The organism is Streptomyces sp. SAJ15 (assembly GCF_007595705.1).
Taxonomy (GTDB): domain Bacteria; phylum Actinomycetota; class Actinomycetes; order Streptomycetales; family Streptomycetaceae; genus Streptomyces.
In genome coordinates this window covers 288,358-401,943 of record NZ_NISY01000002.1, presented here as the reverse complement: position 1 = coordinate 401,943, position 113,586 = coordinate 288,358, and the positions used below count along the sequence as shown (strand labels likewise).

Genomic DNA, 113,586 nt, shown 5'->3' with positions numbered 1-113,586 from the left:
GGGCGAGCCGCAGCCGCTCGATGAGGACGACATCGGTGCCCTCGGGCACGCCGAGCGCGGCGGCGACCTCGGCGGTCGCGGGCTCGGTGGTGTTCCGCAGCACCCGGGTGGCGGGGCGCTGGCCGGCGGCCTCGAGGTCGTCGTAGAGGCTGCTGAGCTCCAGCGGGCGCTTGACCTGGCTGTGCACGACCTGGGTGCCCACGCCGCGGCGGCGCACCAGCAGTCCCTTGTCGACCAGCGACTGGATGGCCTGGCGGACCGTGGGGCGGGACAGGCCGAGCCGTCCGGCGAGCTCGATCTCGTTGCCGAGCAGGCTGCCGGGTGCCAGCCGTCCCTGCTCGATCGCCGCTTCGAGCTGCTGGGACAGCTGGAAGTAGAGCGGGACCGGGCTGCTGCGGTCGACGCTGAACTGGAGCGGCTCCGAAGCCCCCGGGGAATCTGCTTCCTGCGTTGCTGCCACGAGGTGAGCGTATCGGCATGGACACATGACGGAAAGTCGTGAAGTCAGGTTGTCAGGACAAGCCACCACAGATAGGTCGCCGCGGATGGGGTCGCACGGGGAGAGTGGCCGGGCGTCGACGCGAGGGGTCCGTCCGGCGGGGGCGCATCGGGCTGGCGGGGGGCATCGGGCCGGCGGGCGGGTGCGACTCGCGGCGGCCCAGGCGGAGCTCACCAGGGCAGCGGGTGTCCGTCCCGGAAGAAGCCGCCGGTGGGGCCGGTGTCCGGGAGCGTCGCCGCCCAGACCACGCCGGCCGCGCCGGCGTCCACCGGCCGCCCGCCGGCGCCGCCCATGTCGGTGGCGACCCAGCCGGGGCAGACCGCGTTGACCAGGACGCCGTCGGGGCCCAGCTCGGCGGCGAGCATACGTGTGAGCGCGTTGAGGGCGGCCTTGGTGACCGCGTAGGCGGGGGTGCCGCCGGCCATGCCGGTGAGCGAGCCGGCCTCGCTGGAGACGTTGACCATCCGCGGGTGGGCGCTGGCGCGGAGCAGCGCGGCGAAGGCGCGGGCGGTGCGCCAGGGTCCGTAGAGGTTGGTCTCGGCGGCCTCCCGTACGACGTCCAGGTCAGCGGTGAGCGCCCGCTGCCAGGTGTCGTAGGTGATGGCGGCGTTGTTGACGAGCACGTCGAGCCGGCCGTAGCGGTCGGCGACCCGTTCGGCGGCGGCCTCCACCCCGGCGTCGTCCGTGACGTCCAGGAGCAGCGGGCGCACCTCGCCGCCCTCCGCGCCCTCGCCCATGAGCCGTCGGGCGGCGGCGCCCGCGGAGTCCAGCGAGCGGGCGCTCAGCAGCACCGTGTGCCCGCGCTCGGCCAGCTGCCGACAGATCTCGAAGCCGAGGCCCCGGTTGCCCCCGGTGACCAGCGAGACGGTGCCCATACACCGATCATCTGTCGCGCGGCGGCGGCTGTCCACGGCGGCCGGCCGGCGGCGCCGGCCGCCGTCGTCTCGCCCGCCCACCGTCGGAGCGCCGGGCCACCGCGGCCCCGGGCCCGGTTCCCCGTCGGCGCACCGCGCGAGGGCCCCACCGCGCGGCGGTCGACGCGACCCCCGACTCCGGTCGGCGGGCGCCGCGCGGTCGCGCGGTTCCGAGGCGTGGGGCGTCGAACAGGCCGGCGCGCGGGGCGTCGAACGGGCCGGCGCACGGCCCGTTCGACGCCTGACGAGTCGCCAGGGGATGGGATCAGCAGCCGTGGTCGACGAGGTCGAACGAGGAGTAGTGGTCGGCGGTGTAGTAGTCCTCGTCGGTGCCCTTGCCGGTGACGATGCGTCGGGCGCCGCGCGTCGGCGAGTCAGGGGTCTTCACCGTGTACTCGTGGTAGTAGCCGCTGGTCTGCTTGGGCAGGACGCCCTCGCGGTTCTGGAAGACGGTCCCGTCCTGCGGGTACGGGAAGGGGCCGCCGTCGTCGATCAGGTCGAGCGTGGTGTGCGCCTGGGACGGCAGGTCGGAGTAGCAGACCTCGCCGACCGCGGCGGCTGCCCGCGGCGCGGCCGCGGCGGTGACGCCCGGGCCGGCCTGGTGGGCGTCGGGGGTGACCGCGACGGCGGTGCCGCCGAAGAGCAGGGCGGTGGCGAGCGCACCGGTGGCACCGATGCGGGTGATCAGGGAGGTCCGTGGGGGAGTGTTCATGCGGGCAGCATGACGCGCGTAGCACATGTCATGTCAATGCCAAAGCGATCATGTTTTCCGGGTGTTCACCGGAGCCCCGCGAAGTCCACCGAGACGTCGTCGAGTCGTCACCTTTTTGCCTCACAGGCAAAACTTTTGCCTCTCAGGCTGAAGGCTGGCTATACCGGAGACATGACCTCGCTCCTCGAGGCCGAGGGACCCGGCGGCGAGCTACCCGCCGTCGCCCCCCGCCTGCGCGATCTCCGCCGCCGCAGCGGCCTGACCCTGGAGGCCGCGGCCCAGCTGGCCGGCCTGTCCCCCGCGCATCTGTCCCGGCTGGAGACGGGCCGCCGCCAACCCTCGCTGCCGATGCTGCTGGCCTTGGCCCGTACCTACGGAACCACGGTATCCGACCTGCTCGGCGAGGTACCCCCGGAGCGCGACCCCATCCTGCGCGGCGACCGGATGCCGCCCTCGGAGACCGGTGGCTGGACCTACTGGCGGGCGGGCGGTTCGGGCCGGGCCATGCAGGCACTGCGGGTCTACGTGCCGCTCCACCAGGTTCCCCAGGAGCAGCTGGTGCGGGTGCATCCCGGCGAGGAGTGGCTGTACGTCCTCAAGGGCCGGCTCAGCCTGGCGCTCGGCGAGGCCACGCACGTGCTCGAGGTCGGCGACGCGGCCCACTTCGACTCGCTCACCCCGCACCGCATCGCAGCCGCCTCGCGCGGCGGCGCGGAGCTGTTGTTCGTCCACACGCTGCTGCAGAGCGGCGTCTCCGGGCTGTGCCTGGGCGACGCCGTCACGCCCGGCCCGAGAGGAAGCAGGGGTACGTCATGAACGAAGCCGTGAACGACGGTGCGAACGGAAGCGCCGCGAGCGGAAGCGCCGCGGACGGCACCGGGAAGGCCGGCACCGAGGAGGACCGGGCACCGATGTCCTTCGCCGTCCGCATCTTCGTCTACTTCGTCGGAGTCCACATCATCGCCGCCTTCCTGTTCGGACTCTTCTACCTGGGAGGCGCGAAGTGACCCGTCGGGGCGAGGCGGGATGAACACCGCGCGGGAGCGTCACCGCGCCCCGCTCCGGCCCCCGGCGATCTCCTGACGCGGGGTCACGCCGGCTCTGCTCGCGAGACGGCGCGGCCGGCTAGGCCGACGGCTCGCCCAGCTCGCGGTGGCGTGCGGCGAGCCGCGCGGCGCCCTCGGCGGTCAGCGAACCGTGCAGCCGCAGCCGGGAGATGCCGCCGTCCGGGAAGATGTCGATCCGGACCCGGGTGCCGGTGACGGGCGTGTCGAGCACGAAGCGGTGGTTGGTGTCCGGCTGGAGTCGGGTGCGCGGCAGCATCTCCCGCCACTCCCCCGCGACGGGCTGCGTCCCGCTCGTCTCATCCCCCGCGGCCTGCGTCCCGACCGCCTCATCCCCCGGCGCGGCCTGCGTCCCGACCGCCTCATCGGCCCCCGCCGCGCCCTCGGGCTCGTCGCGCACCCACAGCGCGGCCCAGCCCGCCGCGTTGCCCTTGAGGTAGGCGGTGTCGATCTCCACGGCGCGGATCTCGGACCGCGCGGCCAGCCGGTAGCGGATCCAGTCGTGGCCGTGGTCGCGCCGGCGCCGGGTCTCCCAGCCGTCGTCCATCTTGGCCGAGCGCCCGGGCTGGATGGTGTGGCCGGGGGGCGAGTAGAAGCGGTCGGAGGCGTCCTCGACCCGGCCGCCGTGCTCGAGCGCCAGCACGTCGAAGGTGCCGAGGGCGGCCAGCCACGCCGGGTCCGGAACCACCTCACCGTGCACCCGCAGCCGGGCGATGCCCCCGTCGGGGTGCTGGTTGAGCCGCAGGTGGGTGAAGCGCTGTTCGGCGTGGACGGCGAAGCCGTTGGCCGCGTGTCCGCCGACGGCGGTGCGCGGCACCAGCGTCGTCCACTTCACGTCGTCGGCGAGCAGTTCCTCGGGCGAGGGCGTGCCGGCGACCGAGGTGGCCTCGACGCTGACGGCCCTCGGATGGTTGCCGCGGAAGTGCGCGGTGTCGACGACCAGGCCGCGGACGACGCCGGGCGCGCCGAGCCGGACCAGGGCCCAGTCGTGCTCGTGCTCGGCGGGGTGGGGACGGGAAGCGTCGGCGCCGCGCCGGCGCCGGGTCTCCCAGCCGTCCATGACCTTGCCCTTGTGGCCGAAGCGCTCGGGGTCGAACTCCGGGCGCCCGGGCACCAGCAGGTTCTCGCGCTGGGCGAAGAACTCGTCGTTGGCCGCGATGACCGCACCGCCCAGCCGCCGGTCGGCGAGGTCCACGAGGTGGCTGAAGGGGAACCCGGCGGGGCCCGGGGTGCGGTAGTCGGCGTAGGGGTCGCCACCGCCGTACGGGCCGGCGTGTCCGGTGTAGGACGGAATGTCTCCGGTGGAGGACGGTATGCCTCCGGTGGAGGACGGTATGTGTCCGGTGGAGGGCGGGATGCCCGTCATCTGTTATGGCCGCCTTTCCAGAAGTCGTCCGAGGGGCTCGGGGGCGACGTCGCCGTGGTCGGCGATCCGCCGGCCGCGCAGCCAGGTGGACCGCACCACTCCGTGGAGGGTCCTTCCGGCGTACGCGGTCACCGGATTGCGGTGGTGCAGGGCGGCCGGGTCGACGGTGAAGGTCTCGTCGGGGGCGAGGACCGCGAAGTCGGCGTCGCGCCCGACCTCGATGGCGCCCTTGGCCCGCAGCCCGACCAGTTCGGCGGGGGCGGTGGCCATCCAGCGGGCGACCTCCTCCAGGGTGCGGCCGCGCCGCCGGGCCTCGGTCCAGACGGCGGACAGCCCCAGCTGGAGGGAGGCGATGCCGCCCCAGGCCCCGCCGAAGTCGCCGGTCTTGAGCTCGGCGGTGCACGGCGAGTGGTCCGATACGACGCAGTCGATGGTGCCGTCGTACAACCCCTGCCACAGCGCGTCCTGGTTGGCGGCCTCCCGGATGGGCGGGCAGCACTTGAACTCGGTGGCGCCGTCGGGGACCTCCTCCGCGGTCAGCGTCAGGAAGTGCGGGCAGGTCTCGACGGTGACGCGGACGCCCTCGCGTCGGGCGGCGGCGATCAGCGGCAGCGCCTCGGCGGAGGACAGGTGCAGGATGTGCACCCGGGCGTCGAGCGAGCGGGCCAGCTCGACCAGGCCCGCTATGGCCCGGTTCTCCGCGTCGCGCGGGCGGGAGGCGAGGAAGTCGGCGTAGCGCGGGCCGGTGGCGGCCGGGGCGCCGGCGATGAGTCGGGGGTCCTCGGCGTGCACGATCAGCAGCCCGCCGAAGCCGGCGATCTCGCCGAGCGCCGCGGCCAGCCCGGCGGGGTCGAGTCGCGGGAACTCGTCCACGCCCGAGTGGAGCAGGAAGCACTTGAAACCGAAGACGCCGGCCTCGTGCAGCGGCGCCAGGTCCGCGAGGTTTCCGGGGATCGCGCCGCCCCAGAAGCCGACGTCGACATGGACACGTTCCCGGGCGACGGCCCGCTTGGTCTCCAGTGCTCGGGTGGTGGTGGTCGGCGGGATGCTGTTGAGCGGCATGTCGACGAGGGTGGTGACGCCTCCCGCGGCGGCCGCCCGGGTCGCCGAACGGAAGCCCTCCCACTCGGCGCGGCCGGGGTCGTTGATGTGTACATGAGTGTCGACGAGGCCGGGCAGCAGCACGTCGTCCCCGAGCTCGACCAGCGGGGTGCCGGTGGGAGGTTCGGCCCCGTGGGGCAGTACCGCGGCGATCCTCCCGGCGGCGACGGCGACGGACGCGGCGCGGGTGCCCTCGGGGGTCACCACGCGCGTCGAGCGCAGCACCAGCTCCACGTCTGACATCCACCCCTCCCCTTCCCACGGGAACATGGAAGATGGTTTCCATAAAGTGGAATTCAACTTTCTGTTGAAGAGTTTTCACTCCGGTCCGGCTGCCCGTCAAGACCTCCCGACGGCCCGGCGCCACCCGGTGGGGCGCGGCCGAACGACCGAAGGTTGGGAAAGATTCCATGAGATGGAAACCCAATTTCGGAGCCGGGTAGGCTGCTCATGGCCGGCCGGCCAGCGCCCTCGCGGCGCTCGCCCGACCGGCGTCACCTGCCCCGAAAGGAACGCGACGTGCCGTCCGCCGAGCCCAGGACCGCCACCGGCACCGCCGGCGGGGTCCAGTCCCTGGAGCGCGCCTTCGACCTGCTGGAGCGGATGGCCGACGCCGGGGGCGAGGTCGGACTGAGCGAGCTGTCGGTGAGCAGCGGGCTGCCGCTGCCCACCATCCACCGACTGATGCGCACGCTGGTGGCCTGCGGATATGTGCGCCAGCAGGCCAACCGCCGATACGCGCTGGGTCCGCGGCTGATCCGGCTCGGCGAGAGCGCCTCGCGACTGCTGGGCACCTGGGCGCGGCCCTATCTGGCCCGACTGGTGGAGGAGACCGGCGAGACCGCCAACATGGCGCTGCTCGACGGCGACGAAGTGGTCTACGTGGCCCAGGTGCCCTCACGCCACTCGATGCGGATGTTCACCGAGGTCGGTCGGCGCGTGCTGCCGCACTCCACCGGCGTGGGCAAGGCGCTGCTGGCCGCCACCCCCGCCGACGAGGTGCGCGCGCTGCTCGCCCGCACCGGCATGCCCGCCGCCACCGAGAAGACGATCACTTCGCCGGACGAGTTCCTGGCCGCGCTGGAGCGGGTGCGCGAGACGGGATACGCGGTCGACGACAACGAGCAGGAGCTGGGGGTGCGCTGCCTGGCGGTGCCGGTCCCCAACTCCCCGACCGCCGCGGCGATCTCCATCTCGGGGCCGGCGGGCCGGGTGACGGACGAGACGACGGAGCAGATCGTGCCGGTGCTCCAGCAGGTGGCGGCGGAGCTGTCGATCGCCCTGACCACGACCGGACCGGGCGCCTAGCGGCCGGCCGGCGCGGCCGTGACACCGCTGGAAGCGGCCTCTCGAACATCACCCCGGGTAGGGCCCGTACGCCTCCGGGCCACGACGCCCCCAGGTGCCGCTAACCGCTCCGGCCCGCGTCGGCGAAGTCGTCGATCGCCGCGCGCACCGCACCCAGGGCCGGCCGTAGCGCGCTGACCGAGCCGACGGCGCCGGCGACGAGCAACAGGGACCGGCGCAGCCGGGGCAGCTCGGGCGTGCCGCCGCGCGCCATGGCGTCCAGCGTGCCGAGTTCGTCCTCGGCGATGGCGCGGTCGGGTAAGTCCGCCGGATGGGCCGCGAGTTCGCGGCGCAACCGACCCACGGCCCGTAGCAGCTCCATCGCTCTCGGATCCTCGTCACCGCCGAACCCGCGCATCCGATTCACGACTGCGGCGCCCTCCATGGCCGAGGCACCGGGCGGCTCGCCGAGCCTCACACGATCGCTGGACAACACACGCCTCCCCCTCGCGCGCCGTTGCGCGAAGCCACTCACCCTCAGGCGGATCAGTTAACGCCACTGTCCGCATCGAGCGCCACACACAGGGCGAAATAGAGACTTTCCGTTTACATTTCAACGGGTGCGCCGGCCACTCAACGCTCACCCGCCCCGATGCGGTATGCACTCCCCATGGCACACGGGACCCATGACACGACGGTCCCCGGCGGATCCGTCGCCGGGCTGCTGCTGGCCGCCGGCGGGGGGCGCCGGTTGGGCGGCCGCCCCAAGGCGCTGCTGACGCACCGCGGACGGCCGCTGGTGGAGCACGCCGTACGGGTCCTGCGGACCGGTGGCTGCGATCCGGTGCAGGTGGTGCTCGGCGCGGCGGCGGCCGAGGTGCGAGCCCGCGCGGAACTGACGGGATGCCGGCTGGTGGAGAACCAGGGCTGGCCTTCGGGCATGGGCTCTTCGCTGCGCACAGGGCTGGCCGCGCTCGACACGGCGGCGCCCGAGGCGTCCGCGGCGCTGGTCCTGCTGGTGGACCAGCCGCGGATCGGCGCCGAGGCGGTGGCCCGACTGCTCGACGCGCACCGGCGCGGCGCGGGCCTGGCGGCGGCCTGCTACGACGGGGAGCGCGGCCACCCGGTGCTGATCGCCCGCGCGCACTGGCCCGAGGTCGCGGCGAGCGCCGCCGGGGACCGTGGCGCCCGCGCGTTCCTCCAGACCCACCGAGGGGAGTTGACGCTGGTCGAGTGCGCCGACATCGCCACGCCGGACGACATCGACACCCCGGAGGACCTCACGCTCCTGGAGTGAACGCGCTTCCGGGTGGACGCGCTTCCGGAGTGCCCCTTGGTGTGGCGGGACCGCGCGGCTCGTCACGGGAGGCTGCGGCACCGCGCGCCACCCTTGTGGCCGGTTCCGCCCCCTCACACCGGCTCGGCATCAACAAACCATTGAACTTCCACCATGAGGAAATTATTCTCCACTGGTCAGAAGTGCTCTGGGCAGCGGTCGGGCCTCGCCGCGCCGCCGAGCCCGGCTACCGCGACCGCGGCACCCCGTGCCGACATGACCCTCCCGCGGCCCCGCGGGCCGTAACCGCGACGGTCCGTGCCCTCGACGCCGACCCTCCCCGCCCTTGTCCGCCGGGCCCGTGTCCCGCCGAAGGCCGCGCCCTCACCGAAGGAGTGACCGCCCATGTCCGCACCAGCGCCGTCCCCGCTGGCCGTCGTCGACACCGAGCCGCTGGAGCGGCAGAGCGAGGTGCTGACCGACGAGGCCCTGACCTTCCTCGCCGAGCTCCACCGCCGCTTCACCCCGCGCCGCGACGAACTGCTCGCGCTGCGCGCCGAGCGCCGGGCCGAGATCGCCCGCACCGGCACCCTGGACTTCCTGCCGCGGACCGCGCACATCCGCGAGGACGAGAGCTGGCGGGTCGCCCCCGCCCCACCCGCGTTGGAGGACCGCCGGGTGGAGATCACCGGCCCCACCGACCGCAAGATGACCATCAACGCGCTCAACTCCGGCGCCCGCGTCTGGCTCGCCGACTTCGAGGACGCCTCGGCTCCCACCTGGGAGAACGTCATCCTCGGCCAGCTCAACCTGATCGACGCCTACGAGCGCAGGATCGACTTCACCAGCCCGGAGGGCAAGAGCTACGCGCTGCGCCCGGCCGCGGAGTTGGCGACCGTGGTGATGCGCCCGCGCGGCTGGCACCTGGACGAGCGCCATCTGCGGCTGGACGGCCGTGCCCTGCCCGGCGCCCTGGTCGACTTCGGCCTGTACTTCTTCCACAACGCCCGGCGCCTGCTCGACCTGGGCAAGGGCCCCTACTTCTACCTCCCCAAGACCGAGTCGCACCATGAGGCCCGGCTCTGGAACGACGTCTTCGTCTTCGCCCAGGACCACCTGGGCATCCCGCGGGGCACCGTCCGGGCCACCGTCCTGATCGAGACCATCACCGCCGCGTACGAGATGGAGGAGATCCTCTACGAGCTGCGCGAGCACGCCTCCGGGCTCAACGCGGGCCGCTGGGACTATCTGTTCTCCATCGTGAAGAACTTCCGCGACGGCGGGGCGAGGTTCGTGCTTCCGGACCGCAACGCCGTGACGATGACCGCCCCCTTCATGCGCGCGTACACCGAACTGCTGGTCCGCACCTGTCACAAGCGTGGCGCGCACGCCATCGGCGGCATGGCGGCCTTCATCCCGTCGCGCCGCGACCCCGAGGTCAACACCGTGGCCTTCGCCAAGGTCAAGGCGGACAAGGACCGCGAGGCCGGCGACGGCTTCGACGGATCCTGGGTGGCCCACCCCGACCTGGTCCCGGTCGCCCGCGCCTCCTTCGACGCGGTGCTCGGCGACCGGCCGCACCAGAAGGACCGGCTCCGTGAGGACGTCCAGGTCACGGCCGCCGAACTGATCGACATCGGCTCGCTGGACGCCCGGCCCAGCTACGAGGGGCTGCGCAACGCCGTCCAGGTCGGTATCCGCTACATCGAGGCGTGGCTGCGCGGCGTGGGCGCGGTGGCCATCTTCAACCTCATGGAGGACGCCGCCACCGCCGAGATCTCCCGCTCCCAGATCTGGCAGTGGATCAACGCGGGCGTCGAGTTCGAGGACGGCCGGCGGGCCACCCCCGACCTGGTCCGCGCGGTGGCGGTGGCCGAACTGGCCGCCATCCGCGAGGAGATCGGCGAGGAGGCATTCGCCGCCGGCCGCTGGCAGCAGGCCCACGACCTGCTGCTGAAGGTGTCCCTGGACGAGGACTACGCGGAGTTCCTCACGCTGCCGGCGTACGAACTGCTGGACTGAGCGCCGGGTTCAGTCGCCGCGGCTGGCGTCGATCACGCCATCGTTCGTCGGCCGCCCCGTCGCGGGGCACGTACCCAGCGCCTCGCACCAGAAGCCAGCGGCCCGCCGCACGTCCTCGGCACCCAGAACAACCGTTCCAGTGTCAGCATGCGCCCCGTTCTCGCAGCGGCTCGGCGGTCTCCGGCTGCTCGCGGTGGCGCCGTCCCAGGTGGTTGAAGGCGAGGTTGAGGGCGACCGCGACCAGACAGCCGGTGCTGATGCCCGAGTCGAGGACGACCCGCAGGTCGGCGGGGAAGGCGTGGTAGAACTCCGGGGCGGCGATGGGGATCAGCCCGATGCCGAGCGCGGCGGCGACGATCAGCGCGTTCTCGCCGTGCTCCAGGTCGGCGGAGGCCAGCGTCCGCACGCCGCTCGCGGCGACCGAGCCGAACAGCACGACGCCCGCGCCGCCCAGCACCGGCAGCGGCACCAGCGAGATGACGGACGCGGCGACCGGCGAGAGCCCCAGCAGGACCAGGATGCCGCCGCCGGTGGCCACCACATAGCGGCTGCGCACCCCGGTCATCGCGACCAGCCCGATGTTCTGCGCGAAGGCGCTGCAGGCGAAGCCGTTGAACAGCGGACTCACGGCGGTGCCGAGGGCGTCCGCCCGCAGACCCCCCTCCAGCGTCCGCTCGTCCGCCGGCCGCTCCACGATCTGCCCGAGGGCGAGCATGTCGGCGGTGGACTCGGTCATGCAGACCAGCATCACCACGCACATGGAGACGATCGCCGCCACCTGGAACTGCGGGGCGCCGAAGTGGAAGGGGCTGGGGAAGCCCAGCGGATCCGCCTGCCGGATGGCGTCGGCGCTGGTCACCCCGAACGGCACGGCGACGAGCGTGCCGCCGACCAGGCCCAGCAGGATGGCGATCTGTTGCAGGAACCCGCGCAGCACCCGGCGCAGCACGAGGACCAGCAACAGCGTGATGGCGGCCAGCCCCAGGTGCTTCGCGGCGCCGTAGTCCGCGGCGTGCCGGTCGCCGCCCTGGGCCCAGTCGAAGGCCACCGGCAGCAGGGATATCCCGATGAGCGTGATGACGGTGCCGGTGACCAGCGGCGGGAAGAAGCGGACCAGCCTGCAGAAGTAGGGGGCGAGGACGAAGCCGAGCAGTCCGGCCACCATGGTGGCGCCGAAGACGACCGGCAGCGCGTCCTCGGGACCGGCCCCGGTGCCGATGGCGATCATCGGGGTGACGCCCGCGAAGGAGACGCCGTTGACGAAGGGGAGCCGGGCGCCGATCCGCCGGAAGCCCAGCGTCTGGAGGAGGGTGGCGATGCCGGCCGTGAACAGGCTGGCGCCCATGAGGAAGGTGGTCTCGCCCGTGGAGAGTCCCACCGCCGGGCCGATGATCATCGGCGGGGCCACCACGCCCGCGTACATGGCGGCCACGTGCTGGAGGCCGCTGGTGAACATCTTCAGGGGAGGCAGAGTCTGATCGACCGGGTGCACGCCGATCCTCCTGTCGGGTGACGCGCCGTGGGGGCACGGGTTTCAGGGAGGTCCTGCGGATGTGTCGACGGCCGGCCATGTCGACACTGACATGACAGGTGGGAGTCGGTGGGGGAGGGGGGAGAGAAGTCGCCCCCAGGGCGTGAGTCGCGTTGCCGCGCCCCGGGGGCGGTGCCCGCGGAACCACCAGGTCCGCGGGCCCGGCCGGGAGCCGTCCCTCCCGGCCGAGTCCGTGGGGCGAGTCGGGCGTCGGTGGGCCGGCCTCGCGGATCAGTCGGCCGCGGCGAGGCGGGCGAGCCGCCGGGCCTCGTCCCGCGTGCGGCGGGCGATCGCCTCCTCGTCGACCGTGGTGAGCCGGCCGTCCTCGACCACGGCACGGCCGTTGACGAGGGAGAGGGTCACCGGCGCGGCGGCGCCCAGCACCAGGGCGGCCACCGGGTCGGCGATGGTCGAGTGGCCGATGCCGTCGAGTCTCCACAGCACCAGGTCGGCCAGCTTGCCCGGCTCCAGCGAGCCGATCTCGTCGGCGCGGCCGAGCACCCGGGCGCCGCCGTGGGTGCCCAGCCGGAGCGCCTGCCGGACGGTGAGGGCGCGCTCCCGGTGCCCGCCGAGCCGGTTGATCAGCAGCGCGTTGCGCAGCTCGGTGTGGAGCTCGCCGGACTCGTTGGAGGCGGTGCCGTCCACCCCGAGTCCGACCGAGACGCCCGCGGCGAGCAGATCGGGGACGCGGGCGATGCCGGCGGCCAGCCGGGCGTTGGAGGACGGGCAGTGGGCCACGCCGGTGCCGGTGCGCGCGAAGGCGGCGATGTCGGCGTCATTCATGTGCACGCAGTGCGCCATCCACACGTCCTCGCCCAGCCATCCGGTGGAGTCGAAGTAGTCGGTGGGGCCCATCCCGAACAGCTCGTGGCAGAACTTCTCCTCCTCCACCGTCTCCGAGCCGTGGGTGTGCAGCCGTACGCCCTTGCGGCGGGCGAGCGCCGCGCCCTCGCGCAACAGCTCGGTGGAGATGGAGAAGGGCGAGCAGGGCGCCACGGCGATCCGCAGCATGGAGTCGAACGAGGCGTCGTGGTAGCGGTCGACGGCCTCCTCGGTGGCGAGCAGCGCGCCCTCGGTGGTCTCCACGGCGAAGTCCGGCGGCAGCCCGCCGTCCGACTCCCCGCGGTCCATGGAGCCGCGGGCCGCGGTGAACCGGACGCCCAGTTCGGCGGCGGCGCGGATCTCCGCGCCCAGCAGGTCGCCGGCGCCGCGCGGGAAGACGTAGTGGTGGTCCATGGCGGTGGTGACGCCGCCGCGGGCCATCATCGCCAGCGAGCCCTGGGCGGCGGCGTGGACCATCTCCTCGTCGATCCGGGCCCAGGTGGGGTAGAGGGCCACCAGCCAGTCGAAGAGGTTGGCGTCCTGGGCCAGGCCCCGGGTGAGCCACTGGTAGAAGTGGTGGTGGGTGTTGACCAGGCCGGGCGTGGCCAGGTGGCCGGTGCCGTCGACGCGGCGGACCACGCCCTCCAGGCCGGCGGGGGCGGGGCCGGCGCCCACCGACTCGACGCGGTTGCCGGCGACGACGACATGCCCCGAGGCGTACTCGGTGTCGTCCGCGTCCACGGTCGCGATGGCGCAGTTCTCGATGACGATGCGCGGGGTGGCCATGGGAGGTTCCTCGTTCTTCCCTGTGGGATGAGCACGGGCCCGGGAGGTCGAGCGGGGTGACGACCGGACCCGCGGTGCTGCTCCTGTGCGCAGATGCCCCCGCTCTTCCCCCGGGGCCCGGGATCGGGAGCCGGAGACCGGTCCGTGCCGTGGTCCGGTTCCGCGATCCGGGCGACGCCGGCGCGCGCGTCGGGGGTGGTGGAAGGGTCAGAGGTTGGTGAGGTCCACGGGGATCCGCGCGTCGGCGCCGTCCCTCAGCACGGTGGCCTCGATGAGGCCGTAGGGGCGGTCCGCGGCGAAGTACACCTCGTTGTCGTTCTCCAGCCCGAACGGCTCCAGGTCGACCAGGAAGTGGTGTTTGTTCGGCAGCGAGAGCCGCACCTCGTCGATCTCGACACGGGTGTCGATCACCCGCGAGGCCATCTGGAACAGCGTCTGTTGGAGCGAGCGCGAGTAGGTCTCGGCGAACGCCTCCAACAGCCGGGCGCGGGTCTGGGCGTAGGAGCGTTCCCAGTTGGGCGTCGGCCGCTCGTCGTCGCTCCAGCCGTACCGCCAGCGGGCGTGCACATCGGTGGCCAGGATCCGGTCGGACGCCTCCTTCAGGGTGGTGTACCGGTCCTTGACGTACCCCCGGAACTCCGAGTTCGTGGTGTTCATGACGGTGAGGTCGCACAGCCCGGAGATGACCTCCCACCGCGCGCCGTCGTAGGTGATCTGGGTGGTCCTGGTCTCCTGCCCCTTGCGGACGAAGGAGTGCTGGACGTCCTCGGCGCCGATGAACCGGGAGCCGGCCGCGGAGGGGGCGATGCGCTCCCAGGCGTACTCCTCGATCCGGACGCGGGCCCGGTGGATCGGCTCCTGGCTGTTGACGAAGTGTCGGGCCAGATGGATGCCGAACTGCTCGGCCGAGTCGATCCCGTGTTCCCTGGCGAAGGCGTAGACGGTGTTCTTGGTGGTGTCGGTCGGCAGCACGGTGGCGTTGCTGCCGGACCGGTGCACCTCGTCCATGTCGCCGGAGAGGGCGATCGAGACGTTGAGGTCCTTGATGTGGTGCGTGGCGCCGTTCCGCACGATCCTGACGACGCGGTTCTCCGACTTTCCGTACTGGTTCTGACCGAGAATCGTAGGCATGTCGGTGCTAGCTCCCTCGATATACGGAGTAGCCGAAGGGGTTGAGCAGCAGCGGTACGTGGAAGTGCTCCCCCGGCGTGACGGCGAAGACGACCGTCACCTCCGGGAAGAAGGCTCCGCCGTCCCGGGCGTGGGGGGCGTCCTGCCGTGCCTCGGCTCGCCTGCTGGTGAAGTACGGCTCGACCGCGAAGCGCAGCCGTACGTGGGTGGTGTCCTCCGGCAGCGCCGGCAGGTTCGCACAGCGCCCGTCGGCGTCGGTGGCACCCGCCGCGTGGTCCCGCCAGGGTGTCTCGGCCCCGGAGCGGACCGCCAGTTGGAGCGCCACACCCTCGGCGGGGCGGCCCAGACTGGTGTCCAGGATGTGGGTGGAGACCGAGGTCCGAGCCGTCATCGCGTCTCCTCACCGCGTTCCACGAGCCGGGCCAGCCGGATGCGGTTGATCTTCCCCAGCTCGTCCCGCAGGATCTCGCGTTCGGTCTGCGGGTCGTGGGAGATGCGCTCCTTCAGCGCGGCGAGCATCTGCTCGCCGGTGCGGCCGGTGGCGCAGATCAGGAAGACGTGTCCGTGCCGCTCCTGGTAGGCGAGGTTGAGTGCGAGCAGTTCGGCGCGGTCCTCCTCGCGCACGCCGCCCTGCTCCCGCGCCGAGGTGGGGTCGCCCGGGGTGGGCCGGCCGATGGGCGGGTGGCCGGCGGTCGCCTCGTCCAGATCGGCGGGGGTGAGCCGGGCCGTGGCGGCGTCGGAGGCGGCGTGGAGCTCCGCGACCCCCGGGTAGGGGCGGCCGGCCACCAGCTCCCGGATCCACGCCCCGCTGACGCACACCTCGCGCAGCAGCCGCGCCGCTTCCGGTCCTTCAGCCGAGTTGAGCCGGGCGAGACCCGGCGTAGCGCTGGAAGTCACAGACGCAAGCTAGGAGCCGCCGCCACAGCGCGTCAACACTTTGTTGAAAAGTTCTGGTCAAGGCCGCGGCCCGTCGACGTCACCCGGCGGGCGCAGCGCGGCGCGCGGGCGCGCGGGGAGCGTGTGAGGGTGAGGAGGTGTCCGCCGCCCCGGAACCGCCCCAGGAGTCGGCGCCGGCCCGCAGGAGGCGCCACGAGGTGGTGCACGCCTGGGCGGGCACGCTGGCGGGCCTGGTCGCGCTGGCGCTGTCGCTCCACAACTTCCTGACACTGCGCCGGGAGCCGGAGCTCGACGCGCGGCTGCCGCACATCGTGCGCATCGCCCAGGGCAGGGATGTCTGGCTCTACCTCCAGCCGACCCTGTCCACCCGGTTCGCTGCCGAGCAGTCCGAGATCGTCACCCGGGCCGAGCTGCGGATGCGGGCGGCCGCGGGGCGGGCGAAGGCCCCGGCCTTCTTCTGGGACGAGACCGGCGCCTTCTCCTACGACGCGGCCCGCCAGGAGCTGACGTACCAACGCACCGCCGACCCGGGTCCGCTGCTGGTCGACCAGGGCACCCCTCGCCAGCCGCTGATGCTCTTCAACGCGGTCCGCTGGAACTTCCGGCCCGGGCGGTACGAGGGCACCCTGCGGCTGCACCGCTCAGGCGGGCGCGCCCCACTGGACCGCGACTTCTGCCTGCTGGTCTCGCCGGAGGCGGCCACCGCCTTCCGGGAGGCGGGGCAGTTCGCCTTCCGCGACTTCCGCGATGACGTCCCCGGGGCCGGGCCGAGGTCCGCGCGGGGCTGCTACACCCTGTCGCCGGTCTAGTCGGCCTTCTCACGGTTCAGGTAGTTGTACACGGTGAAGCGACTCACGCCGAGCGCGCTCGCCACCGTCTCCACCCCGTGCCGCACCGAGAAGGCGCCGCGCTGCTCCAGGACGCGGACGACCGACTGCTTGGTCCTGCGGTCGAGTTCGGCCAGCGGCATGCCGTGGCGGCGTTCGAGCTCGGCGAGGATGTGATCGAGCGAGTCGGACAGGTGGGGCAGCCGGACCGCCAGCACCTCGCGCCCCTCCCAGGACAGCACCACATCATCGCCCTGGGCGCGAGCGGGGGCGATCATCTCGCCGCCCATGGCGTCGACGAGCGGCCTGACGGCGGCCGCGAAGGGGTGGTCGGCGAACGGCTGGTCGGGCGCGGCGGCCGTCATGACTCCTCCTCCGCCACCACGTTGACCTGGAGCGACACCCGGGTGGCGCCGGCCGCCAGGCATTTGCGCAGCAGTTCGTCGACGGCGCCCAGCACGACGTCGGCGCGCCCCTCGGCGGTGTTGCCGAACGGGCCGACGTCGACGGCGTCCAGCTCGGCGGAGTGCACGACCTCACGGGCCACCACCGCGTGCGGCGGCGCCTCGTCGAGGTCGAACGGCTCGGTGGTGAACTCAACCCTCAATCTCACGCGGCCCAACCTACTGCGCCCCGCGCCCCCACCGCGGCGGATGTCGGCCGCCTCTTGACAGCACTCCCGCGACGCCCCCACTCTTCCATAAAGCAGAAGAACATTTCCATAATACGGAAGACAGGGAGGGGCCTCGTGGGCTTCCAGGACCTGCGCTTCGATGTGAACCTCTCGATCCTCTTCACCGAGCTGCCCCTGCTGGAGCGCCCGGCGGCGGCCGCCGCGGCCGGATTCGACGCGGTCGAGCTGTGGTGGCCCTGGGCGGCGCGCCCCCTCAGCCCCCGGCGGCGGCGCCGACCTGTCCTGTCGCGCCGGGCGCCGCCGCCGGGACTCGCCCACGTCCGCGCGACCGACGCCGGGTACGGGCGACGGGTCGAGGAGGCGGTGCGGGAGGCGCGTCGCGTGGGCCGACCCGGGCCTCCACCCGTCCACGCGGCACCGCGCTCACCCGCCGACGACGGCACTCAACGCACACGCCCACACACGGACCGCACGCAGGCCATCCGCGGATTTGTACGCGGAATCGGGCAATTCCCTCCCCACAGCATGGCGCATCGTGGAGCATGGGCACGTACGTCCCCGTCTCTCCACGAACCCCTCGCTGGAGCCTCAGATGCCTGACAGCGTGCCGGTGCGCTGCCCCGTGTGCCGCCACGAGCAGTCGTTCACCCCGCCCACCTTCCCGTGCGCGTGCGGTGCCCCGCTCACCCTTCCCCTGTCCGACGCCACCCCTCAACCCGTGCGCCACCGCACCTGGTTGGACACCTGGGTCGCCGTGCGCTGCCCGAGCTGTCGCCGCCTGGAGCAATGGCCCCAGCCCGAACTGGGCTGCCCCTGCGGCACGGTGCTCCGGGTGCCGGTGGTCCCCGCGCCCGGCGCCCCCGACCGCGACCTCGCCACCGCGGGCGGCCCCGGCGCCACCGGGCCGGCCTCCGCCAGCTCCGCCGTACTGCGCCCCGCCTTCCGGCCGGTGACCATCCGCACCGCGCGGGACGCCATCACCGCCGCCGGGCAGTACCTCAAATGGCTGGGCTTCTCCGGGATGCGGCGGCCGGAGGACCACACGGCCGCGGGGGTCGACCTCTGCGGGCCCGGGATCGTCGCCCAGGTCGACCCGACCACCCGGCCCACCGGTGTGCGCGATGTGGAATGCCTGTGGCTCAACGGCCTCAACGACTCGGCGATCGGGGTCTTCTTCTCGCTGGCCGGCTACTCCAGGGACGCCCGCAGACGCGCCGACGACCTGCGCGTACCGCTCTTCGTCATGGACCTCACCGGCACTCCACAGCCGGTCAACGACGCCGCGGACGACCTGATCCGCATGGGTCCGCCGGAGCTCTGACGGGGTCCGTCGAGGGACTGACCCTCGTTCATCGTGCTCCACCGCGCGGCCGATGCGCCACCTACCGGGGGATGATCTCTGGCTGCCGAGACCGCCGTAGCGTGGTGGCCGACCCCACCGCCACGACGCCCTGGAGCGATTCGGCATGCCCCCACACCCGCGCAGACCCTCCGCCCTCAGCGTGGACTTCACCGAACGCACGGTCCACCACGGCCCGGTGGGTCTGGCCGTGCGCGACTTCGGCGGCGCCGGCGCCCCGCTGCTGCTCCTGCACGGGGCCGGCCGCACGCTCGCCGACTGGTCCGCGGTCGCCCCCGAACTCGCCGGCCGGCACCGCGTCGTGGCCATGGATCTGCGCGCCCACGGCCACTCCGACGCCGGCCCGTGGACCATCCCGGCGGTGCTCGGCGACATCGCGGCGGTCCTGGAGGCGTGCGACATGCCCGATGCGGCGCTCGTCGGCCACTCCCTGGGCGGGATGCTCGCGGCCGCCTACGCGGACGCGCACCCGGAGACACCGGCGGTGGTCAACCTGGACGGCCACAACGAGGGGGTGCCCGAGCTGTACGCCGGTCTGGACCGGGAGACCGCGCTGCGCGGCATGGCCAGGGTTCGGGAGGTCACCGCGGCCGCCGTCGGCCGGGTGCTGCCCGCCGAGGTCTTCGAGACCGTCCTCGAAGAACAGATGGCGGTGGGCGAGCGGCTGGGGATCCCGGCCGCCCTGATGCAGGAGGGAGCGGCCCGCGCGGTCGCGGAGACCCCGGACGGCCGGCGCTATCTGCGCCCCGAACGGGAGGCCGGGCTGGAGATGCTGGACCGGATGCACCGTCTGGACCTGCCGCTGCTCTACCGGCGGCTGTCCTGTCCGCTGCTGGTCCTCCGGGCCGGCCGACTGCTCCACCAGGGCGGCGAACTGGCCTGGTTCGACGAGCTGATGGCGGCCTACGTCCGCGGCCTCGACGACGCTCTGTCCGAACTGGCCGCCGAGCACCCGCACATCACCGTCGAGACCCTGGACGGAGCGGGCCACGCGATGCTCCTGGAACGGCCGTACGAGGTGTCCCTGCGCATTGCTGCGTACATCGGCCGGCTTTCCTTGCGTTCTTGACGGCGTGGGGGTTCGGTTGGGGGACTCCCCCCACTCTCCGCACCCCACCTGGAGACCGCGATGCGCTCCCCCCGCCCCATACGCACCCCGGCGAGACTGCTGGCGCCGCTCGTCCTCGTCCTCGCCCTCGTCGCCGGCTGCGGCGGAGGCGACGGCGGGGACGATCCGCCGGGCCGGGCCGACGGATCCACCACCGGCGGCACCGGTTCGACGGACGACACGGCCGCCGCCGAGGACCCCTCGGCCGGCGACGGGACGGCCGACGACCCCGCCCCGGAGGACGCGTCCACGGACGGATCCGAGGACGGCGACACGGGAGATGGAGAGACCGGGGAGGGAGAGGCCGGGGACGGCGGAGACGGGGAGACGGCAGACGGCTCCGAGGACACGGCCACCGGCGAGGACGGGGCGGCGGCCGACGGCGGTGCCGACACCGTCGAGCAGGACATCGACTCGGCGCTCCAGGTCACCGACGACTACTGGTCCACCCACTGGTCGGAGCTGTTCACCGGGTCGTACAGCGCCCCCCGCGTGCTGGGCGCGTACGACGGGGCGGCCGCCGAGGTCCCGACCTGCGGCGGGAGCCCGCTGCCGGACGACAACGCCGTCTACTGCTCGGACGGCGACTACGTGGCCTGGGACATGGATCTCCTGCGGGACGGCCATCGCAAGGGCGACGCCTGGGTCTATCTGGTGATCGCCCACGAGTGGGGGCACGCCGTGCAGAACCGCCTCAACGCCGGACTCGTCAGCGTGGCCGGCGAGCTCCAGGCGGACTGCCTGGCGGGCGCGGTGCTCTTCGGCGCGGCGCGGGACGGCACGCTGCGGTTCGAGGAGGGTGACACGGAGGAGCTCTCCGCCGCGCTCACCGAGCTCGCCGACGCCACCCCCTGGACCGACACCTCCGACCACGGCGACGCCGGCCAGCGCATCTCCTTCTTCAACAAGGGGGCGCAGTCCGGGGTGCGGGGCTGTCTGCCGAACTCCTGACGGCCCCGCACCCCGGCCGACGGCTCAGCGCGGGTCCCGCCGCGCCTCGGGGGCGGCTTCCGAGCGCGGGGCGCCGGCGGGAGCGGGCACCGGCCTCGCGTCGGTCCCCGGCGGCAGCCGCAGCGCGCGGGCGCCCTGCTCACGCAGCTCGACCTTGCGCACCTTGCCGCTGACGGTCATCGGGAAGGCGTCCATGATCTGTAGATGGCGGGGGACCTTGAAGTGGGCGAGCCGGCCGCGGCAGTAGCGGGCGAGTTCGTCTCGGCCGAGCTGCTCGGCGGGGTCGCGCAGGATGACGCAGGCCAGGATCTCCTCGCCGTACTTCTCGTCCGGGACCCCCACCACCTGCACATCGGCGATCTTGGGGTGGGTGTGGAGGAACTCCTCGATCTCACGCGGATAGACGTTCTCGCCACCCCGGATGATCATGTCCTTGATCCGGCCCACGATCCGCACATAGCCGTCCTCGCCCATCACCGCGAGGTCTCCGGTGTGCATCCAGCGCGCCGCGTCGATCGCCTCGGCGGTGCGCTCCGGCTGCTCCCAGTAGCCGAGCATCACGGAGTAGCCGCGGGTGCACAGCTCGCCGCTGGTGCCGCGCGGGACGGTCAGTCCGGTCGTCGGGTCCACCACCTTGACCTCGATGTGCGGCAGCACCTGGCCGACCGTGCCGGTGCGGCGCTCCAGGTCGTCGTCGCGTCGGGTCTGGGTGGAGACCGGGGAGGTCTCGGTCATGCCGTACGCGATGGACACCTCGGTCATGTGCATCTCGGCCAGCACCCGCTTCATCACCTCCACCGGGCACGGCGACCCGGCCATGATCCCGGTGCGCAGCGAGGACAGGTCGTACGAGGTGAACTCGGGCAGGTCCAGCTCGGCGATGAACATCGTCGGCACCCCGTAGAGCGAGGTGCAGCGCTCCCGCTCGACCGCGCGCAGCGTGGCGGCGGCGTCGAAGGACGGCGCGGGAATGACGACGCAGGCGCCGTGGCTGGTGGCGGCGAGGTTGCCCATGACCATGCCGAAGCAGTGGTAGAAGGGCACCGGCACACAGATCCGGTCCTGTTCGGTGTAGCCGACCGCCTCCCCCACGAAGTAGCCGTTGTTGAGGATGTTGTGGTGGGAGAGGGTGGCGCCCTTGGGGAAGCCGGTGGTGCCGGAGGTGTACTGGATGTTGACCGGGTCGTCGCAGGAGAGCCGGGCCTCGCGCTCGACCAGCCGCTCCTCCGGGACCTCGGCGCCGGCGGCGATCAGCCCCTGCCAGGTGCGGTCGCCGAGGTAGACGACGTCGCGCAGCGCGGGGCAGTCGGCGCGGACCTGCTCCACCATCCGTCGGTAGTCGCTGGTCTTGTGCTCGACGGAGGAGATCAGCACCGAGATGCCGGCCTGCTCGAGCACGTACCGCAACTCGTGCACCCGGTAGGCCGGGTTGATGTTGACCATGATGGCGCCGACGCGGGCACAGGCGTACTGCGTCAGCACCCACTCCGGGCGGTTGACGGCCCAGATGCCGACCCGGTCGCCCTTGCCGACGCCCTTGGCCAGCAGCCCGAGGGCGACCTCGGTCACGGCCCGGCCGAACTCCGCGTAGGTCCAGCGCCGTCCGCTCGCCAGGTCGACGAGCGCCTCCCGCTCCCCGTACCGCTCGACGGCGCGAGCCAGGTTGGCGCCGATGGTGTCGCCCAGCAACGGGGTGGTGCCGGGACCGCTCGCGTAGGAGAGCGCCGTGGTCATGGGGACTCCTCGTGGAACTCGACGCCGCCGCCCCGCGCGGTGTGCTCGCGCAGCTCGATGCGGCGGATCTTGCCGGACACGGTCTTGGGCAGCTCCGCGAACTCCAGTCGGCGGATGCGCTTGTAGGGGGCGAGGACGGCGCGGGAGTGTGCGAAGAGCGCCCGCGCGGTCTCCGGTCCGGCCTCCCAGCCCGCGGCGAGCACGACGTACGCCTTCGGCACGGCGAGCCGGAGCGGGTCGGGCGCGGGGACCACGGCGGCCTCGGCGACCGCCTCGTGCTCCAGCAGCGCGCTCTCCAGCTCGAAGGGAGAGATCTTGTAGTCGGACGCCTTGAAGACCTCGTCCCCCCGCCCCACGAACGTGACGTGGCCGTCCGCGTCGCGACGGCCGATGTCGCCCGTGCGGTAGTAGCCGTCGGCCATGGCCTCGGCGGTGCGCTCCGGGTCGCCCTCGTAGCCGGTCATCAGCCCGACCGGGCGCGCCGAGAGGTCCAGGCAGATCTCGCCCTCGTCGCCGGGCTTGCCGGTCACCGGGTCCAGCAGGGCGACGGTGAAGCCGGGGGTGGGGCGGCCCATGGAGCCGGCCCTGAGCGGCTGGCCGGGGGTGTTGGCGACCTGGACGGCGGTCTCGGTCTGGCCGAAGCCGTCCCGGATGGTGACGCCCCAGGCGCGCCGTACGGTCTCGATGACCTCCGGGTTGAGCGGCTCGCCGGCGGCCACCGCCTCACGGGGCGGGGTGCGCAGCTGAGTGAGGTCGGCCTGGATGAGCATGCGCCAGACGGTGGGCGGGGCGCAGAAGGTGGTGACGCCCGCCCGGTCCATCTCAGCCATCAGTCGGGCCGCGTCGAAGCGGGTGTAGTTGTAGACGAACACCGTGGCCTCGGCGTTCCACGGCGCGAACAGGTTGGACCAGGCGTGTTTGGCCCAGCCCGGCGAGGAGATGTTCAGGTGCACGTCGCCCGGCTTGAGCCCGATCCAGTACATCGTCGCCAGATGGCCGATCGGGTACGAGGTGTGGGTGTGCTCCACCAGCTTGGGCCGGGCGGTGGTCCCCGAGGTGAAGTAGAGCATCAGCGGGTCCCGCGCCCCCGTCACCCCGTCGGGGGTGAACGGGCCCTGTGCCTCGGGGGCGTCGTAGGCGTCCTCGTAGCGCAGCCAGCCCTCCGGCGGGTTCTCGCCGGCGCCGACCGCGATCCGGGTGTAGTGGCCGGGGACCTCCGCGAACTTGCCGGTGTCCACGGCCCGCGCCAGCACGTGCCTCGCCCGGCCGCGCTCGACGCGGTCGGTGAGGTCCAGCGGTCCCAGGAGCGGTGTGGCGGGGATGACCACGGCGCGCAGCTTCATCGCGGCGAGCGCGGTCTCCCACAGCTCGGCCTGGTTGCCCAGCATGACGACGATCCGGTCCCCCGCCCGCACGCCCCGCGCGCGCAGCCAGTTGGCGGCCCGGTCGGAGCGCAGGCGCAGCGCGTCGAAGCTCAGCCGGGTCTCCCGTCCGTCCTCCTCGACGAGGTGCAGCGCGGTGCGGTCGTTGCCCTCGGCGATGCGGTCGAACCAGTCCAGGGCCCAGTTGAAGGTCTCCGGGCGCGGCCAGCTGAATCCCTCGTACGCCGTCGCGTAGTCCTCCCGGTGCCGTAGCAGGAAGTCCCGGGCGGCGCGGAAGTCGGCGGACGGATTCATTGCTGTCACATGTCCTCCTCATTGCCGTCGTGCTCGCTAGCATCGTGCGACGAGTGATCTGGGTCTCACCACCCCCTAACGGGGGTAGTGGCCTGTCGGCGACGGGTTCGGGGGGAGGAGGCGCCATGACGGAGTCGGGCGCGGCCGTCGAGGTGCGGGCGGCGCTGCTGCGGCTGCGCCGGGCCGGCGGGGTGCCGGTCGCCTTCGGCGGGCTGTTCACCGGGACCCGGCAGTTCCGCATCTCGGAGCTGGTCGGGACCACCACCGCGGCGCTCCAGGGACTCGCCATCACCACCGGCAACGGCCTCGGCGGCAAGGCCGCCACGCTGTGTCGCCCCCTGTGCGTGCCGGACTACCCGGTCTCACGGGTCATCAGCCACGAGTACGACACGGCGGTGGCCGCCGAGGGGCTGCGGGCCATGCTGGCGGTTCCGGTGGTGGTGCGCCGCCGGGTGCGCGGCGTGCTGTACGGGGCGGTGCGCCAGCCCATGCCGCTGGGCGACCGCGCGCTGGCGGCCGCCGTGGAGGCGGCCCGCGAGCTGGAGCAGTCGCTGGCGGTACGGGAGGAGGCACGGCGGCTGCTGGCCGTGGCGCGGGGCCCCTTCGACGCCGACCGGGCCGCCGACCCGACCGCCGCCCGCCAGGCCGATCGCGCGGCGGCCTGGGAGGAGGTGCGCGCGGTCCACGGCGAGCTGCGGGCGCTGTCCCAGCGGATACCGGACGCGGCGCTGCGCGGGGAGCTGCTCTCGGCCTGCGCCCGACTGGCCCGCGCGGCCGCCCCCGCCGCCCACCCCGCCGCCGGGGCCCGCGAGGAGCCGGGCGGACCGCCGGTGACGCTCTCCCCGCGCGAGCTGGACGTGCTGGCGTGCGTGGCCTCGGGCGAGACGAACGCGGGCGCGGCGGAGCGGCTCGGGCTGCGGCCGGAGACGGTGAAGAGCTATCTGCGGGCGGCCATGCGGAAGCTCGGGGCGCACACCCGACTCCAGGCGGTCGTCGAGGCCCGACGGGCGGGGCTGCTGCCGTAGGGGCCGCTCCGGGGTCTCTCCGGGCCTCTCCGGGCCTGTCCTGCGGAGGGGCGCTGCCGTGGCCCGGGGGTCGGCGGCCCCCGGACCCCTGAAGTCCGTCAGTCCGACACCCCCGCCGCTCTAGAACTCGTCCGTGGTGTGCGGCAGCCACTCGGTGTGCAGGGCGGCGTCCAGTCGCTCCGCCGCGCCCGGGGTGTGCTCGGTGGCCAGGCCGGCGCGGACCAGGTGGGCGAGCCGGGTGCCGCCGAGGTAGCAGGCGGCGAGCTCGCGGACGTCCAGGCCGAGGTCGGGCGCGTCGTCCGTGGCCTCGTACGTCACCCCGTCCCCGTCGGCTGTCACGGTGAGGCGGAAGCGGCCGGCGTTGGCGGGCAGTCGGGCGTCGCTCAGCTCCAGGACCAGGTCGACGTCGGCGGCCCAGCCGCGCGCCCGCAGGGCGGCGGAGACGTCGACCAGACGCAGCCACAGCGCCGGGAACTCCTGGACGACGCGGACCTGGTCGCGATCGGCGGCGAACAGCAGCAGCGGGTCGTCCAGGGGCCGGCCCCAGGCACGCACCTTCTCGGTGAGGTCGATCGAGGCGAGGTAGCGCCACAGGGCGGCCGCGACCGGGGCCGACTCGGCCTCCACGTCGTAGACGTCGACCGTGCCGGGAGTCCCCGCGCTGTCGTCGCCCCCGCGAGTGCGGTAGATGGCGTAACCGGCCACGGCGTCCGGGTCGGTGCCGCCGTCGCCGCCGATGACGACGGTGCGCGGCGGGCCGAAGCCGTCGTCCTCCTGGTTGTCCGGGTTCATCAACTCCTCTCGCCACCAGTGCTCGTCACGCGCCATGCGCCCCGCGCGGAGGGCGCGCCGCCCGTCGTGGAAGGGGCCGAGCAGCGCGGGCATGGCCTCGGCGTCCACGAACCGCAGCGGGCGCTCGTCGGCGTCGACGCGCAGCGCCAGCGGGCGGGCGGAGTCGATCTCCACGGTGAAGGAGCGGGTGGCGGGGTCGAAGCCGAAGCGCCCGTAGATGGACGCCTCGGAGACCCAGAGGGCGGCGATCGGCTGCCCGGCACGCGCGCAGCGGCGCCACAGCTCGTCGATCATTCCGGTGAGCACACCGCGCCTGCGGTGGGTGGGTGCCACACAGACGAAGGTGACACCCGCGCAGGGCAGCTCGCCCCCGGGAACGGAGAGCCGCAGCGGCAGGGCGCCCAGCAGTCCGACCAGCTGCTCTCCGTCGTAGGCGCCCACCCGCTCGCAGCGTCGCATGAAGTCGAGGTGGGTCTTGCGCTTCTCCTCCTCGACCTTGTCGTGGAAGACGAGATAGGCGAGGTCGAGGGCGCGGTCGAGATGGGCGTCGGGGACCGTGCGAAAGTCCAACGAGGTCATGGTTCGGACGGTAACTCCCCTAATTCTGCGCCGTCATCCGAATATTTCCGGCCGCGAGCGGCCGCGGAGGCAGGGTGAGGCGACAGGAGCGGGGGCCGGGGGGCGCACACGGGTATCGCGGCAGGCGTAAGGCGGCGGGTGTGCGGCCGTCCGGCCGTCAGGCCGTCACGCTCCGGCGATCCGGAGGTCATGGCGGGCTCCGGGGGCGGTCATCGCCAGCACCCCGGCCGCCTCGTCCTCCACGGCGTCGCGCTCGGCGCGGCTCAGCCGCTGGAACGGCTCGATGACCATCGTCACCGGGCCCTCGGGGCCGCCGCTCGCCTCGATCCGCCAGAGGCCGCGGACGAAGCCGTCCACCAGGAAGCTGCGGAACGCCTGGTTGCCCTGCCAGACGCGGCCGCGGTAGACGTCGCTGACGACGCGGCTCCGGTCGGCGTGCGAGAGGAGCAGATTGTCGAACTCCGGCAGGAAGCGGGGCGGGGCCGGGGTCTTGGGGTCCGGACGCGGCGCCTCCGGCAGGTCGAACAGCTCCACTCCGCGTTCGTCCCGGAAGCTCAGCAGCCGCGGCCGCAGCCCCTCCACCACCTCGCGCAGCCGGGTCAGCCCGCACCAGGTCCCCATGTCCTTGACCGAGGCGGGGCCGAAGGCGGCCAGATAGCGCAGCAGCAGGTCGGGGAGGTCCGGAGGCTCCGACTCGGGGGTCGGGCGTCCCGCCAGCCAGCTCTCGGCCGTCGTGTGGGCGATCGGCCCGCTACGACGCCACAGCCCGCGTGGGGTCACCTGGACCAGCGGCAGCGCGGCGCGCGCCGCCATGGCGAGGTCCTGCCGGTCGCGGTCGGGCCAGTGCGCGCGAAGCGCCTCCCCGAGCGCCTTGAAGGTCAGCGGCTGCTCCTCGACCAGCTCGCGGGCGAGGCTCGCCAGTCGGGCCAGGTCCACTCCACCCAGCCGCTTGCCCTGGTTCCCCTGGAAGATCCGGTCCTGCACCGACTGGAGCAGCGGCCGCAGGGCCAGGCAGTCGTCGGCGCTGACGAGGTGGATCGTGGAGCGCATCAGGGCGATGCGGACGACCGCGCGGTCGGCGAGCAGCTCCGAGAGCCGTTCGGGCCGAAAGTCCGCGAGCCGCGCGGCGAGCGCGTAGTACGGCGGCGTGACGTTCTGCGCCTGAAGGCCGACCAGGTGCTCCACGGCGTCCAGCGGGTCGCCCTCGGCGCGGCGCAGCAGCAGCTGGCGCGCGAGGGTGGCGCGGTTGAGCTCGCGCGTGCTCAGGACGGGCGCGTCGGTCTTCCCGGTCTTCGTCATGATCCCCACGCTACGGCGGCTTGCGGACGGTTTCCGTCCGCGTTCGGTCCGCCGCCGTCCGCGACAGGCCGGGGGCGGGGCGTCTCGTGGGGAGGGGTGCGCCCGGCCGCGGGCGGACGCGGTGCGGCGGACGGCCCACGGCCCGCTACGGCCGCGAGGGCCCGCCCGCTCCGGCCACTGGGCCCGGCGGTACCGTCCGTGGGGGTGCCGCCCAGGCCATATCGGACGTATATCCTGCCCATGGCCCGCCCGGGGCCGCCCGAGCGTTTCCGACGAACACGGCAGGAGGTGAGGTCCGCGATGAGCGCCGAACCTCCCAGTCGTATACCGCTCGGCACCACGGCGGCCCGGTCGTAGCACGGACCCGGGCCACACGGTCCCGGACCCGGTCGGAGGACCAGGGGAGCCGTCGGATCAGACGGCCGGTGGCCGGAGGGTGGTGCCCCGCGGTGAGCCCGGCGACCCTGCCCCCGTGCCCGTACCCGTGAAGGAACCCCGATGTCCGAGCGCCGTGCCCGCTCCCGCTTCACGCTCACGCCGAAGGCGAAGAAGCACCACTCCTGGCTGCGCCCCGGTGGCTCGCGCGCGAACGGCGGCTCCACCCCTCCCCCGCCCGCTCCGGCCTCCGAGCCGGCCCAGGACCCGGCACAGGGCCCCGGCTATCCCGCGCCCGCGGCGCGCAGCGTGGTCGAGGCCGCCGTCTACCGCGGCGGACGACGGGTGGCGACGCCCGGCACCCTCGCCGCCACCTACCGGCGGCTGCGCGAGGAGGCCGACGGCAGCATGGCGTGGATCGGGCTGCACCGGCCCAGCGAGGCGGAGCTGCACTCCCTGGCGGACGAGTTCGACCTGCACAAGCTGGCCATCGAGGACGCGATGGAGGCCCACCAGCGGCCGAAGCTGGAGCGTTACGGCGACACGCTGTTCGTGGTGCTGCGCGCCGCCCGCTACCTCGACGCCCCCGAGGAGGTCGACTTCGGCGAGCTGCACGTCTTCGTCGGCCCCGACTTCGTGATCACCGTCCGCCACGGCGCCGCCCCCGACCTGTCGGCGGTCCGCCGCCGCATGGAGGCCAGCCCCGAGCTGCTGGCGCTGGGCCCGGAGGCGGTGCTGTACGCCATCCTCGACGCGGTCGTCGACGGCTACGCGCCGGTGGTCGCCGGCGTCCAGAACGACATCGACGAGATCGAGACCGAGGTCTTCCGCGGCGACCCCGAGGTGTCCCGCCGCATCTACGAACTCTCCCGAGAGATGGTCGAGTTCCAGCGGGCCACCCGCCCCCTGGTGGGCATGTTGCGCGCCCTGATGGCGGGCTTCGACAAGTACGGCACCGACGAGGAGCTCCAGCGCTACCTCCGTGACGTCGCCGACCACGTCACCCACACCAGCGAACGTGTGGACGGCTTCCGCTCCGCCCTCACCGACATCCTCGCCGTCAACGCCACCCTCGTCACCCAGCAGCAGAACGAGGAGATGCGGGCGATGACCAAGGCGGGCATAGAGCAGAACGAAGAGATCAAGAAGATCTCCTCCTGGGCCGCCATCCTGTTCGCGCCCACGCTGGTCGGAACCATCTACGGCATGAACTTCGACCACATGCCGGAGCTGCACTGGGTGGGCGGCTATCCGTTCGCGATCCTGCTGATGGCGGTGGTGTGTACGAGCCTGTACGTCATCTTCAAGAAGCGCGACTGGCTCTGAGCGACCGTTGCGCACCCTTCGGTGAGCCGACCGGCTCACGGTGCCGTGAGGGGCTCCGACTGGTGGGCGCGGTGGAGGAGTCGCATGAAGGTCGGGGCCTCGGGGACGGGGACGGTGTCGATCCGGTGGACGGCGATGCCCGGGGTCCAGGAGTTCATGACCGCGGCGCCGGAGAGCGTCGGCAGGTCGGTGAGGGTGATCTCCTGGACGCGCTGGGGGACGTCGAGGCGGTCCAGCTGTCGGCGGACGATGCCCATCATGGTGCCGCCCAGCATCTCGGCCTCGGGCCACACCACCGCGGAGCCGTCCCAGAAGGCCAGGTTCCAGATCGACGCCTCGCTGAGTCGTCCCCGGCGGTCGACGAAGGCGGCGTCGTCGAAGCCTCGGGCGACGGCCTGGCGGAGGAAGTACGTCTTCGCCACCTCGCCGACGTGCTTCACGGTCGGCAGGACGCGCTCGAACTCGACCGTCGCCAGCGCCAGCGGGCCCCGCGGGCCGGAGGCGGCCGGTCCGGTGCGGACCAGCACCTCCAGCTCCGCCTCGCCCCCGGTCGCCGTGAACTCGCCCACCGGTGAGTACACCGTGGCCGTCAGCGAGAGGTCGTCCGGGCCGGCCGCCAGCGCCGCCCGCAGGTAGGAGCGCACCCGGTCGTCGGGCAGGGCCCGGCCGAACAGCTCCTTCGAGGCGGTCCGCAGCCGCTCCAGGTGGAGGTCGAGACCGCGAATCCGACCCCCGCGCACCTGCGTGGCCGTGAAGTGGGCGTAGCCCGCGAAGGCGAGCGGCGCCAACTCCTCGGCGGTCGCCGGCCGGCCGTTGCGGTGAACGACGAAAGAGGTCATGAGTCACTCCAGCGGTACGAGGTCGAGGGACGGGAGAACGGGCCCGGGCGCGGCGACGGCGACCGGGCGGGACCGACACCGGCGCCGCGGACGGCGGGCGCGGAATCTCCGCTCGTGGAGCGACGTTAGGGCTTCACATCAGTGGAAAGGTCAAGGCGGATGGGGCGCGTCACATGCTGATCGGGGAGTTGTCCCGGCGTACCGGGGTCAGCACACGGCTGCTGCGGTACTACGAGGAGCAGGGGCTGTTGGAGTCCCGGCGGGCCCCCAACGGCTACCGCCACTACGACGAGGAGTCGGTCGTCACCGTCCGGCAGGTCCGCGCCCTGCTGGACGCCGGGCTCACCACCGAGGTGATCCGCGTGGTGCTGCCGTGCACCGAGGGCGAGCGGATCGGCCTCGACTGGTGCGCGCCCCTGCGGGCACTCCTGGACCGGGAGTTGGCCGCCATGGACGAGCGCATCCACGGCCTCCAGCGCAGACGCTCCACGCTCGCCGGCTACCTCGCGCGGCCCTGAGCCGCGCCGGGCTCACCCGCCACCGGCCGCCAGGACTCACCCGCCGGCCGCGCGGCGCAGGTACGGGTCGGGGCCCGGGGGCCGCGGCACCGGGTCCGGCGACGGCCCGGGGGCCGGCTCGGGGGGCGGGCTGGGCACGGGGTTCGGCGACGGCGTCGGGACGGGGCTGTCCGGGTCCGGGATCGGAGGCGGCGGCGGGGTCGGCGGCACCGGGTCGGGGAGCGGGGGCGGCTGGCGGTCCAGCCGCGAGCGCGTGCGGGCCGGCGGCTCCGTGCGCGGCCCGGCCGGCGAGCGGCTCATCAGCGCGGTCATGGGAACCTCCAGACGTAGCGGTCGGGAATCCGGCCCCACCCCCAGTCTCTACCAACCCCACCAGTCGATCACCGGCAGCTCGGAGAAGAGCGCCTCCCCGTGGGCGTGCGCCACGTCCAGCCAGTCCGGCCGCAGCCGTGGCCGGGAGAGGCGTACGAGCTCCAGCGCCTGCTGGGGGAACCACTCCCCCGCCTTGGGGTCCGGCGCCCCCCACTCCGGGTCGACCGGTCCCTCCGTGCCGCGCAGGCACAGACCGTCCGACTCCCCGGGCGTCTTCACCCACAGCGCGGCGTCGTGCAGCGGGTCGTACGTGTGGGTCGTCGGGCGCACCCCCAGGCCACGGCCGGGCGGATTGCACCAGTCCTGCGGGTCCCGGTAGCGGCCGGGAGGGGGTGTCCACGGGCCCTGCCCGTTGCGGCTGGTGTCGGTGACGAAGTGCTTCATGCGCACCGGGTCCAGCGGTCCGAGGTGCTCGTCCAGCCAGTCCCGGGCCTGAGAGCGCGGCCAGTCCTGGTGGGGACAACGCGCCGGGTCGCCGCCGCGGCCCGCGTACACGAGGCAGGAGGAGATCAGTCGGCCGTACCAATCGTTGACCTCGTTGGGCTGGTAGTTGGAGACGTTGACGAAGAAGCCGGTCGCGCGGTCGACGCCCGCCTCGCGCAACCGCGGCACGATCCCGGACACCGCGTGCCAGCCCGCGTGTCCCGCGTCGAGGTAGACCCTGGTCCGGGGCAGCCCCTCCAGCGCGTCGACGGCGTGGTTGATCTCCGCGTACCGCGCCCGCGTACGGCGTTCCGCCAGCTCCGCGTCCGGATGCGGCGCGACGGGCGGGGAGACGGACGGTGAGGAGTGTGGGCCGGGGTCCGGGGTCGGGCTCGGGCCCGTGGTCGGGCCTGGGGTCGGGTCTGGGGTCGGGTCTGGGGTCGGGCTGTGCTCGGGGGCCGGGGCGGGCGTCGGGGCGGGCGTCGGGGGCCGCGGCGGCTCCTGACGCGGTCCCGGGCCCGGGGCGATGGCGGGTGGTTCCAGCGGCATCACCGAGGGACGGGGCGGTTGGGGAGCCTCCGATGGTTGCGGCACGTCAGTCGGTGGCGGCGTCCACGACGCTCCCGGCGCCGACAGGGAGCCGTCCGGTGACGACGGAGATCCGTCCCGCGACAGCGCCAGCCCCTCCGGCCCCCGTACCGTGCGCGGCGCCCGCGCCGCGGCGTATCCGCTGCGGGAGGCCGCGTACGCCGCCAGGTCGCCGGAGGGCGTGGTCTCGGCCGCGGTCTCCGGGGCCGGCTGCCCCTCGGCCTCGGCCGACGGCCCCGGTACCGTCCCCGCTGTCGGACGCCCGTCTTCCGCCGGCTGTTCACCGCCACCCGCCGCGGGGTCCTCGGACCCCGTGGCGGGCTCGGCGGAGCCGTCAGCGGCTTCCGTCGAGCCCTCAGCGGCTTCCGTCGAGCCCGTGACGGTGCCGCTCTCCTCGGTCCGCGCCGGCAGCGGGCAGTCCGAGGGCAGCAGGGCCAGGGAGTCGGGTTCGAGGATGACGATCGCCTCGCGGTGGCCGATCCCGTAAGCGATGGCGTCGATCCACTCCTGGTACGCGGCGGTGTCCCGCGCGCCGCCTGCCGAGTAGTTGCCGCAGTCACGGCCGGGGACGTTGTAGAGGGCCAGCACGGGGACCTCGTCCCGCCGGGCCGCGCGGCGGGTGGTGTCGCGTACGTGCCAGGCGACCTCGTCCGGGGACTGGTCGCCGAACCAGACGGCGTGCGGGGTGCGCAGCATGGCGAAGAGGGTGGCGGCGTCGTCGTAGGCGCCGTGCCGGGTCAGCCGGCGCAGCTGCCGGCGCGCGGCCTCGTCGACGGGTGGGCGGTAGAGGCTCGCGCCGCGCAGCGACGGGATCGGGGGGCCGTAGCCGTCGGGCCCGGTGACGGCGCCGGTGGCGGCATCGGCGCCGAGGTGGCCGGCGAGGCCGACGAGCAGGGACAGGGCGGCCGCGGTGGCGATGCGGGCGGCGCGGGACCGTGGTCTTCTTCGCACGGTTCATTCCTGCGCCGCCCACGCTCCTCCACTACACCCGACTGAGCCGTCTAACCGTCAGATCTTCACACTGTCAGGTGATCGGATGGCGCGAGGGGGCTCCCCAGGCGACGTACGACACAGACACACGGCACATGGGACACCCGCGTCGCGCGCGAGGCACGCGACGTGCGCGACGTGCGCGCGTGTCATGCCACCACCGAGCCGAGGCGACCCCGGCGCCCGGCCGCCGCCCGCGGCGTCACCCGCTCCGCGTCGTGGTGGATGGGGGTGTGCGCACCGGTGAGCGGCAGGCCGGTGCCGCCGTGCCGATCGGCGACGATCTCGCTGGCGATGGACAACGCGGTCTCCTCGGGGGTCCGCGCGCCGAGGTCCAGCCCGATGGGGCTGCGCAGCCTGGCCAGCTCCAGCTCGCCGACGCCCACCTCGCGCAGCCGGTCCAGCCGGGCCAGATGGGTGCGGCGGGAGCCCATGGCGCCGACGTACGCGACCGGCAGCCGCAGCGCCCGCCGCAGCAGCGGCACGTCGAACTTGGCGTCGTGGGTCAGCACGCACAGCACCGTGCGGGCGTCGACCTCGGTGGCGTCCAGATAGCGGTGCGGCCAGTCCACCACGACCTCGTCCGCGTCCGGGAAGCGCCGGGCGGTGGCGAACACGGGCCGGGCGTCGCAGACGGTCACGTGGTAGCCGAGGAACTTGCCCACCCGCACCAGCGCCCCCGCGAAGTCGATCGCCCCGAAGACGATCATGCGCGGCGGCGGCACGCTGGACTCCACGAGCAGTTCCAGCGGCGCGCCGCAACGGCTGCCGTCCGCGCCGATGGTGACGGTGTCCGTCCGCCCCGCCTCCAGCAGGGCGTGTGCCTGGGCGGCGGCGGTGCGGTCGAGCGCGGCGGCGTCGGTCACCCCGGGGCCGTCGAGGGTGCCCTCGTACGAGCCGTCGGGGCGCACCACCAGCAGTCGCCCCGGCAGCCCGTCCGGGCCCTGGACGATCCGGGCGACCGCCACCGCCTCCGCCCGGGCGGCGGTGGCCAGCGCGGCACCGAGGACGGGGCGTACGCGCTCCACCGCGCGCACCGGGGTGACCAGGATGTCGATGGTTCCGCCGCAGGTCAGGCCCACGGCGAAGGCGTCCTCATCGGAGTAGCCGAAGCGCTCGCGCACCGACTCGCCGGACTCCAGCGCCTGGCGGCACAGCTCGTAGACCGCGCCCTCGACACAGCCGCCGGAGACGCTGCCCACGGCGGTGCCCGCGGAGTCCACGGCCAGGGCGGCGCCCGGCTGACGCGGCGCGCTGCCGCCGACCGCCACCACCGTGGCCACGGCGAAGTCGCGCCCCTCCTCGCACCACCGGTGCAGTTCGGCGGCGATGTCCAGCATGTGATCAGCTCCTACGCGACACGACGAACGACGACACGACGACTGACGCGGCATCATGTGACGCCGAGCCAGTGCTCGATGGGGTTGAGTGCGAAGTAGACGAGGAAGACGCCGGTCAGTACCCACATGAACGCCCCGGGCTCGCGGAACCTCCCCTGGGCCGCCTTGATGGCGGTGTAGGCGATCACGCCCGCGCCGACGCCCGCGGTGATGGAGTACGTGAACGGCATCAGGGTCACGGTCAGGAAGACCGGGACGGCCACCGAGCGGTCGGCCCAGTCCACATGGCGGGCGTTCTGCATCATCATCGCGCCGATGACGACGAGCGCGGCCGCGGCGACCTGGCCCGGCACGATCTGCGCCAACGGGGTGAAGAACAGTCCGGCGGCGAAGAAGAGCCCGGTGACCACGGAGGAGAGTCCGGTACGGGCGCCTTCGCCCACCCCGGTCGCGGACTCGATGAACACCGTCTGGCCGGAGGCGCCGGACACCCCGCCGATCGCGCCGCCCGCGCCGTCGACGAACAGCGCCCTGCTCAGTCCGGGCATCCGCCCCCGCTCGTCGGCGAGCCCCGCCTCGGTGCCCACGCCGATGACGGTCGCCATGGCGTCGAAGAACCCGGCCAGCACCAGGGTGAAGACGATCACCGCGACGGTCATCCCGCCGATCTCGCCCCAACCGCCGAACTCGACCTGCCCGAAGAGCCCGAAGTCCGGCCTGGAGACGGCGTTCGACGGCAGCTCGGGCGCCCGACCGCCCCACGCCGCCGGACCGAGGTCGGCCACCGCGTTGACGACGACCGCGAGGACGGTGCCGGTGACGATGCCGATCAGGATCGCGCCGGGGATCTCGCGCGCCTGCAGCATGAAGATCAGCAGCAGCGTGACGGCGAAGACCAGGACCGGCCAGCCGGTGAGCCGGCCGTGGTCGCCGAGGGTGACGGGCCCGCCCTTGCCCACGAACCCGGCGTTGACCAGGCCGATCAGCGCGATGAACATCCCGATGCCGATGGTGATGCCGTGCTTCAGGGCGAGCGGAATCGCGTTCATGATGACCTCGCGCAGACCGGTGACCACCAGAAGCACGATCATCGTCCCGTAGATCACGCACATGCCCATGGCCTGCGGCCAGGTCATGTCGCCGATCACCTGGGTGGTCAGCACCGCGGAGACGCTCAGCCCGGCGGCGAGCGCGAGGGGCACCTTGCCGACGAGGCCCATCAGCAGCGTGGAGACGGCGGCGGCCAGCGCCGTCGCGGTGATCAGACCCGACTGGGCGAGCCGGTGGCCGTCGGCGTCCGGGCCCGACAGCAGCAGCGGGTTGAGCAGCAGGATGTACGCCATCGCCATGAAGGTCGTGACGCCGCCGCGCACCTCGCGTGCGACCGTGGATCCTCTGTCGCCGATGTGGAAGTACCGGTCCAGCCACGAGCGCCCGGCGGACGGGCGCGATCCGGTGCCCGTGTCCTCCGGCGACGTCGTGGGCTCGACTGCTTGCTGGGTCATGCGGTGCCACTCCCAAGGTTCATAGGGGCCCCCGCGCGGGGCGCTCCCCGCGCGGGATTTGGGATGGTGCTCCTGGCATCACGACCCGGGGGACGGCCCGGAGGGTGGTGCGGCGTCCCCGCCGGACGGGCGAGGCGGGGCTGGGGTGCTCAGTGGGCGGGTGCGCTCCTTCGGTCGGGGTGCCCTAGTGGCACGAAGACACCTCTCCCATCCCGGCGAGACGGTGTGCCGGGCCCCGAGGCGGCGTCAGGTCCCCGTCAGGTGCTCCGGGCGGACCGGGACCCGGTTCAGGGCCAGGCCCGTGGCGGCGCGGATGGCGGAGACGACGGCGGGGGTGGACGACAGGGTGGGGGCCTCCCCGACGCCGCGGAGGCCGTACGGGGCGTGCTCGTCGGCGAGTTCGAGCACGTCGACGGGGATGGTGGGCGTGTCGAGGATGGTCGGGATCAGATAGTCGGTGAAGGACGGGTTGCGGACCCTGGCGGTCCTGGGGTCGACCACGATCTCCTCCATGACGGCGAGCCCCAGCCCCTGCGCCGTGCCGCCCTGGATCTGGCCGACCACGGAGAGCGGGTTGAGCGCCTTGCCGACGTCCTGGGCGCAGGCCAGCTCGACCACCTTGACCAGGCCGAGTTCGGTGTCGACCTCGACGACCGCGCGGTGGGCGGCGAAGGAGTACTGGACGTGGCCGTCGCCCTGCCCGGTGACCCGGTCGAAGGGCTGGGTCGGGCGGTGCCGCCACTCCAGCTCGATGTCGACGGACTCGCCCTCCAGGACGTCCACGAGGTCGGCCAGCACCTCGCCGCCGTCGGTGACGACCTTGCCGCTCTCGAGCAGCAGCTCGGCGGTGGCCCAGGCCGGGTGGTAGCTGCCGAACCTGGCACGCCCCAGCTCCAGCACCCTCTCGCGCACCGCCTCGCAGGCGTGCTTGATCGCGCCGCCGGTGACATACGTCTGTCGCGAGGCCGAGGTGGAGCCGGCCGAGCCGACCCGGGTGTCGGCCGGGTGGATGGTCACCTGGGTGACGCCGAGCTCGGTGCGGGCGATCTGGGCGTGCACGGTGACGCCGCCCTGGCCGACCTCGGCCATCGCGGTGTGCACGATGGCGACCGGCTCGCCGCCGATGGCCTCCAGCCGGACGCGGGCGGTGGAGTAGTCGTCGAAGCCCTCGGAGAAGCCGACGTTCTTGATGCCGACGGCGTAGCCGACGCCGCGCACCACGCCCTCGCCGTGGGTGGTGTTGGAGAGCCCGCCGGGAAGCGCCCGCACGTCGGCCGCGCCGCCCGCGGCCTCCCACTGCCGCTCCGGCGGCAGCGGCATCGCCTTGACGCGGCGCAGCAGCTCGGCGACCGGTGCGGGCGAGTCGACGACCTGCCCGGTGGGCATGACGGTGCCCTGCGACATCGCGTTGCGCTGCCGGAACTCGACCGGGTCAAGGCCCAGTTCGGCGGCGACCTTGTCCATCTGCGCCTCGTAGGCGAAGCACGCCTGTACGGCGCCGAAGCCGCGCATGGCGCCACAGGGCGGGTTGTTGGTGTAGAGGGCGAGGGCCTCGATGTCGACGTCGTCGACGGCGTACGGGCCGATCGAGAGTGAGGCGGCGTTGCCGACGACGGCCGGGGAGGCGGAGGCGTAGGCCCCGCCGTCGAGCACGATCCGGCACTTCACATGGGTGAGCCGGCCGTCGCGGGTGGCGCCGTGTTCGTACCAGAGCTTGGCCGGGTGTCGGTGGACGTGTCCGAAGAAGGACTCGAAGCGGTTGTAGACCATCTTCACCGGCTTGCCGGTGCGCAGCGCCAGCAGGCAGGCGTGGATCTGCATGGACACGTCCTCACGGCCGCCGAAGGCGCCGCCGACGCCGGACAGCGTCATCCGCACCATCGAGGGCGGCAGGCCGAGGACCGGGGCGATCTGCCGCAGGTCGGAGTGGAGCCACTGGGTGGCGACGTACAGGTCCACCCCGCCGTCCTCGGCGGGCACCGCGAGACCGGACTCGGGGCCGAGGAACGCCTGGTCCTGCATGCCGAGCTCGTACTCGCCGCTGACGACGACGTCGGCGCGCTCACGGGCCGCCGCCGCGTCGCCGCGGACGATGGGCTGCCGGTGCAGGACGTTGGGGTGCGGCACATGGGGCGCGTGGTGGTCGTCGCGGTCCGGGTGCAACAGCGGCGCGTCGGGGGCCAGCGCGGTCGCCTCGTCGGTGACCACGGGCAGTTCGGCGTAGTCGACCCTGATCTTGGCGGCGGCGCGGCGCGCGGTCTCCGGGTGGTCGGCGGCGACCAGGGCGACGGGCTCGCCGTGGTGCCGGACCCGGTCCTGCGCCAGCACCGGGGTGTCCGGGATCTCCAGGCCGTAGTGCCTGGTGTCGGCCGGCAGGTCCTCGTGGGTGAGGACCGCGTACACGCCGGCCTGGGCCAGGGCCTCGGAGACGTCGATGGACCTGATCTCGGCATGGGCGTGGGGGCTGCGCAGGGTGTGTCCCCACAGCATGTCCTCGTGCCACAGGTCGGAGGCGTAGGCGAACTCGCCGGTGACCTTGAGTGTGCCGTCGGGGCGCGGCGTGGACTCGCCGATGCCGCCGCGGGTCCGGCTGCCCTGGGAGATGTCGACGGGGGTGCGGGTGACCTCTGCCATGGTTCAGACCGCCCGTTCCGCGCGGGCGGCCGCGAGGCGTACCGCGTCCAGGATCTTCTCGTAGCCGGTGCAGCGGCACAGGTTGCCGGAGAGCGCCTCGCGGATGTCGGCGTCGGAGGGCTCCGTGTTGCGCTCCAGCAGCTCGTCGGCGGCGACCAACAGCCCGGGGGTGCAGAAGCCGCACTGCACGGCCCCGGCGTCGATGAACGCCTTCTGGATCGGGGCGAGCTCGGCGGGATCGGCGGGCTTGGGCCGCCAGGCCCTGGCCTGGTCCAGCCCGACACCCGATGGGTCCGCACCCGCGGCCGCCGCGCCCCCGGACGCCGCCCCTGACGGGGTCTCGCTCGCGGACGCCGCGTCCGCGGGGTCCGCGGCGTCCGCGGCGGCGCCGGAGCCGTCGCCCGGGTCGCGGGCGCCGCCGGCACAGCCGCCCTCGGCCCGCCGCCGGGCGAAGTCGGCGAGCCCCTCGACGGTGACCACGTCACGGCCCTCGGCCTGGCCGGCCGCGACCAGGCAGGAGCAGACCGGCACGCCGTCCAGCCGGACCGTGCAGGATCCGCACTCGCCCTGCTCGCAGGCGTTCTTCGAGCCGGGCAGGCCGAGCCGCTCGCGCAGCACGTACAGCAGGCTCTCGCCCTCCCAGACGTCGTCGGCCGTCTGCGGGCGTCCGTTGACGGTGAGGTTCACGCGCACTGTGCTTCTCCCTTGCCGGTGCCGCCGGTGCCGCCGGCGCGGTAGGACTCCCAGGCCCAGCCGAGGGTGCGGCGGGCCATGACGCCCACCGCGTGCCGGCGGTACCTCGCGCTGCCGCGCACGTCGTCGATGGGGTTGCAGGCGCCGGAGCACAGCTCCGCGAACTGCCGGGCGATGGACGGGGTGATGGTCTTGCCGCTGTCCCAGAAGCCGCCGTCCTCCAGCGCGGCGTTGAGGAAGGTCTCCGCCTCGCGGGCGCGCACCGGGGTGGGCGCGGCGGAGCCGATGCCGGTCCTCACCGTGCGGGTCTCCGGGTGGAGGGCGAGGCCGAAGGCGCAGACGGCGATCACCATGGCGTTGCGGGTGCCCACCTTGGAGAACTGCTGGGGGCCGTCGGCGGTCTTGATGTGGACGGCGCGGATCAGCTCGTCCGGCGCCAGCGCGTTGCGCTTCACCCCGGTGTAGAACTCCTCGACGGGGATACGGCGCACCCCGCGCACGGACTCCGCCTCGACCTCGGCGCCGGCCGCCAGCAGCGCGGGGTGCGAGTCGCCGGCCGGGGAGGCGGCGCCGAGGTTCCCGCCCACGCTGCCGCGGTTGCGGATCTGCGGGGAGCCGACGGTGTGCGCGGCCAGCGCGAGACCCGGCAGCTCGTCACGCAGCCGCTCCATGATCGTGCTGTACGGGACGGAGGCGCCGAGCCGGACCGTGGCCCCGTCCGCGCTGACCTCCCACTCACCCAGCTCGCCGACGCGGTTCAGGTCCAGCAGGTACTCGGGGCGCCGATGGTCGAAGTTGATCTCGACCATCACGTCGGTCCCGCCCGCGATGGGCACAGCGGTGGGGTGCTCGGCCTTGGCGGCGAGCGCCTCCTCCCAGCTGGCGGGGCGCAGGAAGTCCATGAATGTTCTCTTCTCGACTCTGTGTGGGGAGGTGAGGTTCTGCGTTCATGTCCTGGGGTCCGGGGGATGCTCCGGACGTCTGCTCGCGGCTTCTCGCCAGTACATCGACGCGTCACCCGGCGGGTGCAGTCACCGAAACCATGAAGCGGTTGGCTGGCCAGGCACCGGGTCTTGTAGATTCGAACGAAAGACGAGGTTCCGAATCCTCGCGGCATTCCACCGGTAACGAAAACGACGACGACGAGAGATCGGCTGGCGACTGATGCGGCTGCGCGCACTGCTGGAGACCGAAGCCCTGGGCCTGCGCCTACTCAGCGGCGAGGAAGAGCTGGACCGCACCGTGCGCGGCGTCATGACCACCGATCTGCGCGACCCCAGCCGCTATCTCTCCGGCGGCGAGCTGGTGCTGACCGGTCTCGCCTGGCGCCGCGAGCCCGCCGACTCCGAGCGGTTCGTGCGCATTCTGACGGCGGCCGGCGTCTCCGGCCTGGCGGCCGGAGAGGCCGAGCTGGGGGATGTGCCGGCGGACCTGGTGGAGGCCTGCGCCCGGCACCGGATGCCGCTGTTCTCCGTGGTGGAGGCCGTGTCGTTCGCCTCCATCACCGAGCACGTGGTGCGGCAGGTTTCCAGCGAGCGGGCCGGCGATCTGGCCGCCGTCGTGGAGCGGCACCGGAAGCTGATGACCGCCGGCCCGGCCGGCGGTGGCCCCGAGGTCATCCTCGACCTGCTCGTCTCCGACCTGAACCTGCGCGCCTGGGTGCTCTCCCCCACCGGCCGCCGCATCGCCGGGGCCAGCGGCACCACCGCCGGCTCCGAGCTGTCCCCCGAGCTCTGCGCCCGCCTCGCCGGCGAGCACCTGGCGGCCATGCGCGCCGGGCGCCGACCGCCGCACCGGGTGACGGTGCCGGGCCCGAGGCCCGCGGGCGCGCCGGGGGCGGCCCAGACCACCTACTCGCTCTTCCCGGTGCGCGGCGCCGGCCGCGCCCCTGCCGCCCGCGACGTGCGCGAGATCCGCGAGACGGTGCTGGCGGACTGGCTGCTGGCGGTCGAGGACGACGCCGGCGACTGGCCCGCCGAGCGGCTCGACCTGCTGCACGGCGTCACCCAGTTGATCGCGGTCGAGCGGGACCGCCGGGACGCGGCCCGTACGGTGCGGCGTCGACTCGCCCAGGAGGTGCTGGAGCTGGTGCAGACCGGCGCCCCGCCGGCCGAGATCGCCGCCCGGCTGCGGGTGGCGGCCCCGGTGTTGCTGCCGGGCCTCGGCGCCGCCCCGCACTGGCAGGTCGTGGTGGCCCGGGTGGAGTGGGGCGGGCCGGCCGGCGAGGCGGAGGGCGTCGAGCGGGACGGCGGCGAGCGGCCCAGCGGCGCGCTCGCCCAAGCCCTGCTGGAGGAGGTGCTGGCGGACCCGGAGGCGGCCGGCCCCGAGGCGTCCGACCGGATCGCCGTGGCCTACGCCGGGGACGAGGCGGTGGCCCTGGTGCCGCTGCCGGCGACCGCGGCGGAGCCCGAGGGCGGCTCCGAGGACGGCGCGGAGGACGCGGCGGAGGAGGCCGTCCAGGCCCCCGGACTGCACGCGGACGCCCTCCTGGCGGCGGTCCGCGAGCCGCTCTCCCGCGGCCTGGACGGCGACGGCCGGCTGACGGTGGGCGTCAGCGCCACCGTGCACTCCGCCGAGGGGCTGCGCGGCGCCCTGGAGGAGGCCCGACACGCCCGCCGGGTCGCCGCCGCCCGCCCGGGTCGGGTCTGCGCCGCCGGGCACCAGGAACTCGCCTCACACGTGCTGCTGCTCCCCTTCGTCCCGGACGACGTGCGGCGCGCCTTCACGGCCCGGCTGTTGGACCCGCTCCGGGACTACGACCGACGCCACCGCGCGGAGCTGATCCCGACGCTGGAGGCGTTCCTCGACTGCGACGGCTCCTGGACGCGGTGCGCCACCCGGCTGCATCTGCACGTCAACACCCTGCGGTACCGGGTCGGCCGGATCGAGCAGCTGACGGGCCGTGACCTGTCGCGCCTGGAAGACAAGTTGGACTTCTTCCTGGCGCTGAGGATGAGCTGACTCGTCCGGTTCGCGATCACCCGTGATCGCCGGCGGAAACTTTGTGAATTGCTTCACACCGACCCCTTGGCCCCCCACGCGCATTCGTGCTGAGATTCGAGGTGCTTCCGGCTCGATGGCGCGCTTGGGGACTTCGGGAGGGCAATGTGGCGGACACCGCCATGTCACGGTCTGGATCGTCGGACACACCCACGGGAACGGAACCGGAAACCCCACCCGGAGCGGCCGGCGGGCCGGCCGGCCGGGCGGGGTCGGGAGGCGCACGGCTGGGGAGAGGCCCCCTGCTGGACGGCGGGGGCGGCGACCACGACCCCCTCGACACGGCGGTGTGGCGGCTGCGCTCCCGCGGCTGCTGGGAGGACGCCGCCGCCCTGCTCGCCGCCCGCGCGGTGACCGACCCGGCCGCGGCACTGGCGCGCAGCGCCCTGCTGACCGAGCGCTGCATGTTCGCCTCCGAGGGCTGGGGCACCGCGGAGGACGCGCTACGCGCCGCCGAGGCGCTGGCCTTCGGTGACGAGGACCGGGGGGCCGCCGCCTGCGAGCGCGGCCATCTGGCCTACGCGTGCACCCTGTTCGGCGTGCGCGACCGCGCCGACGAGGCCCGCGCGGCGCTGGGCCGGGCCGCGGCGCTGATCCCACCCGGCTCGCCCGTGCGGCCGCTGCTGGACTTCCGGCGCGGCCTCGTCGCCCAGCACCTGGCCCAGAACCCCACCGGCGCCCAGGCGGCCTTCCAGCGCGCCCACGCCGGCGCCGGCGCCCACGGCGACGCGCTGCTGCGCTCCTTCACCTGGCGCCACCTCGCCGCCATGGCGGAGCAGAGCGGCGATCTCCCCGCGGCCCGACACGGCTTCGCCGAGTCCCTGCGCATCCGCGAGGAGCTCGGCTATCTCATCGGCATCGCCCCGGCCCTCGCCGCCCTGGCCGAGGTGCAGCCCGATCCGGAGGCCGGCCGACTGCGCGCCGAGGCCGCCCGGCTCGTCCACCTCCTCGGCGGCCTCCCCGTCTGGCTCGCCGAACAGCTGCGCCCCAGGGCCCGGGACACCTGACGCCCCGCCCGGACAACGCGCGGCGGCGCGCCGCGGCCGAAGTGCGCACGGCGGCGGCGCGCCCGGGGGCAACGCGCGAGGGTGCGCCCCAGCCGGCGTAACGCGCGGAGGCGCCCCGCAGCGGGAGTACGCACGAAGACGCTGGGGCTCAGGTCATCCGGTCGACCGCGTCCTTGGCCTCCTTCAGGCCGGCGCCCGTGGCCTCTCGGTAGACCTTGATGGCCTCGATCGTCTTTCCGTCTCGCACGAGCGCCTCGACCCGCTCCAGCTCCGGGCCGGACTCGCGGAGGCCGAGGTGGTCGAGGACCAGGTCGAGCTTGCGCTCGACCCGGGCGATGTTGCGTTCCGTTCGCTTGATGCGGGTCTCGACGCCGCCGATGCACACCAGCACGAGGAAGGCCACGATCAGGACTGATATCTCCATGATCACCCATCGTAGTGATCGCGCCGGGCCCGCGAGCCGCGGGCTAGCCTCCGATGAAGTGCTCACGGGCGAGCGTCTCGACCGTGTCGAGGTCGCTCGCGGCAAGGGCGTCGAGGAGGGCGACGTGCTGGGCGGCGTCGGCGAGCAGGTCGGCGGTCCGGGGCGCCCCGCCCCGCGGCAGCGGCCACTGCGCCCGGCGGTGCAGGTCGTCGGCGATGACGACCAGCTGCTGGTTGCCGGCGAGGGCGAGGACGGCCTGGTGGAAGGCGCGGTCCGCCTCCAGGTAGGCGGCGCGGTCGCCGGTGGCCGCGGCGGAGGAGGCCGCGTCGGCGAAGGGACGGATCCTCTCCCAGCGCTCGGGGGTGACGCCGGCCGCCAGGGTGAGCAGCACCGGCACCTCGAGGAGCGCCCGCACCTCGGCGAGCTCGGCGAGCTCGCGCTCGCTGCGCCGCGCGACCCGGAAGCCGCGGTTGGGGACCACCTCGACGGCGCCCTCGCTGGCGAGCTGCTGCATGGCCTCCCGCACCGGGGTGGCGGAGACGCCGAAGCGCAGCGCGAGCACGGGGGCGGAGTAGACCTCACCCGGGGCGAGCTCGCCGCTCACCAGGGCGCAGCGCAGCGCGTCCAGCACCTGGCGGCGTACGGAGTGGCGCTGCAGCGGCACGCGCGGGGGCGGCACGCACGGCGCCTCCTCCGGGGTGACCGGCGTCATCGGCACCGCCGGCGGCACCGTATCGGCACTGGACTGCTCCACTCGGACCCTCCTGACGTCCCAGGGAACGATATGCGGACGCCACGCAAGGTCAAACCCCACCCCATTCAGCTAAGGTAAGGCTAACCTGACGAAGCTTCGCGATTCGGTGGTCTCCCCATGGCCGTGCCCGCTCTTCCGTACGCCGACACCCCGGGCACCGGGTCCGGCGCGCCCACCATCCCGGCCACCGGGACCGGCGCGCCGACCACCGCCGCGGCCGCGGTCTTCGCCGCGTATCCGCGGCTGACCGAGGTCTTCCCCGGCCTCACCGTCGGCGACGAGCCCCCGCGCAGCGGCGACGGCTGGGTGGTGGCGGCCGAGCTCGCCGCCGGCGGGGCCGCCCTGGACACCTTCCTGGCCTGGGACGAAGCCCAGGTGGTGCGGGACTACGGACAGCGCGCCCGACCCGATGTCGTGGCGAGCTTCGGACTGCACCGCTACGCCTGGCCGGCCTGCCTGCTGGTGACCGTCCCCTGGTTCCTGCTGCGCCGCGTGCCGCGGATCTCCGTGGACCAGGTCTCCTTCCAGCGCACGCTGGGCCGGATGACGGCCCGCGTCACGGAGTTCTCCTGCCTCCCGGACGACCCGGCGGCGGGGGTGCCGGGCGCCCGCGTGGTGCCGGACGAGGACGCGCTGCGGGCGGCCGTGCGCTCGGCGGTCGCCGAACACCTGGGGCCGGTGTTGGAGGGCTTCCGACCCCGGATGCGACGCGGGGCGCGCGCCCTGTGGGGGATGGCGGCGGACGAAATCGTCGAAGGGCTCTGGTACGTGGGCCAGCTGATGGGTGAAGAGCCGCGCGCGCTGGCCGAGCTGACCGCGCTGCTGCCCGGCGCCGTCCCGCCCTACCCGGCAGGGGCGGGATTCCGCCTGCTCACCGGGGCGCGCGGGGAGTCGCTGCCCACGCGCGACCGCGCGAGCTGCTGCCTGTTCTACACGCTGCGGCCCGACGACACCTGCGTGACCTGCCCCCGGACCTGCGATACGGCCCGTATCCAGCGGCTGTCGGCAAGCTGATCGCTCCGTTTCCACTCGATCGACTTCCGCGAATAGAACGAATTCTCTTGCGGCGAGCGGGCGTTCGAGTCTCATCGCACCTATCCGCGTGTCCCCGCCGTCCGTTGGCGTCTTCTTGCTCGGAAATCCCTTGAGGCACGGAAAGACTCCGCCAAGATGTCGCGCGAGTAGGCCGTACCGCGGCCCAGAACACCCACCCGGAAGTGAGGCAAGGGGCACCGGATGAGACTGACCGACATATCGCTGGACTGGGCACTCCCCGTGGCCGTGGCGCTCGTCGGAGTCGTGGCGGCGGTGACGGTGCTCGCGCGCGGCCGCAACGGCAAGGGCAAGGGCAAGGACGACACGGCGGTGGTGGATTCCTGGGAGCGCAGCGAGGAGCGGCGGCGGCGCAAGGAGGCCGTGTACGGCATGGCCTCGTATCTGCTGCTGTTCTGTTGCGCCGCGGTCGCCGCCGCGCTCTCCTTCCACGGCCTGGTGGGCTTCGGACGGCAGAACCTCAACCTGTCCGGCGGCTGGGAGTACCTGGTCCCCTTCGGCCTCGACGGCGCGGCCATGTTCTGCTCGGTGCTGGCGGTCCGCGAGGCCAGTCACGGCGACGCGGCGCTGGGCTCGCGACTGCTGGTGTGGCTGTTCGCGGGCGCCGCGGCCTGGTTCAACTGGGTGCACGCCCCGCGCGGCGTGGGTCACGCCGGCGCCCCGCAGTTCTTCGCCGGCATGTCGCTCTCGGCCGCCGTGCTCTTCGACCGGGCGCTGAAGCAGACCCGCCGCGCGGCGCTGCGCGAGCAGGGCCTGGTGCCCCGGCCGCTGCCGCAGATCCGCATCGTCCGCTGGCTGCGCGCCCCGCGCGAGACCTTCGGCGCCTGGTCGCTGATGCTGCTGGAGGGCGTGCGCACCCTGGACGAGGCGGTCGAGGAGGTCCGTGAGGACCGCCGGCAGAAGGAGCAGCACCGGCACCGCAGGCGGGACCAGGAGAAGCTGGACCGGGCCCGGATCAAGGCGTACAACCGCCAGCACCGGGCCTGGGGGCGGCGCGGTGGGCGCCAGGTCGACGTCGCCGGGCTCTCCGCCCCTCCGGCGCAGCTCAGCTCGGACCCTGCCATAGCGGACTCAGGACGACTGCCCGCACCCTCATCTCTTCCGTCCCCGCGGTCCACGGACGGCGCGAGGACTGACGCGGCCCGCCTCTCCTCCCCCCTCGACGCCGTCGGCACGACGCACACCGGGGGTGCGGCGTCCGGCACGCCGGACAAGGGCCGCCCGCGCACCGTCGACCTCACCGCGGAGGACGACACCCTCGCCATCCCGCGCCTGGACTCACTGGAGGCCAAGCTGGCGCGGATCGAGCGACAGTTCGGCTGACCGCGGGTCGAGCGGCAGTCCGGCTGACCGCGGTCGAGCGGGAGCCGGCGGGGGCTGAGACACCGGACCGGGTCCGTCCCGGCGGTGCGACCCTCGGGTCAGCCCCCGCCCTCCGGCTCCTCTTCGTCCTCCAGCTCGAACCACACCGACTTGCCGACCCCGTGCGCGCACACGCCCCACGCGTCGGCGAGGGAGTCGACCAGCAGCAGCCCCCGCCCCGAGGTGCCCGTCGCGTCCGCGAAGCCGTCGGAGCGCGCCCGAAGCGCCGCGCGCCGGGGCACGAAGTCCCTCACCTCGACGCGTAATCGCCCCCCGGACACCGTCGGCCGCTCGGGCGGGCCCCTGTGCGCATCCGCCTCCGGCGCCCCGTGGGCGCCCTCGCCCGAACGGCCGTCGAAGCCTGCCTTGACGACGGCGCCGCGGTCGGTGTGCACCAGCGCGTTGGTCACCAGCTCGCTCAGCAGCAGCTCGGCCACGTCGGCCCGGCCGGGCCCGCCCCAGTGCCGCAGCAGATCCCGCAGCTCCCGGCGGACGTCCGCCACCCCACCGAGATCCGCATGGCCTAATCGTCTGTTCAGGCTCCGCCCCCGCTCGCGTCGGCCGTCCGGATCGCACTGTCCTCGAACGTGCACACGGGATGCATGCCCCGCGAGTCCCCTCCCGGAACATCGCGCCCTCGTGACGGTCGTTTCGCCTGTGGCGCTCACCCGGCGCTCACCGGGTGTTCAGGGGCGCGGCACGTTACGCAGGTTGGAACGCGCCATCTGCACCATCTTCCCGACCCCGCCGTCCAGGACCATCTTGCTCGCCGACAGCGCGAATCCGGTCACCATCTCCGCCTTGATCTTCGGCGGGATGGAGAGCGCGTTGGGGTCGGTGACCACGTCGACGAGGGCCGGTCCCCGGTGCTTGAACGCGGCGCGCAGCGCGCCGCGCAGTTGCTTGGGCTTCTCCACGCGCACCCCGAAGGCCCCGGCCGCGGTCGCGATGGCGGCGAAGTCCGGGTTGTGGTTCTCGGTCCCGTACGAGTGCAGCCCGGCGACCAGCATCTCCAGCTCCACCATGCCCAGCGAGGAGTTGTTGAACAGCACGACCTTCACCGGCAGTTCGTACTGGACCAGGGTGAGGAAGTCCCCCATCAGCATGGTGAACCCGCCGTCCCCCGACATCGAGACGACCTGGCGGCGCCGGTCGAGGAACTGCGCGCCGATCGCCTGCGGCAGGGCGTTGGCCATCGATCCATGGGTGAACGAGCCGATCACCCGGCGCCGGCCGTTGGGCGTGAGGTAGCGCGCCGCCCAGACGTTGCACATCCCGGTGTCCACGGTGAAGACCGCGTCGGCGGCGGCCTCCTCGTCCAGCACCGAGGCCACGTACTCCGGGTGGATCGGCACATGGCGCTCCACCTTGCGGGTGTAGGCGCGGACGACCCCCTCCAGCGCCTCGGCGTGCTTCTTCAGCATCCGGTCGAGGAACGCGCGGTTCTTCTTGGGCCGCACCTTCGGGGTCAGACAGCGCAGCGTCTCGCGCACGTCGCCCCACACCGCCAGGTCGAGCTTGGAGCGCCGGCCGAGGTGCTCGGGCCGCACGTCCACCTGCACCGTCCGCACGTCGTCGGGGAGGAAGGCGCCGTACGGGAAGTCGGTGCCGAGCAGGATCAGCAGGTCGCACTCGTGGGTGGCGTCGTACGCCGCGCCGTAGCCGAGCAGCCCGCTCATGCCGACGTCGTACGGGTTGTCGTACTGGATGTGCTCCTTGCCCCGCAGCGCGTGCCCGACCGGGGCCTTCACCCGCTCGGCGAAGGCCATCACCTCGCGGTGGGCGCCGGCGGTGCCGCTGCCGCAGAACAGTGTCACCCGCCGGGCCTCGTCAACCATGCGCGCGAGCTCGTCGATCTCCGCGTCCCCGGGCCGCACGGTGGGCCGGGAGGTGACCAGGGCGTGCTCCTCGGCGCGCTCCGGCGCCGGACGGGCGGCGACGTCGCCGGGCAGCGCCACGACGCTGACCCCGCCGCGTCCGACCGCGTGCTGGATCGCCGTCTGAAGCACCCGCGGCATCTGCTGGGGGCTGGAGATCAGTTCGCAGTAGTGGCTGCACTCGCGGAACAGCTGGTCGGGGTGGGTCTCCTGGAAGTAGCCGGTGCCGATCTCGCTGCTGGGGATGTGCGAGGCGAGGGCGAGCACCGGGGCCATGGAGCGGTGGGCGTCGTACAGGCCGTTGATGAGGTGCAGGTTGCCGGGCCCGCAGGAACCCGCGCAGGCGGCCAGCCGGGCGGTCAACTGGGCCTCGGCACCGGCGGCGAACGCCGCGACCTCCTCGTGGCGCACCTGGATCCAGTCGATCGACCTGGTGCGGCGGACCGCGTCCACGACGGGGTTGAGGCTGTCGCCCACGACCCCGTACAGCCGTCGCACGCCGGCGCGCGCCAGAAGGTCCACGAACTGTTCCGCCACGTTCTGCTTCGCCATCGTCCGGCTCCTTCCGGCTTCGGGTGCGCCACCCGTCGGGGTTGGGTCGGATACCCGGCGTCGAGTGCGGTACTCGTCCATCAACCCATGGACCGGCCGGTCACGCCTCCCAGACGGCCGCCGCCGTACGGTCGTCGGCGTATCCCTTCACCCGCACCTGGGCGTCGGCGAGGAACGCGGCGAGCCCCGGGGGCTCACCCGCCGCCCAGCTCCTCCCCAGCCGTTCGGCCAGCGCGGGCTCCCCCCGCAGCGGATCGGCCAGCCCCGCGCTGCACAGCAGCAGGGTGTCACCCGGACGGGCCAAGGCCGCGTGGAAGCGGAACGGGGAGGTGCGGGCGCCCGGCTCGCGACCACCCGTGGCGGGTGCGTCCGGTTCCCAGACCGGACCGGCGGCCGACGCGGACCGCGCGGACGGCTCCGGGCCTCCGGGTGGACCCGGTTGCCCCGGTGGGCCTAGTGGGCCTGGCGCGGCCGGTGGGGCGGTGCCGAAGACGGCGGCCCTGCGCGGGTCGGGCGGCCACTCCGGGCCTGGCAGCCCGGGCACTCCCTCGGGCGGGCGGTAGCCGCCGGACGGGCTGTAGCCGCCGGGCGGCGCCGCGGCGCCGCGGGCGGCGTCCGGGGGCGCGGCCCCGGACGGGGCCGGCGGCGCGTACGGGGGCGGGGCCGGGGGGCGCGGTGGGTGCGGGGCGGCGGCCGCGTCGAGATCGCGCCATGCCCCGTCGCGCAGCAGGAACAGGCCGCCGTCGCCGACGCCGAAGTAGACGCGCGTGCGGCAACCGGGGTCGGCGGGCAGCAACAGACAGCGCAGCGAGGCGGTGTACTCCCCCGGGTCCACGCCGAGTTCCCCCGCGCGGGCGCGCAGTTGGCCGAGGCTACGGTCGGTGAGACGGTGCAGTCCGGACTTGAGCGCGGCGCGGCGCCCGGAGCGCACGTCCTCCGCGAGCCGCGCGTGGCTACGGCCGACCGCCCTGCCGATACAGGCGCACATGTCCCGCGCCGCGCGATGCGCCCCCGCGGCCGCCCGCACCCCGCTCGCCACGGCGACCAGCACCAGGGCTCGCTCCCCGGCCCCGAACCGCGCGGTGAGCAGCGCGTCCCGTCGCGGCTCACCGCGGTACCGCGCGGAGTCGCCGCGTAACGACACCGCGCGCAACGTCAGCGAACCGTAACTCGCCCCGTCCAGCACCGTGTCCGGCACCAGATCGTCCAAGTCCGCCGGGTTCGCGAGCGGCAGGGCGGTGGGCTCCGGATCGTACGTCGGCGGACCGTCCCCGACGTGTTCCACCCGCGCGGGAACACGGTCGGCCCCGGCCGCGGCCGGCGAAGGCGGAGACGAGGGCGACGGCGAGGCCGGGGCCGAGGGTCCGGCGGGAGGGCCGGCCGGGGGTGGGGCGGTGGGCACGATCGCGGGTGGTGGCGCGCCGAGCGGCCCCCCGCGCCGGGTTGCCCCCTCGGCCGGAACCGTGGGGGCCGCCGCTCCGGGGCCGGTTGCTCCGGCCTCCATGGCGTCTCCCGAGACCCGCGGACGCGGCAGTCGGGAGCCCGCCGCAGGCGGGGCGGGTGGGACGGCCTGCCCCGGTCCCATTGGTGGCGAGGCGCTGGGTCCTGAGCCGGTCGCGCCCGGACCCGCCACGCCTGGCCGCGCGGCGTCCGGGGCCGCCATGCCCGCTCGCGCGGCGTCCGGGATGGCGGTGCCGGGGACTGCCGCCTCCGGACCGGTGTTACCCGAGGCGGAACGCGGCGGAGGGGGCTGGCCCGCGCCCGCCGGACGCGGGCCAGCCCCCTCCGTACCCGGGACTTGGGCCCCCGGGCCGGAGAAACCAGGCGCGGCGCCACCCGGCCGAGCCGGCGGCACCGAGCGCGGCGACACCGGGCGCACGGGATCGGTTGGTCCGGAGTCACCAGAGGCCGGCCGCGAGGGGGCGGCCGGGTCCGTGGCCTCCGTAGGCGATTCCGCCCCACCCGAACCAGCCCCACGGCGGGAACCAGCCCCACGGGGACCAGCCTCACCCGGTGCAGCCCCCCGCGCACCGCCCCCACCCGAATCAGCCGCGCCCGGATCGGCCGAACCCGGTGGGGCGCCACCCGGTGGGACACCACCCGGCCGAGGCGGCGGGACGGCGCCGGGCGGTACGGCGCGCGCCGGCGTGGGATGGGACGGTCCGGTGGGCCCGGAGGTGCCGGAGGTGGGACACGAAGGGCCGGTGCTGCCGTACGGGGGGTCGCCGTGGGAGGCGCTCTCGGGGGGACCGCTGCCGCGGTGGCGGCCGCCCTCCGGAAGTCCGCCACGTCGTGAGCCGCCGCCCTGACGCCCTTCGCCCTGCCGTCCGCCGTCGGGGGGCATCGCGCCCGGGGGGCCGGTTCCCTGCTGGCCGGTGGCCGTGGAGCCGGTGGGTCGCGCGGTGACGCCGTGGGGGCTGCCGCGCGGCGGGTCGACCGCGCGGAAGGCGGAGTAGAAGCGTTCGTCCAGTGTGTCGCCGAGCCGTGCGGGGCCCACGTCGCCCGCGTCGGTGTCGTACAACTCACGCCACCAGTCGTCCTCGTGGCCGCGCCGGTCCCCCTGCTGGGTCATAGGCTTAATTGTCCACAGAGCCGCCCATTCGGGAACAGCGCTCCGCCAGCACCACCCTCCTGCGGTACACGCCCGGCGGTGCGAGTATGTTGCGCCAAACGCGGGACATGCGGGGAGGGGATGTCACGTGCTCAGTGCCATTGGTCTGGACGAGGCGCAGGAATCTGCGTATCGCGCGCTGGTCGCGCTCGGTTCCGCCGAGGTCGCCGATCTGGCGGGTCGGCTCACCCTCCCGGAGGAGGAGGCCGTACGCGCTCTGCGCCGCCTGGAGCGCCAGGGGTTGGCCGCGCGGTCGCCGGCCCGGCCGGGTCGCTGGGTCGCGGCGCCACCGGGTGTGGCGCTGGGCGCGCTACTCAGCCGGCAGCGCCATGAGTTGGCGCGTGCGGAGCGGGCGGCGGCGCTGCTCGACAAGGAGTACCGCGCGGAGCTCGCCGGGACGGGTGGCCCGGAGGTGTTGGAGGTGGTGTCCGGCACCGGGCCCGTCGCGCAACGCTTCCGCCAACTCCGGCTGACGGCCGCCACGGAGGTGTGCAGCCTGGTCTCCGGGCGGGCGCCCGGGCCGCTGCCGCCCGTGACCGAGGGGGTAGCCCACCGGGCCGTCATCGAACGGGACGGCCTGGGCGACGCGATGGCGCCCGGCGGGCTGGACCGCGCCGGCGCGGGACACCGGCTGCGAGTCACCGACCGGGTGCCGACCGATCTGATGATCGCGGATCGTTCGCTCGCCCTCATTCCGCTGACCGACCGCGCCAGCGGCCCGGTGGCCCTCGTGGTGCACGCGAGCGGCCTGCTGGACGCTTTGGCGGCGCTCTTCGAGGCGGTCTGGCGGGAGGCCGTGCCGCTGCCCACCCTCACCGGTGCCGCGCCCGACCCGGACGCCGCCCGTCCGGACGCCACCGACCTGCGGATCCTCTCGCTGCTACTGATGGGGCTGACCGACGCCAGCACGGCCAAACAGTTGGACCTGGGGCTCCGCACCGTCCAACGCCGCGTCAAGCGCCTGATGGAGCTGGTGGGTGTGGCCACCCGACTCCAGCTCGGCTGGCACGCCTACGAACGCGGGTGGATCTCCCGCCCCGGTGAGGCCCCGAGGGAGCGCCCGGACACCGGTTGACGCGCGGCGCGGGCGGACACGACGCGGCCCGCCGCGCCGCGCCTCCCGAGGAACTGACGAGGCGCCGGCTCCCCGTACCGCCCCGCCCGCATCCGCTCCGACGGCGGTGGCCCTGAAGCCCCAGGCACCCGCGCGCCCGCGCTGGAGCCCGCCCGAGTGACCCGCGACGCGCGCGGCGCCCCCGCGCGGGCACCGGCGGCTTCCGGCAGGCTTGGGTCATGGGGACGTGGCAGCTGATCCTGTGCGGCCTGGTGATGCTGCTCGGCCTGATCGGAGTGGTCGTACCGGGCATCCCGGGGCCACCCATCGTGTGGGCGGCCGTGGCGTGGTGGGCGCTGACCGAGACCACCCGGCTCGCCTGGGGCGTGCTCGCGGTGGCGACCGCCGTGCTGTTGCTCAACCAGGCCGTGAAGTGGCTGCTGCCCGCCCGGCGGATGCACGGGGCGGGCATCACCCGGCGCACCTTCCTGCTGGCCGGGGTCGCCGGGATCGTCGGGTTCTTCGTCATCCCCCTGGTCGGCGCTCCGGTCGGCTTCGTCGCCGGGATCTACGGAGCGGAGCGGCAGCGGCTGGGCGGTCACGGCGAGGCGTGGGCCTCCACCCGGACGGTGATGCGGGCGATCGGCACCAGCGTGCTGGTGGAGCTCTGCGCCTGCCTCATCGTGGCGGGGGCCTGGCTGGGCGCCGTCATCCGTGGTTAGCGGCGGCGCCCGTGGGCGCCGCCGCGAGCCGTTTCCCTGGCGCGCCGGCCTCGACCCCGGCGGGCGCCCCCACCGCGCCCAGCGGCCGTCCCGACCGCGCCGGGCCGCCCTAGCCCCGGTAGCCCTCCAGCAGTCGCAGCCATACCTCGCTGATGGTCGGGTACGCCGGCACGGCGTGCCAGAGGCGCTCGACGGGGACCTCGCCGGCCACGGCCACCGTGGCGGAGTGCAGCAGCTCGCCGATCCCCGGGCCCACGAAGGTGGCGCCGACCAGGTGGCCGCGGTCCTCGTCGACGACGATGCGGGCCTGTCCGCGATAGCCGTCGGCGTACAGGCCGGCGCCCGCCACCTGGGCGAGGTCGTGGTCGACCACCCGCACCCGACGGCCCTGGCGCTCGGCCTCGGCGGCGGTGAGCCCGACGGAGGCCGCCTCGGGGTCGGTGAAGACCACCTGTGGGACGGCGGCGAGGTCGGCGGTGGCGGCGTGCGCGCCCCACCGACCGGTCTGCTCCTCCGCGCCGCGCGCCCGGGCGCCGATGGCCGCCCCCGCGATGCGGGCCTGGTACTTGCCCTGATGAGTCATCAGGGCCCGGTGGTTGACGTCTCCGGCGGCGTACAGCCAGCCGTCGCCGACCGCCCGTACGCGGCAGCTGTCGTCCACCTCCAGCCAGTCGCCCGGCGTCAGGCCGACGGTCTCCAGGCCGATGTCGTCGGTGCGGGGCGCGCGGCCGGTGGCGAAGAGCACCTCGTCGACCGCCAGCCGCCCGCCGTCGTCCAGGGTGAGGGTCACCGGCCCGTCCGCCGAGCCGTTCCGCCGCACCTCGGTCACGGAGGTGTGCGTCCTGACGTCGACGCCGGCCTCGGCGAGGGCCTCCGCGACCAGCCGCCCCGCGAAGGGCTCCATGCGGGGCAGCAGTCCGCCGCCCCGCACCAGCAGGGTCACGGCCGCGCCGAGGGCGCGCCAGGCGGTGGCCATCTCCACGGCGACCACACCGCCGCCGACCACCGCCAGCCGCTGCGGAACGGCCGGCGCGCTGGTGGCCTCGCGGCTGGTCCAGGGTCGGGCGGCGGCGAGGCCGGGCAGGTCGGGAACGGCGGCTCGGCTGCCGGTGCAGACCGCGACCGCGTGCCGCGCGGTCAGCTCGCGTCGCTCGCCGTCCGGCCCGTCCACCACGACCCGGCGCGGCCCGTCCAGCCGTCCGTGGCCGCGGACGAGGTCGATGCCGACCGACTCCAGCCAGGCGACCTGGCCGTCGTCCTTCCAGTGCGAGACGTACGCGTCCCGGTGGGCGAGCACGGCGGGCGTCTCCAACGGGCCGGCCACCAGCCCGCGCAGCCCGGGCACCCGCCGCGCGTCGGCCCGCGCGGTGACCGGCCGCAGCAGCGCCTTGCTGGGCATGCAGGCCCAGTACGAGCACTCACCCCCGACCAGTTCGCTCTCCACGATCACGGTCGTGAGCCCGGCCGCGCGGGTGCGGTCCGCCAGGTTCTCCCCGGTCGGTCCGGCCCCCAGCACCACGATGTCGTACGCATCGGCAGTCATGGTGGCCATCCTTCCCCGGAGCGGGGGCACCGGCCACACGGCACCGCCCCGGGGAGGGCGTGCGGAGCGGCGGCCGCCGGACGCGCCGACGGCCGCCGCTCCGGCGCGGGCTACCGCCCGCGTCCCTTGCGCTCCAACATGTGCCGGCCCAGTGCCTGCTTCTGCTTCCAGTCCCGCCGGATCTCGGCCCGCAGCCGGGCGTCCGTACGGGCGGCGAGCCGCTGGTTCTCCCGCAGCAGCTTGCGGTAGCTGTCCAGCCGGCGCTCCGGGAGGGTGCCGTCGGCGACGGCGGCGAGCACGGCGCAGCCGGGCTCGCCGTGGTGCGCGCAGTCGTGGAAGCGGCAGTCCTCGGCGAGCGCCTCGACCTCGGAGAACACCTGGGAGAGGCCCTCCTCGGCGTCCCAGAGTCCGACGCCGCGCAGCCCGGGAGTGTCGATGAGCACGCCACCCCAGGGCAACGGCAGCAGATCGCGCGTGGTGGTGGTGTGCCGGCCCTTGCCGTCGACGTCGCGGGTCGTCTGGACGTCCTGGACCACCTCGCCCAGCAGCGCGTTGGCGAGGGTGGACTTGCCCGCGCCCGACTGGCCGAGCAGCACGGAGGTGCCGGAGACCAGCTGGGCGGCGAGCACGTCGACGCCGTCGCCGGTCGCCGCGCTGACCGGCAGCACCTGGACACCCGGGGCCACCGTCTCGACATCCGAGACCAGGTGAGACAGCGTGTGGGGGTCGGGCACCAGGTCGGCCTTGGTCAGGACGACCAGCGGCTGGGCGCCGGACTCCCAGGCGAGGGCGAGGAACCGCTCGATCCGGCCGAGGTCGAGTTCGGCGGCGAGGGACACCGCGATCACCGCCTGGTCGACGTTGGCGGCCAGGATCTGGCCCTCGGAGCGCTTGGAGCTGGTGGAGCGCACGAAGGCGGTGCGGCGTGGCAGCAGGGCCCGTACACACCCCTGGTCGAGGTCGACGGCGGCGAAGTCGCCGGTGCACATGATGGCCAGCGGATCGCCGGTGGCGACCGGCGCGGCGTCGGCGCGCACGGTGCGGACGCCGGCGCCGTCGGGCACCACCAGATCGCACCGTCCGCGGTCGACGCGGACGATGCGCGCGGGCGTCAGGCTCCGGTCCCCTTCGACACAGTCGGCGAAGGACTCCGCGAAGCCCTGGTCCCAGCCGTAGCCGTGGAAGGGGTGCGCGGGAGTGAGATGAGACAGCAGCGGAAACAACGGGATCGACCCTTCGGAAGAGTGGTCCCGGGCCTCGGTCGGGCGCGCGCCTGTTCGCGCTGGGGCTCGACGGGGCGAGGCGTCAGTCGGGGACCACAGGAGTGGGAGAGGTGAGCTGGCGGGTGCGGGCGACACCCATGACGGCAACCGTCTTCGTCATCACGGTCTCCACCTCCCAGCGGTCCCGGAGCCGGCGTCGGCTCGCGTAGGGTCTCAGGTCCCGGCAGGCCACGTCGGCCTCGGACGGAGTCGACCGTAGCCGCCGCCGTCGGGTCGCGCTACTCCTTTTCCTGGCCGTGTCGCAGCCGCGAACGCAGGTCCTCCGGGGGCAGGAACTGGGCCCAGCGCTCGGGGAACTCCGAGGGCATGTCCTCCGGGCCGTACTCCTGCGCCCCGTGCAGCTCCGCCTCGACGCGCGCCCGCTCCCGCTCCAGTGCCGCCCGCTCCGCGCGGGCGGCGGCGGTGGCGACCGACGGCCAGACCCGGTCGATCGCGGCGTTGACCGCGGCGCCGACCAGCACCGCGAAGGCGGAGACGCCGATCCACAGCAGCACCGCGACGGGCGCGGCCAGGGAGCCGTAGATGGTCGGCCCCTCCACCGTGTGCGTGAGGTAGATGCGCAGCAGGAAGCTGCCCAGCACCCACATGGTGAGGGCGACCAGCGCGCCGGGGATGTCCTCCGGCCAGGGCGAGCGCACCGGCACCGACACGTGGTACAGCGTGGTCAGGAAGGCCACCGAGAGCAGGATGACGACGGGCCAGTAGAGCACCCGGACGAGGTCGGTGCTCCAGGGCACGATGTCGACCACCGTCTCCGGGCCGATGAGCATCAGTGGCAGCGCGATCGCGCCGACGACCAGGGCGACGAGGTAGAGCAGGAACGCCAGCAGCCGGGTCTTGACGATGCCGCGGCGGCCTTCGAGCCCGTACATGATGGTGATGGTGTCGACGAACACGTTGACCGCGCGGGAGCCGGACCACAGGGCGATGCCGAAGCCGAGCGAGATGACGTCGGGGCGACCGCCCTCGGTGACGTCGTCCAGCAGCGGCTTGGCGATCTCGTTGACGCCCTTGTCGGAGAGCACGGTGCCGGAGGCGTCGAGGATGTTCTGCCGCAGCGTGGCGACCATCTGGCTGTCGGTCCACGCGTCCACGTAGCCGATCAGACCGATCAGGCCCAGCAGCAGCGGGGGCAGCGACAGCAGGGTGAAGAAGGCGGCCTCGGCGGCGAGGCCGGTGACCCGGTACTCCACGCAGGAGTTCACGGTGTCCTTCAGCAGCAGCCACGCCATACGACGCTTCGACACGTTGCGGTAGAGGGCGCGGGCCCTGCGCAGGCGACTGGAGGGCCGCTCCGGCGCCGGTTCCGCTGGTGGTTCGTTTGCAGGCTGCACACTTCTAACCGTAGTCGTGCCCGCGCGCACCTTTTGACCACTACTGGCGTGGCGCCAGAAGGTGGGACTCCGCCGCCGCGTCGGCGACCGCCGCGGTGGTCCGCGGTCCGCCGGGCGGAGCAACAGGCCCACGGGAGACCACCGCAAACGATGGCGGAGAGTGATGCCGCGCCGACTCGGCACCACTCTCCGCGCTGACGTCCACTGTCCGTGTCCGGCGCACCTGTCCGCAAACGTTGCGACGCGTTGCAACGGATCCTGTCGATGGGCGGCACGGAGTGCCCCGTCGACGGCACCATGAGAGCGTGCATCCCAGAACAGCCGACCCCGTGTCCTTCCCTGCCCCGGCGCCCGCGCGTCCGATGATCGCGGCATCGTGGCTGCGGTCCCTGCGCCACGGCGTCGACCCCGACGTGGGGCGGCCGGCCCGCCCGCTCTCCACCGACCAGATCGTCACCCGCCGGCAGGGCTCGCCGCTGGCGGAGCTGATGCCGGTGGTCCGGGAGGGGCTGCGCGCGGTGCTGGAGGACGAGCGGCATGTGCTGCTGGTCACCGACGCCCAGGGCTGGGTGCTGTGGCAGGAGGGCAGCCGGCAGCTGCGACGCAGCGCGGAGCGGCTGGAGCTGGCGGAGGGGGCCTACTGGGGCGAGGAGTCGGCCGGCACCAACGGGATCGCGGCGGCGCTGGCGACCCGCCGCCCGGAGCGCGTTCACGCCGAGGAGCACTACGTCACGGCGCTGCGCACGCTGGACTGCGCGGCCGCGCCGCTGCACGACCCGCGGGACGGCAGGCTGCTGGGCGTGGTCAACGTGACCAGCCCGGCGTCGCTCGCCCACCCCTCGACGCTGGCGCTGGTCACCGCCATCACCCGGGTCGCCGAAGGAGAGCTGCGGGCCCGGCACTGGGAGTCGGTCAACCGGCTGCGGAGCATCGCGGCGCCCGTGCTCGCCCGGCTGGACGGCGCCGCGCTGGCGGTGGACGCGTCCGGCTGGCCGGCCGCGGCGACCGGCATGGTCCCGCCGGACCGGGTGCCGCTCCCCCGCTCCCCGCAGGCCGGGACGGTGTGGCTGCCGTCGCTGGGCTCGTGCACGATGGAGCCGCTGCCGGGCGGCTGGCTGGTGCGGGTGGGGACGCAGGGCCCGACGGCGCCCAGCCGGGTGGTGCTCGACGTGACGGGTGCCCGCTCGTGGACGGTCACCGTCGGCGGCGCGGTCGGCAGCTGGTCGCACGAGCTGAGCCCGCGCCACACCGAGCTGCTGCTGGTGCTCGCCCTGCACCCGGACGGGCGGAGCGCCGCCCAGCTGGCGCAGGACCTCTTCGGCGATCCGCGGCGGGTGGTCACGGTGCGGGCGGAGATGTCCCGGCTGCGCCGCACGGTCGGCGGCGTGCTGGCACACCGTCCGTACCGTTTCGCCGACAACGTGAGCGTGGAGGTGCTGCGGCCCGACCACCCGGCGGACCTGCTCCCCGCGTCCACGGCCCCGGCGGTGTTGGCGGCCCGGCGTGATTGGGTGGGGGCATGACGATCACCGTGACCACCTGGTCCCTGGAGCAGACCTCGCCCGAGGACCTCAGGCCCGCGCAGCGACCGCCGGAGTCCGCCGGGGTGCGCATCGTGCGGGCGGAGATACCCAGCCCCGAGCTCAGCCGCTTCCTGTACACGGCGGTGGGCTCGGACATCTCCTGGCATGACCGGCTGCCGTGGAGCCGGGAGCAGTGGCGGGAGGTGGTCGAGCGGCCCGCGGCGGAGACCTGGGTGGCGTACGAGCGCGGCACCCCGGCCGGCTATGTCGAGCTGGACCCGCAGGACGACGGCGTGGTGGAGATCGTGTACTTCGGTCTGCTGCCCGACTTCCGCGGCCGCCGCATCGGCGGACACCTGCTGAGCTTCGGCACCGCGCGCGCCTGGGACCTGGCCGAGCGGTGGCCCGACCGGGAGCCGACCAAGCGGGTGTGGCTGCACACCTGCAGCCTCGACGGCCCGCACGCGCTCGACAACTACCGGCGGCGCGGCTTCCGCCTCTTCGACACCAAGGTCGAGACCCAGCCCAGCCCGTGAGCGACGACACGCTGTCCCGAGATTCGGGACAGTGTTGTCCACATAATGGATGGCGGTGGACGCTCCGAAGAGGGCCGTGCCACGCTTCCGTCATGCAGCGAGCTGGAATTGCCTTGGTGAGTCGGCGACACGTCGACCTAGGCCGCATGTCCAGCGCCATCTGTCCGGCGCGCTGACCGTCCCGGCGCCGTCCCGCAGCTCAGCCTCGACACCGCCGCGATCTCCCAGCCTTCCTGCGCCCTTCAGGGCAGTTTCTCCCCCTTTCTCCCTTTTTCTCGCACGTGACACCCGCCCGTCGCGCCCTGCCGCGCGCTCCCCGAGCGGGTCACAGCCGCATCCGCAGGTCCCGGAGGACGTACCGCCATGGCCGACACCCCGAAGCCGTCTCCCGCCGCGTCCCGCCGCAAGGCGGGGCGCCACCGTGGCGAGGGTCAGTGGGCCGTCGGCCACTTCACCCCGCTCAACGCCAACGAGCAGTTCAAGAAGGACGATGACGGTCTCAATGTGCGGACACGCATTGAGACGATCTACGCGCACCGGGGCTTCGACTCCATCGACCCCGCCGATCTGCGCGGCCGGATGCGCTGGTGGGGGCTGTACACCCAGCGCAAGCCCGGCATCGACGGCGGCAAGACCGCGGTGTTGCCGCCGGAGGAGCTGGACGACGAGTACTTCATGCTCCGGGTGCGGATCGACGGCGGCCGGCTGACCACCCATCAGCTGCGGGTCATCGGCGAGATCTCCGAGGAGTTCGCGCGCGGCACCGCGGACATCACCGACCGGCAGAACGTGCAGTACCACTGGATCCGGATCGAGGACGTGCCGGAGATCTGGCGCCGGCTGGAGGCGGTGGGCCTGTCCACCACCGAGGCCTGCGGCGACACCCCCCGGGTGGTCCTGGGCTCCCCGGTGGCCGGGATCGCCGAGGACGAGATCATCGACGGCACCCCCGCCATCGAGGAGATCAACCGTCGCATCGTCGGCAACAGGGAGTTCTCCAACCTGCCGCGCAAGTTCAAGTCCGCGGTCTCCGGCTCGCCGCTGCTGGACGTGGCGCACGAGATCAACGACGTCGCCTTCGTCGGCGTGCGCCACCCCGAGCACGGCCCCGGCTTCGACGTCTGGGTGGGCGGCGGGCTCTCCACCAACCCCAAGCTCGGGGTCCGGCTGGGCGCCTGGGTGCCGCTGGAGGAGGTGCCGGACGTCTACGAGGGCATCATCTCGATCTTCCGCGACTACGGGTACCGGCGGCTGCGCAACCGCGCCCGGCTGAAGTTCCTGGTCGCCGACTGGGGCGCGGCCGAGTTCCGCCGGGTATTGGAGGAGGAGTACCTGTCGCGCCCGCTCGTCGACGGGCCGGCGCCGGAGCAGCCGGTGGCCCGCTGGCGCGACCACGTCGGCGTGCACCGACAGCGGGACGGCCGGTTCTACGTGGGCTTCGCGCCCCGGGTCGGGCGCGTCGACGGCGCCACCCTCACCAAGATCGCCGAGCTGGCGGCGGCGCACGGCTCGGACCGGCTGCGCACCACCGTCGAGCAGAAGATGATCGTGCTCGATGTCGCGCCGGACCGCGTCGAGTCGCTGGTGGCCGCGCTGGAGGCGCTGGATCTGCGGGTCACCCCGTCACCCTTCCGGCGCGGCACCATGGCCTGCACCGGGATCGAGTTCTGCAAGCTGGCCATCGTGGAGACGAAGGGGCGCGGCGCCTCGCTCATCGACGAGCTGGAACGGCGGCTGCCGGACTTCGACGAGCCGGTCACCATCAACATCAACGGCTGCCCGAACGCCTGCGCCCGTATCCAGGTGGCGGACATCGGTCTCAAGGGGCAGTTGGTCCTGGACGACGAGGGTCGCCAGGTCGAGGGGTACCAGGTACACCTGGGGGGCGCCCTCGGCCTGGATCCGGGCTTCGGCCGCAAGGTCCGCGGGCTGAAGGTCACCTCCGCCGAACTCCCCGACTACGTCGAGCGGGTGCTGCGCCGCTTCCAGGAGCAGCGGGCGGACGGCGAGCGGTTCGCCACCTGGGCGGCCCGCGCCTCCGAGGAGGATCTCGCATGAGCGCCGCGGACCCGGGCCGCCGACCCGCGGGGACGGACCACCGACGCGCGGCCAAGGACCACCGACCCGCGGTCGAGGGCCACGCCCGCGGCCCCGCCCCGAGGGTCGAGCCGCCGGCTGGCCAGGAGGCTTCATGAGCGAGCGCGCGGCCCCGTTCTACTGCCCGTACTGCGGCGACGAGGACCTGCGGCCGAGCGAGCAGGGCCATGGCGCCTGGGAATGCGCGGCGTGCAACCGGGCCTTCCAACTGAAGTTCCTCGGGCTGCTGACCCGTGGGCTTCGGCGCGACGACGGTGGAGAGGGTGCGACATGACGGACGGACCGGATACCGGAGAGCTGGCGACGCTGGCCGAGCGGGCGGGCCGGGAGTTGGAGGAGGCCCCGGCGCTGGACATCCTGCGCTGGGCGGCCGACACCTTCGGCCCCCGCTTCTGTGTGACCTCGTCGATGGAGGACGCGGTCGTGGCACACCTGGCCTCCCGCGCCTTCCCCGGCGTCGACGTCGTGTTCCTGGACACCGGCTACCACTTCCCGGAGACCATCGGCACCCGGGACGCGGTCGCCACGGTGCTCGATGTCAACGTGATCACACTCACCCCCCGACAGACCGTGGCCGAGCAGGACGCCGAGTACGGTCCGCGGCTGCACGAGCGCGACCCCGATCTGTGCTGCGCCCTGCGCAAGGTCGGGCCGTTGGAGGAGGGCCTGGCCGGGTATGACGCATGGGCCACCGGGCTGCGCCGGGACGAGGCGCCCACCCGGGCGGGCACCCCGGTCGTGGGCTGGGACGCCCGACGGGGCAAGGTCAAGGTCTCCCCGATAGCGCGGTGGACACAGGCCGATGTGGACGCGTACGTCGCCGAGCACGGCGTGCTCACCAACCCGCTGCTGATGGACGGATACGCCTCGGTGGGCTGTGCGCCGTGCACCCGGCGGGTGCTGCCGGGCGAGGACTCCCGCGCGGGCCGCTGGGCCGGCCGCGGAAAGATCGAATGCGGGCTGCACACATGACCGGACTCCAAGAATCCGGGGTCCGGACGGCGGCCCCTGACAGCGCACTGGGGGAGCCAGGGGTTGCCCCAGACAACCATTCCCCTGGTAGGACTCACAGGGGGCCTGGGGGCTATACCCCGGGGAGAAATGGCGGGAGAACTCACGTGACGGGCGCCACGATTTGGCTCACCGGTCTACCCAGCGCGGGCAAGACGACCATCGCGTACGCGCTGGCCGACCGGCTGCGCGACGAGGGGCATCGGGTGGAGGTGCTGGACGGCGACGAGATCCGCACCTTCCTCTCCGCGGGCCTCGGCTTCAGCCGCGACGACCGCGACACCAACGTCCAACGCATCGGCTTCGTGGCCGAGTTGCTGGCCAGCAACGGCGTCAAGACCCTGGTGCCGGTCATCGCCCCGTACGCGGACAGCCGCGAGGCGGTGCGCACGCGCCACCAGGCGGCGGGCACCGCGTATCTGGAGGTGCATGTGGCCACCCCGGTGGAGGTGTGCTCGGCGCGCGACGTCAAGGGGCTGTACGCCAAGCAGGCGGCCGGCGAGATCTCCGGGCTGACGGGCGTCGACGATCCGTATGAGCCGCCCCAGGCCCCGGACCTGCGCATCGAGTCGCAGCACCAGACCGTGGCGGAATCGGCGGACGCGCTGCACGCGCTGCTGACGGAGAGGGGCCTGGCATGAGCCTGTTGAGTCTGACCAACGAGGGCGCCGACACCCCGTACGCGCTGTCGCACCTGGACGCCCTGGAGTCCGAGGCGGTGCACATCTTCCGCGAGGTGGCGGGCGAGTTCGAGCGGCCGGTGATCCTGTTCTCCGGCGGCAAGGACTCCATCGTCATGCTGCACCTGGCGCTCAAGGCGTTCGCCCCGGCGCCGCTGCCCTTCTCGCTGCTGCACGTGGACACCGGGCACAACTTCCCCGAGGTGCTGGCCTACCGCGACCGGACGGTCGCCGAGCACGGACTGCGGCTGCACGTCGCCTCCGTGCAGGAGTTCATCGACGACGGCCGGCTGCGCGAGCGCCCCGACGGCACCCGCAACCCGCTGCAGACCGTCCCGCTGCTGGACGCCATCGAGAAGAACCGGTTCGACGCCGTCTTCGGCGGCGGGCGCCGCGACGAGGAGAAGGCGCGCGCCAAGGAGCGGGTGTTCTCGCTGCGCGACGAGTTCGGCGGCTGGGACCCACGGCGGCAGCGCCCCGAGCTGTGGCAGCTGTACAACGGCCGGCACTCCCCCGGCGAGCACGTCCGGGTCTTCCCGCTGTCCAACTGGACCGAGCTGGACGTGTGGCAGTACATCGGCCGCGAGAAGATCGAACTCCCGGGGATCTACTACGCGCACGAGCGCGAGGTGTTCTCCCGCGGCGGCATGTGGCTGGCGCCGGGCGAGTGGGGCGGCCCCAAGGAGGGCGAGCGGGTGGAGACCCGGCTGGTCCGCTACCGCACCGTCGGCGACATGTCCTGCACCGGCGCCGTCGAGTCCGACGCCGTGACCATCGAGCAGGTCATCGAGGAGATCGCCGCCTCCCGGCTGACCGAGCGGGGCGCCACCCGCGCGGACGACAAGCTCTCCGAGGCCGCCATGGAGGACCGCAAGCGCGAGGGGTACTTCTAAGCATGAACACGAGCACCATCACCACCGCCGAGGCCAACGCCACCTCGCTGCTGCGGTTCGCCACCGCCGGATCGGTCGACGACGGCAAGTCCACGCTGGTGGGCCGGCTGCTGCACGACTCCAAGTCCGTGCTGGCCGACCAGTTGGAGGCCGTCGAGCACGCCTCGCGCCGCCGCGGCGCCGCCGCGCCGGACCTCGCGCTGCTCACCGACGGTCTGCGCGCCGAGCGCGAGCAGGGCATCACCATCGACGTGGCCTACCGGTACTTCGCCACCCCCCGGCGGCGGTTCATCCTGGCCGACACCCCGGGCCATGTGCAGTACACCCGCAACATGGTCACCGGCGCCTCCACCGCCGAACTCGCCGTGGTGCTGGTGGACGCCCGCAACGGCGTGGTCGAGCAGACCCGCCGGCACGCCGCCGTCGCCGCGCTGCTGCGCGTTCCGCACGTCGTCCTGGCGGTCAACAAGATGGACCTGGTCGACTACGCCGAGCCGGTCTTCGCCGCCATCGCCGAGGAGTTCACCGGATACGCCGCCTCGCTGGGCATACCGGAGGTCACCGCCATCCCGATCTCCGCCCTGGCCGGGGACAACGTGGTGACCGCCTCCGCGAACATGGACTGGTACGGCGGGCCGACCGTCCTGGAGCACCTGGAGACGGTCCCGGTGGGCGCGGACCCCTCGGCCGACCCGGCCCGCTTCCCGGTCCAGTACGTCATCCGTCCGCAGACCGCCGAACACCCCGACTACCGCGGATACGCGGGCCAGATCGCCTCCGGCGTGCTGCGCACCGGCGACGCGGTCACCGTGCTGCCCTCGGGCCGCACCAGCACCATCGTGGGCATCGACGCGCTCGGTCAGGCGGTGGACGTGGCCTGGGCCCCGCAGTCGGTGACGCTGCGGCTCGCCGACGACCTCGACATCTCCCGCGGCGACCTGATCGCCCCCGGCGCGCAGGCGCCCGCCACCACCCGGGACGTCGAGGCCACCGTCTGCCATCTGCACGACCGGCCGCTGCGGGTCGGCGACCGGGTGCTGCTCAAGCACACCACCCGCACCGTGAAGGCGATCGTCAAGGACATCCCCTCCCGGCTCACCCTGGACGACCTCTCCCAGCACCCGGCGCCCGGCGAGCTCGGCGCCAACGACATCGGCCGGGTGACGGTGCGCACCGCCGAGCCGCTGGCCCTGGACGCGTACGCGGACTCCCGGCGCACCGGGTCCTTCCTCCTGATCGACCCGGCCGACGGGACCACCCGTACCGCCGGCATGGCGGGCGACTCCTTCGCCACCCCCACCGTCGAGGACGCCGCGCGGCCCGACGAAGGGTGGGACTTCTGACATGACCGGTGATGTGTTCGCCACGTTCGCCAAGGAGGGCGGCCGCGTCGGCAGCGGCACGCTCGGCAGCGGCCAGGGAGGGGTGGGCCGATGTGGGCGCTGACGCGTCCGCATCCCCAGCCCACGACACCCGCTCCCCGCTCCGCGCTCCGAGAGGAACCCCTCCCGTGCTGTCTGCCGCATCCTCCGTCACTGGTCCCCGTTTCCGTCGACGACGACTGATCGCGGCCGCGGCCGTCGTTCCGCTGCTCCTGGGCGCCCTCGGCGCCTGCGGCTACGGCTCCCAGAAGGACGACAACGACCGGGCCGTGCCCGCCGCCAAGGGCGAGAAGATCGACGGCCTGGACAAGGTGAGGATCGGCTACTTCGCCAACCTCACCCACGCCACCGCCCTGGTCGGCCTCAAGGAGGGCGGTCTGATCCAGAAGGAGCTGGGCGGCACCCGGATCCAGCCCTTCACCTTCAACGCCGGGCCGTCGGAGATCGAGGCGCTCAACGCCAACTCCCTCGACATCGGCTGGATCGGCCCGTCCCCGGCCATCAACGGCTATGTGAAGTCCCACGGCGAGAACCTCAGGATCATCTCGGGGTCCGCCTCCGGCGGCGTCAAGCTGGTGGTCAACCCCGACAAGATCAAGTCCCTGGACGACGTCAAGGGCAAGAAGATCGCCACCCCGCAGCACGGCAACACCCAGGACGTGGCGTTCCTGAACTGGATCGCCGAGCAGGGCTGGGACGTCGACGCGCAGAGCGGCAAGGGCGACGTGTCGGTGGTCCGCACCGACAACAAGATCACCCCGGACGCCTACAGGTCCGGCGCCATCGACGGCGCGTGGGTGCCCGAGCCCACCGCCTCCAAGCTCGTCGCCGAGGGCGGCAAGGTGCTGCTGGACGAGGCCACGCTGTGGCCGAACGAGAAGTTCGTCATCACCAACGTCATCGTGCGGCAGGGATTCCTCAAGGAGCACCCGGACGTCGTCGAGGCCGTGCTGCGCGGGTCGGTGAAGACCAACCAGTGGATCAAGGACAACCCGGACCGGGCCAAGCGGGAGGCCAACGCGGCGCTGGAGGACCTGAGCGGCAAGCCGCTGCCCGCCGAGGTGATCGACCCCGCGTGGAAGTCCATCGAGGTCATCGACGACCCGCTGGCCGCGACGCTGGACACCGAGGCCGAGCACGCGGTGCAGGCCGGGCTGCTGGAGGAGCCCGACCTGAAGGGGATCTACGACCTGCGGCCGCTGAACAAGGTCCTCAAGGCCGAGGGCAAGCCCCCCGTCTCCGCCGCCGGCCTCGGCGAACAGTAGCCGGCCCGTCCTCCCCTCACGTACGCAACCGGAGGTGACCGGATGTCATCGGCCCTGACCCCCGAGAAGACCCACACGGCGCGTGCCGGCGCACAGGCCGTCGCCCCGGCCGCGACCGGCGGCCCCGCCGTCCGACTCGACCACGTCCACAAGGCGTTCGGTCGCGCCGGGACCGCGCAGCCCGTCCTGGACGACATCAACCTGGAGGTGCGGCCGGGTGAGTTCGTCTGCCTCCTGGGCGCCTCCGGTTGCGGCAAGTCGACGCTGCTCAACCTGATCGCGGGGCTCGACGCGCCGTCCGCCGGGGAGATCGCGGTGCCCGGCGGCCGGCCGGCCCTGATGTTCCAGGAGCACGCGCTGTTCCCGTGGCTGACCGCGGGCAGGAACGTCGAACTGGCCCTGCGGCTGCGGGGCGTCCCCCGGGCGGAGCGCCGGGCCGAGGCCCAGCGGCTGCTGGAGCTGGTGCGGCTCGGCGACGCGTACCGCAAGCGGGTGCACGAGCTGTCCGGCGGCATGCGCCAGCGCGTGGCGATGGCCCGGGCGCTGGCACAGGACTCGGACGTCCTGCTGATGGACGAGCCGTTCGCGGCGCTGGACGCCATCACGCGCGATGTGCTGCACGGCGAGCTGACCCGGATCTGGAGCGAGACGGGCGTGTCGATCGTGTTCGTCACGCACAACGTCCGCGAGGCGGTGCGGCTCGCCCAGCGCGTGGTGCTGCTCTCCTCGCGCCCAGGAAGGGTCGTCCGCGAGTGGGCCGTGGACATCCCGCAGCCGCGCCGCATCGAGGACGCGGCCGTCGCGGACCTGTCCATAGAGATCACGGAACAACTGCGTGGGGAGATCCGCCGCCATGGCCAGCACTGAGACCGACGGCGGCGCCGCGCCGCACACGGTGCGGAAGCCCGGTCCGTCCGACCGGGCGGCGGCGCCCGGGTCGTCCGCCGGGCAGGACCTCGCGGGCCTGGAGGCCGGGCTGGACGCTCTGGACGCGGTCCAGGTCCGGCGGGCCTCGCTGGCGCAGGTCCTGGTCCAGAAGGTGCTCCCGCCCATCGTGGCCGTCGCCCTGGTGCTGGTGGTCTGGAAGGCGCTGGTCTGGGCGGAGGTCACCGACGACTACAAGCTGCCGGACCCCAAGCTGGTGTGGGAGGCGCTGCGCGAGCTGTGGCTCCGCGGCGAACTGTTCGACATCATCTGGACCAGCGTCTCGCGCGGGTTGTTCGGCTTCCTCATCGCGCTGGCGATCGCCACCCCGCTGGGGCTGGTCGTCGCCCGGGTGGCGTTCGTCCGGGCCGCGATCGGACCGATCCTGTCCGGACTCCAGTCGCTGCCGTCGGTCGCCTGGGTGCCGCCGGCGGTGATCTGGCTGGGGCTGAACGACTCGATGATGTACACCGTCATCCTGCTGGGCGCGGTGCCGTCCATCACCAACGGACTGGTCTCCGGCATCGACCAGGTGCCGCCGCTGTTCCTGCGGGCCGGGCGGACGCTGGGCGCGCGCGGGCTGCGCAGCGCGCGCCATGTGCTGCTGCCGGCCGCGCTCCCCGGTTACGTCGCCGGGCTCAAGCAGGGCTGGGCGTTCTCCTGGCGGTCGCTGATGGCGGCGGAGATCATCGCGGCCTCGCCCGACCTGGGGCTGGGACTCGGCCAGTACCTGGAGAACCAGCGGAACAACTCCGACATGGCGGGGGTGCTGCTCGCCATCACCCTCATCCTGTTCGTCGGCATCGCCATCGAGTTGCTGGTGTTCGCCCCCATCGAGCGCCGGGTGCTGCGCAGCCGCGGCCTGCTGGCCGCCGCCCGCTGAGGCCGCATCCCATGCGTCCCCGCCCCGCACCCCGTACCGCACCGGCCCCCGTGCTGCTGGTCATCGCGCACGGCAGCCGCGATCCCCGGCACGCGGCGACCGTCGCCGAGCTGTGCGCCCGGGTGCGGTGGCTGCGGCCGGGGCTGCGGGTGGAGGCCGCGTTCCTGGACTTCAACGCCCCGCGCGTGCCGGGGGTGCTGGCCGGGCTGGCGGCCGAGGGGGCGCGGGAGGTGGTGGCGCTGCCGCTGCTGCTCACCCGCGCCTTCCACGCGAAGGCCGACATCCCCGCGGTGCTGCGGGAGGCCACGGCGCGGCACCCGGGGCTGACGGTCCGTCGGGCCGGCGTGCTCGGACCGTCCCCGCTGTTGACCGCCGCACTGGAGCGGCGGTTGTACGAGGCCGGGCTGGACCCGGCCGACCGAGCCTCGACCGGGGTCGTCCTGGCCTCGGCGGGCTCCACCGACCCGGAGGCGAGCGCGGTGATCGCAGCAATCACGCGGGAGTGGCGGCACACCGGTTGGTGCGCCGTGCGGCCCGCGTTCGCCTCCGCATCCCTCCCCCGGACGGAGGACGCGGTGCGCGCGCTGCGCGCGGAGGGGGTGCGTCGCGTCGCGGTCGCGCCGTACGTCATCGCGCCCGGCCGGCTGCCGGACCGGATCGCCGCCGGCGCGCGGGAGGCGGGCGCCGACGTCCTGGCCGGGGTGCTGGGCCCCTCCCCCGAGCTGGCACGGCTGCTGCTCCAGCGCTACGACGACGCCGCGCGGCTCCGGGCCGAGCCGGCGCTCACCGCCTGACCCGCGACCGGCCGAGCCGGCACACACCGGCTGACCTGCGCGCTTACCCGCAGGTGGGTATCTGACTTTTTTGTGCGTACTTGATCAACTTTAGCCGTGCGACCAGCATCGGAGACGGTACGGAGCAACGACGACGCACAGCATGAGGAGCGGTCATGGCCAACGAAGAGCACACCCCGGTGACGGTCATCGGTCTGGGTCTGATGGGGACGGCGCTGGCCGACGCCTTCCTCGCGGCCGGCCACCCGACCACGGTGTGGAACCGGTCCCCCCACAAGGCCGACGCGTTGGTCGCCCGGGGCGCGACCCGCGCCGGGTCGGTCGCCGAGGCGGTCGCCGCCGGCCCGCTGGTGATCGTGTGCGTCCTGGACTACGACGCCGTGGACGAGGTGCTGGACGCGGTCTCCGGTGACGCGGCGGACGGCGCGCTGGCCGGCACGACGCTGGTGAACCTCACCAACGGCACGCCCCGGCAGGCCCGCGCCATGGCGGCCAGGGTCGCCGAGCGCGGCGGCGCGTACCTGGACGGCGGGATCATGGCGGTGCCGCAGGGCATCGCCACCCCGGCGGCGCTGCTGCTCTACAGCGGCGCGGAGGACGCCTTCCAGCGGTACGAGAAGGAGCTGTCCGTGCTGGGTGCGGCGGTGCACGTGAGCCCCGACCCGGGGCTGGCCTCGCTCCAGGACCTGGCCATGCTCAGCGCCATGTACGGCATGTTCGCGGGCTACTTCCAGGCCGTCGCCCTGGTGTCCACGGAGGGCGTTCCGGCGACCGGGTTCACCTCGCTGCTGGTCCCCTTCCTCAACGCCATGGTGGCCAACCTCCCGGAGAGCGCGCGGGAGATCGACAGCGGCGCGTACACCTCCCAGGGCAGCTCCCTGGAGATGCAGGTGAGCGCCTACCGCACCATGAGCCAGGTCGCCGCCGACCAGGGCATGGACGCGGAGCTGATCGCTCCCGTGCTGCGCCTGATCGAGCGACGGGTGGCCGACGGCTTCGGTCACCAGGGGCTGTCCAGCCTGGTGGAGCTGGTCAAGCCCACCGCGTGACGGGGCGGCGCGCCCGGCGCCGACGGACGCCGGGGGCGCGGCCCGCGCGGAGGCCGGGACGCCGGGTCGTCAGCTGAAGTCGAGGTCGCCGGTGCGGGTGCGCTTCAGCTCGAAGAACTTCGGGTAGCCGGCCAGCAGTCGGGCGCCCTCGAAGACGCGCAACGCGTCCTCCCCCCGCGGAACGGCGGTGAGGACGGGGCCGAAGAACGCGACCCCGTCGATGTGGATCGTCGGGGTGCCGACCTCCTCGCCGACCGGGTCCATGCCCTCGTGGTGGCTCTTGCGCAGCGCCTCGTCGTACGCGGTGTCGTGGGCCGCCTCGGCCAGTTCGGCCGGCAGTCCCACCTCGGCCAGGGCCTCCTTGATCACCACATCGGTGTCCTTGTTGCCCCCGTTGTGGATGCGGGTGCCGAGCGCCGTGTACAGGTCGCGCAGCACCTCCTCGCCGTGGTGCCGGGCGGCCGCGACGCACACCCGGACCGGCCCCCAGCCCTTCTCCAGCATGTCCTTGTAGCGCTGCGGGATGTCCTCGCGTCCCTCGTTCAGCACCGACAGGCTCATCACCCGGAACCGCAGCTCCAGCTCACGCTGCCGCTCCACCTCCAGGATCCAGCGCGAGCTGATCCAGGCGAAGGGGCAGGCGGGGTCGAAGTAGAAGTCGACCTTGGGAACGGTGTCGGTGGCGGCGGAGGTCTGGTGGATCGTCTGCTGCGTCGTCATGTGCATGAGCCTAGTCCGCCGGTGGCCTGCGGCTGAGGGCCGATCACCGCCCGATCCACCGGGCCACTCGCCCCGGGGGCGTGGGCCGCCGGGGTGGGCGGACGCGGCCGGCCGCCGCGCCCCGTGGGGGTGGGGTGCGACGGCCGGCCTGGTGCGCGGAGCGGGGTCTCGCGGTGGTGCCTACTCCACGACCTTGAGCAGCTTGTTCGGCGTGCCCTCACTCGGGTTGGAGATCTTGTCGGGGGTGGCGCCCTCGGTCAGCGCGGCCGCCACCTGGTCGGGCGTGGCGTCCGGGTGGCCCGCGAGGTAGACCGCCGCGGCACCCGCGACGTGCGGGGTGGCCATCGAGGTACCCGAGATGGTCTTGGTGCCCTCGTCACTGTCGTTCCAGGTCGAGGTGATCTCCGAGCCCGGGGCGTAGAGGTCCACGATCTGGCCGAAGTTGGAGAAGTCCGACTGCTGGTCGTCCTCGGTGCTGGAGGCGACGGTGATCGCCTCCTGGACGCGGGCCGGCGAGCCCTGGCCGGCGTCGGTGGACTCGTTGCCCGCGGCCACGGCGAAGGTGACGCCGGAGGCGATCGCCTTCTTCACCGCGGCGTCCAGCGCCTCGTCGGCGCCGCCGCCGAGGCTCATGTTGGCGACCGACGGGCCCTGGTGGTGCTCGGTCACCCAGTCGATACCCGCGACGACCTGCTCGGTGGTGCCGGACCCCTGGTCGTCGAGGACCCGGACCGCGACGATCTTCGCCTTCTTGGCGACACCGTGCTGAGCGCCGGCGATGGTGCCCGCGACATGGGTGCCGTGGCCCTGGCCGTCGTTGGCGTCGTCGTCGTTGTCGATGGCGTCGAAGCCGGAGACCGCGCGGCCCTCGAAGTCCTTGTGGGTCACGCGCACGCCGGTGTCGATGACGTACGCGGTGACGCCCTCACCGCCGTTGTCGGGGTAGGTGTACTTCTGGTCGCCCGCGGTGTCGGCCTGGTCGACGCGGTCCAGGCCCCACGACGGCGGGTTCTCCTGGGTGGCCTCGATGCTGAACCGCTGGTTCTGGACGACCTTGGCGACCGACGGGTCGGCGGCCAGGCGCTTGGCCTCGGTCTCCGTCAGTCCCTTGGCCGAGAAGCCGTTGACCGCGGAGTCGTAGCTGCGGCTCAGGGTGCCGCCGTACTCCTCGGCCAGGTCCTCGCCCTCGGAGGCGGCCTTGATGCTCTTGCCGCCCTTCAGCAGCACGATGTAGCTGCCGTCGACGGCGTCCTTGGACTCGGTGCCGTACACCGTGCCCTCGGCGGGCGTCGACGCGCCGGCCGGAAGGGCGACGAAGGCGCCCGCGGTCACCGCGGCGGCCGCGGCTATGCCCAGGGCGATCTTCCGCTTGCCGACACGCTTGTGTGTGGCCATGACGAGGTTCCTCCTCGTGAGGTTGTGGGGGGAAGTCGAGCCGCGACCGTATCGAGACGTCGCAACTCCACCCGGAACGCAAGGAGTTCCGCTCCGGATTGACTCGAAACCCTGTCCGATGAGCGGCCCCGATTTCAAGCTCCGGGACGACTCCTGGGGCCGGTGTGACATACGCAACGTCCTTGCGAATCAACGAAGTCCACCGAACGCGGGCAAAGCGGCAGGGGTCCGCGGCGCTCCCACCCTGACGATGCGCTCGGCCGCGCCGCTCATCCTCGGGGCCGTAATCCGATTGCGGTCCACTCGTCGGAGTCGTACGGTCCACTCGTCGCGTGGCGCTCCCCGCCGCGCGTCCAGTCGCGCTTCCGCGCCCCTGCCGACAAGCCGGCGAGGGCGGTTCGGCGCACGTACGGGAGGAGTTCACCGATGGGCGGCAGTCCCGGCATCGGCGTCTTCACCCGGTTCCCCACCCACGGCCTCGCCGGGGTGGCGCGTGCGTGCGCCTTTCTTCCGTCGACCCGCCGCCCGCGGCGTGGCCCGGTGCCCTGGCCGGCCCGGACCCGCCCAGTCATCCCCTGAGCCGCCGAGCCGCCAGGGCCCCCGTCCGTCCAGGAATCACTCGTTCCGGACGGGTGGCGAGGCCCGACCCACGCCGTTCCGTGCCCTGACACGGCGCCCCGACGCGACGCGCGGGCCCGTGCCGTCACGCCGTTCCGCGCCGCGTTCGCGCCGCCACCCGTCCGGCTCCGAAAGGACCGCCGGCCGTGGCCCGCATCCAGCACGACACCACCCGGAACACCCCCGATCGACACCCCGCCGGGGAGCCCCGTCGCGCCGAGCGCGACCGCGCCCGGCGCACGCTCTCCCAGAACTTCCTGGTCGACCCCCGCGTCGTGGAACGCCTGGTGCGCCTCGCGCGCCCTCGCCCCACCGATCTGCTCATCGAGGTGGGCGCGGGGCGCGGCGTGCTCACCGAGGCGCTCGCGCCGCACTGCCGCACCCTGGTGGCCTACGAGGTCGACCACCATCTCATCGACGGACTGCGGACGCGGCTGCGGCCGTATCCGCAGGTGCGGGTGGTGCGACAGGACTTCCTCACCGCCGTCGCCCCCGACACCCCGTTCGCGGTGGTGGCCAACGTGCCCTACGCCCGCACCTCCGAGGTCGTCCGGTGGTGTCTGCGGGCCCCCCGCTTGACCTCGGCGACCCTGCTCACGCAGTGGGAGTACGCCCGCAAGCGCTCGGGCGACTACGGCCGTTGGTCCCTGCTGACCGTGCGGAGCTGGCCGGAGGTCGAGTGGCGGCTGTGCGGCCGGGTGGCGCGCACCGCCTTCCGACCGGTGCCGCGCGTGGACGGTGGCCTGTTGCGGCTGACCCGGCGACCGGAGCCGCTGCTCGGCACGTCGACGGACCGGGCGGCGTACGCGCGCCTGGTCGACCTCGGCTTCTCCGGGGTCGGCGGCAGTCTGCACGCCTCGCTGCGGCGCGCCTGCCCGACCCGGAGGCTGGACGATGCGTTCCACCGGGCGGGGCTGCGCCGCGATGTGGTGGTGGCGCAGGTGACGCCCGATCAGTGGCTCACGCTGTACCGCGCGGTGTCGCGCCGCTGAGGGAACCCGTCCGGCGGGTCGGCACATCTCCTGGGGCGGGGCGACGCGGGGGCGCTCCCGCCCTCGGGAGGGAAAACGCATGAAGAGGCGGATCCTGTTGCGCGGGGCCGTGGCCGGGGCGGCCGCGGTACCGGTGGGAAGCTGGCTCGGCGGCGCCGCGAACGCCGCTCCGGTCGACTTCCCGGTGGCGATCTGCGAGCAGCACTCCAACCGGTTCCTGGTCTACGACCGCACGGAGCGGTGGAACAACTCGACCGTCGACTGGGTCTTCGACCCGGGCGACGGCCGCACCGGCTGGGACAACCCGTTCGAGATCCGGTTCCGCGACACCCGGCGGTACGGCACGCTCGTGCTGATGACCGCGGGCCGGCCGGGCAACGGCCGGGCCGGGATCGTCCGGTTCGGCCGCTGGGGCAGCCGGCTCGGCCACGGCGACCTGCTGTGGGAGGCGCCCGTCAGCAGCTATCCGCACAGCATCGAGCGGGTGCCGGACAGACTCGCCGTGGTCGTCGCGGGGTCACGCGGCGCGCTGCACGTCTTCGGCCCCAAGAGCAGCGACGTGGGCACGCTCCGGGAGGTGCAGACGCTTCACGCCCGCGACCTGGGCGCGCTGAAGGAGCCGCACGGGGTGCTGTGGGACGACCGGCTCAAGCTGCTGTGGGTGATCGGCGGCCCGATCCTGCGCAGCTACGAGGTCGTGGGCAGCCTGCGCGCCTGTCGGCTGCGCAAGGTGGGCCGGGACATCGACCTGCGCAGGGGGGTGCCGGAGGGCAAGCACCACGGCCACGATGTGCAGCCCGACTACGCCGACCCACGGCGTCTCCTGATCACCGACACCAACGGCGTGTACTGGGTGGACCGCAGGACCCGGGAGAAGGGGACGGTCTGGTACCGCCAGCCCGCCAGCAAGCTGGTCAAGTCGTATGTGATCCACGCGTCGGGCCAGGCGATGTGGACCCGGGACTCGAGCGGGACAAAAGACGATCGGTTCGGCGACGACACCGTGTACTTCTCCTCCGGCGGTCACCGGAGGAAGTCGAAGGCCCAGATCTACAAGGCGCGCATCGTGACGACCCGATTCCACTGAGCCGATCCCGGCGGCACCGATTCCACTGAGCCAATCCCGGCGGCCGGCGCCCGCCGTGCGCGGTGGTCCACGCGCGGCCGGTGCGCCCGCCGTCCTGGCTGCCGCCGGCGCCGGCGTGGGTGATGAAGGCGTCGGCCTGCCGGAGGATGCTCAGCTGCGGCACCCAGCGGTGGACCTCGATGTTGTCCGGGATCTCGCCGAGCTCCGCCGGGTCGACGTGCGCGCCGATCTGGAGCACCACGTGCCAGCCCGGCAGCCCGCCGAACGCCGCCACGCAGGCGCGGTAGAAGTCCGGCTCCCTGGTCCAGGTCGAGCCGAGCGAGATCAGCAGCACCTTGTCCTGGGCGGCCGCGGCGGGACGGCGCCACTCGGTCTCGTCCCGGGCGCCCTGGCAGGCGCCGACGAAGGTGTACACGGTCTCGTCGACGCGGTCGGCGTGCGACCGGAGGGCAAACAAGACGATACGTCTCGTGCAATCGAATTCCGATCACCCCGGCCCCCGCCCGGCGGCCGGGTCCCGGAGTGCGAGACTGGGGCCGATCAGGCGGAACGGCGAGAGGGGCGGGGCGTGACCGAGACCGCGGGAGGGGCGGAGTCCGGGGGCACGGTGGCGTTCACCGAGGAGCGGGCGCGCGCGGTGCTCACGAAGGCGGTGCCGCTGCCCCGGCACGAGGGCGGTCATGCCCGGCTGCTGGCCTTCGGCGAGAACGCCGTCTTCGCCGTCGAGCGGCCCGACCGCCCGGACCTCGTGGTCCGCATCAGCCGCACCGCCGACGCGCACGCCCGGGACCGCGCCGAGCGGGAACTCCGGGTCGCCGAGTGGCTCGCGGCCGAGGAACTGCCCACGGCACGCCCCGCGCCATGGGGCGCGGACCAGCCGCTGGCCTGCGACGGGCACCTCGTCACCTTCTGGGAGCGGCTGCCGGCGGCGGTGCGCCCGGCCGGACCGCGCGACCTGGCGAAGCTGCTCCGGCTCGTCCACGCGCTGCCCGCGCCGCCCTTCGAGCTGCCGCGCCGGGAGCTGCTGGGCGGGGTCGAGCGCTGGCTGCGACTCGCGGGCGACGCGATCGACCCGGCGGACGCCGCCTGTCTGCGCGCCCGCCGGGACGACTTCGCGGCCGGCGTCGCCGAGCTGACCCCGCACCTTCCGCTCGGCCCCATCCACGGCGACGCGCTGCCGCGCAATGTGCACGTCGGCCCGGACGGCCCGGTGCTGCTGGACCTGGAGACCTTCTCGGCAGACCTGCGGGAGCACGACCTGGTCGTGATGGCGCTCTCCCGCGACCGGTACGGGCTCGATCCGGCCGCCTACGACGACTTCGTCGTGGCGTACGGCTGGGACGTGCGCGACTGGGACGGGTGCGCCCTGCTGCGCGGCGCCCGCGAGACCGCCAGCTGCGCCTGGGTGGCACAGCACGCCCCGGGCAACCCGGCGGCACGGAGGGAGTTCGACCGCCGGATCGCCTCACTGCGCGAGGGCGACGCGACGGTGCGCTGGCACCCGTTCTGATCCACGCCGTGGTCCCGACGCCCGGGCCACCCCCCCCCCGGCACGCTAGCCGCGACCGCCGCCTCCCGAGCCGTTGAAGGATGAACGGAAGCCGTCCAGGGTGGCCTCCATCCGGGTCACCTGGCCCCGGGTGAACATGAACATCCCGGCGTCGTCGGTGTAGTCCATGTAGTTGACGAACATGTCGCCGTGCGGCCCGTTGTTGCACGAGATCTTGGGGAAGGTCGGCATCCCCGTGTTCTCGCCGCCCTGGTTGGGGGTGTCGGCGACGAAGTCGCTACCGCTGCAACCGTCGAAGTCGTCGCCCCAGATGTGGCGCAGGTTGAGCCAGTGCCCGACCTCGTGCGTGGCGGTGCGGCCGAGGTCGAACGGCGCGCTCGCGGTGCCGGTGGTGCCGAACGCCTTGTAGTTGATGACGACACCATCGGTTTCGGGCGGACCACCCGGGAACTGGGCGTAGCCCAGCAGGGTGCCGCCGATCGCGCTGCTGAACACCTGACAGACCCAGAGGTTCAGATAGCGGTCGGCTGGCCAGGCGGCCACTCCGCCCTTCGCGGGGAACTTGACGGAGTCGTCTTCCGAATCGAACTTCTCCTTCTGGGTCTGCGTACGCGTGATGCCGTTGGTGGGCTGCCCCTGCGGATCGGTGGTGGCCAGCTCGAACTCGATGAGGCTGTCGGCGGCGATCGGCTGCCACACCGCGGGCACCTTGCTGACATCCGGATTGGCCTTCCGGAAGTCCTGGTTGAGCGCGGTTATCTGACTGTGGATCTGCTCGTCGCTGACGTTCTGTTCGTCGGTGTTGAACACGACGTGGACAACGACGGGGATCTTGGTGACAGCGGTCCTGCCCGAGGTCAGCTCCCCGGTGGCGAACGCGAAGGCGTGGTTCTCGATCACCGTGCGATTCGCGGCGTACTCCCCGTCCCGCTCCAGCAGCCGGCGGTGGAGGGCCATCGTTCCGCAGTACTGCCCGCGTTCGAGGCCGGTGAACTCTTCGGTTTCTGGCATGCCGCACCTCCTTCATGCTTCAAGGAATTCACTGCTCATGGGAGGCGCGGGCCCGGTGCGGACTACCGCGGACCCATACACTTAAAAGTGTAGACACAGCCTAAGATCTACGGCAAGTTACCCTGAAAGCGGACTAATTATGACACGTCAATCGTCTGACTGCCTTTTCCGGCGATGGGTGCATTCCTTTGAGGAGGACACCGAAGGCGTGGCGGTCTATCGGCCGACCGACTATGACTTTCCGCTGGCGCGCGGCCGCAGGGCGCTGGAGTTCAGACCGGACGGGACCTTCGTCGATCACCCGATCGGGCGCGGCGACGCGCCGGCCACGGCGGCCGGGCGGTGGCGGACGACGGACGGCCGACGGTTCGTGGCCTCCTTCGCCGACTCCGAACGCCCGGATCGGGAGGTGGAGATCCTGCACTGCGACGACACCGTGCTCAGGATCCGCGCGTGAGCCTCCGAGGCCCGCCGGCGGTCGACCCCGCGCCCCGCCGCGGCGTCGGCCCCCGCCGGACCTCCTCGTCGCCCGCCGATGGACTCAGGGCGTCCACGACGGGTCGCGGCCGGTGAGCCCCAGGGCCCGGTCCCACAGGGGGGCGTCGTCCGGAACCGTCACCGCGGGCCCGAACATGCCCGCCACCCCCTCCTCGCTCGCCGTCTCCTCGAGCATCCCGAAGACGGCCTCGACGCTGCCCCGGTCGGGCTCGTACGGCTGACCCGTCGCCCGCGCGAGGTCCCACCCGTGGATGAGCACCTCGTCCAGGGCCACGATGCCCATCGCCTCGGCCGGCAGGGTCACTCCTCCCGCCTCGGCCGTGCCGGTCCACGCGGCGGGGTCACGCCAGGCGGCCGCCAGCTCGTCCAACCGCCGCGGCAGCAGATCGCGCCACCGGGGGTCCAGCCGGCCCGCCGAGGCGCGCGGCGCCCCGGGGGGCGTCGACTCCGCGCCGCCGCCGGACCCGCGCGGGATCCATTCGGTTTTCCGCGCCGCGTGCCGGAAGGCCACCGTCAGATCCATCAGGTGGTCCAGCAGCGCCGCCACCGGATACTCCGCACACGGTGTGCGGGCCGGCAGCAGCGCGTCGGTGACGCCGTCCAACAGCGCGGCCACCCCGCGCGTCGCGGGCCCGAGGTCGATGGGGACGACACCCCCTTCCACCTCTTCCGCCGTGCCGCCGATAACAGGCTTCTCGCCCATATCGCCATTTCCGGGGTGGTGGTGTTCGGGCTGGATGTCGCTGATGTCGTCGGTCACGGTGGCTCTCCTCGTCCGATGGTCTCCCTGTAGGGCCTTGATACAGACCTTCCAGCCCGGGAGGACTCATCGCTCGGAGTCAGCCCGCCGGCGTGGCGGGCCCCCGCAGCGGCCAGCCGCCGTCCACCACGGCCTCCGGTGTGCCCTTGCGGCGCAGCCACTGCTGATAGCCCGCGGCCCACTCCGCGTACCACCCGATCTGCTCGCGGTGGAGCTCCCACGGCTCCATGGCGGCGACCGTCGGGTGTGCCTCGGCGACCGCGAAGGCGACCCGCGCGGCGGCCAGCGCGTCCGCCCCGGCCTCGTGCGCGCCGTCCAGCACCACGCCGTAGACCTGGCAGACGGCCTCCAGGGTGCGCTTGCCCCGGCGGTAGCGGTCCACGGCCCGGTCTATGGTGAGCGGGTCGACGACCGGGCCGGTCTCGGCTCCACCCAGCCGGTCGCCCAGCGACGGCAGCCCGTGCCGGCGCAACTCGGCGGTGAGCAGGCTCAGGTCGAAGGCCGCGTTGTAGGCCACCACCGGCGCGCCGGCGCGCCAGTGTCCGACCAACGCGTCCGCCACCTCGTCGGCCACCTCGGCGGCCGGCCGGCCGCGGGCCGCCACGCGCTCGTTGGTGATGCCGTGCACGGCGACGGCGTCGTCCGGTATGGGCACGCCCGGATCGGCCAGCCAGTCCCGTCGCCCGATCGGCTCCCCGGCCTTCACCTCGACGACCGCGGCGGTCACGATCCGCGCCTCACGCGGATCGGTGCCCGTCGTCTCAAGATCGAAGCCGATCAGCAGCTCCCGGTGCCAGCCCATGGCGGCCCTCCTTCGCGGTACTTTCCCCCGGTTGTCCATCAGACTCGCACGCACCACTGACAACGCGGCCCCGCCGGCCGCCGGGGCGTGGCCGCGGCGCCCCGGAACCCCCGGGCGGCGGCTCCGGCACCGGCCGGCGGCAGGGCGGCGGGGAGGGTGCTCAGGACACCGGCCGGGAGTCCGCCCACACGCCCTCGAACTCCTCCCGGTAGGTGTCGAAGAGTCCGTTCTCGATCTCGTCCCGGTCCTCCCGCACCACGTTCGGCGTGCCGCCGCGCAGCACCAGCACCGGGGCCTCCATGCCGCGCGCCTTGCGCAGATAGGGCTGGACGATGGCGAGCCCGTCCGACCCGTCGCCGTTGACCAGGTAGGCGGTGAAGCGGGGTGTCTCGTCGAAGACGTGGATCTCGAAGGCGCCCGGGTCGCGGAGCCGGGAGCGGACCCGCCGCATGTGGAGGATGTTCATCTCCACGGAGCGGCTCATCTCCCCCTTCTTCAGGCCCAGTTCCCGCTCCCGGCGGCGGACCGCGCTACTGGCCGGGTTGAGGAAGAGCAGCCGGGCCCGGCAGCCGGTCTCGGCGAGCCGGACCAGCCGCCGCCCCGAGTAGTTCTGCACCAGCAGGTTGAGGCCGATGCCCACCGCGTCCAGGCGGCGGGCGTTGCCGAACAGGTCCTCGGCGGGGAGCTGGCGCTGCAGCCGGACCCGGTCGGGGTGGACCCCGACGACATCGGCGTAGCGGTCGCCCACCAGGTCCTCGACGGCGTCTATGGGCAGTCGGTTCGCGGACGGGGAGACGTTGCCGCTGCCGAGTATCTCCAGCAGCCGCGCGGAGGCGCGCTCGGCCTGGGCGAGCACCGTCTGGGACAGCGCCCGGTTGCGGGAGACCACGTTCCGGGTGACCTCCAGCTCGTCCAGGGCCAGCTCCAGGTCGCGCCGGTCGTCCAGGTAGGGCTCGAAGCAGGGCCAGTGCTGGACCAGCAGCTCCCGCAGCTGCGGGAGGGTGAGGAAGCTGATGACGTTGTCGTCCGCCGGGTCCAGCAGATAGCCCTTGCGGCGGCTGACCTCCCGCACGGCCACCGCGCGCTGCACCCACTCCTGGCCCGCCGGCCCGGCGGCCGCCACCACCCAGTCGTCGCCGTGGACCGGCTCGTAGATGGGTCGCAGCACGGCCGAGACGACGGCGCGCAGCCGCTGCTCGACGAGGTTCAACCAGATGTACGCGCGCCCCGCGCGGCGGGCGCGGGTGCGCACCTCTGTCCAGGCGTCGGTGTCCCAGTCCAGCTCCGCGCCGATCTCCACCGGACGCACGAGGGACACCGCGCCGGGTGGCGCGTCGGTGGCGCCGTCACCCCCGGAACCTCCGTCGCCAGGGGGCAGCTCCAACCCGCCCGAGCTCACCTTGCACCGCCTTCCGCCCCCGTCCAACGATCACCGCAGACTACTGCGCGCACAGGGGTGGTGCAGCACGATCGATCGAGGTCCGGGTCAACGTTCCGCTTCCGTATGACCGTTGTGACCCGCCAGTGCGGGCGGCGTGAGCGGATTCATAGCGGTGACGTCCCGCGGGGCCAGTTGGAAGCCCTGCCAGTGGACCGGCATCGGCTGCTGGTCCTCGTCCCGCGCGATGTGGTGGAAGCCGATGTGGACCCAGACGACGGGGTGTTCGAGAGTCTGGCCGTCAACCCAGGTGTCGACGCTTCTGCCCGCGCGGGCGCCGCAGTCGCGGAGGTTGTGGCTGGCGAACTGTTCGCAGCCGCGGTACTCCGTGACGTACACGTCGTGCCGGGTGTACGGGCGGCCCTGGTACCGGGTGCTGCGGCCGGGCACGATCTCGTACGACCTGGGGTGGCCGTCCGCGTTCCGACCCGCGGTGCTGACGACCCGCCACCAGCGGGTGCCCACCGCGTCCCCGGCCAGCTCCCTGGTGACGCGGGTGCGCGTGGTGCGGGTCCTGGGGAGCCGTCCGGACTCCTGGGTGGTGGTCGAGTCGTACTGCTCGACGACGCTCTTGGAGGAGCCGTCGAGCCCGAAGTTGAGCCGCCAGAAGACGTTGTGGCTGTGGCTGGTGGCGTAGTCCCCGGCGCCCCTGCCGAGGGGCCACCCGCGGCCGTCCCCGGCGTCGTAGTCGATCGGCGAGAGCGAGCCGGTGGCGCCGACCTGCATCGTCATGGCGCCGTCCGAGGAGAACCGCCACTCGGTGATGTACTCGTACCAGCCGACCAGGTTGACGGTGTAGACCAACAGGTCCCTGTCCTGGACCTGATGGACCTCGCCCGCGTCGGCGCCCACCATGCGATAGGCGTGGCCTCGGGCGCGGGTGGTGGCGCACAACCCCGCGACGTTCTCCCGGCTCGGCTCCGAAGCCCCCCGCACCCGTACCGTCTTGATCGTGCCGCCGGGGCACTCCGCCGGGTCCAACTGCTGGAGGCCCTGCGCGAAACCCTGCCCGGTGAGGTCGTCGTACTCCACCGAGCCGTCGTCATAGGGCACATGGATCTGGGCGAGCTTGGCGGAGGTCAGCACCTTGATCGGGCGGGGCTCGCCCCGCGGCTGGTACGTGACGTCCTTCAGCACCAGTCCGGCGTGCGACTCGTAGCTCCAGCACATGCGCCATACCGTGCCGCCCGTCAACCGCTGCTCGATGCGGTACGGGTCACCGCACGCGGCGGCGGGGGCGGCAGGGGCGGCGGCCGACGGCGGCCGCGCGGTGGGCGGCAGCGCCCGCGCGGGGCCGACGGCCGCGCCTCCCGCCGCCAGCGGCAGTGCGAGGGCGAGCGCCGAGAGCGCCCGAAGGCGAAGGGCGGGGCGGCGGCCCCGCGCGAGGCGGCGCCTACGGTCGCGCGGGACGGGCGTGGCACGCATGGCTGCACTCCTGTACGGAAGCTGACGGTGGAGGGTACGGACGGGGCGACGGGGTCCGCGGGCGCGGTCCGGGTCGGGCGGCCTCGGGTGACGGGACGGTCCGAGGACCGGGGGCCTCCGGGGACGAGACGGCCCGAGGTCGGGGCCCTGGGTCGGGGCCTGGGGGACGAGACGGTCCGAGGCCGCGGCTCCAGGACGAGACGGTCCGAGGGCCGGGCCTCCGGGGACGGGCCGCGGCGGCTCAGTCCAGCCGGGACACGCTGCGGGCGCTCAGGTCGACCACGAACCAACGGGTGTCGATCCACGGCCCGTTCCGCACTCTGCTGAAGAGCCGGACGCAGCGGTGCCGGCCGCAGGCGCCCAGCCGCGCGGGGCCGGGGTTCTCCGCGTCCACGCGGTAGACGAAGCCGGTGACCGTCAGCTGCGCGGGGTCGGTCAGCTCCCTTCCGGTGGCGTCGCGGTAGTCGCTCCGCAGCCCCTCGCCCAGCCGCCGGTCGCCGATCAGCAGCCGGGCCGCCTCGACGGCCTCCTGCCGGCTCGGCGGTGGCTGCACGCCGCGTTGCGTGTCGGTGCGCACCACCCGATCGGAGGCGAGGTCCACCGTGGTGGTGACGTAGGCGTCCCGCCGGTAGTCGTAAGAGGACACCTGGGCGCGCCGCGGCGGGGCGGCGGCACCGGCCTCCTCGGGGGGCACCTCGGCGAGGTCCACGGAGAGCGGCTGCGGGCCGGGGGCGCCTCGGACGCCCTCGCCGGCCTCGCGCGGGTCGGCGCTCAGCGCCAGGGCGCGGGCGTGCCGGATCTCGTCGTCCGTCAGCGGGTCCGTCCCGCTGCCGTCGGCGATCCGCGGCGGCGGGGGCTCCACCACGCCGGGCGGCGGGGCCCCGTCGCCTCCGGCGGCCGACCCCTGCGCCGATCCCTGCCCGTACCGCACATGCTCGTACCCCGCGTGCCCGTACGCCGGGTCCCGCGGGGAGGCCCCGGAGGTATCACCCGGAAGGGTGACCGCGACGAGGACCGCCCCGACGGTGACCGCGATCGACGCGCCGGCCACCACGGTGCCCAGGTGGCGCTGGGTCATGCTGCGCACGTCCTCCCCCATCTCCCTCTCCCCTGTCCCCTGCCCCTGCCCCGTGTCCCCCGGCCGGGGCTCCCCCGCCCCTCGGCCGCTGCCCCTCGGTGCCCCGCGCTCGGTGTATCAGCCCTCGCCGGCCGGCCGGCCGCTGGATCGCCGCCGGAGTGCCGATTCCTCCCTGTTCCCCCGGACGGCCGGATGAGACCGCGATCCGGGTGATCGCCCCCAGTATGCGGAGGTCACCCGAGAGGACGAACCGATGTGGTCGCGGATTGCCTCCGTATTGAGGAAGATCTGGTGAAAGAGGCCCGCCTGGAGGGCAGTTGGGTCACGATGCCCCTCGCTCCGGGGGCGCGGCACCGACAGGCGTCCTCGCGGCGCACGGTGAAGAAGTGGAAGAGTCGACGCATGCAGGTGTGGCCGGGACAGGCTTATCCCCTCGGCGCCACGTACGACGGCGCCGGTACCAACTTCGCGGTGTTCTCCGAGGCCGCCCAACGGATCGAGCTGTGCCTGCTCCACGACGACGGTTCGGAGACCGCGGTGGAGCTGCGCGAGAACGACGCGTTCGTCCGCCACGCCTATCTGCCCGGGGTCATGCCCGGACAGCGCTACGGCTTCCGGGTGCACGGCCCGTACCAGCCGGAGCGCGGGCACCGCTGCAACTCCGCCAAGCTGCTGCTGGACCCCTATGCCAAGGCGATCAGCGGTCGGATCGACTGGGGAGAGGAGGTCTACGGCTACCACTTCGACCGGCCGGACCGGCGGAACGACCTGGACTCCGCCCCGCACACGATGGCGTCGGTCGTGGTCAATCCCTACTTCGACTGGGGCGACGACCGGCCGCCGCGCACCGACTACCACCGGACGGTCATCTACGAGGCCCATGTGAAGGGCCTGACGATGCGACACCCGGCGCTCCCGGAGGAGCTGCGCGGGACCTACGCGGCGCTGGCCCACCCGGCGATCATCGAACACCTGACGGAGCTGGGCGTCACCACGCTGGAGCTGATGCCGGTCCACCAGTTCGTCACCGACCACCGGCTGTCCGACGCGGGGCTGACCAACTACTGGGGCTACAACACGATCGGTTTCTTCGCGCCGCACAACGCCTACGCCTCCTGGGGCGACCGGGGCCAGCAGGTGCTGGAGTTCAAGTCCGCCGTGCGGGCGCTCCACCAGGCGGGCATCGAGGTGATTCTCGACGTCGTCTACAACCACACCGCCGAGGGCAGCCACCTGGGGCCGACGCTGTCCTTCCGGGGCCTGGACAACGCCTCGTACTACCGGCTCACCGATGACCGGCGGTACTACATGGACACCACCGGGACCGGGAACTCGCTGCTGATGCGCAGCCCGCACGTGCTCCAGCTGATCATGGACTCGCTGCGCTACTGGGTCACCGAGATGCGGGTGGACGGCTTCCGGTTCGATCTGGCGGCCACCCTGGCACGCCAGTTCCACGAGGTGGACCGGCTCTCGTCCTTCTTCGACCTGGTGCAGCAGGACCCGGTGGTCAGCCAGGTGAAGCTGATCGCGGAGCCCTGGGACCTGGGCGAGGGCGGCTACCAGGTCGGCAACTTCCCACCGCTGTGGACCGAATGGAACGGCAAGTTCCGTGACACGGTGCGCGATCTGTGGCGCGGCGAGCCGCGCACGCTGGCCGAGTTCGCCTCCCGGCTGACCGGCTCCTCCGACCTCTACCAGGGCGACGGACGGCGCCCGCTGGCCTCGGTCAACTTCGTGACCTGCCACGACGGCTTCACCCTGCGCGATCTGGTGTCGTACGACAGGAAGCACAACGAGGCCAACGGCGAGGGCAACAACGACGGTGAGAGCTACAACCGGTCCTGGAACTGCGGGGTCGAGGGCGAGACCGACGACCCCGAGGTCCTGGCGCTGCGCGGCCGGCAGATGCGCAACTTCGTCGCGACGCTGATGCTCTCCCAGGGTGTGCCGATGCTGAGCCACGGCGACGAGTTCGGACGCAGCCAGCGCGGCAACAACAACGCCTACTGCCAGGACAACGAGCTCTCCTGGGTGCGCTGGCCGGACCCGGCGCGGGAGGACTCCGCGACCGCGCTGGAGCTGCTGCGCTTCACCCGGGCGTTGGTCTGGCTGCGCCGGGACCACCCGGTCTTCCGGCGCCGCCGGTTCTTCCACGGGCGCCCGGTGGAGGGGACCCACGACGAGCTGTCGGACATCGCGTGGTTCACCCGGAGGGGCGAGGAGATGCAGGCACGCGACTGGCAGGCGGCGCACGCCAAGTCGCTGACGGTCTTCCTCAACGGCAACGCGATCTCGGAGCCGGGCGTGCGCGGCGAGCGCATCCTCGACGACTCGTTCCTGCTGATGTTCAACGCGCACCACGAGCCGCTGGAGTTCACGGTGCCGGTGGACCACGGCCGACAGTGGCAGGTCGTGGTGGACACGGCCGTGGCGGGCGGGGTCGAGCCCGGGAGCGGGGCGAAGGTGGCGGCGGGCGACCGACTCACCCTGGTGGACCGGAGCCTGACGGTGTTGCAGCGGCCCGGTTAGCCGACCGGAGCGGCCCGGTCGGCCGAGCGCTCCGGCGGCGGCGCCTGGCCGGCCGCGGAACCGACCGGAGTAGTACACCCGTTCGGGTGGACGTCCGCGGGCGCACATCGGGTGCGGACGGTGGCTGGGTACGTACGTTCTATGACCTTCCACCACGCCGCTCCGCCGCCGGTGCCGCCTCCCGAGCCGCTGTCGGACCCGCCGTCCGCCGCCGGCCCCGGGCCGCGGCCGCGGGTGCCCACCGCCACCTACCGGCTCCAGCTCCAGCCCCGCTTCCCGTTCGCCGCGGCGCGCGCGGCCGTGCCCTACCTCGCCTCGCTCGGCGTCTCCCACCTCCATCTGTCCCCGGTGCTGGAGGCCGTGCCCGGCTCCACACACGGCTATGACGTGGTGGACCACGCGGCGGTGCGGGGCGAGCTCGGCGGTGAGGAGGGGCTGCGCGAGCTGGCCCGCGCGGCCCACGCGCACGGCCTGGGCCTGATCGTCGACATCGTCCCCAACCACATGGCCGTGCCCGTGCCCGCGCGGCTCAACCAGGCGCTGTGGGAGGTGCTGCGCGACGGCCAGGCGTCGCCGTACGCGCGGTGGTTCGACATCGACTGGGACGCGCAGGACGGCAAGGTCCTGCTGCCGGTGCTGGCCGGACAGCTGGGCGACGAGCTCAAGCACCTCACGGTGGCGCGCGACGTGCTGCGCTACCACGACCACCGGTTCCCGCTGCGGCGCGGCACCGAGCGGCTGCCGCTTCCGGAGCTGCTGGACGCCCAGTGGTATCGGCTGGGCTGGTGGCGGCTGGCGCGCACCGAGCTCAACTACCGCCGCTTCTTCACCATCTCGGAGCTGATCGCGGTGCGGGTGGAGGATCCGGAGGTGTTCACCGCGACCCACGCCACGCTGTCGCGGCTGTGTCGCGAGGGGGTGATCGACGGGCTGCGCGTGGACCACCCGGACGGACTGGCCGACCCGGCGGCCTATCTGCGCCGGCTGGCGGAGGCCACGGGGGGCCGGTGGACGGTGGTGGAGAAGATCCTCAGCCCCGGCGAGCCGCTGCCGGAGGACTGGCCCGTCGCGGGCACCACCGGCTATGACGCGCTGCGCCACCTGGACGGCCTGTTCCTCGACCCCGGGGGCCTGGCCTCCCTCACCGGGCTCTACCGGGAGACCGTCGGCGTCGACGCCGACCGGGGCGGCGACTGGCCCGCCACGGTCCGCCGCGCGGCCCACAAGGTGGTGAGCCATGAGCTGGCCGCCGAGGTGGAGCGGCTGGTGCGGTGCGCCACCCGGCTCTGCGCCGACTCCCCCCGGCTGCGCGACCACGCCCCCTGGGCACTGCGCACCGCCGTCCGCGAACTCCTGGTCCGGCTGCCGGTGTACCGGCCGTACGCGACCGCCGGCGCCCCCGCCCGGCCGGCGGACGCCGCGCTGCTGGACGAGGCCGCGCGGGGCGCCCGCACCGCCTTCGCGGTGGCCGAGGAGGCACGGGCCGTGGACGTGGTGCGGGACGCGGCCCTCGGCCGGCTCGGCGACGGCCCGCGGCAGCGGGACTTCTGCGCCCGCTTCGCGCAGACCGCCGCCGCGCTGCGCGCCAAGTCGGTCGAGGACACCGCCTTCTACCGCTACGTCCCGCTGCTCTCCGCCGCCGAGGTGGGCGGCGACCCCGGCCATCCCGTCGTCGACGCGGCCGCCTTCCACGCCTTCTGTGCCCGGCTGGCGGCCGACTGGCCGGACACCGGCACGGTGGTGTCCACCCATGACACCAAGCGCAGTGCGGACGTCCGGGCCCGGCTGGCGGCGCTGACCGAGCTCCCCGGGCCCTGGGGGCGGCTGCTGGCGCGGTTGCCGGGCGGCGCCCCGGACCCCCATGTGGCCTGGCTGGCCTGGCAGACCGCGCTGGGCATGGGCTTCCCGGAGGTGGAGCGGCTGGTGCCGGCGGTCCTGAAGAGCGTGCGCGAGGCCGGGCTGCGCACGACCTGGACCGAGCAGAACGGCGGGTATGAGGAGGCGGTGGCGGCCTTCCTCGCCGCCGGCCCCGGCGAGCCGCGCGGTTCGCTCGGCTCCGCCTTCGCCGCCTTCAACCGCGAGCTGGACGCCCCCGCCCGGGTCAACGCGCTGGGGGCGGCGCTGCTGCATCTGACCATGCCCGGCGTGCCGGATGTCTACATGGGCACCGAGCACGCCTACCTCGCCCTGGTCGATCCCGACAACCGCCGCCCTCCGGAGTTCCGGCCGGCCCTGCTCGCCGACCTCGACCGGGGACGGGCCGCGACCGGGCTGTCGGCCGAGAAGCTCCGGCTCACGGCCACGGCGCTGCGGCTGCGCCGGCGCCACCCGGAGTGGTTCGGGGCCCCGGGCGGCTATGCCCCGCTCTTCGCCGAGGGCCCGGCCGCGGAGCACTGCGTGGCCTTCGCCCGCGCGGGCTCCGCCATCACCGCGGTGACCCGCCTGTCCCAGCGGCTGGCCGAGGCGGGCGGCTGGGCCGACACGGCGCTCCCCCTGCCGCCGGGCCACTGGCGGGACCTGCTCACCGGCCGCACGGCGGAGCGCCGCTGGCCTCTGGGCGAGCTCTTCGACCGGCTGCCGGTCGCACTGCTGGCGCGGGCATGAGGGGCCGGGGGAGCCGCCGGGGGAAGTCGGAGCTCGGGGGAAGACGCTCCCCGAGGGCGAGACGTCGCGGTGACACGGGGCGGGCGGAAACAGTCGGGGAGGGCCTGCTCGTCCTCACCGGGCGGGCTCACCCTGCCGCGCGCCGCTCCGCGTGCTCGGCGAGGGCCGTCGGCGCGCTGAGCGCCACCAGACCGAGGAGGACGAGTGCGAGGTTGGCGTAGAGCTCATGTCCGTCGAGGAAGGAGAGACGCCGGATCACGGCCCAGTAGTGAAACCATCCCGTCCAGTCGTGGAGCAGCCCGGCCGCTCCCTGGATCAGCATGATCATTCCCAGTCCCTCACACACCTTCTTCATGCCTTCGACCGTAGGACCGGGAGACGATGGGCGAGATCAGTCGATGGTCTACGGCCGACCGACTTTGGTCGCGGACCGGCTCCGGGCGCCGCCCCACCGCGACCTCGGTCAGTAGATTCGACGGCATGGCCGGCACTGAATCCACCGGTCCGCGCGACGCGGCTCCCGACGAGGGTGGGCGCCGCACCGCGCGGGACTGGTTCACCGACATCCTCTGCGTCCTCGCGGCGGCCCTGTTCTCCTTGGTGACCTCGGATTCGGTGGTCGACAACCCCGAGATCTCCGACACCGAGCTCTTCTCCCAGGTGCTGATCGGCGGGGTGGCCTGCCTGGCGCTGTGGGTGCGGCGCCGCTGGCCGGTGGGGCTGGCGGTGGTGCTGCTGATCCCCTCGGCGGGCTCGCACTATGTGGCCGGGCCGCTGCTGGTGGCCCTCTTCACGGTCGCCGTGCACCGCCCGGTCCGCACCACCGCCGCCGTCGGCGCGCTGGCCATGGCCATGGGCGCGGTCGACGCCGCCCTCCACCCCGACCCCGAGCTGAGCTACACCGGCTCGGTGCTGGTCGGCGCGGTGCTCTTCAACGCCGCCATCGGCTGGGGGCTGTTCGTGCGCTCCCGCCGGCAGCTGCTGGAGTCCCTGCGCGAGCGGGCGCGGCGCGCGGAGACGGAGGCGGCGCTGCGGGCCGAGCAGGCGCAGCGGCTCACCCGAGAGCGCATCGCCCGCGAGATGCACGACGTGCTCGCGCACCGGCTGTCGCTGCTGAGCGTGCACGCGGGCGCGCTGGAGTACCGCAGCGACGCCTCGCCCGAGGAGGTGGCCCACGCGGCGGGCGTGATCCGCACCAGCGCGCACCAGGCGCTCCAGGACCTGCGCGAGGTGATCGGGGTTCTGCGGGCGCCGACCGTCGACCGGCCGCAGCCCACGCTGCGCGATCTGCCGCGGCTGGTGGAGGAGTCGCGGCAGGCGGGCATGCGGGTGACGCTGTCCGACGGGCTGGACCGATGGGACGCGGCCGTGGTGGACGCGCTGCCCGACGGCACGGGCCGTACCGCGTACCGGATCGTCCAGGAGGGCCTGACCAACGCGCGGAAGCACGCACCGGGCGCCGAGGTGACGGTCCTGACCGCGGGCGGCCCCGGCGAAGGGCTGAGCGTGGAGGTCCGCAACCCGGTCCCGGACGACGGAGCTATACGACCGGAGGGGGCGATACGGCCGGAAGGGGCGATACGGCCGGAAGGGGCGACACGACCCGAGGGGGCGGGCCCGGCCGGGCCCGAGGCCGGGACCATCCCCGGCGCCGGTGCCGGGCTCACCGGGCTGCGGGAGCGCGCGGCGTTGGCGGGCGGGCGGCTGGAGAGCGGCCGCATCACGCGGAGCGGAGACTTCCGGCTCGCCGCCTGGCTACCGTGGCCTGCATGAACGCTCCCGCACCCGCGCCCGTCCGCCTGCTCCTCGTCGACGACGACCCCCTGGTACGGGCCGGGTTGCGGCTCATGCTCGGCGGTCCCTCCGGTATCGAGATCGTCGGGGAGGCGAGTGACGGCCACGAGGTGGACGTGCTGGTGGACCGGCACGCCCCGGACGTCGTGCTGATGGACATCCGGATGCCCACGATGGACGGGCTGACCGCCACCGAGCGGCTGCGGCGCCGTGAACGGGCCCCGGAGGTCGTCATCCTGACGACCTTCAACGCGGACGAGCACGTCCTGCGCGCGCTGCGCGCCGGGGCCGCGGGCTTCGTCCTCAAGGACACCCCGCCCGCCGAGATCGTGGCGGCCGTGCGGCGGGTGGCGACGGGCGATCCGGTGCTGTCGCCCACGGTGACCCAGCAGCTGATCGACCATGTGGCCGGTTCCGGGCGGGACCTGCGTCAGGTCCGGGCGCGGGAGCTGCTGGACCGGCTCAACGACCGGGAGCGGGAGGTCGCCGTCGCCGTGGGCCAGGGCAGGTCCAACGCCGAGATCGGCGCCGGGCTCTATATGAGCGTCGCCACGGTCAAGACCCATGTCTCACGCATCCTGGCCAAGCTCGACCTCAACAACCGGGTGCAGATCGCGCTCTTGGCGCACGACGCCGGACTCCTGGACGGCGCCGACTGACGGACCGGCGGGGACGGCGTTCGGAACAGGGAGTGACGGTGCCGGGCGGCCAAGCTCGCGGGGTTCGCCGCGGGCGGCCGGAAAATCGCGCCGTAGGCGGTCGGGCCGAGCCCGGAGAATTACTGCTGGACACCGGCTGACCAGCGCGTCTATGGTCCGTACGCGCCCGTGATGATCTTCCGGGCAGGAGTGCACACCCTTCCGGAGGCACCCTCATGACCGAGCTGGTCATTCGCTCGCTCACCGACAGCGACGTGCACCTGTTCCACGCGCTGTCCGACCCCGGCCTGGTCGGTCGGGCCCGCTTCGGGCACGAGTACCGCACGGTCGCCGAGGGCGGCGAGTACCGACCCGAGTGGACCTGGGTCGCGCTGCGCGACGGCGTGGTGGTGGCGCGCGCGGCCTGGTGGGCGGGGCCCGAGGACGAGGCCCCGGTGGCGCTGGACTGGTTCGACTTCGCGGAGGGCGAGGAGGAGGCCGCCGCCCGGCTGCTGCGCACCGCGCCGCTGTGCGCGGAGTACAGCCTGCTGGCGCCGCCCGGTTGGCGCGACGAGCCCGAGCTGGTGGCCGCGGTCCTGGCCCGGGTCGAGGCGGCCACCGCCGGCGGCCTCATTCCGCTGGCCGAGCGGTTCCGCTACGAATGGACGCCGGAGTGCGGGCTGCCCGCGCGGCCGGGACGGCTGGAGTTCCGCCCGGAGCCGGACGACACGGTGGTCGCGGAGGTGTTGCGCCGAGTCCTGGAGGACACGCTCGACGCGCACGACCAGCGGATCGTCGCCGAGTCGGGGGTGGCGGCGGCGGTGGCCGAGACCCTGGAGTTCCTCCACTGGTTCCCCTCCCCGCGCGACTGGTGGCGGTTGGCCTACACGCCGGGCCCGGACGGGGAGCTCGTCGGCATCCACGTCCCGGCGCGCAACCCGGCCGGCCCGTGCGTGGGTTACGTCGGTGTGGTGCCCGAGCGCCGGGGCTGGGGCTACGCCCATGAGCTGCTCGTCGCCTGCACGCATGACCTGGTGGAGCGGGGCGCCACCCGGATCGCGGCCGCGACGGACCAGGACAACGTCCCGATGGCCGCGGCCTTCGCCAAGGCCGGCTACCCCGTCACCCAGGAGCGCATCGACCTCGTCTGACGCCCCGCCACACGCCGCTTCCGCCCCTGACGACACCCGGCGCACACCGGCACCGCGCACCCCTGACGCCCCGCCACACGCCGGCGTCCCACGCCCTGGTGCGTCCGCGCCCCGCGTCCCGCAGCATGGTGAGAACGTATGCCACCGGTGACGGCACGCCCCTGGAGCCCGCGCCGTCAGTGAGGAGCCGCCAGTGCTGTTCGAGGTGTGGGCGCCGCGCGCCGGTGACCGGGTCGACCTCCATCTGGACGGCCGCACGTACCCCATGGAGCGCGACCCCGGCCGGGCCGGCTGGTGGCGGGCCGAGGCCCCGGCCGGGCCCGGCGCGCGGTACGGCTTCGCGCTGGACGGGGGGCCGCCACTGCCCGACCCCCGTTCACGCCGCCAGCCCGACGGCCCCGACGGGCTGAGCGCGGTCGTGGCACCCTCCCCGGACCGACCGGGCATGGCTCACGCCCCGGCCGGGCCCGGCTCCGACGCCCGTTCCGCCGACCCGACCTCCCCGGGAGCGCCCGCCACCGAGGGGAACCCCGGTGCCGGGCACTCCCCCACCGGGCACTCCCCCGACGCCCGCCCCGCCGGGCCCGGCCGGGCGTGGGGTGGGCGCCCGCTGCCCGGCGCGGTCCTGTACGAGCTGCACATCGGCACGTTCACCCGCGAGGGCACCTTCGACGCCGCCGTCGAACGCCTGCCACACCTGGCCGCGTTGGGGGTGACCCACCTTCAGCTGATGCCGGTCTGCCCCTTCCCCGGGCGCCACGGCTGGGGATACGACGGGGTGTCGCCCTGGGCCGTCCACGAGCCGTACGGGGGGCCCGAGGGGCTACGGCGCCTGGTCGACGCCGCGCACGAGCGGCACGGGCTGGGCGTGGTCCTCGACGTGGTCCACAACCACCTGGGTCCCTCCGGCAACCACCTGCCGGCCTTCGGCCCGTACTTCACCGACACCCACCACACGCCCTGGGGCGCGGCGGTCAACCTCGACGCGCCCGGCTCCGACGAGGTCCGGGCGTACTTCATCGGCAGCGCGCTGGCCTGGCTGCGGGACTACGCCGTCGACGGGCTGCGGCTGGACGCGGTGCACGCGCTGCGCGACACCAGCGCCCGACACTTCCTGGCCGAGCTGTCGTCCGCCGTGGACCGGCTGGCCGCCGAGACCGGGCGGCCGCTGTTCCTGATCGCGGAGTCCGAGCTGAACGACCCCCGCATCACCACTCCGCGCGAGGCGGGCGGCCTCGGGCTGCACGCGCAGTGGAACGACGACTTCCACCACGCCCTGCACACCGCGCTCACCGGTGAGTCGCACGGCTACTACGCCGACTTCGCCGCCGATCCCGCCCACGCCCTGACCAAGACGCTGACCGCCGGCTTCTTCCACGACGGGAGCTACTCGTCCTTCCGGGCCCGCCGCCACGGCCGCCCGCTGGACCCGCGCACCACCCCGGCCGGCCGGCTGCTGGGCTACGCCCAGACGCACGACCAGGTCGGCAACCGGGCGGCCGGCGACCGGCTCGCCGCGACGCTCTCCCCCGGCCTGCTGGCCTGCGCCGCCGCCCTGGTGCTCTGCGCGCCCTTCACCCCGATGCTGTTCATGGGCGAGGAGTGGGGTGCCCGCACCCCGTGGCAGTACTTCACCGACCACACCGACCCGGAGCTGGCCGCGGCCGTGCGCTCCGGCCGCCGCCGCGAGTTCGCCGCCCACGGCTGGGCCGAGGAGCAGGTGCCCGACCCCCAGGACCCGGCCACCCGGGAACGCTCCTGCCTGGACTGGGCCGAGCCGGAGCGGGAACCGCACGCGGCGCTGCTGGCCTGGCACCGGCGGCTGATCGCGCTGCGCCACGCCGAGCCCGCGCTTCGCGACCCTCGGTGGCACTACGGCGCGCTGGCCGCCGACGCCGACCGCACCCTCCACTTCCGGCGCGGCCCGCTCCATGTCGCCGCCAACCTGGGCGACCGGCCGGCCGAGCTCGCGCTGGGCGCCGAGGCCGCGGACGCGCGGGTGCTGGCCGCCTGGCGGCCGGTGGACCCGCCGGCGGCGGACGGCGTACTCCACCTGCCGCCGGAGACGGCGGCCGTGCTGCGGCTGACCGGCTGAGCCGGGACGACGGCGCGGCGGACCGGGCTCAGTCCTCGTCGGGCGTCAGCCGCAGCGAGATGGAGTTGATGCAGTACCGCTGGTCGGTCGGGGTCGGATAGCCCTCGCCCGCGAAGACGTGCCCGAGGTGGGAGCCGCACCGGGCGCAGCGCACCTCGGTGCGGACCATGCCGTACGCACGGTCCTCGATCAGCTCCACCGCCTCCGCGTCCTTCGGGTCGTAGAAGGACGGCCACCCGCAGTGGCTCTCGAACTTGGTGTCGGAGCGGAACAGCTCGGCCCCACAGGCGCGGCAGGAGTACACGCCGGCCGTCTTGGTGTCGGTGTACTCACCCGTGAAAGCCCGCTCGGTCCCGGCCTCGCGGAGCACCTGGTACTCCTGCGGGGTCAGCTCCGCGCGCCACTGCTCCTCCGGCTTGTCGACCTCGTACGGCATGTCGGATCCCTCCGTGGTGGTCCTCAGCTCTCCAGGCGGGCGAGGATCTCCGGACCGAGGTCGGTCACATCGCCCGCGCCCATGGTGAGAACGAGATCACCGGGCCGCGCCATTCCTGCGATGGTGTCCGCGACCGCGCCCTTGTCGTGCAGCGGGGTCACGTCGGCCCCGCGCGCGGCGGCGGCGTCGATGATGAGCGCGCTGGTCACGCCCGGGATCGGGTCCTCACGGGCCGGGTAGATGTCGAGCACCACCGACGCGTCGGCGAGGGTGAGCGCCTCGCCCATCTCGACGCCCAGCTCCTGGGTGCGGCTGAACAGGTGCGGCTGGAAGACCACCAGCACCCGGCCCTCGCCCGCGCCGCCGCGGATGGCCTCCAGGTCGGCGGAGATCTCGGTGGGGTGGTGCGCGTACGAGTCGATGACCTGGACCCCGGCGGCGGTGCCCTTGAGCTGGAGCCGGCGCTTGACGCCGGTGTACGAGCGCAGCGCCCGGGCGAGGTCGGACGCCGGGACGCCGAGGGCGGCGCCGGCGGCGAGCGCGGCGACCGCGTTGAGCGCGTAGTGACGGCCGGGCACGCTCACCGTGAAGGTGAGCTCCTCGCCGTCGAGAACGACGGTGACCTCGCTGGTCAGGCCGTGCGGGGCGATCCGGAGCACGCGCACGTCCGCGTCGGCGGCCTCGCCGTAGCTCACCACCCGCAGCCCGTCCCGGCCGGCGATCCGCTTGGTCAGCTCGCGGGCGCCGTCGTGGTCGGCGGAGACGACGAGGGTGCCGCCGGTGCGGACGCGGCCCACGAAGGTCTCGAAGGACTCGTAGATCTCGTCCATCGAGGCGTAGTTGGCGTGGTGGTCCAGCTCCACGTTGAGGATGATCGCGACCTCGGGCGCGTACTTGTGGAAGCTGCGGTCGCTCTCGTCCGCCTCCGCCACGAAGATCTCGCCGCCGCCGTGGTGGGCGTTGGAGCCGGGCGCGTCCAGGTCGCCGCCGATGGCGTACGACGGGTCCAGCCCGAGGGTGCTCAGCGAGACGGCGAGCATCGAGGTCGTGGTGGTCTTGCCGTGGGTGCCCGCGACGGCGATCGGCCGCGAGCCGTCCATCAGCGCGGCCAGCGCGTCGGAGCGGTGCACGACCGGGATGCCCCGCTCGGCCGCCGCCGCCAGCTCCGGGTTGTCCGCGCGGATGGCGCTGGAGACGACCACGCAGCTGGCGTCCGCCGCCAGGTGCTCGCCGGCGTGGCCCAGGTGCACGGTGGCGCCGAGCCCACGCAGCGCCTCCGCGGTCGCGGAGTCCTTCGCGTCACTCCCCGCCACCTGCGCGCCCCGCATCGCCAGGATCTTGGCGATACCCGACATTCCGGCGCCGCCGATGCCGATGAAGTGCGGTCGGTCCATGGCGGACGGAATGGCTGCCATATGCGGGCTCTCCTCGCTGCTGTGCACTGATCGTCGTTCCTCGCCGACGATTCTCGCATCACTGTGCGACCACCCGACCGCGCGGCGGCGACGGCCCCGCACCGACCCCGGTCGGGCCCGCCCCGAAAACCGACCGCTCACGCTCGCCGCGCGAACGGCTCCCGCATCCGGACACGAAACCGACCGCTCACCGCACAGCCCACCCGCCGCGCGAGGGCGCCGCACATCCCGAGGCACAACAACCCGCCGCGCGAACGGCGCCGCGCCCCGTCGTCGAGGCGGGCGCCCGCGGGCCTACCCCCCGGCCGCCGCCTGGTCCTCGTCGACCGCGTGGGAGAAGAGCTTGAGCACGGGGACGCCGACCTTGTGGCGGGCGCGGGAGGCCCAGTCGCGGTGGAAGAACTCCTCGACGAAGTGCGGGGCGGTCAGGACGATCACCTCGTCGGCGCCGGTCTCCTCGACCACGGAGCGCAGCAGGTCGAGCGGGTGGCGCTCGACGATCTGGCCGACGGCCTCGCTGCCGGCCGCGCGGAGCGCTTCCAGGGAGTGGGTCAGGGCGCGCTGGGCGGGGGGCACGGCCTCCTCACCCTCCGGCTCGTCGCCCTCCCGCACGGCGCGGTCCAGGTAGCCGAGCGCGACGTCGTCGATCGCGCGGAGCAGCCGGTCCTGGTCGCCACGGGGCTGCATGAGCACGACGAAGGAGACCGGGTCCTCGCCGTGCAGGGTGGTGACGAACTCCACGTCCGCCGGCGTCAGCGGCTTCTCGATCATCAATACGCTCGTGAACACGTCGGGCGCCGCCCTTCTTCGTCACGGGCCTGAGGCCCCACTTCTCGGGCCGGTGGGCCCGACGTCCACTCGGGGCCGGTGGCCCCATGTCCCCGCGGAGCCTGTCCGTCCGGCCCCGACGGTTCCAGAGGCCGATTCGGCCCCGACGGTTCCACGGTGCCTCGGGGACTCCACAGAAACCATCCTGCGCGCCCGCGCGGTCCGCGCGGGCGCTTGGGCTCGCTCGTCTGAAGTCTGCCCAGCAGGAGCCAAGCGGAACTGAATATTCCGCCGGCCGTCACGTCCGACGGTAGCGGGTGAAGAGAAAGCCGGCCTCCTCCATGACAGAGGCAAGAACAAACCGTTCCGGCGCCGTGACAGGCGGCCCGCTCGCGATCCTGGACGCGTCCCCGGCGGCGACCAGTGGCGCCAGTGAGAGGCACAGCTCGTCCAGCACCCCGGCCGCCGTGAACTGCCCCAGCAGCGTCGGGCCGCCCTCCGTCAGCAGCCGGGTGAATCCGCGCTCCGCCAGGGCCGTCACCACCCGGACCGGGTCGACCCGGGTGCCCTCCCCGGCCACGATCACCTCGGCGCCGGCCGCGCGGGCCGCGGCCACCCGCTCCGTCGGCGCGGAGGCGCCGGTCAGCACGAGCGTCGGCACCAGCGGCTCGGTGAACAGGGGGGCCGTGAAGTCCAGCGTGAGACCGGCGCTGACCACGGCGATGGCGGGGGCGGGCGGCTGGCCGAGCGCCGCCCGCCGGGCCTGGAACGCCTCGCGGGCGCGGGCCGGGCGGTAGCCCTCCTGCCGTACCGTCTCGGCACCCACCACCACCGCGTCGGCGAGCGCGCGCAGCACGCCGAAGATCCGCATGTCGGCGGCGCAGGACAGCGGCTGCGAACGGCCCTCGTGGTAGGCGGCGCCGTCCAGCGAGGTGACCATGTTGGCGCGCAGCCAGGCACCCGTGCGTCCGGCGTCGGCCGCGCCCCCGCCCGCGTACTCCGCGGGCTCCGGGTAGGCGTAGACGTCCGCCAGCTCGTCGAGCCCCCATTCGCGGTCATCGAGGGCGGCGGCGGGCAGATCGGGGAAGACGGGGAACAGGCGTCGCATACGCGGCAGTGTGACATGGCTCGCTCACGGTCGGAGGCATACCGGTGAGCGTCTACGCTGGGTAGCTGTGTCCTCCACGAACGCCGTCGCTCCGGGCGTCCCCGCAGCGCGCACCACCGCTTCGGACGCCGCCTCCTCGGACGGCCCGGTCGCCCTCACCGCCCGCTCACCGCAGGTGCCGGCCGACCGCCTGGTGGCGGAGATGGTGCCGCCGCCCCGCTTCGGCACGGCGCGCTTCGACACCTACATCCCCGACCCGAACCAGCCCAGCCAGACCGCCGCGGTCAAGACGCTGGGGGACTTCGCCGCCCAGCTCGGCGGCGGGGCGAGCGCCGCCGGCGGCAGCGGACGGAAGCGCTGGTTCCGGCGGGAGTCGCGCCCCGCGACCCCCAGCGGCCCGCGCGGCGTCTACCTCGACGGCGGCTACGGCGTCGGCAAGACCCACCTGCTGGCCTCGCTGTGGCACGCCACCCCCGCCGCCCCCGAGCTCAAGGCGTTCGGCACCTTCGTGGAGCTGACCAACCTGGTCGGCGCCCTCGGCTTCCAGCAGACCGTGCGCACGCTCGGTGAGCACCGACTGCTCTGCATCGACGAGTTCGAGCTCGACGACCCGGGCGACACCGTCCTGGTCTCCAGCCTGCTGAGCAAGCTGGTCGAGTCCGGCGTGGCGCTCGCCGCGACCTCCAACACCCTCCCCGGCAAGCTCGGCGAGGGGCGCTTCGCCGCCGTCGACTTCCTGCGCGAGATCCAGGGTCTCTCCGCCCACTTCCGCGCCCTGCGCATCGACGGCGAGGACTACCGGCACCGCGGGCTGCCCGAGGCCCCGGCGCCGCACTCCGACGACGTCGTCACCCGCGCCGCGTACCGCACGCCGGGCGCCTCGCTGGACGACTTCCCCTCGCTGCTCGACCACCTGTCCAAGGTCCACCCGAGCCGCTACGGGGCGATGTGCGACGGCATCGAGGCGGTCTGCCTGACCGGCGTCGTCCCGGTGCCCGACCAGTCCACCGCGCTGCGCCTGGTGGTGCTGGCGGACCGGCTCTACGACCGCGAGGTCCCGGTGCTGGCCGCCGGGGCGCCCTTCGACGCGCTCTTCGGCGAGGAGATGCTGCGCGGCGGCTACCGCAAGAAGTACTTCCGGGCGATATCCCGCCTGACCGCCCTGGCCCGGGACGCGAAGCGGCTCGTCGAACCGTAGTCGCGGTGATCATCCGCGTGGTACCAACGTGTGGTCATGTACCTGTCCGCCAGCAGGGAGTCATCGCATGTCGACCACACGACGTCAGGTTTTGGCCCGCACCGGCGCGCTGAGCGCCTCGATAGCCTTCGCCGGTAGCGTCTCCGAGCTGTTCACCGGCACCGCCGCCGCCGCGGGCGGCGCGTCCACGGAGCAGGCGCGGGACGGCCACGCCGGGTACGGCCCGCTCGTCCCCGACCCGCACGGCCTGCTCGACCTCCCCGAGGGCTTCCGCTACCGGGTGCTCTCCCGGGAGGGCGACCCACTGCGCTCCGGCGAGGGCCCCGTGCCCGGCAACCACGACGGCATGGCCGCCTTCCCCGGCCGCCACGGCCGCACCCACCTCGTCCGCAACCACGAGAACCGGGCCACCGCGAAGCTCCGCGTCCCCGCCGTGGAGGGCCTGACCTACGACCCGGCCGGCATGGGCGGCTGTACGGCGCTGGAGCTCGACCCCCACAACCGGGTCCTGGGCGAGCGGGTCGCCATCGCCGGCACCGCGGTCAACTGCGCGGGCGGCCGCACCCCCTGGCACACCTGGCTGACCTGCGAGGAGACCGAGGACAAGGCCGGCACCAACGGCTACACCAAGGACCACGGCTTCATCTTCGAGGTGGACCCGTACGACCCGCGGCGCACCGGCGCCCACCCGCTCACCGCCATGGGCCGCTTCCAGCACGAGGCGATCGCGGTGGACCCGCACAGCGGCGTCGTCTACGAGACCGAGGACGCCTTCCTCAAGCCCTTCGGCCTCTTCTACCGCTTCCTGCCGGACAAGCCACTCGGCGGCCGCGGCTCGCTGCGCGCGGGCGGCCGGCTGGAGGCGATGCGGGTGCCCGGGGTGGCCGACCTGTCCGTCGTCCAGGAGCCCGGCACCCACTTCGACCGCGTCGAGTGGGTGCCGGTCCCGGACCCGCTCGCCCAGGAGACCCCGATCCGGCTCCAGGACTTCGGCCGCGGCGGCATCACCCACGCGCAGAAGCTGGAGGGCTGCTACTGGGGCGGCTCGTGCGTCTACTTCGTCTCCAGCTTCGCCAAGAGCGCAGACGGCTCGGCCGCCGACCACTTCGGGCAGGTGTGGCGGTACGACCCCCGGCGGCGTCGACTCACCCTGGTCGTCGTCTTCGGCCCGAGCACCGACGTCCAGCTGCCCGGCGAGTCCCCGGACAACATCACCCTGGCGCCCGACGGCGGCCTGATGGTCTGCGAGGACGGCAACGGCGCCCAGCACGTCTACGGGCTGACCCGGCGCGGCGAGGTGTACCCGATGGCCCGGGGCGCACAGAACATCGGGACCCCCGAGGAGCCGGAGTGGGGCGAGTTCGCGGGCGTCACCTTCTCCCCGGACCGTCGCACGATGTACGTCAACTGCTACGCCCCCGGCACGACCTTCGCGGTCACCGGGCCCTGGCACCACTGCTGACCCGGGCCGGCCGCCGGCGGGGCACCCCGCCGGCGGCCGGGTCGGCACCGGCGGTCACAGCCGCGGCGTCCAGCGGGCGCGGAGCGCGCAGGACAGCCCGACCACCGCGGCCGTGAGGACGGCGGCGCCGGCCAGCGGCCACAGCGGCGCCGCCACGGTGCCGCTGTGGGAGCCGCTCACCAGGGCTGACACGGCGGCGTTGGCGGGCGAGCCCCCCACCACCAGGGCCAACAGCGCACCGCACGCGGTGGCGGGGACGGCCCAGGCCGGGCTGTGCAGCAGCGGCGGGCCGCACAGCGCCCCGAGCGCCGTGCCGAGCAACGCGCAGGCGACGGCGGCCAGCAGTCCGGCGGCGGTCGCCTCCCCGAGGGGCACGTCGACCCGGAGGTCGGAGCTGCGCGGGTCGCTGAAGGCCGCGACCAGCAGCGTTCCGACGGTACCCAGCCCGAGCGCGCTGCCCAGCGCGGTGATCAGGCAGGCGAGCTGCACCCGCACGGGGCCGGCCGCGGCGGTCGCGCAGTCCCGCGCGGCGAGTGGCTCGTTGCCGAGACACACCCGCACCAACCAGGCGGAGACCGGGAGCAGCGCCGCCGCCGCGCCGCCCAGCGAGTCGAGGATCGGTTCGCCGGTCCGCACCCCGACGACCAGAAAGACGCAGTACAGCAGCAACGGCGCCAGCCAGCGGTACGAGCGGGCCAGAAGCGCCGCCTGATAGTGGACGAGTACGGGCAGCGAGGCGGTCACGGCGTCCTCTGGCTCGGCAGTGGATGGTCGTCGGCGGCGCCGGTCGGGCGCACGGCCCCGGGCGGCACGGGGGTGACCGCCCGGATGTGCCAGGGCGGCCGGCCCGAGAGCAGGGCCCGCAGCAGCGCGTCGGAGTGCGCGGCGCCGACGGTCAGCCGGACCGGGCGCCCGGCGCCGCCGGCGGTGCCGGGCGGAGCGGCCGCGGAGACCTCGGGCGCGCCGGGCAGGCGGTCGGGCAGCGTGGCCCCCGGCGGGCCCTCGACGTCGATCGCCACGCGAGGCCCGGGCGCTCCCCGCCCGGCCCGCGGCGCGTCGCGCGGCGGGCCCGTATCGAGGCCGGCCGCGGTTCCGCCGGTGCCGGATCGGTCCGGCGCGGGGGTGGCGTCCGCCGCCGGGGCCGACGCCGGCAGCAGCCCCCCGTCGGCCACCCGGTAGGCGACGTCCGCGGCACCGGCCAGGCGGAGCGGGTCGTGGTCGACGAAGACGACCAGCCCGCCGGCCGCGACCCGGGCCTGGACCGCGCGGTCGAGGACGCCGCGTGCCGACTGGTCGAGGCCGGTCCACGCCTCGTCGAGGACGAGCAGGCCGGGCTCGGCGAGCAGGGCCTGGGCGACGGCCACCTTCTGGCTGGTGCCCTTGGACAGCGCGGCCAGCGGCGTGTCGGCGTGGCCGAGCGCGTCGAAGCGCTCCAGCCAGTCGCCGGCGGCACGCCGCGCGGCCGTCCGCTCCAGGCCGTGGATCCGGCCGAGGTGGGTGAGGTAGCCGAGGGCGGTCAGGGGCAGGGCCGCGGGGAAGCGCTCGGGCACGTAGGCGGCACGGGGCCGGCCGGTGATCCGGCCCGCGCTGGGGGCGTCGATCCCGGCCAGCAGTCGCAGCAGGGTGGACTTGCCGCCGCCGTTGACCCCCTCGACGCGAACCAGGCCGCTCGACGGCAGCTCGAGGTCGACACCGCGCAGCACCCAAGGCCCCCCGAGCCCGTACCGGCGCCCGACTCCGTGCAGTCTCATGGGGGTTGAGCCTACGATCGGCACCGGTAAAGGCCACGTCAGACCGGACGTGATCTTCGTTCCGCGGTGCTGGCACACTGGGACGGTGACCAGCCCTGATCCGCGTCCCAGCACCGCCGTCCCCCACCAGGGAGACCCGTACCCCGGCCGCCCGGCCCGTCGCCCGGAGGCGGAGCGGGACGCCGCGCCGCAGTTCGTGCTGCCGCTGCTGGTCCGCATCGAGAAGGCCGCTCCCCCGGCCCGTACCGACGCCCTGGAGACGGCCGCCCGCGCGGTGCTCATGCTGCTCTCGGACGAGCGGGCGACGGCCGCGGACGGCGCCTGGGCGGAGGCCGTGCGCGACTGGCAGGACGCGCGGATCCGCAAGGTGGTGCGGCGGGCGCGCGGGGCCGAGTGGCGGCGCGCGGCGGCGCTGCCGGGCATCACGGTCACCGGGCACGCGGCCGAGGTGCGGGTCTTCCCGCCGGTGCCGCTCGACGGATGGCCCAAGGAGCTCGTGAAGCTCCAGGTCTCGGGCACCGACCTCGACGACCCCGAGCCCCCGACCGCGCCGGACGACGGCGCGCCCGTGCTGTGGCTCAGCCCCGAGCTGGAGATGTCCGCGGGCAAGGCGATGGCCCAGGCCGGTCACGGCGCGCAGCTCGCCTGGTGGGAGCTGGCCGACGCGGAGCGGGCGGCCTGGCGCGCCGCGGGCTTCGCGCTGTCCGTGCGCACCGCCGAGCCGGCGCGCTGGGCCCGGCTCACCGCCTCCGGGCTGCCGGTCGTCCGCGACGCCGGCTTCACCGAGATCGCCCCCGGCTCCTGCACCGTGGTCGCCGACCACCCGGCCCTACGCGCCCGACTGCCCCACGCCTGACCCGCCCCGCCCCTCGGTGGGCAGCCCCGTCTGGGCCTCACGGAGGACGGCCGGTCCGGCCCCCACGGAAGCCGGCTCCTGCCCGACGGCTCCGGTCTGGGCTCTTGCCTGGCGGCTGCTGTCTGGTCCCCACGGAGGACGGTCCCGGTCCGGGCGCCGCGGAGGACGGGCCCCGGGTCCGGCCCCCGCGAAGGACGACCCCCGGTCTGGATCCGACGGAGGGCGGCTCCGTTCCGGCCCCCGCAGAGGCGACCTCCGGGGCCGGCCCCCCGGTGCCAGGCCCCGGCCGCCCGCGGGTGTCCGCCCACGGGCGGCCGGGCGGGGCTCCGGGCGCTCGGGGCGTCAGAACCGCAGCGCCGCCACGATGCGTTCGTGGGCGGCCAGCGTGTCGTCGGGCACGAACGCCACCTCACTGCCCGTCTCCAGCGCGGCCTCGACGATCTCGTCGACGATGTCCTCACGCACGGACTGCACGCCGCCGCCGGTCGTCTCGCCTTCCGCGACCGGGAGCAGGTGCTCCTCCGCGACCCGCACCGTCTGCGCGTAGTTCTCCTCGACCACCAGCAGGTCGATGCGGCCCTCCTTCACCGTCTGCCACACCTCGTTCAGCCCCGCGGCGAACGCCTTGCGGCCCTGGGCCTGCTCGACGCGGCCGATGGCCCGTTCGGTGTCGCGCTTGGCCTGCTCGGCCAGGGCCGGGGCCACGGCCTCGGCCAGCACCGGGGCCGGGCCGTTGGTCAGACCGCCCTTGACGATCTTCGCCACGGCGGCCTTGGCGGCGCCGCCTGTCTCCTCCAGCAGGCTGAGCGCGGGCGCCACACCCATCAGGTAGAGCGGGCGCGGGTCGGTCGCCAGCAGCGTCTCGACGGCGGAGTTGACCTGCCGCATGTAGTGACGGGTGCGCTCGTCGTCATAGGCGCTCGGCGCGTCGCCGATGCGCTCCTCGCGCTCGGGATCGACGTTGTCCCGCGGCTCCGGCTCGGCCGGGAAGTCGGCGGTGCGCTCCTCGCGCAGGGTGTTCTCGCTGCCGCTCCAGAGCGTCGTCCGGTCCACGGCGACGGCCAGCACCCAGTACGGCCGCACGCGCTCCCGCGCCGAGACCAGGTTGCGGGTCAGATAGGTGTCGCTGAAGACGACGCGCTCGGGGACGGACCAGGGCAGGGACCACACCTGGTGCTCGCCGGCGGCCGCGAAGATCACCAGCCCGTCGAGGCAGTGGCGCAGGTCGAGCTCGGCCACGGCCTTGTCCAGCCGGCCGCTGATGTCGAAGCGCGCGTCGCGCGGCACCTGGGGGTCGTCCTCCAGGCGGTGCTTGGCCTCGGCGACGAGCCGGCGCAGCCGGGTGGAGTCCTGCGCGTTGTCGGTCTCTCGCCGATGGGTGGGAAGGGTGACGGTGACCGCCGGGTAGGTCCGTCGCGTACGGAGGGCGGCCAGCGTGCTGGATGTCAGATCGGTGGTGCGCATCATGACCTTTCGACGGGGCCTGCCTGCACCAGCAGGATCACCCACACCCGGCGGGCCCGCATCACGGAGCGGGCGCCCGGACACCCCGTCGGTGGCCCTGCCCGGCGCCCGCCCGCCCGGCCGGCGCCCCGGCCGGGCGGGCGGGCGGACGTCCGGCCCGGCGACGGGCGCGTGGACGGGACCGACGGGCGCGTGGACGGGACCGACGGGCGCGTGGACGGGACCGACGGGCGCGTGGACGGGACCGACGGGCGCGTCCACGGCTTCGGCCGCGGCTCACGACCGAGGGCCGAGTGGGACGCCCTACGGTGGCGGCTGCTCGGGCCCGTCCGACCGGGGCGGGGGATGGTCCCATCATCGCCCCAGGTCAGGCGGGGAATGCTCATTCATCGCGGACCTGCGCGAAGCCCTGTGATGCTTCTGTGATACTAAGGCACCGAATTTTCATACTTGCTGCAACAGGGGTGGGACACCTTGAAAGGTATGCGGGCAAAGCGCACTTATGGCATAGCCGCGCTCATCGCCGTGGCTGTCGTCGTGGCGCTGGTCATCACCCTGACGTCCGGCGGCGGCTCCGGCGCCGACTCCTCGGACGTGGCCGGACCGGCGAAGGACGACCCGGCTCCTCGGACGAGCCAGCAGGCTCGCCAGGGGGAGCCGAAGAAGAGCAAGGAGGAGGCGAAGTACGGGGACTGGGACGGCGAGACCAAGGTCATCGGGGACGGTTCCACCTCGTACACCGGGCCGCAGCCGAACCAGCGCAAGTGGAAGCGGCTGAAGCCGGGCGAGAAGCCGCCGCAGTTCGTGGTCTTCTCCTGGGACGGCGCCCTGGAGGGCGACGACCACCTGTTCTCCCACTTCCGGCAGGTGGCCAAGGAGAGCAACGCCCAGATGACGTTCTTCCTCACCGGCATGTACCTGCTGCCCAAGTCGCAGAAGCACCGCTATCTGCCGCCGCAGCACAGCCCCGGCTCCGCCGCCATCTCCTTCGCCACCGACGGGCACATCCGGGACACCATCCAGCAGCTGGGCGGCGCCTGGAAGGACGGGCACGAGATCGGTTCCCACTTCAACGGCCACTTCTGCGGCGCCAAGGGCGGCAACGACTGGAGCCAGGCCGAGTGGAAGAGCGAGACCGACCAGCAGTACGCGTTCGTCAAGAACTGGAAGACCAACACCGGCTACACCGACCTGCCCGCGCTGCCGTTCGACTACGACGTGGAGCTGGTGGGCGGTCGCGCGCCGTGCCTGGAGGGACAGAAGAACCTCATCCGGGCGGTCAAGCCCATGGGCTGGCGCTATGACGCGAGCTCGCCGGGCGACTTCCAGATCTGGCCGTCGAAGATCGACGGGGTGTGGAACTTCCCGCTGCAGCTGGTGCCCTACCCGCAGAGCGAGAAGCAGGTCCTGTCCATGGACTTCAACTTCCTCTACAACCAGTCCGGCGACACCACCGAGGGCGACCCGGCGAAGTACCCGGAGTGGGAGAAGCTCACCCGGGACGCCTATCTCAACGGCTTCGACCGCGTCTACCACGGCAGCCGCGCGCCGCTGTTCATCGGCAACCACTTCGAGCAGTGGAACGGCGGCATCTACATGCAGGCCATCGAGGACGTGATGCGGACCGTGTGCACGCGCGAGGGCGTGCACTGCGTGTCGTTCAAGCAGCTCGCGGACTGGCTCGACGCCCAGGACCCGAAGGTGCTGGAGAAGCTGCGGATGCTGGACCCGGCGCAGTCGCCGGACTGGTCGACCTTCGTGAAGAAGTGACACCCCGGGTCCCTCCGGGGGCGGGGCGGATGCCTCGGCCCCGGAGGGACCCCGGCTCCCGCTGAGCGGGAGCCGGGCGGCTCAGGAGGAGCCGCGCACCGACCCGATGTAGTCGGTCCAGATGTCGATGGGATAGTCCCCTCCGACCGCCCCGGGGACCGTGCCGCCCGCCTCGCCGAGGCCGCTGGTCCCGGTCATCCCCTTCAGTGGCAGCAGTTCCTGCGTCTTGGGGTGCAGTCGCGACAGCGACACCGCCGTCGACATGTCCCTCGTGTACCCGACGTACCACGCCGACTTCCCGTCCTGCGCGGTGCCGGTCTTGCCACCCGCCCCCGGAGCCACCGTGGCGGCCTGCCGCGCGCTCCCCTGGGCCACAGCGCCCTTCAGAGCCTCGTCGACCTGCTCGGCCACCTGGGGGCTGAAGGCCCGGTCGGGGCGCTCCTTCTCCAGCTCGACCGCGTCGCCGTTGAGCTTGAGGGAGGTGACGGAGTACGGCTGGGCGTGCATGCCCTCGGCCACGAAGGTGCCGTACGCGCTGGCCATCCGGATGGCGCTGGGGGTGGCCGTGCCGAGCGAGAACCCGGGCACGCGCGGCACGCCGAAGCTGGTCGGCAGCAGCCCGGCGTCCACCGAGGCGCGGCGCACCCGGTCGAGGCCGACGTCCATGCCGAGCTGGATCATCGGGGTGTTGATGGAGTCCTCGACGGCCTGGCGGAGGGTGACCTGGCCCCAGGACTTCCCGCCGTCGTTCTCACCGCGGACGATCTTTCCGCTGCGGTCCCAGTACGGGCCCTCCGGCGTGGTCACCGCGACCTTGTCGTCGCCGTTGTAGACGCTCTCCGGGGAGACCGGGGTCCGCGCGCCGCCGCGCTCGCGCAGGACGCCGTCGCGCAGGGCGGCGGCGTACACGAACGGCGTGAAGGCGGTGCCGGCGGGCACATTGGACGCGTTGGCGTCGTTGAAGCCCTGCTTGAGGTAGTCGGGGCCGCCGTACAGCGCGGCGATCCGCCCGTCGGGGGCGACGGAGGCGGCGCCGACGCGCACGTACTTGTCGTTGGCGTTCTTCTTCGGGTCGAGCCGGCTCTGCGCCTTCTCCACGGCCTTCGCGAGCGCCTCCACCTTCGGCTTCTCGAAGGTCGTGTGGATCTGGTAGCCACCCAGGTCGAAGTCGGCGTCCGAGATGTCGGTGTGGGAGCCGACATAGGCGCGGGCGGTGTCCACCAGGTAGCCGATCTGCCCGCTCAGCCCCACCTGCTTGGGCGGCTCCTTGGGCTCGGGGAACTTGGTGTACTTGGCCCGCTCCTCCGCGGAGAGCTCCCCGATCTCCACCATGCGGTCGAGCACCCACTCCCAGCGCTCCACGGCCCGAGCGCGGTTCTTGGCGCTGATGGCGGGGTCGAAGGAGCCGGCGCCCTTGAGCAGCGAGGCGAGGAAGGCGCCCTCGCTCACGTTCAGCTCGGAGACGTTCTTGCCGTAGTAGGCGTTGGCGGCCCGCTGGATGCCGTAGGTGCCGCGCCCGAACCAGCTGGTGTTCAGATATCCCTCGAGGATGTCCTCCTTGCTCATCTTGTTGTCCAGCTTGATCGCGATGAACATCTCGGTGAGCTTGCGGGAGAGGGTCTGTCGCTGGTTCAGATAGGCGTTCTTCACATACTGCTGGGTAATGGTCGAGCCGCCCTGGGTGTCCCCACCCGTGACCATCTTGGACACGGCGCGCATCAGCCCGGACGGAGAGACTCCGCTGTCGGAGTAGAAGTTGGCGTTCTCGGCGGCCAGAACCGCCCACTGCACCTTCTCCGGGATCTTCTCCAGGGCGATGTCCTGCCGGTTCACCGGCCCGGTACGGGCCATTTCGGTGCCATCGGCCCAGTAGTAAACATTGTCCTGTTGCGTGGCGAACTCATTGAGGTTTTCGGGTATCTGGGTCTGCCAGTAGATATATCCGAGAAAACCGGTCAGACTGCCGACGCAGAAGAGGAAGAGCAGGCCGATCTGGCGCCACGACGGCAGCCAGCGCCGCACGCCGCTCCTGCCCGCCCGCGGGTAGTCCAGCCGCAGCCGCCGGAATGCCCAGCGACGCACCGCCCATGCCTTGGTGGCCGAGGGCGACGCAGCCGGCTTACGGCGGTGTCTGCTGCGGTGTCTGCCCGCGGAGTTGTTGTTACTGCCTTGCACGTTGCCCCCACGCTCCGCGCACGTCAGCGCGGCACAAAGGTCCGATCGTCTTTTCCCCCAAGACGACACGTACCCTATGCCGCCTTCCGAACATCTATCGCATGAGGCCCCCTAAGTTTGTAACAGTAATGACATACCGCTACCCGTGTCCGTTGAGGCGCGCCGGGAACCGCGCCGACGGCCCGTCCGTTCGACCGGATGAGACCCCGCGCTCTCCCCCCGAACGCGGGGTCTCGTCGACGCACGGGGACGACGGGGCGCGGCGGCCCCCCTGTGCCGCCCCGACGCAAGCTCAAATGATGCTCAGAACCACGGCGCTCGGGGATTCGTCCTGTCTCCGGGGGGTCATGACTCCCGCACGTGTACGAAAGGGGGAATCATGGAGCGTCTTGGTACCGGGATCGGCTGGCGTCCGGAGATCGCCGACGAGATCGAGCGGCTGCCCGGCATCGACTGGGTCGAGGTCGTGGCGGAGAACATATGCGATGACCACCTTCCGGACGCGCTGCGGCGACTGCTCGACCGGGGGACCGCCGTCGTGCCACACGGGGTCTCGCTCGGTCTCGGCGGCGCGGAGCGGCCGGAGCCGCGGCGGCTGGCGGCGCTCGCCGCCCGGGCGGAGCTGCTGGGCGCCCCGCTGGTCACCGAGCACATCGCGTTCGTACGGGCCGGGGGGCCGCTGACCGCCTCGCCGTCGATCGAGGCCGGACACCTGCTGCCGGTGCCGCGCACCCGCGAGGCGCTGGACGTGCTCTGCGAGAACGTGCGGATCGCCCAGGACGCGCTCCCCGTGCCGCTGGCGCTGGAGAACATCGCCGCGCTCATCTCCTGGCCGGACGAGGAGCTGACGGAGGGGCAGTTCCTGTCCGAGCTGGTGGAGCGGACCGGCGTCCGGCTGCTCATCGACGTGGCCAACCTGCACACCAACCACGTCAACCGCGGCGAGGACCCGGCCCTGGCCCTGGCCGAGCTGCCGCTGTCGGCCATCGCCTACGTCCACGTCGCCGGTGGCGTGGAGCGCGACGGCGTCTGGCACGACAGCCACGCCCACCCGGTGTCCGCCCCGGTGCTCGACGTCCTCGCCCGGCTCTGCGAGCGCACCACCCCGCCCGGCGTGCTGCTGGAGCGCGACGACGACTTCCCCCCGTACGAGGAGCTGGCCGCCGAGCTCGACGCCATCCGCACGGTCACCGAACAGGCCGCCCTGAACGCGGCGGTCGCGGTCGCCGCGGCCGATCCGGCGGGGGCCGCCCCGGCCCCGGGGAAGCCCACCGCCGCGGGCCGGCCGACCGCCGGCGCAGACGCCCTTGGCGCCGTACGGACGGCCGCCCGTGCGGAGTCCGCGGCCGCCACGGCGGCCCGGAACCACCCGGCGCCTTCCGCCGGCGGCGCCGGCCGTACCGCCTTCGACGACACGACCGAGAACACCGAGCGCGCGGCGGTGGCGCGCGCTCGGCGGGCCGACGGCCCCGCGGAGACCGACGACCCGACGACCGGCCGCGCGGAGACCGACGACCCGACGACCGGCCGCGCGGAGACCGGCGCTCCCGCGGACGCGGGCGGTGGTGAGGCCGCCGGCGGCGACGCGGGCGGTGGTGAGGGCGCTTCCGGGGTGCGCGAGCGGCTGGCGCTGGCTCAGACGGCGCTGCTCTCCGCGCTGGTGGCGGGGACGCCCACGCCGGAGGGCTTCGACCGGCGGCGGCTGCGGGTGCAGAGCCGCGCGCTGGTGGCGAAGCGGGCCGAGGTGGTGGCGAAGGTGGCGCCGGAGCTGCCGCGCATCCTGGGCCCGGGCTACCGGGCCGCCTTCCTCCGGTACGCCCGCTCCCGGCCGATGACCGGCGGCTACCGCCGCGACGCCCTCTCCTTCGCGGAGCACCTGCTGGCGACGGAGCAGCCGCGGGACGCGGAGGCCCGGCGGCAGCTGACCGCCTGGTGGCGGGAGCGCTCGGGGCCCGCGCCGCGGTCCGCCGGGACCGCCGCCCGACTGGTGCGCGCCGCGGGCGCCTCCCGGGTGGCCCGCGCCGCGCGCCAGGCCCTGCGGCGCGGGTGACGGCGTGAGCGTGATAACGACGGCCGGGGTGTCCCTGGCCTATGTGGCGGTCGCCGCCGCCTCGGTGGCGCTGGCCCGAGGGACGTACCGGGCTCGGCGGGCGGCCGGGGCGGCGTCGGACGAGCGGGCGCACGACCTGATGGAGGCGGCGTTCCTGGCGGGCGGTCCGGGCCGGGTGGCGGACACGGTCCTGTGCGGCATGTGCGTGGACGGCCGGCTGTCCATCGGCGGCCCCGGCGTGGTCTCGGTGCGGCGGTCGGTGGCCCGACAACCGGTCGAGGAGGCGCTGCTCCAGGAGTACGCCCGGGCTCCGCACGGTGCCTGGGCCGCGCTGCGCACGGCGCTGACGTGCGGCCCGGCCGTCCAGGGGATCGGGGATCGACTGGCCGGCCGGGGGCTGCTGGTGCCGCCTGGCGCGATGCGGCGCTGGCACCGGCTGGGCACCCTCCAGACCAGGGTCTGCGGGGCGGCGCTGGTGCTGGCCCTGGTGCTGAGCGTCGTCGGCGGAGTCGCCGACTTCGGCTTCGCCGCGTTTCTGTCGCTGCTGCCCGCGCTGCTCGGCGGGGCGGTGGCGGGGGCCGGTTGCCGGACCCTGGCCGTGCGGCGGATCACCCGCGCGGGCCGGCGGGCCCTGGTCGCCTACCGGCTGGAGAGCGGGTACACCGGCCCCGGCGTGGGGGCGGGGTCGCGGCACGGCCGGGCGCGTGGCGGCGCGAACGGCGGCGGGCCGGGTGCCGCCACCCCGGCGGCCGTCGTGGTCGCCCTCGGTGGGCCCGCGGCCCTCACCTACGTCCCCGACCTGCGGGACCAGCTTCTCCAGGCGCGGCGTGCCGACGCCGCGGCCACCGGAAGCGGCTCGGACGTCTGGACCGGTGTGGAGATCCACGTCGACTGGTGCGGCTCGACCGGTGACGGCGGCTCCGGCTCGGACGGCGGCGGCGGGGGTGGCTGCGGCGCCTCCTTCTGCGGCGTCTCCAGCTCGGACGGCGGAGGGGGCGACGGCGGCGGAGGCGGTTCGAGCTGTGGCGGCGGCTGCGGAGGCGGCGGGGGCGGGGACTGAGCCCGCCCGCCCCGCCGAAGGACCCCGCCGAATGCCCCGCCGGGCCTGGAGCGCCGTTCTGAGCGGCCGTCACGCGGCGGCCGTCGCATGCGGACGGCCGTTCGAGTGGCGCGAGTCGAGTTCCGGTAAGACCATGGCGGAACGCGGTTTCCGTCGAGTAGAACGGCCGCCATGTTGTGGGTCTTGTTCCTCCTTGTCGCCTGGGTCGCGGCGGGGGTGTCCTGCGCCCGCCTGTGCTCGGCCGCGGTCGCCGCGGCCGACGCGCCGGACACGACCCAGGCGGTGATGGACCGCGACCTGAACCTCTACGAGACGGCGTTCCTGTCCGGCGGGCCGCAGCGGGTCACCGACCTCGCGCTGGTGTCGATGTACCGCCAACATCGGGTGTTGCTCGCCTACACCGGCTGGGTCACGGTGGTGGACCCCGACGGCCGGGACGAGTTGGAGCGCTCGGTCATCACGGCCATAGGGCCGGAGGGCCAGTCACCCGTCCCCATGGTCCGCGCGGCGCTCGCCACCACCGAATCCGTACGGGCGCTGGCCGACCGGCTGGTCACGGCCGGGCTCGCGGTGCCGCTCACGGCCCGCGCCGGGGTGACGGCGGCGGTCCGCCAGGTGCGCGGGGCCTGTGCGCTGGTGACGCTGGCGGCGGCCGCGGCGCTGCTGATGGTGCCGCCGGAGACCGGCCGGGGCATGGTGGTCGCGTGGTTCGCGCTGCCGCTGGTGCTGACCGTCGGCTGTCTGCTGATCGCCCAGGCGGAGGTGCACCCGTACACCAACTGGGCCTCTCCCGCCGGGCAGCGGATGCTGGGCCGGATCACCGTGCCGCGACGACCGCCGCGCGCCGACGACGGGACCGCACGGGCGGGTGACGACCTCACCGCGCTCGCGGTGCACGGCGCGGGGGCGCTGGCCGACCCGGCGCTGCGCGCGGCGCTCAGGGGAAAGCCGGTCGGGGCGCATTGGGGGCATTGACGCCGACACCGCGGCCCGGTCCTTTACTTCACTCCATATGACGCCAAATATCCCCTTGATGTGGTTTTTTCGGGAAAGCCTATGAAGGGATGGCGTGTGAGAGCAGCAGCACTGTATGGCGCCCTGGGATCCCTGGTCATGACAGCCCTCACCGTCACCCCCGCCACCGGGACCACGCCCACCGGCCCCCGTTCGGTGGGCGGTGAGGACGAGGCGTTCGGCGTGGCGGTGGCCGCGGAACGCGCCGCGGCCAAGGGCATCGCCTTCGGGCCGTGTCCCCGCGTCGAACGGTTGCCGGCCCCCGTCGAGTGCGGCACGGTCACCGTGCCGCTCGACTACGC

General features: G+C 73.7%; 100 protein-coding genes and 2 pseudogenes (2 of these 102 cut by a window edge). 51 read left to right on the top strand and 51 right to left on the bottom strand.

Annotated features, from left to right (window positions below; translation table 11 throughout):
* The 3 genes from CD790_RS07170 to CD790_RS07160 form a co-directional block, all read right to left on the bottom strand.
* Positions 1-487, bottom strand: the 5' portion of a protein-coding gene (locus CD790_RS07170) for a GntR family transcriptional regulator (protein ID WP_260867394.1). 317 nt of this gene lie to the left of the window's left edge; 487 of the gene's 804 nt are visible here — the first part of the coding sequence; the start codon lies at positions 485-487; its stop codon lies beyond the left edge, outside the window.
* Positions 488-669: 182 nt separating this feature from the next.
* Positions 670-1,374, bottom strand: coding sequence for an SDR family NAD(P)-dependent oxidoreductase (locus CD790_RS07165; RefSeq protein ID WP_144382188.1), 705 nt, complete (start codon positions 1,372-1,374; stop codon positions 670-672).
* Positions 1,375-1,678: 304 nt separating this feature from the next.
* Complete coding sequence (locus CD790_RS07160; protein ID WP_144382187.1) at positions 1,679-2,125, bottom strand: ribonuclease domain-containing protein; 447 nt, start codon at positions 2,123-2,125, stop codon at positions 1,679-1,681.
* Between the two features lie 171 nt (positions 2,126-2,296).
* Here CD790_RS07160 and CD790_RS07155 point away from each other — a divergent pair, with 171 nt between their 5' ends.
* Complete coding sequence (locus CD790_RS07155) at positions 2,297-2,941, top strand: helix-turn-helix domain-containing protein (RefSeq protein ID WP_144382186.1); 645 nt, start codon at positions 2,297-2,299, stop codon at positions 2,939-2,941.
* Positions 2,938-3,132, top strand: coding sequence for a DUF6126 family protein (locus CD790_RS07150; protein WP_144382185.1), 195 nt, complete (start codon positions 2,938-2,940; stop codon positions 3,130-3,132). Before CD790_RS07155 ends, CD790_RS07150 begins: the two co-directional genes overlap by 4 nt.
* A gap of 118 nt (positions 3,133-3,250) precedes the next feature.
* On the opposite strand, the gene alc is transcribed toward CD790_RS07150, so the two are convergent.
* Both alc and allB read right to left on the bottom strand, forming a co-directional pair.
* Positions 3,251-4,555, bottom strand: coding sequence for an allantoicase (gene alc / locus CD790_RS07145; RefSeq protein ID WP_144382184.1), 1,305 nt, complete (start codon positions 4,553-4,555; stop codon positions 3,251-3,253).
* Positions 4,556-4,558: 3 nt separating this feature from the next.
* Positions 4,559-5,899, bottom strand: coding sequence for an allantoinase AllB (gene allB / locus CD790_RS07140; RefSeq protein WP_144382183.1), 1,341 nt, complete (start codon positions 5,897-5,899; stop codon positions 4,559-4,561).
* Positions 5,900-6,175: 276 nt separating this feature from the next.
* Between allB and CD790_RS07135 the strand changes: the two genes are divergently transcribed.
* Positions 6,176-6,964: an IclR family transcriptional regulator gene (locus CD790_RS07135; protein WP_144382182.1), complete on the top strand. Its 789-nt coding sequence runs from the start codon at positions 6,176-6,178 to the stop codon at positions 6,962-6,964.
* Between the two features lie 100 nt (positions 6,965-7,064).
* Here the strand turns inward: CD790_RS07135 and CD790_RS07130 are convergent, their stop codons facing one another.
* Positions 7,065-7,361 (bottom strand): DUF5955 family protein, encoded by a 297-nt coding sequence (locus CD790_RS07130; protein ID WP_313956489.1) that lies wholly within the window; start codon positions 7,359-7,361, stop codon positions 7,065-7,067.
* A gap of 252 nt (positions 7,362-7,613) precedes the next feature.
* Here CD790_RS07130 and CD790_RS07125 point away from each other — a divergent pair, with 252 nt between their 5' ends.
* Together CD790_RS07125 and aceB are read left to right on the top strand one after the other, a co-directional pair.
* The gene (locus CD790_RS07125) at positions 7,614-8,240 is read left to right on the top strand and encodes an NTP transferase domain-containing protein (protein WP_144382181.1); all 627 of its coding nucleotides are present in this window, start codon (positions 7,614-7,616) and stop codon (positions 8,238-8,240) included.
* A 384-nt stretch (positions 8,241-8,624) separates the two neighbouring features.
* Complete coding sequence (gene aceB / locus CD790_RS07120; protein WP_144382180.1) at positions 8,625-10,241, top strand: malate synthase A; 1,617 nt, start codon at positions 8,625-8,627, stop codon at positions 10,239-10,241.
* Positions 10,242-10,383: 142 nt separating this feature from the next.
* On the opposite strand, the gene CD790_RS07110 is transcribed toward aceB, so the two are convergent.
* The 5 genes from CD790_RS07110 to uraD all read right to left on the bottom strand — a co-directional run bounded on the left by CD790_RS07110 (position 10,384) and on the right by uraD (position 15,408).
* Positions 10,384-11,739: a nucleobase:cation symporter-2 family protein gene (locus CD790_RS07110; RefSeq protein ID WP_260867465.1), complete on the bottom strand. Its 1,356-nt coding sequence runs from the start codon at positions 11,737-11,739 to the stop codon at positions 10,384-10,386.
* A gap of 264 nt (positions 11,740-12,003) precedes the next feature.
* A complete protein-coding gene (locus CD790_RS07105) occupies positions 12,004-13,380 on the bottom strand; it encodes an 8-oxoguanine deaminase (protein WP_144382179.1) in 1,377 nt (458 codons plus the stop codon).
* Between the two features lie 207 nt (positions 13,381-13,587).
* A complete protein-coding gene (pucL, locus tag CD790_RS07100) occupies positions 13,588-14,511 on the bottom strand; it encodes a factor-independent urate hydroxylase (protein ID WP_144382178.1) in 924 nt (307 codons plus the stop codon).
* 7 nt (positions 14,512-14,518) lie between these two features.
* Positions 14,519-14,902: a hydroxyisourate hydrolase gene (uraH, locus tag CD790_RS07095; protein WP_144382177.1), complete on the bottom strand. Its 384-nt coding sequence runs from the start codon at positions 14,900-14,902 to the stop codon at positions 14,519-14,521.
* The gene (uraD, locus tag CD790_RS07090; protein ID WP_144382176.1) at positions 14,899-15,408 is read right to left on the bottom strand and encodes a 2-oxo-4-hydroxy-4-carboxy-5-ureidoimidazoline decarboxylase; all 510 of its coding nucleotides are present in this window, start codon (positions 15,406-15,408) and stop codon (positions 14,899-14,901) included. The genes uraH and uraD overlap by 4 nt, the downstream gene beginning before the upstream one ends.
* A gap of 137 nt (positions 15,409-15,545) precedes the next feature.
* On the opposite strand from uraD, the gene CD790_RS07085 reads away from it, so the two are divergent.
* On the top strand, positions 15,546-16,217 hold the full coding sequence (locus tag CD790_RS07085) for a hypothetical protein (protein WP_144382175.1): 672 nt from the start codon (positions 15,546-15,548) through the stop codon (positions 16,215-16,217).
* On the opposite strand, the gene CD790_RS07080 is transcribed toward CD790_RS07085, so the two are convergent.
* Both CD790_RS07080 and CD790_RS07075 read right to left on the bottom strand, forming a co-directional pair.
* A complete protein-coding gene (locus CD790_RS07080) occupies positions 16,214-16,600 on the bottom strand; it encodes a helix-turn-helix domain-containing protein (protein ID WP_144382174.1) in 387 nt (128 codons plus the stop codon). The two genes, CD790_RS07085 and CD790_RS07080, sit on opposite strands and share 4 nt — an antisense overlap.
* Positions 16,597-16,848: a hypothetical protein gene (locus CD790_RS07075; protein ID WP_144382173.1), complete on the bottom strand. Its 252-nt coding sequence runs from the start codon at positions 16,846-16,848 to the stop codon at positions 16,597-16,599. The genes CD790_RS07080 and CD790_RS07075 overlap by 4 nt, the downstream gene beginning before the upstream one ends.
* Positions 16,849-16,983: 135 nt before the next feature.
* Here CD790_RS07075 and CD790_RS07070 point away from each other — a divergent pair.
* The 4 genes and pseudogenes from CD790_RS07070 to CD790_RS07055 form a co-directional block, all read left to right on the top strand.
* A pseudogene (locus tag CD790_RS07070) lies at positions 16,984-17,133 on the top strand (hydroxypyruvate isomerase); the annotation flags it as partial.
* Positions 17,134-17,461: 328 nt separating this feature from the next.
* A complete protein-coding gene (locus tag CD790_RS07065; RefSeq protein ID WP_144382172.1) occupies positions 17,462-18,190 on the top strand; it encodes a hypothetical protein in 729 nt (242 codons plus the stop codon).
* 145 nt (positions 18,191-18,335) lie between these two features.
* A complete protein-coding gene (locus CD790_RS07060) occupies positions 18,336-19,298 on the top strand; it encodes an alpha/beta fold hydrolase (RefSeq protein WP_144382171.1) in 963 nt (320 codons plus the stop codon).
* A gap of 60 nt (positions 19,299-19,358) precedes the next feature.
* Positions 19,359-20,288: a neutral zinc metallopeptidase gene (locus CD790_RS07055; protein WP_144382170.1), complete on the top strand. Its 930-nt coding sequence runs from the start codon at positions 19,359-19,361 to the stop codon at positions 20,286-20,288.
* Between the two features lie 24 nt (positions 20,289-20,312).
* On the opposite strand, the gene CD790_RS07050 is transcribed toward CD790_RS07055, so the two are convergent.
* Positions 20,313-22,022 (bottom strand): AMP-binding protein, encoded by a 1,710-nt coding sequence (locus CD790_RS07050; RefSeq protein WP_144382169.1) that lies wholly within the window; start codon positions 22,020-22,022, stop codon positions 20,313-20,315.
* The gene (locus CD790_RS07045) at positions 22,019-23,698 is read right to left on the bottom strand and encodes an AMP-binding protein (RefSeq protein WP_144382715.1); all 1,680 of its coding nucleotides are present in this window, start codon (positions 23,696-23,698) and stop codon (positions 22,019-22,021) included. Before CD790_RS07045 ends, CD790_RS07050 begins: the two co-directional genes overlap by 4 nt.
* A 125-nt stretch (positions 23,699-23,823) precedes the next feature.
* Between CD790_RS07045 and CD790_RS07040 the strand changes: the two genes are divergently transcribed.
* Positions 23,824-24,723, top strand: coding sequence for a helix-turn-helix transcriptional regulator (locus CD790_RS07040; protein WP_144382168.1), 900 nt, complete (start codon positions 23,824-23,826; stop codon positions 24,721-24,723).
* 120 nt (positions 24,724-24,843) lie between these two features.
* Here the strand turns inward: CD790_RS07040 and CD790_RS07035 are convergent, their stop codons facing one another.
* The gene (locus CD790_RS07035; protein WP_144382167.1) at positions 24,844-26,094 is read right to left on the bottom strand and encodes a GNAT family N-acetyltransferase; all 1,251 of its coding nucleotides are present in this window, start codon (positions 26,092-26,094) and stop codon (positions 24,844-24,846) included.
* A 165-nt stretch (positions 26,095-26,259) separates the two neighbouring features.
* The gene (locus CD790_RS07030) at positions 26,260-27,393 is read right to left on the bottom strand and encodes a winged helix DNA-binding domain-containing protein (RefSeq protein ID WP_144382166.1); all 1,134 of its coding nucleotides are present in this window, start codon (positions 27,391-27,393) and stop codon (positions 26,260-26,262) included.
* Positions 27,394-27,891: 498 nt separating this feature from the next.
* Between CD790_RS07030 and CD790_RS07025 the strand changes: the two genes are divergently transcribed.
* Positions 27,892-29,094 (top strand): magnesium and cobalt transport protein CorA, encoded by a 1,203-nt coding sequence (locus CD790_RS07025; protein ID WP_144382165.1) that lies wholly within the window; start codon positions 27,892-27,894, stop codon positions 29,092-29,094.
* 35 nt (positions 29,095-29,129) lie between these two features.
* Here the strand turns inward: CD790_RS07025 and CD790_RS07020 are convergent, their stop codons facing one another.
* A complete protein-coding gene (locus tag CD790_RS07020; protein WP_144382164.1) occupies positions 29,130-29,933 on the bottom strand; it encodes an aminotransferase class IV family protein in 804 nt (267 codons plus the stop codon).
* Between the two features lie 173 nt (positions 29,934-30,106).
* On the opposite strand from CD790_RS07020, the gene CD790_RS07015 reads away from it, so the two are divergent.
* Entirely contained in the window at positions 30,107-30,451 is a 345-nt protein-coding gene (locus tag CD790_RS07015; protein WP_144382163.1) for a MerR family transcriptional regulator, read from the top strand.
* A gap of 36 nt (positions 30,452-30,487) precedes the next feature.
* Here the strand turns inward: CD790_RS07015 and CD790_RS07010 are convergent, their stop codons facing one another.
* The 7 genes from CD790_RS07010 to CD790_RS06975 all read right to left on the bottom strand — a co-directional run bounded on the left by CD790_RS07010 (position 30,488) and on the right by CD790_RS06975 (position 39,898).
* Positions 30,488-30,763 (bottom strand): hypothetical protein, encoded by a 276-nt coding sequence (locus tag CD790_RS07010; RefSeq protein WP_186318913.1) that lies wholly within the window; start codon positions 30,761-30,763, stop codon positions 30,488-30,490.
* 48 nt (positions 30,764-30,811) lie between these two features.
* Positions 30,812-32,785 carry a glycoside hydrolase family 6 protein gene (locus CD790_RS36595; protein WP_313956478.1) on the bottom strand — a complete coding sequence of 658 codons (1,974 nt, stop codon included), beginning with the start codon at positions 32,783-32,785 and terminating at the stop codon, positions 30,812-30,814.
* A gap of 188 nt (positions 32,786-32,973) precedes the next feature.
* The gene (locus tag CD790_RS06995) at positions 32,974-34,164 is read right to left on the bottom strand and encodes an XdhC family protein (RefSeq protein ID WP_144382162.1); all 1,191 of its coding nucleotides are present in this window, start codon (positions 34,162-34,164) and stop codon (positions 32,974-32,976) included.
* Positions 34,165-34,217: 53 nt separating this feature from the next.
* Entirely contained in the window at positions 34,218-35,669 is a 1,452-nt protein-coding gene (locus tag CD790_RS06990) for an NCS2 family permease (protein WP_144382161.1), read from the bottom strand.
* A gap of 246 nt (positions 35,670-35,915) precedes the next feature.
* On the bottom strand, positions 35,916-38,303 hold the full coding sequence (gene pucD, locus CD790_RS06985; protein ID WP_144382160.1) for a xanthine dehydrogenase subunit D: 2,388 nt from the start codon (positions 38,301-38,303) through the stop codon (positions 35,916-35,918).
* A gap of 3 nt (positions 38,304-38,306) precedes the next feature.
* On the bottom strand, positions 38,307-38,996 hold the full coding sequence (locus tag CD790_RS06980; RefSeq protein ID WP_144382159.1) for a (2Fe-2S)-binding protein: 690 nt from the start codon (positions 38,994-38,996) through the stop codon (positions 38,307-38,309).
* Positions 38,987-39,898 (bottom strand): xanthine dehydrogenase family protein subunit M, encoded by a 912-nt coding sequence (locus tag CD790_RS06975; protein ID WP_144382158.1) that lies wholly within the window; start codon positions 39,896-39,898, stop codon positions 38,987-38,989. The genes CD790_RS06980 and CD790_RS06975 overlap by 10 nt, the downstream gene beginning before the upstream one ends.
* 262 nt (positions 39,899-40,160) lie before the next feature.
* On the opposite strand from CD790_RS06975, the gene CD790_RS06970 reads away from it, so the two are divergent.
* Complete coding sequence (locus tag CD790_RS06970; RefSeq protein WP_144382157.1) at positions 40,161-41,957, top strand: PucR family transcriptional regulator ligand-binding domain-containing protein; 1,797 nt, start codon at positions 40,161-40,163, stop codon at positions 41,955-41,957.
* Positions 41,958-42,118: 161 nt separating this feature from the next.
* Positions 42,119-43,003 (top strand): hypothetical protein, encoded by an 885-nt coding sequence (locus tag CD790_RS06965; RefSeq protein WP_260867392.1) that lies wholly within the window; start codon positions 42,119-42,121, stop codon positions 43,001-43,003.
* Between the two features lie 148 nt (positions 43,004-43,151).
* Here the strand turns inward: CD790_RS06965 and CD790_RS06960 are convergent, their stop codons facing one another.
* Positions 43,152-43,427 (bottom strand): ribosomal protein L7/L12, encoded by a 276-nt coding sequence (locus tag CD790_RS06960; protein ID WP_144382156.1) that lies wholly within the window; start codon positions 43,425-43,427, stop codon positions 43,152-43,154.
* A gap of 43 nt (positions 43,428-43,470) precedes the next feature.
* A complete protein-coding gene (locus CD790_RS06955) occupies positions 43,471-44,139 on the bottom strand; it encodes a GntR family transcriptional regulator (RefSeq protein WP_144382709.1) in 669 nt (222 codons plus the stop codon).
* 159 nt (positions 44,140-44,298) lie between these two features.
* Here CD790_RS06955 and CD790_RS06950 point away from each other — a divergent pair, with 159 nt between their 5' ends.
* Both CD790_RS06950 and CD790_RS06945 read left to right on the top strand, forming a co-directional pair.
* The gene (locus tag CD790_RS06950; RefSeq protein WP_144382155.1) at positions 44,299-45,195 is read left to right on the top strand and encodes a (2Fe-2S)-binding protein; all 897 of its coding nucleotides are present in this window, start codon (positions 44,299-44,301) and stop codon (positions 45,193-45,195) included.
* Between the two features lie 222 nt (positions 45,196-45,417).
* The gene (locus tag CD790_RS06945; RefSeq protein WP_144382154.1) at positions 45,418-46,557 is read left to right on the top strand and encodes a DUF2637 domain-containing protein; all 1,140 of its coding nucleotides are present in this window, start codon (positions 45,418-45,420) and stop codon (positions 46,555-46,557) included.
* Positions 46,558-46,655: 98 nt separating this feature from the next.
* Here CD790_RS06945 and CD790_RS06940 read toward each other — a convergent pair whose 3' ends face one another.
* The 3 genes from CD790_RS06940 to CD790_RS06930 all read right to left on the bottom strand — a co-directional run bounded on the left by CD790_RS06940 (position 46,656) and on the right by CD790_RS06930 (position 50,688).
* Positions 46,656-47,189, bottom strand: a complete 534-nt coding sequence (locus CD790_RS06940) for an ATP-binding protein (protein WP_144382153.1) — start codon at positions 47,187-47,189, stop codon at positions 46,656-46,658.
* A 93-nt stretch (positions 47,190-47,282) separates the two neighbouring features.
* Positions 47,283-49,025, bottom strand: a complete 1,743-nt coding sequence (locus CD790_RS06935) for a pyruvate dehydrogenase (RefSeq protein WP_144382152.1) — start codon at positions 49,023-49,025, stop codon at positions 47,283-47,285.
* Between the two features lie 100 nt (positions 49,026-49,125).
* The gene (locus CD790_RS06930) at positions 49,126-50,688 is read right to left on the bottom strand and encodes a protein phosphatase 2C domain-containing protein (protein WP_144382151.1); all 1,563 of its coding nucleotides are present in this window, start codon (positions 50,686-50,688) and stop codon (positions 49,126-49,128) included.
* 1,036 nt (positions 50,689-51,724) lie between these two features.
* Here CD790_RS06930 and CD790_RS06925 point away from each other — a divergent pair.
* Positions 51,725-52,711, top strand: a complete 987-nt coding sequence (locus tag CD790_RS06925) for a helix-turn-helix domain-containing protein (protein WP_144382150.1) — start codon at positions 51,725-51,727, stop codon at positions 52,709-52,711.
* A 218-nt stretch (positions 52,712-52,929) separates the two neighbouring features.
* Positions 52,930-53,412: a DUF456 domain-containing protein gene (locus CD790_RS06920; RefSeq protein ID WP_144382149.1), complete on the top strand. Its 483-nt coding sequence runs from the start codon at positions 52,930-52,932 to the stop codon at positions 53,410-53,412.
* Positions 53,413-53,521: 109 nt separating this feature from the next.
* Here CD790_RS06920 and CD790_RS06915 read toward each other — a convergent pair whose 3' ends face one another.
* The 3 genes from CD790_RS06915 to CD790_RS06905 all read right to left on the bottom strand — a co-directional run bounded on the left by CD790_RS06915 (position 53,522) and on the right by CD790_RS06905 (position 57,572).
* On the bottom strand, positions 53,522-54,955 hold the full coding sequence (locus CD790_RS06915; RefSeq protein ID WP_144382148.1) for an NAD(P)/FAD-dependent oxidoreductase: 1,434 nt from the start codon (positions 54,953-54,955) through the stop codon (positions 53,522-53,524).
* Positions 54,956-55,065: 110 nt separating this feature from the next.
* Complete coding sequence (gene rsgA, locus CD790_RS06910; protein WP_144382708.1) at positions 55,066-56,184, bottom strand: ribosome small subunit-dependent GTPase A; 1,119 nt, start codon at positions 56,182-56,184, stop codon at positions 55,066-55,068.
* A 272-nt stretch (positions 56,185-56,456) separates the two neighbouring features.
* Positions 56,457-57,572: a YihY/virulence factor BrkB family protein gene (locus CD790_RS06905; protein ID WP_144382147.1), complete on the bottom strand. Its 1,116-nt coding sequence runs from the start codon at positions 57,570-57,572 to the stop codon at positions 56,457-56,459.
* Positions 57,573-57,877: 305 nt separating this feature from the next.
* Between CD790_RS06905 and CD790_RS06900 the strand changes: the two genes are divergently transcribed.
* From CD790_RS06900 to CD790_RS06840, 14 genes are all read left to right on the top strand, one after another.
* On the top strand, positions 57,878-59,095 hold the full coding sequence (locus CD790_RS06900; protein WP_260867391.1) for a helix-turn-helix domain-containing protein: 1,218 nt from the start codon (positions 57,878-57,880) through the stop codon (positions 59,093-59,095).
* Positions 59,092-59,631, top strand: a complete 540-nt coding sequence (locus tag CD790_RS06895) for a GNAT family N-acetyltransferase (RefSeq protein ID WP_144382146.1) — start codon at positions 59,092-59,094, stop codon at positions 59,629-59,631. The genes CD790_RS06900 and CD790_RS06895 overlap by 4 nt, the downstream gene beginning before the upstream one ends.
* 92 nt (positions 59,632-59,723) lie before the next feature.
* Positions 59,724-59,807: a putative leader peptide gene (locus tag CD790_RS36770; RefSeq protein ID WP_399217235.1), complete on the top strand. Its 84-nt coding sequence runs from the start codon at positions 59,724-59,726 to the stop codon at positions 59,805-59,807.
* A gap of 187 nt (positions 59,808-59,994) precedes the next feature.
* Positions 59,995-61,689: a nitrite/sulfite reductase gene (locus CD790_RS06890; RefSeq protein ID WP_144382145.1), complete on the top strand. Its 1,695-nt coding sequence runs from the start codon at positions 59,995-59,997 to the stop codon at positions 61,687-61,689.
* 133 nt (positions 61,690-61,822) lie between these two features.
* Positions 61,823-62,002, top strand: coding sequence for a hypothetical protein (locus tag CD790_RS06885; protein WP_144382144.1), 180 nt, complete (start codon positions 61,823-61,825; stop codon positions 62,000-62,002).
* Positions 61,999-62,700, top strand: a complete 702-nt coding sequence (locus CD790_RS06880; RefSeq protein ID WP_144382143.1) for a phosphoadenylyl-sulfate reductase — start codon at positions 61,999-62,001, stop codon at positions 62,698-62,700. The genes CD790_RS06885 and CD790_RS06880 overlap by 4 nt, the downstream gene beginning before the upstream one ends.
* 146 nt (positions 62,701-62,846) lie before the next feature.
* Positions 62,847-63,380: an adenylyl-sulfate kinase gene (cysC, locus tag CD790_RS06875; protein ID WP_144382142.1), complete on the top strand. Its 534-nt coding sequence runs from the start codon at positions 62,847-62,849 to the stop codon at positions 63,378-63,380.
* Positions 63,377-64,312, top strand: a complete 936-nt coding sequence (cysD, locus tag CD790_RS06870) for a sulfate adenylyltransferase subunit CysD (RefSeq protein ID WP_144382141.1) — start codon at positions 63,377-63,379, stop codon at positions 64,310-64,312. Before cysC ends, cysD begins: the two co-directional genes overlap by 4 nt.
* Positions 64,313-64,314: 2 nt before the next feature.
* The gene (locus tag CD790_RS06865) at positions 64,315-65,655 is read left to right on the top strand and encodes a sulfate adenylyltransferase subunit 1 (protein WP_144382140.1); all 1,341 of its coding nucleotides are present in this window, start codon (positions 64,315-64,317) and stop codon (positions 65,653-65,655) included.
* Positions 65,656-65,822: 167 nt separating this feature from the next.
* Entirely contained in the window at positions 65,823-66,959 is a 1,137-nt protein-coding gene (locus tag CD790_RS06860; protein WP_260867390.1) for an ABC transporter substrate-binding protein, read from the top strand.
* Positions 66,960-67,001: 42 nt separating this feature from the next.
* Positions 67,002-67,826: an ABC transporter ATP-binding protein gene (locus CD790_RS06855; protein ID WP_144382139.1), complete on the top strand. Its 825-nt coding sequence runs from the start codon at positions 67,002-67,004 to the stop codon at positions 67,824-67,826.
* Positions 67,813-68,766: an ABC transporter permease gene (locus tag CD790_RS06850; protein WP_144382138.1), complete on the top strand. Its 954-nt coding sequence runs from the start codon at positions 67,813-67,815 to the stop codon at positions 68,764-68,766. Before CD790_RS06855 ends, CD790_RS06850 begins: the two co-directional genes overlap by 14 nt.
* 11 nt (positions 68,767-68,777) lie before the next feature.
* On the top strand, positions 68,778-69,560 hold the full coding sequence (locus tag CD790_RS06845) for a sirohydrochlorin chelatase (protein ID WP_144382137.1): 783 nt from the start codon (positions 68,778-68,780) through the stop codon (positions 69,558-69,560).
* A gap of 155 nt (positions 69,561-69,715) precedes the next feature.
* A complete protein-coding gene (locus CD790_RS06840) occupies positions 69,716-70,609 on the top strand; it encodes an NAD(P)-dependent oxidoreductase (protein ID WP_144382136.1) in 894 nt (297 codons plus the stop codon).
* 69 nt (positions 70,610-70,678) lie between these two features.
* Here CD790_RS06840 and CD790_RS06835 read toward each other — a convergent pair whose 3' ends face one another.
* The gene (locus CD790_RS06835) at positions 70,679-71,329 is read right to left on the bottom strand and encodes a DsbA family protein (protein WP_144382135.1); all 651 of its coding nucleotides are present in this window, start codon (positions 71,327-71,329) and stop codon (positions 70,679-70,681) included.
* Positions 71,330-71,509: 180 nt separating this feature from the next.
* A complete protein-coding gene (locus CD790_RS06830) occupies positions 71,510-72,724 on the bottom strand; it encodes a S8 family peptidase (RefSeq protein ID WP_144382134.1) in 1,215 nt (404 codons plus the stop codon).
* A gap of 875 nt (positions 72,725-73,599) precedes the next feature.
* Between CD790_RS06830 and erm the strand changes: the two genes are divergently transcribed.
* On the top strand, positions 73,600-74,334 hold the full coding sequence (gene erm / locus CD790_RS06825; RefSeq protein WP_399217234.1) for an ErmE/ErmH/ErmO/ErmR family 23S rRNA (adenine(2058)-N(6))-methyltransferase: 735 nt from the start codon (positions 73,600-73,602) through the stop codon (positions 74,332-74,334).
* Positions 74,335-74,413: 79 nt separating this feature from the next.
* Positions 74,414-75,421 carry a hypothetical protein gene (locus CD790_RS06820; RefSeq protein WP_144382132.1) on the top strand — a complete coding sequence of 336 codons (1,008 nt, stop codon included), beginning with the start codon at positions 74,414-74,416 and terminating at the stop codon, positions 75,419-75,421.
* On the opposite strand, the pseudogene CD790_RS06815 reads toward CD790_RS06820, so the two are convergent.
* Positions 75,390-75,890, bottom strand: a pseudogene (locus tag CD790_RS06815) (glycosyl transferase); the annotation flags it as partial. The gene CD790_RS06820 and the pseudogene CD790_RS06815 overlap by 32 nt on opposite strands.
* A 99-nt stretch (positions 75,891-75,989) precedes the next feature.
* Between CD790_RS06815 and CD790_RS06810 the strand changes: the two are divergent.
* Positions 75,990-76,931: a phosphotransferase enzyme family protein gene (locus tag CD790_RS06810; protein ID WP_399217057.1), complete on the top strand. Its 942-nt coding sequence runs from the start codon at positions 75,990-75,992 to the stop codon at positions 76,929-76,931.
* Positions 76,932-76,976: 45 nt separating this feature from the next.
* On the opposite strand, the gene CD790_RS06805 is transcribed toward CD790_RS06810, so the two are convergent.
* Complete coding sequence (locus tag CD790_RS06805) at positions 76,977-77,942, bottom strand: zinc metalloprotease (RefSeq protein WP_222108226.1); 966 nt, start codon at positions 77,940-77,942, stop codon at positions 76,977-76,979.
* A gap of 208 nt (positions 77,943-78,150) precedes the next feature.
* Between CD790_RS06805 and CD790_RS34450 the strand changes: the two genes are divergently transcribed.
* Positions 78,151-78,399 (top strand): hypothetical protein, encoded by a 249-nt coding sequence (locus CD790_RS34450; protein WP_186318909.1) that lies wholly within the window; start codon positions 78,151-78,153, stop codon positions 78,397-78,399.
* 84 nt (positions 78,400-78,483) lie between these two features.
* Here CD790_RS34450 and CD790_RS06795 read toward each other — a convergent pair whose 3' ends face one another.
* The 5 genes from CD790_RS06795 to CD790_RS06775 form a co-directional block, all read right to left on the bottom strand.
* A complete protein-coding gene (locus CD790_RS06795) occupies positions 78,484-79,200 on the bottom strand; it encodes a TIGR03086 family metal-binding protein (RefSeq protein ID WP_313956477.1) in 717 nt (238 codons plus the stop codon).
* 79 nt (positions 79,201-79,279) lie between these two features.
* Positions 79,280-80,002: a 3'-5' exonuclease gene (locus tag CD790_RS06790; protein WP_144382131.1), complete on the bottom strand. Its 723-nt coding sequence runs from the start codon at positions 80,000-80,002 to the stop codon at positions 79,280-79,282.
* A gap of 160 nt (positions 80,003-80,162) precedes the next feature.
* The gene (locus tag CD790_RS06785) at positions 80,163-81,401 is read right to left on the bottom strand and encodes an SAV2148 family HEPN domain-containing protein (protein ID WP_144382130.1); all 1,239 of its coding nucleotides are present in this window, start codon (positions 81,399-81,401) and stop codon (positions 80,163-80,165) included.
* An 87-nt stretch (positions 81,402-81,488) separates the two neighbouring features.
* A complete protein-coding gene (locus tag CD790_RS06780; RefSeq protein WP_144382129.1) occupies positions 81,489-82,865 on the bottom strand; it encodes a copper amine oxidase in 1,377 nt (458 codons plus the stop codon).
* Between the two features lie 241 nt (positions 82,866-83,106).
* Entirely contained in the window at positions 83,107-83,943 is an 837-nt protein-coding gene (locus tag CD790_RS06775) for a Tat pathway signal sequence domain protein (RefSeq protein ID WP_260867389.1), read from the bottom strand.
* 402 nt (positions 83,944-84,345) lie between these two features.
* Here CD790_RS06775 and glgX point away from each other — a divergent pair, with 402 nt between their 5' ends.
* Both glgX and treY read left to right on the top strand, forming a co-directional pair.
* A complete protein-coding gene (gene glgX / locus CD790_RS06770; protein ID WP_144382702.1) occupies positions 84,346-86,475 on the top strand; it encodes a glycogen debranching protein GlgX in 2,130 nt (709 codons plus the stop codon).
* Positions 86,476-86,616: 141 nt separating this feature from the next.
* Positions 86,617-89,079: a malto-oligosyltrehalose synthase gene (gene treY / locus CD790_RS06765; protein WP_144382127.1), complete on the top strand. Its 2,463-nt coding sequence runs from the start codon at positions 86,617-86,619 to the stop codon at positions 89,077-89,079.
* Between the two features lie 127 nt (positions 89,080-89,206).
* On the opposite strand, the gene CD790_RS06760 is transcribed toward treY, so the two are convergent.
* Positions 89,207-89,434 (bottom strand): hypothetical protein, encoded by a 228-nt coding sequence (locus CD790_RS06760; protein ID WP_144382126.1) that lies wholly within the window; start codon positions 89,432-89,434, stop codon positions 89,207-89,209.
* A 125-nt stretch (positions 89,435-89,559) separates the two neighbouring features.
* Here CD790_RS06760 and CD790_RS06755 point away from each other — a divergent pair, with 125 nt between their 5' ends.
* The 4 genes from CD790_RS06755 (at position 89,560) to treZ (ending at position 94,757) form a co-directional block, all read left to right on the top strand.
* On the top strand, positions 89,560-90,852 hold the full coding sequence (locus tag CD790_RS06755; RefSeq protein ID WP_144382125.1) for a sensor histidine kinase: 1,293 nt from the start codon (positions 89,560-89,562) through the stop codon (positions 90,850-90,852).
* Positions 90,849-91,532, top strand: coding sequence for a response regulator transcription factor (locus tag CD790_RS06750; RefSeq protein ID WP_144382124.1), 684 nt, complete (start codon positions 90,849-90,851; stop codon positions 91,530-91,532). Before CD790_RS06755 ends, CD790_RS06750 begins: the two co-directional genes overlap by 4 nt.
* A gap of 215 nt (positions 91,533-91,747) precedes the next feature.
* Positions 91,748-92,662: a GNAT family N-acetyltransferase gene (locus CD790_RS06745; RefSeq protein ID WP_144382123.1), complete on the top strand. Its 915-nt coding sequence runs from the start codon at positions 91,748-91,750 to the stop codon at positions 92,660-92,662.
* Positions 92,663-92,855: 193 nt separating this feature from the next.
* Positions 92,856-94,757 (top strand): malto-oligosyltrehalose trehalohydrolase, encoded by a 1,902-nt coding sequence (gene treZ, locus CD790_RS06740; RefSeq protein WP_399217055.1) that lies wholly within the window; start codon positions 92,856-92,858, stop codon positions 94,755-94,757.
* A gap of 28 nt (positions 94,758-94,785) precedes the next feature.
* Here the strand turns inward: treZ and msrB are convergent, their stop codons facing one another.
* The 4 genes from msrB to CD790_RS06720 form a co-directional block, all read right to left on the bottom strand.
* On the bottom strand, positions 94,786-95,193 hold the full coding sequence (msrB, locus tag CD790_RS06735; RefSeq protein ID WP_144382122.1) for a peptide-methionine (R)-S-oxide reductase MsrB: 408 nt from the start codon (positions 95,191-95,193) through the stop codon (positions 94,786-94,788).
* A gap of 23 nt (positions 95,194-95,216) precedes the next feature.
* Positions 95,217-96,608 (bottom strand): UDP-N-acetylmuramate--L-alanine ligase, encoded by a 1,392-nt coding sequence (gene murC / locus CD790_RS06730; protein ID WP_144382121.1) that lies wholly within the window; start codon positions 96,606-96,608, stop codon positions 95,217-95,219.
* 294 nt (positions 96,609-96,902) lie between these two features.
* Positions 96,903-97,379 carry an indole-3-glycerol phosphate synthase gene (locus CD790_RS06725; protein ID WP_144382700.1) on the bottom strand — a complete coding sequence of 159 codons (477 nt, stop codon included), beginning with the start codon at positions 97,377-97,379 and terminating at the stop codon, positions 96,903-96,905.
* A 295-nt stretch (positions 97,380-97,674) separates the two neighbouring features.
* Positions 97,675-98,484 (bottom strand): pyrimidine reductase family protein, encoded by an 810-nt coding sequence (locus CD790_RS06720; RefSeq protein WP_144382120.1) that lies wholly within the window; start codon positions 98,482-98,484, stop codon positions 97,675-97,677.
* Between the two features lie 67 nt (positions 98,485-98,551).
* Here CD790_RS06720 and zapE point away from each other — a divergent pair, with 67 nt between their 5' ends.
* The gene (gene zapE, locus CD790_RS06715) at positions 98,552-99,682 is read left to right on the top strand and encodes a cell division protein ZapE (protein WP_260867387.1); all 1,131 of its coding nucleotides are present in this window, start codon (positions 98,552-98,554) and stop codon (positions 99,680-99,682) included.
* 67 nt (positions 99,683-99,749) lie between these two features.
* A complete protein-coding gene (locus tag CD790_RS06710; RefSeq protein ID WP_144382119.1) occupies positions 99,750-101,144 on the top strand; it encodes an alkaline phosphatase PhoX in 1,395 nt (464 codons plus the stop codon).
* A gap of 54 nt (positions 101,145-101,198) precedes the next feature.
* Here CD790_RS06710 and CD790_RS34445 read toward each other — a convergent pair whose 3' ends face one another.
* Positions 101,199-101,888, bottom strand: coding sequence for an ABC transporter (locus tag CD790_RS34445; protein ID WP_399217051.1), 690 nt, complete (start codon positions 101,886-101,888; stop codon positions 101,199-101,201).
* Complete coding sequence (locus CD790_RS34440; RefSeq protein WP_186318908.1) at positions 101,885-102,895, bottom strand: ATP-binding cassette domain-containing protein; 1,011 nt, start codon at positions 102,893-102,895, stop codon at positions 101,885-101,887. The genes CD790_RS34445 and CD790_RS34440 overlap by 4 nt, the downstream gene beginning before the upstream one ends.
* A gap of 85 nt (positions 102,896-102,980) precedes the next feature.
* On the opposite strand from CD790_RS34440, the gene CD790_RS06700 reads away from it, so the two are divergent.
* The gene (locus CD790_RS06700; protein ID WP_260867386.1) at positions 102,981-103,751 is read left to right on the top strand and encodes an aminoacyl-tRNA hydrolase; all 771 of its coding nucleotides are present in this window, start codon (positions 102,981-102,983) and stop codon (positions 103,749-103,751) included.
* Positions 103,752-104,093: 342 nt separating this feature from the next.
* On the opposite strand, the gene CD790_RS06695 is transcribed toward CD790_RS06700, so the two are convergent.
* On the bottom strand, positions 104,094-105,215 hold the full coding sequence (locus CD790_RS06695; RefSeq protein WP_144382697.1) for a chemotaxis protein: 1,122 nt from the start codon (positions 105,213-105,215) through the stop codon (positions 104,094-104,096).
* A gap of 483 nt (positions 105,216-105,698) precedes the next feature.
* Here CD790_RS06695 and CD790_RS06685 point away from each other — a divergent pair, with 483 nt between their 5' ends.
* Positions 105,699-106,985 (top strand): hypothetical protein, encoded by a 1,287-nt coding sequence (locus CD790_RS06685; protein WP_144382116.1) that lies wholly within the window; start codon positions 105,699-105,701, stop codon positions 106,983-106,985.
* An 81-nt stretch (positions 106,986-107,066) separates the two neighbouring features.
* Here the strand turns inward: CD790_RS06685 and CD790_RS06680 are convergent, their stop codons facing one another.
* Positions 107,067-109,067: a transglycosylase domain-containing protein gene (locus CD790_RS06680; RefSeq protein ID WP_260867385.1), complete on the bottom strand. Its 2,001-nt coding sequence runs from the start codon at positions 109,065-109,067 to the stop codon at positions 107,067-107,069.
* A 472-nt stretch (positions 109,068-109,539) separates the two neighbouring features.
* Here CD790_RS06680 and CD790_RS06675 point away from each other — a divergent pair, with 472 nt between their 5' ends.
* The 4 genes from CD790_RS06675 to CD790_RS06660 all read left to right on the top strand — a co-directional run.
* Positions 109,540-111,210 (top strand): DUF692 domain-containing protein, encoded by a 1,671-nt coding sequence (locus tag CD790_RS06675; RefSeq protein WP_144382114.1) that lies wholly within the window; start codon positions 109,540-109,542, stop codon positions 111,208-111,210.
* 4 nt (positions 111,211-111,214) lie between these two features.
* A complete protein-coding gene (locus CD790_RS36590; RefSeq protein ID WP_313956476.1) occupies positions 111,215-112,270 on the top strand; it encodes a TIGR04222 domain-containing membrane protein in 1,056 nt (351 codons plus the stop codon).
* Positions 112,271-112,441: 171 nt separating this feature from the next.
* Positions 112,442-113,245 (top strand): TIGR04222 domain-containing membrane protein, encoded by an 804-nt coding sequence (locus CD790_RS06665; RefSeq protein WP_144382113.1) that lies wholly within the window; start codon positions 112,442-112,444, stop codon positions 113,243-113,245.
* A 138-nt stretch (positions 113,246-113,383) separates the two neighbouring features.
* Positions 113,384-113,586: the 5' portion of an alpha/beta hydrolase gene (locus tag CD790_RS06660; protein WP_144382695.1), read on the top strand. It continues 1,729 nt past the right edge of the window; 203 of the gene's 1,932 nt are visible here — the first part of the coding sequence; its start codon is at positions 113,384-113,386; its stop codon lies off the right edge, out of view.

Coding starts and splice junctions, on each gene's coding strand:
- CD790_RS07165 (WP_144382188.1), bottom strand. CDS start 1,374: ATGGGCACCGTCTCGCTGGTCACCGGGGGCAACCGGGGCCTCGGCTTC.
- CD790_RS07160 (WP_144382187.1), bottom strand. CDS start 2,125: ATGAACACTCCCCCACGGACCTCCCTGATCACCCGCATCGGTGCCACC.
- CD790_RS07155 (WP_144382186.1), top strand. CDS start 2,297: ATGACCTCGCTCCTCGAGGCCGAGGGACCCGGCGGCGAGCTACCCGCC.
- CD790_RS07150 (WP_144382185.1), top strand. CDS start 2,938: ATGAACGAAGCCGTGAACGACGGTGCGAACGGAAGCGCCGCGAGCGGA.
- alc (WP_144382184.1), bottom strand. CDS start 4,555: ATGACGGGCATCCCGCCCTCCACCGGACACATACCGTCCTCCACCGGA.
- allB (WP_144382183.1), bottom strand. CDS start 5,899: ATGTCAGACGTGGAGCTGGTGCTGCGCTCGACGCGCGTGGTGACCCCC.
- CD790_RS07130 (WP_313956489.1), bottom strand. CDS start 7,361: ATGCGCGGGTTCGGCGGTGACGAGGATCCGAGAGCGATGGAGCTGCTA.
- CD790_RS07125 (WP_144382181.1), top strand. CDS start 7,614: ATGGCACACGGGACCCATGACACGACGGTCCCCGGCGGATCCGTCGCC.
- aceB (WP_144382180.1), top strand. CDS start 8,625: ATGTCCGCACCAGCGCCGTCCCCGCTGGCCGTCGTCGACACCGAGCCG.
- CD790_RS07105 (WP_144382179.1), bottom strand. CDS start 13,380: ATGGCCACCCCGCGCATCGTCATCGAGAACTGCGCCATCGCGACCGTG.
- pucL (WP_144382178.1), bottom strand. CDS start 14,511: ATGCCTACGATTCTCGGTCAGAACCAGTACGGAAAGTCGGAGAACCGC.
- uraH (WP_144382177.1), bottom strand. CDS start 14,902: ATGACGGCTCGGACCTCGGTCTCCACCCACATCCTGGACACCAGTCTG.
- CD790_RS07080 (WP_144382174.1), bottom strand. CDS start 16,600: ATGACGGCCGCCGCGCCCGACCAGCCGTTCGCCGACCACCCCTTCGCG.
- CD790_RS07065 (WP_144382172.1), top strand. CDS start 17,462: ATGCCTGACAGCGTGCCGGTGCGCTGCCCCGTGTGCCGCCACGAGCAG.
- CD790_RS07060 (WP_144382171.1), top strand. CDS start 18,336: ATGCCCCCACACCCGCGCAGACCCTCCGCCCTCAGCGTGGACTTCACC.
- CD790_RS07055 (WP_144382170.1), top strand. CDS start 19,359: ATGCGCTCCCCCCGCCCCATACGCACCCCGGCGAGACTGCTGGCGCCG.
- CD790_RS07050 (WP_144382169.1), bottom strand. CDS start 22,022: ATGACCACGGCGCTCTCCTACGCGAGCGGTCCCGGCACCACCCCGTTG.
- CD790_RS07045 (WP_144382715.1), bottom strand. CDS start 23,698: ATGAATCCGTCCGCCGACTTCCGCGCCGCCCGGGACTTCCTGCTACGG.
- CD790_RS07040 (WP_144382168.1), top strand. CDS start 23,824: ATGACGGAGTCGGGCGCGGCCGTCGAGGTGCGGGCGGCGCTGCTGCGG.
- CD790_RS07035 (WP_144382167.1), bottom strand. CDS start 26,094: ATGACCTCGTTGGACTTTCGCACGGTCCCCGACGCCCATCTCGACCGC.
- CD790_RS07030 (WP_144382166.1), bottom strand. CDS start 27,393: ATGACGAAGACCGGGAAGACCGACGCGCCCGTCCTGAGCACGCGCGAG.
- CD790_RS07025 (WP_144382165.1), top strand. CDS start 27,892: ATGTCCGAGCGCCGTGCCCGCTCCCGCTTCACGCTCACGCCGAAGGCG.
- CD790_RS07020 (WP_144382164.1), bottom strand. CDS start 29,933: ATGACCTCTTTCGTCGTTCACCGCAACGGCCGGCCGGCGACCGCCGAG.
- CD790_RS07015 (WP_144382163.1), top strand. CDS start 30,107: ATGCTGATCGGGGAGTTGTCCCGGCGTACCGGGGTCAGCACACGGCTG.
- CD790_RS07010 (WP_186318913.1), bottom strand. CDS start 30,763: ATGACCGCGCTGATGAGCCGCTCGCCGGCCGGGCCGCGCACGGAGCCG.
- CD790_RS06995 (WP_144382162.1), bottom strand. CDS start 34,164: ATGCTGGACATCGCCGCCGAACTGCACCGGTGGTGCGAGGAGGGGCGC.
- CD790_RS06990 (WP_144382161.1), bottom strand. CDS start 35,669: ATGACCCAGCAAGCAGTCGAGCCCACGACGTCGCCGGAGGACACGGGC.
- pucD (WP_144382160.1), bottom strand. CDS start 38,303: ATGGCAGAGGTCACCCGCACCCCCGTCGACATCTCCCAGGGCAGCCGG.
- CD790_RS06975 (WP_144382158.1), bottom strand. CDS start 39,898: ATGGACTTCCTGCGCCCCGCCAGCTGGGAGGAGGCGCTCGCCGCCAAG.
- CD790_RS06970 (WP_144382157.1), top strand. CDS start 40,161: ATGCGGCTGCGCGCACTGCTGGAGACCGAAGCCCTGGGCCTGCGCCTA.
- CD790_RS06965 (WP_260867392.1), top strand. CDS start 42,119: ATGTCACGGTCTGGATCGTCGGACACACCCACGGGAACGGAACCGGAA.
- CD790_RS06960 (WP_144382156.1), bottom strand. CDS start 43,427: ATGGAGATATCAGTCCTGATCGTGGCCTTCCTCGTGCTGGTGTGCATC.
- CD790_RS06955 (WP_144382709.1), bottom strand. CDS start 44,139: ATGACGCCGGTCACCCCGGAGGAGGCGCCGTGCGTGCCGCCCCCGCGC.
- CD790_RS06950 (WP_144382155.1), top strand. CDS start 44,299: ATGGCCGTGCCCGCTCTTCCGTACGCCGACACCCCGGGCACCGGGTCC.
- CD790_RS06945 (WP_144382154.1), top strand. CDS start 45,418: ATGAGACTGACCGACATATCGCTGGACTGGGCACTCCCCGTGGCCGTG.
- CD790_RS06935 (WP_144382152.1), bottom strand. CDS start 49,025: ATGGCGAAGCAGAACGTGGCGGAACAGTTCGTGGACCTTCTGGCGCGC.
- CD790_RS06930 (WP_144382151.1), bottom strand. CDS start 50,688: ATGGCGGCCCCGGACGCCGCGCGGCCAGGCGTGGCGGGTCCGGGCGCG.
- CD790_RS06920 (WP_144382149.1), top strand. CDS start 52,930: ATGGGGACGTGGCAGCTGATCCTGTGCGGCCTGGTGATGCTGCTCGGC.
- CD790_RS06915 (WP_144382148.1), bottom strand. CDS start 54,955: ATGACTGCCGATGCGTACGACATCGTGGTGCTGGGGGCCGGACCGACC.
- CD790_RS06895 (WP_144382146.1), top strand. CDS start 59,092: ATGACGATCACCGTGACCACCTGGTCCCTGGAGCAGACCTCGCCCGAG.
- CD790_RS36770 (WP_399217235.1), top strand. CDS start 59,724: ATGCAGCGAGCTGGAATTGCCTTGGTGAGTCGGCGACACGTCGACCTA.
- CD790_RS06890 (WP_144382145.1), top strand. CDS start 59,995: ATGGCCGACACCCCGAAGCCGTCTCCCGCCGCGTCCCGCCGCAAGGCG.
- CD790_RS06885 (WP_144382144.1), top strand. CDS start 61,823: ATGAGCGAGCGCGCGGCCCCGTTCTACTGCCCGTACTGCGGCGACGAG.
- CD790_RS06880 (WP_144382143.1), top strand. CDS start 61,999: ATGACGGACGGACCGGATACCGGAGAGCTGGCGACGCTGGCCGAGCGG.
- cysD (WP_144382141.1), top strand. CDS start 63,377: ATGAGCCTGTTGAGTCTGACCAACGAGGGCGCCGACACCCCGTACGCG.
- CD790_RS06865 (WP_144382140.1), top strand. CDS start 64,315: ATGAACACGAGCACCATCACCACCGCCGAGGCCAACGCCACCTCGCTG.
- CD790_RS06855 (WP_144382139.1), top strand. CDS start 67,002: ATGTCATCGGCCCTGACCCCCGAGAAGACCCACACGGCGCGTGCCGGC.
- CD790_RS06850 (WP_144382138.1), top strand. CDS start 67,813: ATGGCCAGCACTGAGACCGACGGCGGCGCCGCGCCGCACACGGTGCGG.
- CD790_RS06845 (WP_144382137.1), top strand. CDS start 68,778: ATGCGTCCCCGCCCCGCACCCCGTACCGCACCGGCCCCCGTGCTGCTG.
- CD790_RS06840 (WP_144382136.1), top strand. CDS start 69,716: ATGGCCAACGAAGAGCACACCCCGGTGACGGTCATCGGTCTGGGTCTG.
- CD790_RS06835 (WP_144382135.1), bottom strand. CDS start 71,329: ATGACGACGCAGCAGACGATCCACCAGACCTCCGCCGCCACCGACACC.
- CD790_RS06830 (WP_144382134.1), bottom strand. CDS start 72,724: ATGGCCACACACAAGCGTGTCGGCAAGCGGAAGATCGCCCTGGGCATA.
- CD790_RS06820 (WP_144382132.1), top strand. CDS start 74,414: ATGAAGAGGCGGATCCTGTTGCGCGGGGCCGTGGCCGGGGCGGCCGCG.
- CD790_RS06805 (WP_222108226.1), bottom strand. CDS start 77,942: ATGCCAGAAACCGAAGAGTTCACCGGCCTCGAACGCGGGCAGTACTGC.
- CD790_RS06790 (WP_144382131.1), bottom strand. CDS start 80,002: ATGGGCTGGCACCGGGAGCTGCTGATCGGCTTCGATCTTGAGACGACG.
- CD790_RS06780 (WP_144382129.1), bottom strand. CDS start 82,865: ATGCGTGCCACGCCCGTCCCGCGCGACCGTAGGCGCCGCCTCGCGCGG.
- CD790_RS06775 (WP_260867389.1), bottom strand. CDS start 83,943: ATGACCCAGCGCCACCTGGGCACCGTGGTGGCCGGCGCGTCGATCGCG.
- glgX (WP_144382702.1), top strand. CDS start 84,346: ATGCAGGTGTGGCCGGGACAGGCTTATCCCCTCGGCGCCACGTACGAC.
- treY (WP_144382127.1), top strand. CDS start 86,617: ATGACCTTCCACCACGCCGCTCCGCCGCCGGTGCCGCCTCCCGAGCCG.
- CD790_RS06760 (WP_144382126.1), bottom strand. CDS start 89,434: ATGAAGAAGGTGTGTGAGGGACTGGGAATGATCATGCTGATCCAGGGA.
- CD790_RS06755 (WP_144382125.1), top strand. CDS start 89,560: ATGGCCGGCACTGAATCCACCGGTCCGCGCGACGCGGCTCCCGACGAG.
- CD790_RS06750 (WP_144382124.1), top strand. CDS start 90,849: ATGAACGCTCCCGCACCCGCGCCCGTCCGCCTGCTCCTCGTCGACGAC.
- CD790_RS06745 (WP_144382123.1), top strand. CDS start 91,748: ATGACCGAGCTGGTCATTCGCTCGCTCACCGACAGCGACGTGCACCTG.
- msrB (WP_144382122.1), bottom strand. CDS start 95,193: ATGCCGTACGAGGTCGACAAGCCGGAGGAGCAGTGGCGCGCGGAGCTG.
- murC (WP_144382121.1), bottom strand. CDS start 96,608: ATGGCAGCCATTCCGTCCGCCATGGACCGACCGCACTTCATCGGCATC.
- CD790_RS06725 (WP_144382700.1), bottom strand. CDS start 97,379: ATGATCGAGAAGCCGCTGACGCCGGCGGACGTGGAGTTCGTCACCACC.
- CD790_RS06720 (WP_144382120.1), bottom strand. CDS start 98,484: ATGCGACGCCTGTTCCCCGTCTTCCCCGATCTGCCCGCCGCCGCCCTC.
- CD790_RS06710 (WP_144382119.1), top strand. CDS start 99,750: ATGTCGACCACACGACGTCAGGTTTTGGCCCGCACCGGCGCGCTGAGC.
- CD790_RS34440 (WP_186318908.1), bottom strand. CDS start 102,895: ATGAGACTGCACGGAGTCGGGCGCCGGTACGGGCTCGGGGGGCCTTGG.
- CD790_RS06695 (WP_144382697.1), bottom strand. CDS start 105,215: ATGCGCACCACCGATCTGACATCCAGCACGCTGGCCGCCCTCCGTACG.
- CD790_RS06685 (WP_144382116.1), top strand. CDS start 105,699: ATGCGGGCAAAGCGCACTTATGGCATAGCCGCGCTCATCGCCGTGGCT.
- CD790_RS06675 (WP_144382114.1), top strand. CDS start 109,540: ATGGAGCGTCTTGGTACCGGGATCGGCTGGCGTCCGGAGATCGCCGAC.
- CD790_RS06665 (WP_144382113.1), top strand. CDS start 112,442: ATGTTGTGGGTCTTGTTCCTCCTTGTCGCCTGGGTCGCGGCGGGGGTG.